98 protein-coding genes and 2 pseudogenes (1 of these 100 running past the window's edge) are annotated in these 115,343 nt (G+C 66.5%); 29 read left to right on the top strand and 71 right to left on the bottom strand.

The genetic code is table 11. The features are described 5' to 3' along the window. Positions 1–968: the 3' portion of a 2-methylaconitate cis-trans isomerase PrpF gene (gene prpF, locus AC1DP9_RS17695; protein ID WP_477108050.1), read on the top strand. Its footprint begins 229 nt before the window's first position; only the last 968 of its 1,197 coding nucleotides appear in the window; its start codon lies off the left edge, out of view; the stop codon is at positions 966–968. Positions 969–1,205: 237 nt separating this feature from the next. After that, positions 1,206–2,354: an asparaginase gene (locus AC1DP9_RS17690; protein WP_255370909.1), complete on the top strand. Its 1,149-nt coding sequence runs from the start codon at positions 1,206–1,208 to the stop codon at positions 2,352–2,354. A gap of 56 nt (positions 2,355–2,410) precedes the next feature. On the opposite strand, the gene AC1DP9_RS17685 is transcribed toward AC1DP9_RS17690, so the two are convergent. Then, complete coding sequence (locus tag AC1DP9_RS17685; RefSeq protein WP_092297739.1) at positions 2,411–2,845, bottom strand: PaaI family thioesterase; 435 nt, start codon at positions 2,843–2,845, stop codon at positions 2,411–2,413. A gap of 188 nt (positions 2,846–3,033) precedes the next feature. Here AC1DP9_RS17685 and AC1DP9_RS17680 point away from each other — a divergent pair, with 188 nt between their 5' ends. Next, complete coding sequence (locus tag AC1DP9_RS17680) at positions 3,034–3,258, top strand: DUF1289 domain-containing protein (protein WP_092297733.1); 225 nt, start codon at positions 3,034–3,036, stop codon at positions 3,256–3,258. Here AC1DP9_RS17680 and AC1DP9_RS17675 read toward each other — a convergent pair. The 4 genes from AC1DP9_RS17675 to AC1DP9_RS17660 all read right to left on the bottom strand — a co-directional run bounded on the left by AC1DP9_RS17675 (position 3,245) and on the right by AC1DP9_RS17660 (position 8,733). Continuing rightward, positions 3,245–3,979 (bottom strand): MOSC domain-containing protein, encoded by a 735-nt coding sequence (locus AC1DP9_RS17675; protein ID WP_477108049.1) that lies wholly within the window; start codon positions 3,977–3,979, stop codon positions 3,245–3,247. The genes AC1DP9_RS17680 and AC1DP9_RS17675 overlap by 14 nt on opposite strands. After that, positions 3,976–4,689: a glutamine amidotransferase gene (locus AC1DP9_RS17670; protein WP_144195131.1), complete on the bottom strand. Its 714-nt coding sequence runs from the start codon at positions 4,687–4,689 to the stop codon at positions 3,976–3,978. The genes AC1DP9_RS17675 and AC1DP9_RS17670 overlap by 4 nt, the downstream gene beginning before the upstream one ends. A 17-nt stretch (positions 4,690–4,706) precedes the next feature. After that, a complete protein-coding gene (locus AC1DP9_RS17665; protein WP_477108048.1) occupies positions 4,707–7,169 on the bottom strand; it encodes a penicillin acylase family protein in 2,463 nt (820 codons plus the stop codon). 133 nt (positions 7,170–7,302) lie between these two features. Next, complete coding sequence (locus AC1DP9_RS17660) at positions 7,303–8,733, bottom strand: aldehyde dehydrogenase family protein (protein ID WP_477108047.1); 1,431 nt, start codon at positions 8,731–8,733, stop codon at positions 7,303–7,305. 147 nt (positions 8,734–8,880) lie between these two features. On the opposite strand from AC1DP9_RS17660, the gene AC1DP9_RS17655 reads away from it, so the two are divergent. Beyond that, the gene (locus AC1DP9_RS17655) at positions 8,881–9,498 is read left to right on the top strand and encodes a hypothetical protein (RefSeq protein ID WP_441590830.1); all 618 of its coding nucleotides are present in this window, start codon (positions 8,881–8,883) and stop codon (positions 9,496–9,498) included. A 39-nt stretch (positions 9,499–9,537) separates the two neighbouring features. Here AC1DP9_RS17655 and AC1DP9_RS17650 read toward each other — a convergent pair whose 3' ends face one another. From AC1DP9_RS17650 to AC1DP9_RS17625, 6 genes are all read right to left on the bottom strand, one after another. Next, positions 9,538–11,160: an ABC-F family ATPase gene (locus AC1DP9_RS17650; RefSeq protein ID WP_092297716.1), complete on the bottom strand. Its 1,623-nt coding sequence runs from the start codon at positions 11,158–11,160 to the stop codon at positions 9,538–9,540. A 240-nt stretch (positions 11,161–11,400) separates the two neighbouring features. Beyond that, positions 11,401–12,324, bottom strand: coding sequence for a muramoyltetrapeptide carboxypeptidase (ldcA, locus tag AC1DP9_RS17645; protein WP_092297713.1), 924 nt, complete (start codon positions 12,322–12,324; stop codon positions 11,401–11,403). Beyond that, on the bottom strand, positions 12,321–12,872 hold the full coding sequence (gene tadA, locus AC1DP9_RS17640) for a tRNA adenosine(34) deaminase TadA (RefSeq protein WP_092297710.1): 552 nt from the start codon (positions 12,870–12,872) through the stop codon (positions 12,321–12,323). The genes ldcA and tadA overlap by 4 nt, the downstream gene beginning before the upstream one ends. Positions 12,873–12,881: 9 nt before the next feature. Continuing rightward, positions 12,882–13,358, bottom strand: coding sequence for a 6-pyruvoyl trahydropterin synthase family protein (locus AC1DP9_RS17635; protein ID WP_092297707.1), 477 nt, complete (start codon positions 13,356–13,358; stop codon positions 12,882–12,884). 3 nt (positions 13,359–13,361) lie between these two features. Next, complete coding sequence (gene queE / locus AC1DP9_RS17630) at positions 13,362–14,006, bottom strand: 7-carboxy-7-deazaguanine synthase (protein ID WP_441590825.1); 645 nt, start codon at positions 14,004–14,006, stop codon at positions 13,362–13,364. Between the two features lie 75 nt (positions 14,007–14,081). Beyond that, a complete protein-coding gene (locus AC1DP9_RS17625) occupies positions 14,082–14,969 on the bottom strand; it encodes a LysR substrate-binding domain-containing protein (protein ID WP_092297701.1) in 888 nt (295 codons plus the stop codon). A gap of 105 nt (positions 14,970–15,074) precedes the next feature. Between AC1DP9_RS17625 and AC1DP9_RS17620 the strand changes: the two genes are divergently transcribed. Further along, a complete protein-coding gene (locus AC1DP9_RS17620; protein ID WP_092297947.1) occupies positions 15,075–16,283 on the top strand; it encodes an MFS transporter in 1,209 nt (402 codons plus the stop codon). Positions 16,284–16,317: 34 nt separating this feature from the next. After that, entirely contained in the window at positions 16,318–17,118 is an 801-nt protein-coding gene (gene dkgB / locus AC1DP9_RS17615; protein ID WP_477108046.1) for a 2,5-didehydrogluconate reductase DkgB, read from the top strand. 7 nt (positions 17,119–17,125) lie between these two features. Here the strand turns inward: dkgB and AC1DP9_RS17610 are convergent, their stop codons facing one another. The 6 genes from AC1DP9_RS17610 to guaB form a co-directional block, all read right to left on the bottom strand. Further along, positions 17,126–17,632, bottom strand: coding sequence for a DUF1993 domain-containing protein (locus AC1DP9_RS17610; RefSeq protein ID WP_092297696.1), 507 nt, complete (start codon positions 17,630–17,632; stop codon positions 17,126–17,128). Between the two features lie 155 nt (positions 17,633–17,787). Then, complete coding sequence (locus AC1DP9_RS17605) at positions 17,788–18,831, bottom strand: endonuclease/exonuclease/phosphatase family protein (protein WP_092297693.1); 1,044 nt, start codon at positions 18,829–18,831, stop codon at positions 17,788–17,790. Positions 18,832–18,974: 143 nt separating this feature from the next. Next, positions 18,975–21,143, bottom strand: coding sequence for a TonB-dependent siderophore receptor (locus AC1DP9_RS17600; protein ID WP_477108045.1), 2,169 nt, complete (start codon positions 21,141–21,143; stop codon positions 18,975–18,977). A 235-nt stretch (positions 21,144–21,378) separates the two neighbouring features. Beyond that, positions 21,379–22,998 (bottom strand): glutamine-hydrolyzing GMP synthase, encoded by a 1,620-nt coding sequence (gene guaA, locus AC1DP9_RS17595; RefSeq protein WP_477108044.1) that lies wholly within the window; start codon positions 22,996–22,998, stop codon positions 21,379–21,381. Further along, positions 22,973–23,650, bottom strand: a complete 678-nt coding sequence (locus tag AC1DP9_RS17590; protein WP_092297684.1) for a hypothetical protein — start codon at positions 23,648–23,650, stop codon at positions 22,973–22,975. The genes guaA and AC1DP9_RS17590 overlap by 26 nt, the downstream gene beginning before the upstream one ends. A 107-nt stretch (positions 23,651–23,757) precedes the next feature. Continuing rightward, on the bottom strand, positions 23,758–25,221 hold the full coding sequence (gene guaB, locus AC1DP9_RS17585; protein WP_092297681.1) for an IMP dehydrogenase: 1,464 nt from the start codon (positions 25,219–25,221) through the stop codon (positions 23,758–23,760). A gap of 115 nt (positions 25,222–25,336) precedes the next feature. Here guaB and AC1DP9_RS17580 point away from each other — a divergent pair, with 115 nt between their 5' ends. Beyond that, positions 25,337–26,296: a DMT family transporter gene (locus AC1DP9_RS17580; RefSeq protein WP_477108043.1), complete on the top strand. Its 960-nt coding sequence runs from the start codon at positions 25,337–25,339 to the stop codon at positions 26,294–26,296. A gap of 105 nt (positions 26,297–26,401) precedes the next feature. Next, entirely contained in the window at positions 26,402–26,962 is a 561-nt protein-coding gene (locus tag AC1DP9_RS17575) for a DUF4124 domain-containing protein (protein WP_144195097.1), read from the top strand. A 36-nt stretch (positions 26,963–26,998) separates the two neighbouring features. Here the strand turns inward: AC1DP9_RS17575 and AC1DP9_RS17570 are convergent, their stop codons facing one another. Together AC1DP9_RS17570 and AC1DP9_RS17565 are read right to left on the bottom strand one after the other, a co-directional pair. Continuing rightward, entirely contained in the window at positions 26,999–27,331 is a 333-nt protein-coding gene (locus tag AC1DP9_RS17570; protein WP_441590814.1) for an RnfH family protein, read from the bottom strand. A 10-nt stretch (positions 27,332–27,341) separates the two neighbouring features. Beyond that, entirely contained in the window at positions 27,342–27,782 is a 441-nt protein-coding gene (locus AC1DP9_RS17565; protein ID WP_092297669.1) for a type II toxin-antitoxin system RatA family toxin, read from the bottom strand. A gap of 186 nt (positions 27,783–27,968) precedes the next feature. Between AC1DP9_RS17565 and smpB the strand changes: the two genes are divergently transcribed. Then, entirely contained in the window at positions 27,969–28,421 is a 453-nt protein-coding gene (gene smpB / locus AC1DP9_RS17560; protein WP_092297666.1) for an SsrA-binding protein SmpB, read from the top strand. Between the two features lie 60 nt (positions 28,422–28,481). Here the strand turns inward: smpB and AC1DP9_RS17555 are convergent, their stop codons facing one another. From AC1DP9_RS17555 to ppsA, 3 genes are all read right to left on the bottom strand, one after another. Further along, on the bottom strand, positions 28,482–29,411 hold the full coding sequence (locus AC1DP9_RS17555) for an SPFH domain-containing protein (protein ID WP_092297664.1): 930 nt from the start codon (positions 29,409–29,411) through the stop codon (positions 28,482–28,484). A 57-nt stretch (positions 29,412–29,468) separates the two neighbouring features. Continuing rightward, on the bottom strand, positions 29,469–29,894 hold the full coding sequence (locus AC1DP9_RS17550) for an NfeD family protein (protein ID WP_441590811.1): 426 nt from the start codon (positions 29,892–29,894) through the stop codon (positions 29,469–29,471). A gap of 151 nt (positions 29,895–30,045) precedes the next feature. Beyond that, complete coding sequence (ppsA, locus tag AC1DP9_RS17545) at positions 30,046–32,430, bottom strand: phosphoenolpyruvate synthase (RefSeq protein ID WP_092297658.1); 2,385 nt, start codon at positions 32,428–32,430, stop codon at positions 30,046–30,048. Positions 32,431–32,676: 246 nt separating this feature from the next. Between ppsA and ppsR the strand changes: the two genes are divergently transcribed. Both ppsR and AC1DP9_RS17535 read left to right on the top strand, forming a co-directional pair. Then, positions 32,677–33,612 carry a posphoenolpyruvate synthetase regulatory kinase/phosphorylase PpsR gene (ppsR, locus tag AC1DP9_RS17540; protein ID WP_255370907.1) on the top strand — a complete coding sequence of 312 codons (936 nt, stop codon included), beginning with the start codon at positions 32,677–32,679 and terminating at the stop codon, positions 33,610–33,612. A 78-nt stretch (positions 33,613–33,690) separates the two neighbouring features. Further along, the gene (locus AC1DP9_RS17535; RefSeq protein ID WP_477108042.1) at positions 33,691–34,173 is read left to right on the top strand and encodes a hypothetical protein; all 483 of its coding nucleotides are present in this window, start codon (positions 33,691–33,693) and stop codon (positions 34,171–34,173) included. A 2-nt stretch (positions 34,174–34,175) separates the two neighbouring features. Here AC1DP9_RS17535 and AC1DP9_RS17530 read toward each other — a convergent pair whose 3' ends face one another. The 16 genes from AC1DP9_RS17530 to rpsB all read right to left on the bottom strand — a co-directional run bounded on the left by AC1DP9_RS17530 (position 34,176) and on the right by rpsB (position 50,338). Then, positions 34,176–34,964, bottom strand: a complete 789-nt coding sequence (locus tag AC1DP9_RS17530) for a TrmH family RNA methyltransferase (RefSeq protein WP_477108041.1) — start codon at positions 34,962–34,964, stop codon at positions 34,176–34,178. A gap of 9 nt (positions 34,965–34,973) precedes the next feature. Beyond that, a complete protein-coding gene (gene rnhB / locus AC1DP9_RS17525) occupies positions 34,974–35,636 on the bottom strand; it encodes a ribonuclease HII (RefSeq protein WP_477108040.1) in 663 nt (220 codons plus the stop codon). Beyond that, on the bottom strand, positions 35,636–36,769 hold the full coding sequence (gene lpxB / locus AC1DP9_RS17520) for a lipid-A-disaccharide synthase (RefSeq protein WP_477108109.1): 1,134 nt from the start codon (positions 36,767–36,769) through the stop codon (positions 35,636–35,638). Before lpxB ends, rnhB begins: the two co-directional genes overlap by 1 nt. Positions 36,770–36,856: 87 nt before the next feature. Further along, positions 36,857–37,660, bottom strand: a complete 804-nt coding sequence (gene lpxA / locus AC1DP9_RS17515) for an acyl-ACP--UDP-N-acetylglucosamine O-acyltransferase (protein ID WP_441645145.1) — start codon at positions 37,658–37,660, stop codon at positions 36,857–36,859. 85 nt (positions 37,661–37,745) lie between these two features. Beyond that, positions 37,746–38,198, bottom strand: a complete 453-nt coding sequence (gene fabZ, locus AC1DP9_RS17510; protein ID WP_092297643.1) for a 3-hydroxyacyl-ACP dehydratase FabZ — start codon at positions 38,196–38,198, stop codon at positions 37,746–37,748. Then, complete coding sequence (gene lpxD / locus AC1DP9_RS17505; RefSeq protein WP_092297640.1) at positions 38,195–39,301, bottom strand: UDP-3-O-(3-hydroxymyristoyl)glucosamine N-acyltransferase; 1,107 nt, start codon at positions 39,299–39,301, stop codon at positions 38,195–38,197. The genes fabZ and lpxD overlap by 4 nt, the downstream gene beginning before the upstream one ends. Before the next feature lie 49 nt (positions 39,302–39,350). Next, positions 39,351–39,878 (bottom strand): OmpH/Skp family outer membrane protein, encoded by a 528-nt coding sequence (locus AC1DP9_RS17500; RefSeq protein ID WP_092297637.1) that lies wholly within the window; start codon positions 39,876–39,878, stop codon positions 39,351–39,353. A 21-nt stretch (positions 39,879–39,899) separates the two neighbouring features. Then, the gene (bamA, locus tag AC1DP9_RS17495) at positions 39,900–42,239 is read right to left on the bottom strand and encodes an outer membrane protein assembly factor BamA (protein WP_369823500.1); all 2,340 of its coding nucleotides are present in this window, start codon (positions 42,237–42,239) and stop codon (positions 39,900–39,902) included. Positions 42,240–42,383: 144 nt separating this feature from the next. After that, positions 42,384–43,787: an RIP metalloprotease RseP gene (gene rseP, locus AC1DP9_RS17490; protein WP_477108039.1), complete on the bottom strand. Its 1,404-nt coding sequence runs from the start codon at positions 43,785–43,787 to the stop codon at positions 42,384–42,386. A 54-nt stretch (positions 43,788–43,841) separates the two neighbouring features. Further along, positions 43,842–45,020: a 1-deoxy-D-xylulose-5-phosphate reductoisomerase gene (gene ispC / locus AC1DP9_RS17485; RefSeq protein ID WP_477108038.1), complete on the bottom strand. Its 1,179-nt coding sequence runs from the start codon at positions 45,018–45,020 to the stop codon at positions 43,842–43,844. 30 nt (positions 45,021–45,050) lie between these two features. After that, the gene (locus tag AC1DP9_RS17480) at positions 45,051–45,872 is read right to left on the bottom strand and encodes a phosphatidate cytidylyltransferase (RefSeq protein ID WP_477108037.1); all 822 of its coding nucleotides are present in this window, start codon (positions 45,870–45,872) and stop codon (positions 45,051–45,053) included. A gap of 55 nt (positions 45,873–45,927) precedes the next feature. Then, on the bottom strand, positions 45,928–46,698 hold the full coding sequence (locus tag AC1DP9_RS17475; protein ID WP_092297622.1) for an isoprenyl transferase: 771 nt from the start codon (positions 46,696–46,698) through the stop codon (positions 45,928–45,930). 48 nt (positions 46,699–46,746) lie between these two features. Next, positions 46,747–47,307: a ribosome recycling factor gene (gene frr, locus AC1DP9_RS17470; protein WP_092297619.1), complete on the bottom strand. Its 561-nt coding sequence runs from the start codon at positions 47,305–47,307 to the stop codon at positions 46,747–46,749. 108 nt (positions 47,308–47,415) lie between these two features. Further along, the gene (gene pyrH / locus AC1DP9_RS17465) at positions 47,416–48,126 is read right to left on the bottom strand and encodes a UMP kinase (RefSeq protein WP_092297616.1); all 711 of its coding nucleotides are present in this window, start codon (positions 48,124–48,126) and stop codon (positions 47,416–47,418) included. A gap of 336 nt (positions 48,127–48,462) precedes the next feature. Beyond that, positions 48,463–49,341 (bottom strand): translation elongation factor Ts, encoded by an 879-nt coding sequence (gene tsf / locus AC1DP9_RS17460; RefSeq protein WP_477108036.1) that lies wholly within the window; start codon positions 49,339–49,341, stop codon positions 48,463–48,465. Positions 49,342–49,594: 253 nt separating this feature from the next. Then, positions 49,595–50,338: a 30S ribosomal protein S2 gene (gene rpsB / locus AC1DP9_RS17455; RefSeq protein ID WP_092297610.1), complete on the bottom strand. Its 744-nt coding sequence runs from the start codon at positions 50,336–50,338 to the stop codon at positions 49,595–49,597. Positions 50,339–50,672: 334 nt separating this feature from the next. Between rpsB and map the strand changes: the two genes are divergently transcribed. The 3 genes from map (at position 50,673) to AC1DP9_RS17440 (ending at position 56,100) form a co-directional block, all read left to right on the top strand. After that, positions 50,673–51,491 (top strand): type I methionyl aminopeptidase, encoded by an 819-nt coding sequence (gene map, locus AC1DP9_RS17450; protein ID WP_092297607.1) that lies wholly within the window; start codon positions 50,673–50,675, stop codon positions 51,489–51,491. Between the two features lie 79 nt (positions 51,492–51,570). Further along, positions 51,571–54,144 carry a [protein-PII] uridylyltransferase gene (locus AC1DP9_RS17445; protein ID WP_477108108.1) on the top strand — a complete coding sequence of 858 codons (2,574 nt, stop codon included), beginning with the start codon at positions 51,571–51,573 and terminating at the stop codon, positions 54,142–54,144. Between the two features lie 30 nt (positions 54,145–54,174). Further along, a complete protein-coding gene (locus AC1DP9_RS17440) occupies positions 54,175–56,100 on the top strand; it encodes a pseudouridine synthase (RefSeq protein ID WP_477108035.1) in 1,926 nt (641 codons plus the stop codon). Positions 56,101–56,150: 50 nt separating this feature from the next. Here the strand turns inward: AC1DP9_RS17440 and def are convergent, their stop codons facing one another. Genes def through smc form a run of 4 tightly spaced genes read right to left on the bottom strand, consistent with a single transcriptional unit; the run spans position 56,151 to position 63,724 of the window. Next, positions 56,151–56,684 carry a peptide deformylase gene (gene def, locus AC1DP9_RS17435; protein ID WP_477108034.1) on the bottom strand — a complete coding sequence of 178 codons (534 nt, stop codon included), beginning with the start codon at positions 56,682–56,684 and terminating at the stop codon, positions 56,151–56,153. Next, entirely contained in the window at positions 56,681–58,834 is a 2,154-nt protein-coding gene (gene ligA, locus AC1DP9_RS17430; protein WP_477108033.1) for an NAD-dependent DNA ligase LigA, read from the bottom strand. The genes def and ligA overlap by 4 nt, the downstream gene beginning before the upstream one ends. Before the next feature lie 11 nt (positions 58,835–58,845). Then, entirely contained in the window at positions 58,846–60,207 is a 1,362-nt protein-coding gene (locus tag AC1DP9_RS17425) for a cell division protein ZipA C-terminal FtsZ-binding domain-containing protein (RefSeq protein WP_092297595.1), read from the bottom strand. A 1-nt stretch (position 60,208) separates the two neighbouring features. Beyond that, positions 60,209–63,724, bottom strand: coding sequence for a chromosome segregation protein SMC (gene smc, locus AC1DP9_RS17420; protein WP_477108032.1), 3,516 nt, complete (start codon positions 63,722–63,724; stop codon positions 60,209–60,211). Positions 63,725–64,174: 450 nt separating this feature from the next. On the opposite strand from smc, the gene AC1DP9_RS17415 reads away from it, so the two are divergent. The 8 genes from AC1DP9_RS17415 (at position 64,175) to AC1DP9_RS17380 (ending at position 71,855) form a co-directional block, all read left to right on the top strand. Further along, positions 64,175–65,014, top strand: a complete 840-nt coding sequence (locus AC1DP9_RS17415; protein WP_092297588.1) for a ferritin-like domain-containing protein — start codon at positions 64,175–64,177, stop codon at positions 65,012–65,014. 75 nt (positions 65,015–65,089) lie between these two features. Continuing rightward, positions 65,090–66,295: a succinyldiaminopimelate transaminase gene (gene dapC, locus AC1DP9_RS17410; RefSeq protein WP_477108031.1), complete on the top strand. Its 1,206-nt coding sequence runs from the start codon at positions 65,090–65,092 to the stop codon at positions 66,293–66,295. Positions 66,296–66,363: 68 nt separating this feature from the next. After that, positions 66,364–67,191, top strand: a complete 828-nt coding sequence (gene dapD, locus AC1DP9_RS17405) for a 2,3,4,5-tetrahydropyridine-2,6-dicarboxylate N-succinyltransferase (RefSeq protein WP_092297582.1) — start codon at positions 66,364–66,366, stop codon at positions 67,189–67,191. 93 nt (positions 67,192–67,284) lie between these two features. Further along, positions 67,285–67,644, top strand: coding sequence for a hypothetical protein (locus tag AC1DP9_RS17400; RefSeq protein ID WP_255370906.1), 360 nt, complete (start codon positions 67,285–67,287; stop codon positions 67,642–67,644). A gap of 5 nt (positions 67,645–67,649) precedes the next feature. Further along, the gene (locus AC1DP9_RS17395) at positions 67,650–67,997 is read left to right on the top strand and encodes an arsenate reductase (protein ID WP_477108030.1); all 348 of its coding nucleotides are present in this window, start codon (positions 67,650–67,652) and stop codon (positions 67,995–67,997) included. A gap of 22 nt (positions 67,998–68,019) precedes the next feature. Continuing rightward, positions 68,020–69,171, top strand: a complete 1,152-nt coding sequence (dapE, locus tag AC1DP9_RS17390; RefSeq protein WP_477108029.1) for a succinyl-diaminopimelate desuccinylase — start codon at positions 68,020–68,022, stop codon at positions 69,169–69,171. Positions 69,172–69,231: 60 nt separating this feature from the next. Further along, on the top strand, positions 69,232–70,122 hold the full coding sequence (gene prmB, locus AC1DP9_RS17385) for a 50S ribosomal protein L3 N(5)-glutamine methyltransferase (RefSeq protein ID WP_477108028.1): 891 nt from the start codon (positions 69,232–69,234) through the stop codon (positions 70,120–70,122). Between the two features lie 281 nt (positions 70,123–70,403). Next, complete coding sequence (locus AC1DP9_RS17380; protein WP_255370905.1) at positions 70,404–71,855, top strand: Fic family protein; 1,452 nt, start codon at positions 70,404–70,406, stop codon at positions 71,853–71,855. 70 nt (positions 71,856–71,925) lie between these two features. On the opposite strand, the gene AC1DP9_RS17375 is transcribed toward AC1DP9_RS17380, so the two are convergent. From AC1DP9_RS17375 to AC1DP9_RS17350, 6 genes are all read right to left on the bottom strand, one after another. Further along, positions 71,926–72,429 (bottom strand): RcnB family protein, encoded by a 504-nt coding sequence (locus AC1DP9_RS17375; RefSeq protein WP_477108027.1) that lies wholly within the window; start codon positions 72,427–72,429, stop codon positions 71,926–71,928. A 239-nt stretch (positions 72,430–72,668) separates the two neighbouring features. Next, complete coding sequence (locus tag AC1DP9_RS17370; protein ID WP_477108026.1) at positions 72,669–73,424, bottom strand: sulfite exporter TauE/SafE family protein; 756 nt, start codon at positions 73,422–73,424, stop codon at positions 72,669–72,671. 90 nt (positions 73,425–73,514) lie between these two features. After that, positions 73,515–84,185 carry an LWXIA domain-containing protein gene (locus AC1DP9_RS17365; RefSeq protein ID WP_477108025.1) on the bottom strand — a complete coding sequence of 3,557 codons (10,671 nt, stop codon included), beginning with the start codon at positions 84,183–84,185 and terminating at the stop codon, positions 73,515–73,517. A gap of 141 nt (positions 84,186–84,326) precedes the next feature. Next, a complete protein-coding gene (locus AC1DP9_RS17360) occupies positions 84,327–85,130 on the bottom strand; it encodes a putative hydro-lyase (RefSeq protein ID WP_092297559.1) in 804 nt (267 codons plus the stop codon). 105 nt (positions 85,131–85,235) lie between these two features. After that, positions 85,236–86,201, bottom strand: a complete 966-nt coding sequence (locus tag AC1DP9_RS17355) for a LysR family transcriptional regulator (RefSeq protein WP_092297556.1) — start codon at positions 86,199–86,201, stop codon at positions 85,236–85,238. Beyond that, complete coding sequence (locus tag AC1DP9_RS17350) at positions 86,198–86,764, bottom strand: SRPBCC family protein (RefSeq protein WP_092297553.1); 567 nt, start codon at positions 86,762–86,764, stop codon at positions 86,198–86,200. Before AC1DP9_RS17350 ends, AC1DP9_RS17355 begins: the two co-directional genes overlap by 4 nt. Before the next feature lie 382 nt (positions 86,765–87,146). Between AC1DP9_RS17350 and AC1DP9_RS17345 the strand changes: the two genes are divergently transcribed. Then, entirely contained in the window at positions 87,147–88,460 is a 1,314-nt protein-coding gene (locus tag AC1DP9_RS17345; RefSeq protein WP_255370903.1) for an MFS transporter, read from the top strand. A gap of 338 nt (positions 88,461–88,798) precedes the next feature. Beyond that, positions 88,799–89,806, top strand: coding sequence for a helix-turn-helix transcriptional regulator (locus AC1DP9_RS17340; protein WP_092297550.1), 1,008 nt, complete (start codon positions 88,799–88,801; stop codon positions 89,804–89,806). 33 nt (positions 89,807–89,839) lie between these two features. Here the strand turns inward: AC1DP9_RS17340 and AC1DP9_RS17335 are convergent, their stop codons facing one another. The 13 genes from AC1DP9_RS17335 to sctV all read right to left on the bottom strand — a co-directional run bounded on the left by AC1DP9_RS17335 (position 89,840) and on the right by sctV (position 101,908). Then, positions 89,840–90,880: an EscU/YscU/HrcU family type III secretion system export apparatus switch protein gene (locus AC1DP9_RS17335; protein ID WP_092297547.1), complete on the bottom strand. Its 1,041-nt coding sequence runs from the start codon at positions 90,878–90,880 to the stop codon at positions 89,840–89,842. After that, the gene (gene sctT / locus AC1DP9_RS17330; RefSeq protein WP_441645658.1) at positions 90,877–91,701 is read right to left on the bottom strand and encodes a type III secretion system export apparatus subunit SctT; all 825 of its coding nucleotides are present in this window, start codon (positions 91,699–91,701) and stop codon (positions 90,877–90,879) included. The genes AC1DP9_RS17335 and sctT overlap by 4 nt, the downstream gene beginning before the upstream one ends. Positions 91,702–91,704: 3 nt before the next feature. Next, positions 91,705–92,217, bottom strand: a complete 513-nt coding sequence (locus AC1DP9_RS17325) for a flagellar FliJ family protein (RefSeq protein ID WP_477108024.1) — start codon at positions 92,215–92,217, stop codon at positions 91,705–91,707. Further along, positions 92,214–93,575: a FliI/YscN family ATPase gene (locus AC1DP9_RS17320; protein WP_441590785.1), complete on the bottom strand. Its 1,362-nt coding sequence runs from the start codon at positions 93,573–93,575 to the stop codon at positions 92,214–92,216. Before AC1DP9_RS17320 ends, AC1DP9_RS17325 begins: the two co-directional genes overlap by 4 nt. 11 nt (positions 93,576–93,586) lie before the next feature. Continuing rightward, positions 93,587–94,195, bottom strand: a complete 609-nt coding sequence (locus AC1DP9_RS17315) for a type III secretion protein (protein ID WP_092297535.1) — start codon at positions 94,193–94,195, stop codon at positions 93,587–93,589. Next, positions 94,177–94,968: a type III secretion system protein SctK gene (locus tag AC1DP9_RS17310; RefSeq protein ID WP_477108023.1), complete on the bottom strand. Its 792-nt coding sequence runs from the start codon at positions 94,966–94,968 to the stop codon at positions 94,177–94,179. The genes AC1DP9_RS17315 and AC1DP9_RS17310 overlap by 19 nt, the downstream gene beginning before the upstream one ends. Further along, positions 94,965–95,756 carry a type III secretion system inner membrane ring lipoprotein SctJ gene (gene sctJ, locus AC1DP9_RS17305; protein ID WP_477108022.1) on the bottom strand — a complete coding sequence of 264 codons (792 nt, stop codon included), beginning with the start codon at positions 95,754–95,756 and terminating at the stop codon, positions 94,965–94,967. Before sctJ ends, AC1DP9_RS17310 begins: the two co-directional genes overlap by 4 nt. After that, a complete protein-coding gene (locus AC1DP9_RS17300; protein ID WP_477108021.1) occupies positions 95,753–96,244 on the bottom strand; it encodes a hypothetical protein in 492 nt (163 codons plus the stop codon). The genes sctJ and AC1DP9_RS17300 overlap by 4 nt, the downstream gene beginning before the upstream one ends. Before the next feature lie 82 nt (positions 96,245–96,326). Continuing rightward, positions 96,327–96,530 carry a hypothetical protein gene (locus AC1DP9_RS17295; RefSeq protein ID WP_092297932.1) on the bottom strand — a complete coding sequence of 68 codons (204 nt, stop codon included), beginning with the start codon at positions 96,528–96,530 and terminating at the stop codon, positions 96,327–96,329. Positions 96,531–96,606: 76 nt separating this feature from the next. After that, complete coding sequence (locus AC1DP9_RS17290; RefSeq protein WP_477108020.1) at positions 96,607–97,752, bottom strand: type III secretion system protein SctD; 1,146 nt, start codon at positions 97,750–97,752, stop codon at positions 96,607–96,609. Beyond that, entirely contained in the window at positions 97,753–99,468 is a 1,716-nt protein-coding gene (gene sctC, locus AC1DP9_RS17285) for a type III secretion system outer membrane ring subunit SctC (RefSeq protein ID WP_092297522.1), read from the bottom strand. It abuts the gene before it with no gap. Positions 99,469–99,513: 45 nt separating this feature from the next. Continuing rightward, positions 99,514–99,780 carry a flagellar biosynthetic protein FliQ gene (locus AC1DP9_RS17280; RefSeq protein WP_092297519.1) on the bottom strand — a complete coding sequence of 89 codons (267 nt, stop codon included), beginning with the start codon at positions 99,778–99,780 and terminating at the stop codon, positions 99,514–99,516. A gap of 7 nt (positions 99,781–99,787) precedes the next feature. Continuing rightward, the gene (gene sctV / locus AC1DP9_RS17275; protein WP_477108019.1) at positions 99,788–101,908 is read right to left on the bottom strand and encodes a type III secretion system export apparatus subunit SctV; all 2,121 of its coding nucleotides are present in this window, start codon (positions 101,906–101,908) and stop codon (positions 99,788–99,790) included. A 281-nt stretch (positions 101,909–102,189) separates the two neighbouring features. Between sctV and sctQ the strand changes: the two genes are divergently transcribed. The 5 genes from sctQ (at position 102,190) to AC1DP9_RS17250 (ending at position 107,615) form a co-directional block, all read left to right on the top strand. Beyond that, complete coding sequence (gene sctQ, locus AC1DP9_RS17270) at positions 102,190–103,275, top strand: type III secretion system cytoplasmic ring protein SctQ (protein ID WP_477108018.1); 1,086 nt, start codon at positions 102,190–102,192, stop codon at positions 103,273–103,275. Beyond that, complete coding sequence (gene sctR / locus AC1DP9_RS17265; RefSeq protein WP_092297510.1) at positions 103,272–103,931, top strand: type III secretion system export apparatus subunit SctR; 660 nt, start codon at positions 103,272–103,274, stop codon at positions 103,929–103,931. The genes sctQ and sctR overlap by 4 nt, the downstream gene beginning before the upstream one ends. Before the next feature lie 128 nt (positions 103,932–104,059). Next, a complete protein-coding gene (locus AC1DP9_RS17260; protein WP_477108017.1) occupies positions 104,060–105,364 on the top strand; it encodes an MFS transporter in 1,305 nt (434 codons plus the stop codon). 25 nt (positions 105,365–105,389) lie between these two features. Next, positions 105,390–106,622: a metal-dependent hydrolase family protein gene (locus AC1DP9_RS17255; protein WP_477108016.1), complete on the top strand. Its 1,233-nt coding sequence runs from the start codon at positions 105,390–105,392 to the stop codon at positions 106,620–106,622. 90 nt (positions 106,623–106,712) lie between these two features. Continuing rightward, entirely contained in the window at positions 106,713–107,615 is a 903-nt protein-coding gene (locus tag AC1DP9_RS17250; protein ID WP_477108015.1) for a LysR substrate-binding domain-containing protein, read from the top strand. A 15-nt stretch (positions 107,616–107,630) separates the two neighbouring features. Here AC1DP9_RS17250 and AC1DP9_RS17245 read toward each other — a convergent pair whose 3' ends face one another. From AC1DP9_RS17245 to AC1DP9_RS17200, 10 genes and pseudogenes are all read right to left on the bottom strand, one after another. Next, a complete protein-coding gene (locus AC1DP9_RS17245; RefSeq protein ID WP_477108014.1) occupies positions 107,631–108,725 on the bottom strand; it encodes a M14 family metallopeptidase in 1,095 nt (364 codons plus the stop codon). A gap of 109 nt (positions 108,726–108,834) precedes the next feature. Continuing rightward, positions 108,835–109,008, bottom strand: a pseudogene (locus AC1DP9_RS17240) (DUF2846 domain-containing protein); the annotation flags it as partial. 140 nt (positions 109,009–109,148) lie between these two features. Then, positions 109,149–109,553, bottom strand: coding sequence for a hypothetical protein (locus AC1DP9_RS17235; RefSeq protein ID WP_477108013.1), 405 nt, complete (start codon positions 109,551–109,553; stop codon positions 109,149–109,151). 144 nt (positions 109,554–109,697) lie between these two features. Then, positions 109,698–110,231 (bottom strand): hypothetical protein, encoded by a 534-nt coding sequence (locus tag AC1DP9_RS17230; RefSeq protein WP_454757134.1) that lies wholly within the window; start codon positions 110,229–110,231, stop codon positions 109,698–109,700. Beyond that, positions 110,222–110,536, bottom strand: a complete 315-nt coding sequence (locus tag AC1DP9_RS17225; protein ID WP_143093919.1) for a hypothetical protein — start codon at positions 110,534–110,536, stop codon at positions 110,222–110,224. Before AC1DP9_RS17225 ends, AC1DP9_RS17230 begins: the two co-directional genes overlap by 10 nt. 108 nt (positions 110,537–110,644) lie before the next feature. Then, the gene (locus tag AC1DP9_RS17220) at positions 110,645–112,186 is read right to left on the bottom strand and encodes a DUF637 domain-containing protein (RefSeq protein ID WP_477108107.1); all 1,542 of its coding nucleotides are present in this window, start codon (positions 112,184–112,186) and stop codon (positions 110,645–110,647) included. Positions 112,187–112,393: 207 nt separating this feature from the next. Beyond that, positions 112,394–112,558, bottom strand: a pseudogene (locus tag AC1DP9_RS17215) (DUF2846 domain-containing protein); the annotation flags it as partial. A gap of 21 nt (positions 112,559–112,579) precedes the next feature. After that, entirely contained in the window at positions 112,580–113,218 is a 639-nt protein-coding gene (locus AC1DP9_RS17210; RefSeq protein WP_477108012.1) for a hypothetical protein, read from the bottom strand. Between the two features lie 285 nt (positions 113,219–113,503). Then, positions 113,504–113,758, bottom strand: a complete 255-nt coding sequence (locus AC1DP9_RS17205) for a MafI family immunity protein (protein ID WP_441645286.1) — start codon at positions 113,756–113,758, stop codon at positions 113,504–113,506. Positions 113,759–113,765: 7 nt separating this feature from the next. Beyond that, the coding region (locus tag AC1DP9_RS17200; RefSeq protein WP_477108011.1) for a DUF637 domain-containing protein at positions 113,766–115,343 on the bottom strand (1,578 nt) is incomplete at its 5' end.

Raw genomic sequence — 115,343 nt, 5'->3', positions numbered from 1 at the left:
GCACGCGGCCGGACCACGACGTGGACTACCTGTTCGGCCAGGTGTCGATCGACCAGCCGTTTATCGACTGGAGCGGCAACTGCGGCAACCTCTCCGCCGCCGTGGGGCCGTTTGCCATCAGCAACGGCTTCATCGATGCCGCGCGCATTCCGCGCAGCGGCAGCGGCGTGGTCACCGTGCGGATCTGGCAGGCCAATATCGGCAAGACCATCGTCGCGCACGTACCGGTAACGGACGGCGCGGTGCAGGAAACCGGCGATTTCGAACTGGACGGGGTGACCTTCCCCGCCGCCGAGGTGCAGTTGGAGTTCATGGACCCCGCCGAGGAAGGCGAGGATGGGGGCGGCGCGATGTTCCCGACCGGCAACCTCGTCGATGACCTGGAGGTGCCCGGCGTGGGCACGCTCAAGGCGACGATGATCAACGCCGGCATTCCGACGATCTTCGTCAATGCCGACGCCATCGGCTACACCGGCACCGAGCTGCAGGACGCCATCAACGGCGACCCGAAGGCGCTGGCCATGTTCGAGACCATCCGGGCCTACGGCGCAAAGCGCATGGGGCTGATCCGCGACATCGACGAGGCCGCACGGCGCCAGCACACGCCGAAGGTGGCGTTCGTGGCGCGGCCGGCCACGTACACGGCGTCCAGCGGCAAGGCCGTCAACGCTGGCGACGTGGACCTGCTGGTGCGCGCGCTGTCGATGGGCAAGCTGCACCACGCCATGATGGGCACGGCGGCGGTGGCTATCGGCACGGCGGCGGCGGTGCCGGGCACGCTGGTCAACCTCGCAGCCGGCGGCGGCGAGCGCGAGGCGGTGCGCTTCGGGCACCCGTCCGGCACGCTGCGGGTGGGCGCGCAGGCCAGCCAGGCCGATGGCCAGTGGACCGTCACCAAGGCCATCATGAGCCGCAGCGCACGCGTGCTGATGGAAGGCTGGGTGCGCGTGCCGGGCGACGCGTTCTGACCGTTTCGCCCGACTCGTCTCCCAACTCGTAATACCTCTAAAAAGCGGCATCCTTCCCCCGGGGAGGATGCCGCTTTGTCTTATGGGGCATACGTTTGCGGGCGATGGAGGTTGTCGACGCAACCGCCGCCGGTGGGTATAGTGCTCGCTCCGTCCGACGCCGGACGGAGTCCATGAATCGAAGACACGGGGCGGCGCTTCCACAAGACGCCCGAACCTGCCGACATGAGGAGCATCATGCAACGTACCTGCCTGAAATCGCTTGCCAAGCCGATGGCGACACCCATCGCCGCGCTGCTGCTGTCCGCCGGGCTGATGTCCGGCCTGGCCCACGCGCAACTGGCTCCGGCCCCGGGCGCTGACCCGGCCACCACCACTACCGCCCCTGCCGAGGCGCGCAAGGCCAACGTGGTCATCATCGGCACGGGCGGCACCATCGCCGGCGCAGGCGCATCGGCCACCAACACAGCGGCCTACCAGTCGGCCGTGGTGCCGGTGGACAAGATCATCGCCTCGGTGCCCGAGATTTCGAAGGTCGCCAACGTCAAGGGCGAGCAGGTCTTCCAGATCGGCTCGGAGAGCTTCAACAACGAGCGCCTGCTGAAGTTGGGCAAGCGCGTGTCCGAACTGCTGAAGCAGCCGGACGTGGACGGCATCGTCATCACGCACGGCACGGACACGATCGAGGAAACGTCGTACTTCCTGAACCTCACGCTCAAGAGCGACAAGCCCGTGGTAGTGGTCGGCTCGATGCGCCCGGGCACGGCGCTGGGCGCAGACGGCGCGCTGAACCTGTATGACGCGGTGCTGGTGGCCTCCCGGCCCGAGTCGCGCGGCAAGGGCACGCTGGTGGTGCTGAACGACGAGATCCACACCGGCCGTGACGTGACCAAGACCAACACGTTCAAGACCGAGACCTTCCGCTCGCCGTTCGGCCCGCTCGGCTATGTGGTGGAAGGCCGCACGCTGTACTACCGCACGCTGGCGCGCCCGCACACCACGCAGACCGAGTTCGATATCGACAAGATCGACAAGCTGCCCGAAGTCGCTGTGGTCTACGCCTACGGCAACGTGAACCCGGCCAGCATCGACGCGGCAGTGAAGAATGGCGCCAAGGCCATCGTCTATGCCGCCACCGGCAACGGCAGCGTGGGCGACTACATGGTGGAACCGCTCAAGGCGGCCCGAGCCAAGGGCGTACAGATCGTGCGCGCCTCCCGCACGGGCAGCGGCGTGGTAGTGCGCAACGCCGAGCAGCCGGACGACAAGTACGACTGGATTGTCACCGACGACCAACTGCCGCAAAAGGCACGCATCCTGATGGCGCTGGCGCTGACCAAGACCAACGACCCCAAGGCGCTGCAGCAGATGTTCTGGAAGTATTGATGTCCCCCGCCCCTTCCCGCCCGCGGGAGGGGGCATCCGCACCGCCCCTCGCCCCTTCAGAACAGCGCCGTCGTCATCAGCGCCTTGGCCACCAGCGGCCCCTCGTTAGCACCGTCGGCGTAGACCGACACCTCGAGCGACACTTGCCGCTTGCCCCGACGGATCACCTCCGCTACCGCGCGTAACGCCACGCCATCGGCGGGCGCCAGGTACTGGATCGACAGCGCCCCGGTGGCGCCGCCGCGTACCACCTCCAGATCCACGTTCGAGAACGCAGCCGCCGCGCCGGCCACATCGATCAGCGTGGCGATCACCCCGCCATGCACCACCTTCCGCACCGTGACGTTGTTCGGGCTGAACGGCAGCACCAGCTCCACGCGGTCCACCGCCAGTGCATCCAGGCGGATGCCCAGCGTGCGCGCCACCGGCGATTCCATCAGGACGGACGCCACCATCGCGGCCAGGCGCGGGTCCACAGTCGATTCAGGCATAGGAAGGCTCCAGAACATACGGCATGGGACGAATTCGATTCCACCCAGCCTAGCCGGCCCCGCCCATTCGCTCAATGACCTGAGGGGTAGTTGAACCTCCTGAGCCTCCTGCGGCACACCAAGCCGCCGGGGCGCCGGCCGGTATAATGGCCCCCCAATCGTTCCAGCCGTCCCCGCCCCACCCCTGCATGCCTGCCGAACCGTCCGACATTACCGAAGCCCAAGGTCTCAGTGACCGGCCCGACAGCCCCTGCATCGGCATCTGCTCCACCTTGTTCGATGAGATCTGCCAGGGTTGCGGCCGCACCGCCGTCGAGGTCAGTAACTGGGTGTTCTACTCCGATGCCGAAAAGCAGGTGATCTGGGACCGCATCACGCGCGAGGGCACTGCGCGCCGCTTCAGCCAGGGCTGAGGCATCCGGGGATGACCCCGGTCAGCCGCTTCTCCATATCCTCGACTTCGCGCCGCGCTACGCGCTCGCGGGCGAGTTTTCGCCAGCTTTCCGCCAGCGGCGCCAGTTCCGCCATCTCGGCCAGCGCTGCATGGTTGAGCCGGTCGACATAGAGCACGTGCAGCAGCCGCTGCAGGCTCCATTGCGGATAAGGCCGTGCGGCCAGCACCAGCCGGTCCCCGGCGCGTACCTCGCCTTCCTCGATCACCCGGTAATACCAGCCCGTGCGCTGGCTCTGCTGCACCGCGCGCGACATGCCCGCGTAGCCAAAGCGGTGATTGAGCTTCCAGCATGGCTGGCGCGCCTGCGAGACCTCCACCAGCGCCGAACCGAGCCGGAACTGGTCGCCGATGCACACGTCCGCTTCCGTCAAACCCCGGGTGCTCAGGTTCTCGCCGAAGGCACCGGGGCGCGACAGGACATCGGTCACGCCATCTTCCCGCGCCAGTTCCGCCGCCCAGGCCGGGTAGTGATCGCGCGGATAGTGATGGACGGCCTTTTCCGGGCCGCCGTGATGGCGCGGATCGCCCTGCTCGTCCCCAGCCAGCCCGAGCGTGGTCACACGCAGCGGGCCGTCCTGCAACTGCTTGTCGATGCCGCTCGGCACCCCCTTCGGGCCGAACGCGCGCACCTTGCCCGCGAGCAAGGCGTCGATGGCGATATCGATGTCCGGCACGGTCACAGCCCGGCCTCGTCGAGCCAGCGCATGAACATGCGCTCCCCGGCGGCGGCCACGGTGGCGCCGATCTCGGCGGTGCGGCGGCGGATGGTGCGCGGGTCGATGCCGGCCTTGGCCAGTTCCACGGTATGGCCGATCAGCCAGGTCTCGATGTCGCCGGGCAGCACCTCGGGGTGGAATTGCAGCGCCAGCACGTGCTGGCCGATCGCGTACGCCTGATGCGGCGTGCCGGCCGTGGAGGCCAGCAGTTCGGCGCCAGCCGGCAGGTCGAAGGTGTCGCCGTGCCAGTGCAGCACCTGCCAGTCGGCGTCCGCCAGCGCCGCGAGTGGCGAGCGCAGGCCGGCCTCGGTCGGCGTAACCGGCCCCCAGCCAATCTCGCGCGTGCCCGGATAGACGCGCGCGCCAGATGCCGCCGCGATCAGCTGCGCGCCAAGGCAGGCGCCGATCATCGGCCGCCGCGTGCCGAGCCGCTCGCGGATCACCGCGATCTCGGCCTCCAGCCACGGATAGGCCTCGGTTTCATAGACCCCGATCGGCCCGCCCAGCACCACCAGCAGGTCCGCCGGATCGGCCGCGACCAGCGTCAGGTCGTCCACGCCGGCCTGGAACACGCGGATCTCGTGCCCGCGGTCGCGCACGGCATTCGCAATCACACCGGCATGCTCGAACGGCACATGCTGGATCACGTCGGTGCGGCGTCGGGTCTCGGTCATCGTCATTCTCCTGAGGCTTAGGGTGCGCCGGCGGGCCGGAGCACGAGTGTGTCGAACGCGTCGCCGCCGGGATTCCGGCGTGGCGCGCCAATCGTAATGAACTGTACTGCCGCCCAGCGCTCGGTCCAGTCGCGGTAGTGCGGAGACAAGGCATTGCCCGATTGTCCCGTCGAGGTCATGAAGCGGGAATGGGACAAATCTGAAAGGTCGTAAATCGCGCGCAGGCTGGCCGCGTGCACGCTCTCGAACGGCGCGGCCTCGTCGCGCAGGCTATGACGGCCAACATCCACCGTATACGTATCACCGCCGGTCGGCACGCGCACGTTGAAGAACCCTGACAAGTACGAAACCTTGCCGAATGGCTTGTGCTCGGCGCGCGCGGTATGGGCCCGGCCCCAGCGCCATTTTTCCGGATTGCTGCCATAGCGGGTGTCCAGGTCGGCGATGGCGCGCTGCCAGGCCAGGCCGATGGTCTCCGCGCAGGTCTCGCGCGTCGGCGTACGAGTGTTGTCGCACCAGAACGCGCCGGCGCCGTTCGGAGCGCGCAGCGCGTTGAGCATCGGTAACTGCACGTTGCGCTGGTCCCAGAGCCGGTTGAACTGGGTTTCGTCGAGCTTGTCCTCGAACAGCAGCCGCGACAGCTCGCGCAGCCACGCGGTGGCGACCAGCGGCTCGGCGCGGTCCGCCGCCATGGTGGCGTCCCACTTGCGCAGGGCCTCGAACAGGGCCCGCTCGCGGTCCGGGCGCTTGGCGTCGCTGGCCACCGGGGCGGCCAGCAGCAACGGCAAGGCGTCGCGCACGGCCAGCGAGAGCACGTCCTTCTGGATGGCCGCGAAGGTGTCCGGCGTATGGCGCGGGGTGGCCTCCAGCAGCGCCCGGATGCGGTCGTGGCGGTACGGCACCGTCCACTCGCTGGTGATGAAGTACGGGTAGTCGTCGGCCACGATCTTCTGGTTAGCCGTCACGATCATGCCGTCCGGCGGGTTGAAGCGGCGCGGCAGCGCGTCGAACGGCACGAAGCCGGTCCAGTCGTAGCGCGCATCCCAGCCCGGCGCCGGCGCGAGGCCCTTCAGGTCGTTGTCCGCGCGGCGCAGCGGCACCCGGCCCGGCGCGATATAGCCGATATTCCCGTCCACATCGGCATAGACGATGTTCTGCTGCGGCGCGTGGAGGTCCCGCAGCGCCGCCAGGAAGGTGTTCCAGTCGCGCGCGCCGGCCAGCTTCAGGCCGCCTTCGAAGGTCTTGTCGTCCGGGCGTAGCGCGGTCCACTGAAACGCCACCACGTACTGCGCGCCCAGCGGCTTGGCGGCGATGGTCAGCGGCTCGGCCACATCGGATAGCACCGGGCCGTGGCGCGTGGCCCGGACGGTCAGGTTCACGTCCGGGGCGCCCTTCACGCGGATGGTCTCGGTGCGGGTCTCGAACTCCGCCCAGCCGTCCGGCGTCTGGTAGCGGGTGGGGTGCGCGGGATCGATCCGTTCTATATAGAGGTCCTGCACGTCCGGCGCGGTATTGGTGAAGCCCCAGGCGATGCGCGCGTTGTGGCCGAGCACGACCAGCGGAATGCCGGGCAGCGTGGCGCCCGTTACGTCGAGCCCCGGCGCCTGCATCTGGGCGAAGTACCAGAGCGACGGCGCCTGCAAGCCCAGGTGCGGGTCATTGGCCAGCAAGGGCTTGCCGCTGACCGTGTGGGCGCCCGAGACCACCCAGTTGTTCGATCCCATGCCCTCCACATAACCCGCCGGCGCCCGCTCCACCACGCTCGCCATGGCTGTGGCCACGGGCGCGAGTTGGCGATAGAAGGCCGCGTAGTCCATCGTGCGCAGCGGCACATCGCCCGGATACGGCGCGAGGATCTCGGCGATGCGCGCCGTCGGCAGTTGCTGGGCCAGTCCCATGCGCAGGACCTCCTGCGTCCAGTTGCCGCCCAGGTCCCACGCCATCATGGTCTGCCAGCCGAGCGTGTCGACGGGCTCCCAGCGCTCGGGCTTGGTGCCGAGGATCAGGAACTCGGGGGGGAGCGCGGACTTGCGCGTATCGATGAACGCGTTCACGCCATCGGCATAGGCTTGCAGCGCCGCGCGGGTCTCGGGGGAAGTCTGGGCGAGGATGGCCTCGGCGTTTCGCCGCACCCCGAGCGTGCGCAGGAAGCGGTCGGTGTCCAGCGCGCCAGGGCCGAGGATCTCCGCCAGCCGGCCGGCCACCACGCGCTTGTTCATCTGCATCTGCCAGAGCCGGTCCTGCGCGTGGACGTAGCCGAGCGCGTAATAGGCGTCCAGCGCGTGGGCGGCCTGGATGTGCGGCACGGCGTTGCGGTCCCGCACCACGACCACGCGGTCGTGCAGGCCGGGCAGGATCAGCGTGCCGGCCGTGTCCGGCTGCGAGGCCTGGCGATACCAGGCATAGCCGCCCACCGCACCCGTCGCCAGCAGCAACAGGAGCGAAAGCAGCCAGCCGCCGAGCCGTTTCCACCAGCGCATCGTATTCCTCCGAAAATTTCAGATCGATTCAGGTCGATTGGGATCGATCAAAGACCGAAGCATCGCAGATTCCGGCGCCAGAAAAAAATGCCCGGACGTGCCGGGCATGCGATGCAACGCCAGGAAGCGCCCGTCAGGCGGGCTTCTTCAGCTGCAGCGACTTGTATTCGAGGAATTCCTCGAGTCCGTACTTGCCAGCCTCGCGCCCGTTGCCGGACTGCTTGAAGCCGCCGAACGGCGCGTTCATGTTGAACGGACCGCCGTTGATGTCCACCTGCCCGGTGCGGATGCGGCGCGCCACGCGGATCGCGCGGGCCTCGTCGCCGGACCAGACCCCGCCACCCAGCCCGTAGACGCTGTCATTGGCGATGCGCACGGCATCGTCCTCGGTGTCATAGCAGATCACGGTCAGCACCGGGCCGAAGATCTCTTCCTGCGCCACGGTCGCCTTCGGATCGACATTCCCGAGCACCGTCGGCTTGACGAAAAAGCCCTTGTCGAGCCCCTCGGGGGCCTCGGGGCCGCCAGCCAACAGCTCGGCGCCCTCCTCCAGTCCGCGGCGGATATAGCCCGTCACGCGCTCCTTCTGCACGGCCGAGATCAGCGGGCCGAGGCGCGTGGTCTCCACCAGCGGGTCGCCAAGCGTGAAGTTCTCCACCACCTTCGCGGCGATGGCCTTGACCTCGTCATAACGGGCGCGCGGCACCAGCATGCGGGTATGGGCCGAGCAGGTCTGGCCCGAGTTCAGGAAGCAGGCGCTGATGGTGCCCTTGACGGCCTGCGGCAGGTCCGCGTCGTCCAGGATCACCGAGGCGGACTTGCCGCCCAGCTCCAGCGCCACGCGCTTGACCGACTGCGCGGCCAGCTCGGACACGCGCTTGCCGGCCCGCGTGCTGCCGGTGAACGACACCATGTCCACTTCGGGGTGGCTCGCCAGCACTTCGCCCACGATCGGGCCATAGCCGGTGACGAGGTTGAACACGCCCGGCGGCAGGCCGGCGGCCTCGATCACCTCGGCCAGCACGAAGGCGTTCAGCGGCGCCACCTCGGACGGCTTGAGCACCACCGTGCAGCCGGCGGCCAGCGCCGGCGCCACCTTCAGCGTGATCTGGTTCAGCGGGTAATTCCATGGCGTGATGGCGGCCACTACGCCCACGGGCTCGCGCACCACCAGCGAATTGCCGACCTGCTCCTCGAACTGGAATTGCTCCAGCAGCGAGGCGGCCTGGCCCCAGTTATAGACCGGCCCACCCACCTGGATGGCCCGCGCCAGCTTGATCGGCATGCCCACTTCGCCGGCGATCAGCTGCGCCAGTTCCTCGGTACGGTCCTTGAGCCCCTCGGCGATCTTGCGGATGTAGCCGGCACGCACGGCCGGCGGGGTGTTGGACCAGCCGTCGAAGGCGGCCCGCGCGGCGGCGATGGCGTCCTCGGCGTCCCGGGCGTCGCCCTCGGGAATCTTGCCCATGACCGCCTCGGTGGCGGAATGAACCACATCGATCAGCCCGCTGCCATGGGGCTGAATCCACTTGCCGTTGATGAAAAGTTTGTCTCGTTGTTGCATGGCCACAGTTCTCAATAGGTGAATCGGCGGTTGCAATTTTTTGTTACTTTTAGGGTGCCTCACATTGTAGAGCGGAATGCCAACTCGGATTTTGTTTGATTCCGGGCGCATGACGCCGATCGAAAACAAAGAAAAGAGGAGCGAGACATGGTCGATCCGGTCTTTCAGAAGACGGAGGCAGGTCAGGAGGAGATCCGCACGCGTGCCCGCAAGCTCGATCACAAGCTGCGCGCGCTGCTGCTTATCGTGAATGGCGAACGCCCCAAATCGGCGCTGCTGGCGCAGGTGGGCGGGATGGGGGTCGGGGAGGAAGCGCTGGATACGCTGGTGGAACTGGGGCTGGTGGTCGCAGAAACCTCGGAGGCCGCCAAACCCCTCGCCGCGCCGGCGAGCACCACCCCACAGCGCCCGGCCCGCTCCGGCCCGCCGGACACCAACCTGTTTGCGGCGTATTCAGCACTTAGCAAGGGACTGGATGACGTGCTGGCCGATACCGCCATCGCACCTATGCCGGTGACAGTAGGCGGCGCGGACAGCTACAAGCAGCTCTATCACTTCTATACCGATGTGATCGGCAATCATCTGGGATTGCGCGGCTACGTCCTGCAGGTGAAGGTGGAAAAGGCGGGAACGGTGGCCGAACTGGCCGAGTTGCGCGACGCACTGGGCGCGGCCTTGCAGAAGGCCAAGGGCGAGATCACCGCGCGGGCGATTCTTGATCAGCTGGATGCGATGCTGGCGGCGCAGGGGGCGGCCGCCAGGTAAAACCATCGCCCCTCCCCAGAGGAGAGGGGCGTTCCCTGCTTAAGCCGCGATACCCTGCGACTCCAGGTACTCGTCGTACGTGCCGAGGTAGTCGGTGATCTTGCCGTCCGTGCGGACTTCGATCACACGCGTGGCCAGGCCGTTGATCAGTTCGCGGTCGTGCGACACAAAGATCAGGGTCCCGGTGAACTTGTCCAGGGCGATCTGCAGCGACTCGATCGACTCCATGTCCATGTGGTTGGTCGGCTCGTCCATGGCCAGCACGTTGTGGCGGCCCAGCATCAGCTTGCCCCAGATCATGCGGCCCTTCTCGCCACCGGACAGCACCTTGACGTTCTTCTTGATGTCGTCGGCCGAGAACAGCAGCCGGCCCAGCGTGCCGCGCAGCGACTGGTCGTCGTCGCCGGCCTGCGTCCACTGGCTCATCCAGTCCATCACGTCGCGGTCCACCGGGAATTCTTCGTAGGTGTCCTGCGGCATGTAGCCGACGTTGGCGTTCTCGGCCCACTTCACCTCGCCGCGATCCACTTCCACGCCGCGCTGCACGCCAGTCTGGACGATATTGTTCAGCAGGCTGCGCAGCAGCGTGGTCTTGCCGGCGCCGTTTTCACCGATGATCGCCACGCGCTCGCCGGCCTGGATCGCCAGCGTCAGGTTGTTGATGATCTTGCGGTCGTAGGTCTTGGTGATGCCCTCCACCTCGACCGCCAGGTTATGCAGCTTCTTTTCGAACTCGAAGCGGACGAACGGGTTCTGGCGCGACGACGGCTTGATGTCTTCCACCTTGATCTTGTCGATCTGCTTCGCGCGCGACGTGGCCTGGCGGGCCTTGGACTTGTTGGCCGAGAAGCGGCGCACGAAGTCCTGCAGTTCCGTGATGCGCTCCTTGGCGCGCGCGTTGGCGGCCACCTGGCGCTCGCGGGCCTGCATCGACGCTTCCATATAGTCGTCGTAGTTGCCCGGGTAGACCTTCAGCGTGCCGTAGTCCATGTCGGCCATGTGCGTGCACACCGAATTCAGGAAATGTCGATCGTGGGAGATGATGATCATCGTGGAATTGCGCTCGTTGAGCACATCTTCCAGCCAGCGGATCGTGTTGATGTCCAGGTTATTGGTCGGTTCGTCGAGCAGCAGCACGTCCGGGTTCGAGAACAGCGCCTGCGCCAGCAGCACACGCAGCTTCCAGCCGGGAGCGATGTCGCTCATCGCGCCCTGGTGCTGGTCGGTGGGAATGCCCACGCCCAGCAGCAGCTCGCCGGCGCGCGCCTCGGCGGTGTAGCCGTCGAACTCGGCATAGCGGGCTTCCAGCTCGGCCGCCTTCATGTAGTCCTCGTCAGTGGCTTCCGGATTGGCGTAGATAGCGTCGCGCTCGGTCGCGGCAGCCCACATCTCGGTATGGCCCATCATCACCACGTCCAGCACGCGGTTGTCTTCATAGCCGAACTGGTCCTGGCGCAGCTTGCCCAGGCGCACGCCCGGCTCCAGCATGACCTGGCCCGACGAGGGCTCCAGGTCGCTGCCGAGAATCTTCATGAAGGTGGACTTGCCGCAGCCGTTCGCGCCGATCAGGCCGTAGCGGTTGCCTTCGCCGAACTTGACCGTGATGTTCTCGAACAGCGGCTTGGGGCCGAACTGCATGGTAATGTTTGCGGTAGAAAGCACGTCTGGAACCTTTGAATGCGTATGGGTGCGTAGAGGGAGGCTGCGCGGGGCGCCTGCGCCGCCCGGGCCGGCCCGGGCTTGCCAAGGCTTGGGGATCGCGTGGAAGACCTGCCCATCAGCGCGTCCGACCTGGCAAAAATGCGGAAATAACCCGAGATTTTACCACTCGCGGGCCGCGAGCGGGGATTGCTCGGGCGATTGCCGGAGCCGCGGCGGGATGTGACGTCTGGTGTGACGCCGTTACAGCGTCGGGTAGCCGGACAGGGCCAGCGTGAAGCCGTCCGCCTGGGCGGTCAGCCGGGCCTGGGCACCCACCGGCAGCGTCAGCTTGCGTGGGCAGTGGCCGAACGGCAGGCCGGTCAGCACCGGAATGCCGACTTCGGCACGCACGTAGTCGAACACGGCGTCCATGTCGTAGCCGTTGTCGTAGTCCGTGGTGCGGTAATTGGAGAAATCGCCCAGCACCAGCGCCTGCTGGCGCGCCAGCACGCCGGCCTGCGCCAGTTGCAGCAGCATCCGTTCGATGCGGTACGGCGGCTCGTTGATGTCCTCGATGAACAGAATGCCGCCATCGATCTTCGGCATGTACGGGGTGCCGAGCAGGCTGCAGAGCATGGCGAGGTTGCCGCCCCAGAGCGTGCCGTCCACGGCCACGGGCCGGCCCAGCGCCTGTGGGGCCTCCACCGTCACCGTGTAGGCCGGGTCGCGCAGGATGGCCTCGAAGTGCTGCCACATGTACGCGTCCACCGGCTCGGCGCCGAAGTCGGCCAGCAGCATCGGGCCGGCAAACGTCACGCCCCCGGTGGCGGCGAGGTAGGCCAATTGAAACCCCGTGAAATCGCTATGTCCGACGATGGGCGTGCCGCTGGCGTGCGCCTGGTCGGCAATCCGCGCGAAATCGATCTTGCCGAGCAGCCGCCCGAGCCCGTAGCCGCCGCGCACGGCCAGCGTCAGTTCACGCTGGGCGCCGGTGCCGATGGCGTGCAGGTCGGCCAGCCGTTCGGCGTCCGTCCCCCCAAAGCGCTGGTAGCGGCGCGCCAGCACATCGGGATTGCCCACGTGATAGCCGTGGTGCTTGAGCCAGGCGCAGCCGCGTGCCGCAATCGCCACATCATGCGGATAACCGGAGGATGCAATCAGACGGACTTCGATCGATTCGCTCATGAACCTGAATTCTCTTCGCCGGAATCTGGAGCCGCGATTTTAACGCGTGCCGACTTCTGCGCACGGCGCCGCGCGCCAAAGAAATCACGCAGCATCTGGCCGCATTCCTCGGCCATCACGCCCCGGGCCACCGTGGTCTGGTGGTTGAGCGTGGCCTGCGCGAACAGGTCCACCACGCTGCCGGCCGCGCCGGTCTTGGGGTCGGTCGCGCCGAAGACCACATGGCGCAGGCGGGCATGGAGAATGGCGCCCGAGCACATCGCGCAGGGCTCCAACGTCACATATAGCTCGCACTCGGGCATGCGGTAGTTGCCGAGCACTTGGGCGGCGGCGCGCAGTGCCTGCATTTCGGCGTGGGCGGACGGGTCCATCGAGCGGATCGGCAGGTTGTGGCCGCGCGCGATGATCTTGTCGTTCCAGACCACCACGGCACCCACCGGCACCTCGCCCGCTGCCTCGGCCAGACGCGCCTCTTCCAGCGCGGCGCTCATGTAGAAGCGGTCGCGCGCGTCCGGATCGGGGAAGGTCTGGGGCAGCGGATCGGACATCGGCCCGGATCAGTCCTGGGCAGGCAGGCGCACCGGCGCGCTGACTTCGGCCCAGCAGTTCGGCGTTTCGAACAGCACGAGGCGGGTCAGTTGCAGATGGTGGCCGAAGCAGTCCTTGAACACAGGCGCGAGGATGTCGAACGCCACCTGGGCAAGGTTCTCCACCGTGGGAATGGACTCGAGTACCACGGTCTTGTGGTTGTCCATCGACTGGAGGAAGTTCAGCAGCGCCGTGTCGCCCCGATAGATCAGGAAGGCGTGATCCCACTTCGACACCAGATGCTCGTTGGCGAGCGTCTTGATGTCGCCGAAGTCGAGGATCATGCCGTCGTCGGAGGCGCCTTCCTTGTGCAGGACTTCGCCCGACAGGGTCAGGTCCAGGCGATAGCGATGGCCATGGATGTTGCGGCACTGGCCGCCATGGCTGGGAATACGGTGGCCGGAATCGAACTCCAGGCGACGGGTGATGGAGACTTGTTTGGTCATGGATCAGCGAATGCCCAGCAGCTTGTGGGTCTGCAGCGACAGGCGCCAGCGCGGGTGGCGCTGGCAGAATTCCACCGCCGCGGCCGTATTTTGCCGGGCCAGCGGGCCATCCATGGCCTGCACCATGAAATAGCGGAAATCCAGTTGTTCATATGCTGCGAAGTCCTGGCCGTCCTGCGGGATGACGACCTTGAGTTCGTCGCCGCGCGTGACCACGAGTTCCGCGCCCATCTTGGGGCTCACGCAGACCCAGTCGATGCCGTCCGGCACGGGCAGCGTGCCGTTGGTCTCGATGGCGATCTCGAAGCCCTGCGCGTGCAGCGCGTCGATCAGCGGCGCGTCCAGCTGGAGCAGCGGCTCGCCGCCGGTGCAGACCACGAGCGGCTTGCCGCCGGCGCTGCCCGGACCCTGGGGCCATTCGGAGGCCACCACGGCCGCCAGTTCCTCGGCGGTCTTGTACTTGCCGCCGCGCGTGCCGTCCGTGCCGACGAAATCGGTGTCACAGAACTGGCAGACTGCGCGCGCCCGGTCTTCTTCGCGGCCGGTCCACAGGTTGCAACCCGAGAAACGGCAGAACACCGCGGCGCGGCCGGCGTTGGCGCCTTCGCCCTGCAGCGTGTAGAAGATTTCCTTGACGGCGTAAGTCATTGTGTGGGGTAGCGACGAGCAACCCATTAGTATAGCAAGGGACTAGGGTTTTCGCTAGGACACACCCCGCCCCGCCTACGGCGCCAGCCGTTCCTGCAGGAAGTCCAGGAACACGGCGATACGCGCCGAAAGCTGCGTGTTGAGGTAATAAACGGCGTGGATCGGCTGCCGGACCTCGATCGTGCTGGCCTCCAGCACCTGCACCAGCCGGCCCGCGCGCCGGTCCGCATCGGTCATGAAATCGGCCAGACTGACGATGCCCTGCCCGGCTAATGCCAGTTGCCGCAGGGTCTCGCCGCTCGATGCCGAGATTTGTGGACGAATCTCCACTTCCGCACCATTTTCCCCGCGCAGCGGCCAGCGATTCAGCGACTCCGGCTGGGTAAAGCCAAGCAAGGTGTGATCGGCAAGCTCGTCCACGACGGCCGGGGTGCCACGCGCCTTCAGGTAGTCCGGACTGGCCAGCACGCGGATGCGGTTGCTGCCCAACGGCCGCGCGTGCAGCGTGGAATCGCGCAGCGTGCCGATACGGATCGCTACATCGGTGCGATGTTCGAGCAGATCGATGATCTGATCGTTCGTGTTCAGTTCGAGTTCGATTTCCGGGTAGGCTGCGCGGAAGGCGCCGACCAGCGGCACCACCACGTGGAGCATGAACGGGGACGCCGCGTTCACCCGCAGCCGCCCTGCCGGCCGCTGGCGCCGCACCGCCATCTGCTCCTCGGCCAGATCTGCCGCCGCCAGGATCTGGCGCGCGTGGGCGAGCATCGCCGCGCCCTCCTCGGTCAGTTCCAGCCGCCGCGTGGTCCGGCGCAGCAGCGTGGTTTCCAGCTTCTCCTCCAGCCGGGACAGCGCCCGGCTGACCCCGGAGACGGTCTGGTCGAGTTGCTCCGCGGCGGCGGTGATCGAGCCGCTGTCCACCACGGTCGCAAAGGCGAGCAATTCTTCGAGCGTTAGCTTCATCCTTGAATTTTAGTCAAATATCTTTGGCTGATCACGGGGTTTTTCTGCAAGAAAGCACGCGGCACACTGCGTCCATCGAAAAAACCCTGCTTGAGGATGTTCGACATGCCTATTGCCTTGCTCGCGCTGACGATCAGCGCCTTTGCCATCGGGACGACGGAATTCGTCATCGTCGGCCTGATTCCGACCATCGCGGCGGATTTGCATATCTCGGTACCCTCCGCCGGCCTGTTGGTGAGCCTGTACGCGCTGGGCGTGGCCGTGGGCGCGCCGGTGCTGACCGCCCTCACCGGCCGCCTGCCGCGCAAGCTGCTGCTGCTCTCGCTGATGGCGCTGTTCACGGCCGGCAACCTGCTCGCGTGGAAGGCGCCGAGCTATGAATCGCTGATCATGGCGCGCATCCTCACCGGCCTTGCGCATGGCGTGTTCTTCTCGATCGGCTCGACCATCGCCACCGGCCTGGTGCCGAAGGAGCGTGCCGCGAGCGCCATCGCCATCATGTTTACCGGGCTGACCGTGGCGCTGGTGACCGGCGTGCCGCTCGGTACCTTCATCGGCCAGCACTTTGGCTGGCGCGAGACCTTCCTGGCCGTGTCCGGCCTCGGCGTGGTCGCCTTTATCGGCAGCCTGCTGTTCGTGCCCTCGCAGATCCGCCATTCGCCGCCTGCCTCGCTGCTGCAGCAGGCGCGGGTGCTGGCCGAGCCGCGGCTGCTGCTGGTCTACGCGAAGACGGCCATCGGCTACGGCGGTTCGTTCATTCCGTTCACTTTCCTCGCCCCGATCCTGCAGGACGTCTCGGGCTTCAGCGCCGGCGCCGTGGGCCTGGTGATGCTGGTGTATGGCGTCTCCGTGGCGGTGGGCAATATCTGGGGCGGCCGTCTGGCCGACCGGCATGGCCCGATCCCGGCGCTGCGCATCGTATTTCTCCTACTCGCCGCCGTGCTGTTCGTGCTGACCTTCACCGCGCCGCACCGCTGGCTGGTGGTGGCCACCGTGCTGGCCTGGGGCGCGGTCGCCTTCGGCAATGTGCCGGGCCTGCAGGTGTACGTGGTGAAGCAGGCGGAGCGCCATACGCCGCAGGCCGTGGACGTGGCGTCCGGCCTCAATATCGCCGCGTTCAATCTCGGCATTGCCGGGGCGGCGTGGGCGGGCGGGCTGATCGTCCAGCATCTGGGGCTGATGCATACGCCGTGGATCGGCGCGCTGGTGGTGCTCGTGGCGCTGGGCCTGACCGAATGGAGTGGCCGGCTGGACCGCGCCGCCGGCATCGATCACCGTGCGGGCAATGTGCCGGCCGGGGCGATGTCTCACTGATTGTTCGCCAACCTTCCTTTCGTCGGAGAAATTCATGCAGATTCCGCAACTTGGCCTTGGCACCTTCCGACTCAAGGACCAGCAGGTCATCGATTCCGTGACGATGGGGCTGGAGGTGGGTTATCGCCACATCGACACGGCCCAGATCTACGGCAACGAGGCCGAAGTGGGCCGCGCGATTGCCGCCAGCGGCGTGCCGCGCGACGACCTGTTCGTGACGACCAAGATCTGGACCGAGCACCTGGGCCGCGACGCCCTGCGCGCCAGCCTTGAGACGAGTCTTGAGAAACTGAAGCTCGATCGGGTCGATCTGACGCTGATCCACTGGCCGTCACCGGGCGACGCGCTACCGGTGGCCGAGTATATGGAGGCGCTGGCGCAGGCCCAGGCCGCCGGGCTGACGCGCGCGATTGGCGTGTCGAATTTCACGATCGGGCATCTGAAGCAGGCCATCGACGCCGTTGGCGCGCCGGCCATCGCCACGAACCAGATCGAACTGCATCCCTTCCTGCAGAACCGCAAGGTGGCGGCGTTCATGCGCGAACAGGGGATCCATCTGACGGCCTACATGCCGCTGGCCTACGGCAAGGTGATGGAGGATGCGGTGCTACGGCGGATTGCCGCCGTGCGTGACGCCACGCCGGCGCAGGTGGCGCTGGCGTGGCTGATGCAACAGGGCTATGCGGTGATTCCGTCGTCCACCCGGCGCGCCAACCTTGAGAGCAATCTTGGCGCGGCGCGGATCACGCTGACGGCGGGCGAGATGGCCGAGATTGCCGCGCTGGACCGGGGCGAGCGRCTGGCCAACCCCGGCTTCGCGCCGCAATGGGATTAACGGCGGCTTACCGCGCGCCGAGGTAGTCCAGCTTGCCGATCTGCACGCCCTTGTGGCGCAGCAGGTCGTAGGCGGTGGTCACGTGGAAGTAGAAGTTCGGCAGCGCAAAGCCCAGCAGGTAGCTCTTGCCGTCGAAGGTGACCGGGCCGTTGCGGAGCTTGAGTTCCACGGTGCGCGTCTCGCTGCCTTCCAGCTGTTCGGGACGGATCGACTTCAGGAAGCCGATGGTCTTGGCGATGCGCTCCTGCAACTCGGGGAACGTCGCCTCCGTATCGGCATAGGACGGAATCTCGATCCCGGCCAGCCGGGCGGCGCAGCCCTTGGCGGCATCGCTGGCGCGCTGCACCTGGGCGGGCAGCGCGTCCATGTCGGCAATCAGACGCGTCTGAATCAGCTCGGATTCATCGATCCCCTGCGCCTTGGCGTGGGCGGCGCCTTTTTCAAGAATCGCCGACAGGTTGTTCAGCGCGCGGATGAACGCCGGGATCGAAACGTCATACATCGAGAGGGCCATTTGGGCTCCTTGGGTGCGGTGTCGTGGGGGTGCGCGGCGGTGCCGCCGTCTGTGCTGCAGACCGGAGGATAGATCGAATCGGCCCGGCTTGCTGAAGGCACCCCGGGCACCCCGGGCACCCCGGGCACCCCGGGCGGCCCGGGCGGCCCGTGCGGCTACGCCAGCAGCCCGTCGAGATAGGCGTCGCCATCGTCGATGCCGAATTCGACCCACATCGGCAGATGGTCGCTCATCCGGTAGGTGCGCCACTCCTTGAAGCCGCGCCCCGGCTTGGCGGCCCGCTGCCGCGCATAGGCGGGCTCGTCCTCGAGCCGGTAGACGTGCTCGTAGAAATCGAACACGCCGGCCTGGCCGGTGGGCGCCAGGTGCGCCAGCTTGCTGAGGTAGGCAATCTGGTCGTAATGCTTGTTCTTGTCGACGTTGGAGCCCGGCACGGCCTGCAGGGCGTCCGGCACCGCGAATCCGGCCCGGGTCATGGCCTCCATGGTCACGTCGTTGCGGTTGAAGATGTTGAAGTCGCCCAGCACGATCAGGTTATCCGCCTCCGGCGGCGTGCCGGGCGCGTATTGCGGGGCGCTGGAGAGCTTTCCCGCGTTTTTGGCCAGCGTGCGGGCGAACGCCGTGATCTCGGCCAGCCGGCGCGGGTCCACGGCCACGCTCTTGCCATAGTAGATGTGGACCGTCGCCAGCGTCAGGTAGGCCCAGCCGGCGCGGAAGCCCGCGATATAAGGCGAGCGCGCCATCTGCACCGGCTCCTCGGGCGCGCCCTTTTCCTTCGCCAGCACCAGCTCGGCGGCCAGCCCGGTGAACGAGACCTTGCGCCGGTCGTACAGGTAGGCCATGCGCTCGGCGTTGCCCGAGGTGCCCAGCGTCACGTCCGTCACGAGGAAATCCCACCAGCTACCCAATATCCGTTGCAGCCGCTGGAGCGGATAGAGCCCGCTGCGCACCTCCTGGATCGCGATCAGGTCGAAGCGGCTCAGGATTTCGGCTATGTAGTAATACGGCTCGTCGTCCCGGTAGCCGTACTTGCCCGAGTCGAACTCGCGGATATTCCAGGTGGCCAGCAGCAGCGTGCGGGTGGCGGTGCGCGCGGGAATGGCGCCGGCCAGCGCGGGCCGCAGGCGTTTCAGCCCGTCGATGGTCCGCTTGCGGATCTCCGCGTCCTCGATCTGTTTCAACCCTGCGTAATACGGCATGTGTCACTCCGGGGTGGATGGTGAGACGCATTGTCACAGCAGACTAAGACAGTTCTGGTCGATCCTGGGAATTGTCTGACGAGGGTCAAAAAAAACGCCGGCTACCCTTGGGCAAGCCGGCGTTCGCATTCCTGATTGGGCGATCAGAAGCGGTAGGTCACATTGCCGATGATCGTGCGCTGCGTGCCGAAGAAGCAATCACCGCGTGCGATACAGGTGTTGACGTACTGCTTGTTGAACAGGTTGTTCATGTTCAGCGACACGCGGATCGGGCCGTGATCGTAGGCGAGCACGGCATCGAACAGCGTGAAGCCGCCCACGCGGTTGTTGCCAGTGCCGTCATAGGACGGACCGCTGTAGCGCACACCCGCCCCGGCCACAAAGCCCGGCATGTCGAACAGGCTGAAGCGGTAGTTGGCCCACAGCGACGCCATGTTCGCCGGGATGCTCGCCAGCCGCTGGCCCTGCTCGGCGGCCGTGCCTTCGATGACCTTGGCGTCCAGGTAGGTGTACGTGGCGATCAGGTCCAGCCGGCCCAGCGACACCAGCGCCTCCAGTTCCGCCCCGCGCGTGCGCGCCTCGCCCACCTGCACCGTGCCGGGCAGGCCGTTGACCACGCCGGCCACCTTGCGGTTTTCTTCGCGCATATCGAACAGCGAGGCGGTCAGCGTCATGTTCTTGCCGGGCGGCTGGTACTTGACGCCCACTTCCCACTGCTTGCCGCGCAGCGGCTTGAACGCGCCCCCGTCCACATTGAAGCCGGCCTGGCCCTGAAACGATTCCGCATAGCTGACGTAGGGGTTGAGGCCGAAGTCCGAGCGGTACATCAGGCCGAAGCGCTTGGTCAGCTCGTTGTCGTCACGCGAGCCCGCCGGCGTGTTGTCCTGCGCCGCGCGCGACCAGTCGTAGCGCAGGCCCAGCATCAGCAGCCACTTGTTCCATTCGATCTGGTCCTGCAGGTAGGCGCCGGTCTGGATCTGCTTGGCCGGGGCCAGGTCGCGCGTGGAAGTGGGCGCCTGGTAGTTGCCATAGACCGGGTTGAACACGTTGATCGGCGCGGCAAAGCCGCCCACGCCGGTGCGGCCCGTGATCTCGTTGTTCTGGTAGTCAAAGCCGGACAGCAGCGTGTGGCGCACGGGGCCGGTGCCGAACTTCGACTGCACCTGTGTGTCGACGGCCAGCTGGTTCAGCGTCGGCTGGTTCAGGTAGATGGTGCGGCGCAGCATCGTGTCGCTGCCGGGCACCCATCCATGCGTGGCGCCGGTGTAGCCGGCCGTGTAGATGCTGCGGTAGTCGACCGTGCTGTGCGAATAGCGCAGGTTCTGGCGCACCGTGAAGGTATCGTTGAACTTGTGCTCGAACTGGTAGCCCACGGCGTGCTGCTGGGCCGTGTACTTGTCGAAGCCGGGCTCGCTGATGAAGAAGCTCTGCGGGATCTGGCCGGCCGGGTTCTCGATCTGGGTGCCGCGCCACGGGAAGAAGCCGATCATCGAGCCCGTATCGTCCTTCTGGAAGTTGGCCAGCAAGGTAAAGCTGGTGTCGGACGTCGGCCGATAGGTCAGCGAGGGGGCGATGTAGTAGCGGTTGTCCTTGACGTAGTCCACCGAGGCATCGCTGTCGCGCGCCAGGGCCACGAAGCGGTAGAGCCACTTGCCGTCGGCATCGATCGGCCCCGTGAAGTCGGCCTGGATCTGCTTGCGGTTGAAATTACCGAAACTCACGCCGATTTCACGCGCGGCCTCGGCCTGCGGACGCTTCGACACGAGATTGACCACGCCGCCCACCGAGCCCTGGCCGTACAGCATGCCGGACGGCCCTTTCAGGATCTCGATGCGCTCCAGGGCGTATGGATCCGGGCGCGTGTTGTTATAGAACCCGACGGCATTGAGCAGCCCGTCGAGGTACTGCGTGGAATCGGTGCCACGGATCTTGATCGAATCCGTGCGGTTGTCCGTGCCGAACCCCGCCGCCGAGACGCCGGCCGTGTAGCCCGCCGCCTGCGCCACCGACTGGGCGCCCGTGAGTTCGATCCGGTCACGCGTGATGACGGTGATCGACTGCGGCGTTTCCATGATCGGCGTGTCGGTCTTGGTGGCGGTCACGGCTTGTTTCGCCACGAAGCCGTGTACCGGGCCGGTCGGCGATTCGGGGAGACTGCTGCCTCGGACGGTGATCGTCGGCAACTCCTGGTGGGCGGGAGCAGGTGCCTGCTCCTGGGCCAGCGTGACGCTGGCGGCTTGCATGCTCAAGGCAAAGGTGGTCAGGCGGAAGGCGTGCGAGCCGCGAACGCGGCGCCGGGCGCATACAGACATTGCAAGATATCTCTACTGATGGGAAATGATAATGCGAATGACTCGCATTTCTTTTGCCATTGTAATGTCATGTAATGGTCTCGATACATTTATCGCCGGTTTGATTGTCAGGCGTCGCGCACGCACCACACTGCTATTGGCTGTCTCGTTTGGGGATCCCGAAAAGAAAACGGCCGGGGCGATGGGCCCCGGCCGTTGATACGTCACTGCTCCGCAGGCCCCGAAGGGCCTGGGATTATTCCCACTCGATCGTCGCCGGCGGCTTGCCCGAGACGTCGTACACCACTCGATTCAGGCCACGCACCTCGTTGATGATGCGGTTCGAGCAGCGGCCGAGCAGCGTGTACGGCAGGTGCGCCCAGTGAGCGGTCATGAAGTCGGTGGTTTGCACCGCGCGCAGTGCCACGACGTAGTCGTACGTGCGGCCATCGCCCATCACGCCCACGGACTTCACCGGCAGGAACACCGCGAAGGCCTGGCTGGTCAGGTCGTACCAGCTCTTGCCCACCTGCTGCGGCTCGCACAGGCCCGCCGCGGCGTCTTGCTCCGTGGCGATGGTCTTGCGCAGTTCCTCGATGAAGATGGCGTCCGCGCGGCGCAGCAGCTCGGCGTAGTCGCGCTTGACCTCGCCCAGAATCCGCACGCCAAGGCCCGGGCCCGGGAACGGATGGCGGTACACCATCTCGGGCGGCAGGCCCAGCGCCACGCCCAGCTCGCGCACTTCGTCCTTGAACAGGTCGCGCAGCGGCTCCAGCAGCTTCAGGCCCAGCGTCTCGGGCAGGCCGCCGACGTTGTGGTGGCTCTTGATCGTGGTCGCCTTCTTGGTCTTGGTGCCGCCCGATTCCACCACGTCCGGGTAGATCGTGCCCTGCGCCAGCCACTTGGCGTTGGACAGCTTCTTGGCCTCGGCCTGGAAGACTTCGACGAACTCGCGGCCGATGATCTTGCGCTTCTGCTCGGGGTCCGTCACGCCGGCCAGATGGCCCAGGAACTGCTCCGAGGCGTCGATATGGACCACCTTGGCGTGCAGGCGGCCCGCGAACATCTCCATGACCATCTTGCCTTCGTCCAGGCGCAGCAGGCCGTGGTCGACGAACACGCAGGTCAGCTGGTCACCGATGGCGCGATGGATCAGCGCCGCCGCCACCGACGAATCCACGCCGCCGGACAGGCCCAGAATGACTTCCTCGTCACCCACCTGTTCGCGGATCTTGGCCACGGCTTCGGCGATGTGGTCGCGCATCACCCAGTCGGCCTTGGCCCCGGCGATCTTGAGCACGAAGCGCTCGAGCATCTCGCGGCCCTTCGCGGTATGGGTGACTTCCGGGTGGAACTGCACTGCGTAGTAGCCGCGCGCCTCGTCGGCCATGCCGGCGATCGGGCAGCTCGGCGTGGACGCCATCAGCTTGAAGCCCGCCGGCAGTTCGGCCACCTTGTCGCCATGGCTCATCCAGACCTTGAGCATGCCGTGGCCTTCGGGCGTCGAGAAATCCTCGACGCCATCGAGCAGCTTGGTATGCCCATGGGCGCGCACCTCGGCGTAGCCGAATTCGCGATGGTCGCTCCACTCCACCTTGCCGCCCAGCTGCACGGCCATGGTCTGCATACCGTAGCAGATGCCCAGCACCGGCACGCCGAGGTCCCACACGGCCTGCGGCGCGCGCAGCTGGTGGTCTTCGTAGGTGCTGGCGTGGCTGCCGGACAGGATGACCGCCTTCGGCGCGTACTCGCGGACGAATTCGTCGGTCACATCGTTAGGATGGATCTCGCAGTAGACGTGCGCCTCGCGAACGCGGCGGGCAATCAGCTGCGTGACCTGCGAGCCGAAATCAAGGATGAGGATTTTGTCGTGCATGATGGGCGTTTGGCAGAGCTTCCGGCTCGGGTTCGGGCATGACCTCGGTGCCCGGGCCGTAGCCGGGTGGTGGGGTGATGACCGGTTCGCGCCGGTATTCGGGGGATCCATGCGGGCGTGCCGGGTTGGCGGCGCCGGGTTGTTGGTGCGGGTCGGCGGGGTCGACGGCATCGACCGGCGTGCCGGGGTAGTACACGGGGCCATCGCCATGCCGGGCGGCGCGCAGTTCGGCTTCGCGCTGGGCCAGTTGCTCCCGCTCGCGCAGGCGCACGCGCTTCGCGGCGGGCATCTGCACCACGGCGAAGAACAGCATGACAGCGGCCAGCGTCAGCAGCCAGACCTTGCCGGCGCCCTGTACGGGCATGTCCAGGAACAGCGTCCACGCCACGATCAGCACAGCGCTCACCAGGTTCACCTGGCCCACCGTGCGTGCCACGGGCACGGTCAGCTGGCCGTTAATGGCAGCCTGGAACAGCAGCCACGCCATGCCGATCATCGCCACGCCGAGCAGCTGGCCGAACATGGCCGGCTGCGGCTGCGGCAACTGGAGTGCGGCATACAGCGTCGTGAACGGCGACATCAGCAGCAGGATGCCGAGCAGCAGGTCTAGCAAGGCGTCGAAGAACAGCACGGCTCGCAATAGTACTTTCATGGGCGCTCCTTTTTCCTGATGCTTCTTGCGTCGCGGCCGCGCGGCCTCGTCAACCTCGACGTTGCCAGCGCGGCCGTGATGCCCAGGTCGGGCGGGCCATATCGTGATCAGTCGATATGGTAGTTCGGCGCTTCCTTGGTGATCTGCACATCGTGGACGTGCGATTCGCGCATGCCGGCGGCCGTGATCTGCATGAACTCGGCCGTCTCGTGCCAGGTGGCGATGGAGCTACTGCCGCAGTAGCCCATCGACGCACGCACGCCACCGGTCAGCTGGTGGATGATCGCCATGACCGAGCCCTTGTAGGGGACCCGGCCCTCGATACCTTCGGGCACGAGCTTGTCGACGTTGGCGGTGTTGTCTTCCTGGAAGTAGCGGTCGGCGGCGCCGTCCTTCATCGCGCCCACGGAACCCATGCCGCGATAGCTCTTGAACGAGCGGCCCTGATACAGGAACACCTCGCCCGGCGCTTCCTCGGTACCCGAGAACATGCCGCCCATCATCACGGTGTGCGCGCCGGCCGCCAGGGCCTTGGCCACATCGCCCGAATAACGGACGCCGCCATCGGCGATCAGCGGCACGCCGGTGCCCTTGAGCGCCTCGGCCACGTTGGAAACAGCGGTGATCTGGGGCACGCCCACGCCGGCCACGATCCGCGTGGTGCAGATCGAACCGGGGCCGATGCCCACCTTCACGCCGTCCGCGCCATGCTCGACCAGCGCCAGCGCGGCCGCGCCGGTGGCGATGTTGCCGCCCACGACCTGCACCTGCGGGAAGTTCTGCTTGACCCAGCGCACACGGTCCAGCACGCCCTGGCTGTGGCCATGCGCGGTATCGACCACAATCACGTCCACGCCGGCCTTGACCAGCAGTTCCACGCGTTCGTCGTTGTCCGGACCCACGCCCACGGCGGCGCCGACGCGCAGCTGGCCGTGATCGTCCTTGCTGGCCAGCGGGTTGTCCACGGCCTTCTGGATGTCCTTCACGGTGATCAGGCCGCGCAGCTCGAATGCGCTATTGACCACCAGCACGCGCTCCAGGCGGTGACGGTTCATCAGGCGCTTGGCCTCGTCCAGCGGGGCGCCTTCGGCCACGGTGACGAGTTTCTCGCGCGGGGTCATCTTGGCGCGCACCGGGGCGTCGAGTTCTTCCTCGAAGCGCAGGTCGCGATTGGTGATGATGCCGACGACGGTCTTGCCTTCGAGCACGGGGAAGCCGGAAATGCCATGGTGCTGCGACAGCGCGATCACATCGCGGATCTTCATGTCCGGCGAAATGGTGATCGGATCACGCAGCACACCCGATTCGTACCGCTTCACGCGCGCCACTTCACGCGCCTGGTCGGCCGGTTTCAGGTTCTTGTGGACAATGCCGATGCCGCCGGCCTGAGCCATCGCAATGGCAAGCCGGGCTTCCGTCACGGTATCCATGGCGGCGGACACGAGCGGAATGTTCAGTTCGATTGAACGGGTAAGGCGGGTGCGGAGGGAAACATCCCGGGGCAGGACGGCCGAATAGGCCGGTACAAGCAGCACGTCATCGAATGTGAGTGCTTTCTGGACAAGACGCATAGCAAATCCTCTAGGCGCAAAAGCAGATTATACAGGAATGCAGGATTTGCTGATGCGTTCTTGCATCCCCCTTGCTATTCTCGGCCTCCCTTCCACAGATCACAACAGGAGTCCGATGGGCATCGGCGTTTTGTGCGGGCTGCTGGCCGGCGCGTTCTGGGGCATGGTGTTCATCGCGCCGAAGCTGCTGCCGGCGTTTTCGCCCTGGGAACTCGCCATTGGCCGCTACCTGGCCTATGGGCTGGTCGCCTTCGTGGCGGCGCTGCCGCTGATGCGGCGCCTCGCAAAAAAGCTAACTCGGGGCGATTGCGTCGCCTTGCTGCGCCAGGCGTTCACCGGGAACCTGCTCTATTACGTACTGCTGGCGTTTGGCGTGCAGCTGGCCGGGGTCGGGCCGACCTCGCTAATCATCGGCATCCTGCCGGTTTCCATCACGATCATGGGCCGCCGCGACCACGGCGCTGTGCCGCTCTCGCGGCTGGTCTGGCCGCTGCTGGTGGTGGCGGCCGGCATCGCCAGCATCAATATCGACCTGTTTGCCGGGGGCGGCGGTGCGCATGGCGCGGCGGCAGACGCCCTGGCCCGCCCGGCGTGGCAGAAAGTGGCTGGCGTGGCCTGCGCGGCGGGCGCGCTGGTCTGCTGGACGCTCTACGCCGTGGACAACGCGCGCTACCTCCAGCGCCATCCGCATTACAGCGGGAACGAGTGGTCGGCCCTATACGGGCTATCTACCGGGCTGGTTTCCGTGGTGCTGGCCGGCATCGGCTGGCTCGTGGCCGGCGACGCGCTGACCGCCCCGGGCAGCGGGCGCGAATGGCAGTGGTTCTGGACGGTCAACGCCGCCGTGGCGCTCGGGGCGTCGCTAATTGGCAACAACCTCTGGAACATCGCCAGTCGCCGCCTACCCCTGACGCTTTCGGGGCAAATGATCGTTTTTGAGACGCTGTTCGCGCTGGCATACGGGTTTGTGTTCGATCACCGCTGGCCACGGCCGCTGGAGTTGGCCGCTGTCGCCCTGCTGATCGTCGGGGTGGCCTGGTCCGTGCGCTTGCACGCCACGGACAAGTCTGCGTAGACTACCGGCATGACGCGGGGGTCACATGGTTGTCAACCCTCCTACCGTCCGGTTTTCATCGCCAACCTGGCATTTTTCCGCCCAGACGCCACAGACACTCTTGCCATGAACCGTTCGACCGCGCTGTACCTGCTTGTTGCCGCCAGTCTCGCCGTGCCCGCCACGGCCTTTTCCCAATGGCAGTGGAAGGACGGCACCGGCCGCATGGTTTATAGCGATGTACCGCCGCCGCCCTCCGTGCCGGACCGCGCCATCGTCATGGCACCCGGCCGCGCGGCAGGCGCCTATCGCCCGGTGGAAGCCGAAACCGCCGCGAAGGCCGATGGTCAAGCTGACGCCAAGGCCCCCGCAGGCGACGCGCCCCGGGCCCGCCAGGTCAGCGCGCGGGCCAAGGACAAGCCCGCCGCCGGCACCGATCCCGATCAGGCCTTCCGCGAGCGCCGCGAGGAGCGCCTCAAGGCCGACCTGGAAGCCGCCACCAAGGAACGCGAACAACTGGCCCGCCAGACGCGCTGCGAAGAGATGTCGAATTACGCCACGGGGCTGCGCGAAGGCATGCGCATCTCGAAGGCCGGCCCGGATGGCGCCGCGCACCGCCTGAACGGCGATGAACGCGCCGCCGAACTCGACAAGGTCAGCCAGTCGATGGCCCAGCACTGCAGCTGAGGCATGGGGTGGGCGCCGGATAGGCCGCCCGCCCAGTCAACTCCCCTGCCCGCCCCCGCCGCGCAGCCATTTCAGGCCCTCGCGCGTGCCGGTAGCCCGGGTCTTCTGCACGCGCTTGCGGCGTGCCTGCTTGGGATCGGCGGTCAGCGGCCGGTAGACCTCTACCCGATCTCCCTCCCGAACCAGTGTTTCCGCGGTCTTGAGCTTGCCGTAGATGCCGACGCGTGCCGTCGTCGGGTCCACTTCGGGATACGCCTCGGTCAGGCCGCTGGCGCGAATCGCCCCCTCGACGCTCGTGCCAGCCGGCACCGAGACTTCCTTCAGGAACACCGCGTCAGGCTTGGCGTAGCAGACCAAGAGCCGCACCATGGCACCAGGATCAGCCGTTGTTGGCATACACCACCTCGGCGCGCTTGACGAAGGCATCGACGAACGTATTGGCAATCATGCTGAACACGGGACCGATGATTTTCTCGAGGATGAAGCTCGAAAACTCGTAATGGAGGTGAAATTCGATCTTGCAGGCGTCGGCGCGCAGCGGCGTAAAGCGCCAGGAGCCATTGAAGGTCTTGAAAGGACCGTCCGCGAACGTCATATCAATGCGTGTAGGACGCTCCTGCACGTTCCGGGTATGGAAATACTGCTTGATGCCGTTGAAATGGATATGGATCTTCGCGTCGAGCAGCGTCTCGGTGTTCTCGAAGATCTCGACGCCACCACACCATGGCAGGAACTTGGGATAGTCCTCCACGCGGGTGACCAGGTCATACATCTGCTCGGCCGAAAAGCCAAGCAGGACGGATTTATGGACGTCTGCCATGTAATCGGATGCGGGCGCCGCCAGGGGCTGGGCCCGAACGGGGCGGGTTTGCTAGAATCCCGATTTTAGCCGACACGCGGGTCGACGGCATCCCCGGCGCACATGGCGCCCCTCGATGACGCCACAACGGTCGCTCCCCTCTTTGCCGCAGCGCGGCAGCCTTGCTCAGGAATCCACCACGTACGCATGACCATCGCTGATAACAAGAAAGCCTTTTTCGACTACTTCATCGAAGAACGCTACGAAGCCGGGATTGTGCTGGAGGGCTGGGAAGTCAAGGCCATCCGGGCCAACCGTGTGCAGATCAAGGAAGGCTACGTCGTGGTGCGCAACGCCGAGATGTACCTGATCGGCGCCCATATCAGCCCGCTGCAGAGCGCCTCCACGCACGTGACGCCGGACCCCGTGCGCACGCGCAAGCTGCTGCTCAAGGCGGACGAGATCAAGAAGCTGATCGGCAAGGTCGAGCAGCGCGGCTATACGCTCGTGCCGTTGAACCTGCACTACACGCGCGGCCGCGTGAAGTGCGAAATCGGCCTCGGCAAGGGCAAGAAGCAGTTCGACAAGCGCGAAACCGAGAAAAATCGGGACTGGCAGCGCGAAAAGGCGCGCCTGATGAAGAGCGATAACAAGGAATAAGAAAAAACGGAGGCCATGGCCTCCGTTCTTGTCTGGCGATGCCGCGTCAGTGCGCGTCGCTCAGGTCTTCTGCTGGGTTTTCACGATTTGCAGTGCCGAGGCGATCATCGAACTCATTTCGCCAAGGTTGCCCGGCACGATCAGGGTGTTGCCCTGCTTGGCGAGGTTGCCAAACGCGGCAACGTATTCCTCGGCCACCTTGAGGTTGACGGCTTCCGCGCCGCCCTCGCCCCGAATCGCGTGGCCGATCTTTTCGATGGCCTGCGCGTTGGCTTCGGCCACGGCCAGGATCGCCGACGCGTCGCCCTGGGCCCTGTTGATCGCCGCCTGCCGCTCGCCCTCGGACTTCTGGATCGCCGCCTCACGGGCGCCGGAGGCCAGATTGATCTGCTCCTGCCGCTTGCCTTCGGAAGCCGCGATCAGCGCCCGCTTCTCGCGCTCGGCCGTGATCTGGGCCTGCATCGCATGCAGGATCTCCTTCGGCGGCGTCAGGTCCTTGATTTCGTAGCGCAGCACCTTCACGCCCCAGTTGGCGGCGGCTTCGTCGAGCGCATTGACCACGCTGTGGTTGATGTACTCGCGCTCCTCGAAGGTCTTGTCCAGTTCCAGCTTGCCGATCACCGACCGCAGCGTGGTCTGCGACAGCTGCGTGATCGCGACCACGAAGTTGCTCGAGCCATAAGACGCCTTCATCGGATCCGTCACCTGGAAGTACAGCACGCCATCCACCTGCAACTGTGTGTTGTCCTTCGTGATGCAGACCTGGCTCGGCACATCGAGCGGAATCTCCTTGAGGATGTGCTTGTAGGCCACGCGATCCACGAACGGCACCACGATCGTCAGGCCGGGCGTCAGCGTGGCGTGGTAGCGCCCCAGACGCTCAAGCACCCATGCGTGCTGCTGCGGCACGATCTTGATGCCCTTGGCAATCAGCACGATGGCCGCGATGAGCAGAATCAGTGGAAACAGCCCGAGCTGGTAGGCAAGCATGTACAACTCCCGTCAAATAGGAAAACTGCTAGTCATTGGATGGGTGCCGCGCAGGAATCAGCGCGGCGAGACGATCAGCGTGGTACCCCGCACCTCGACAATGCGGAAGCGACCCGGAAGCGGCTCGGTGTTCGGCGCCAGCTCCACGCTCCAGTCAGCGCCGCGATACGGCACGCGGGCACGCCCATTCGGGTCCCAGGCAGAGACATCGAGTTCCTGGCCGATATCGAGGTTTACATCGGGATCCGTCGATGCCGTACCCCGACGCAGCGTGCCATAGCGTGTGCGGCGCAAGGCCGCGATACACGCGATGGCTACCAGGGCCGCCGTGACCGTTTGCGCCGGTACACCGAGGCCGGCAAGCGCGGCCACACCACCGGCCGCCACGCCCACGGCGATCATCAGCAGATAGAAGGTGCCCGTCGCCATCTCGGCAATCACCAGCACCACTGCCGCGGCGAACCATATGTAGTAAGACGACATCCCGCTCCTTTTCCCAATAAAAAACCCCCGCCGCGCCATAGGCGCCTGCGGGGGCTGTGCAACACCTGCCGCAGGGCCGGTGCCACGCGGCGTCCCGGGTTCAGCCGGGCACCGCTTTGGATGAGTTATCGCTATTGTGACGCCAAATGCCTTACGAAGCCAGTTGCTTCCAGGTTTCGACCACCGAATCAGGATTCAGCGAGATCGACTTGATGCCTTCCTTGGCGAGCCACAGCGCGAAGTCCGGATGGTCCGAAGGGCCCTGACCGCAGATGCCGACGTACTTGTCCAGACGCAGCGCCGTGGAAATGGCGCGCTGCAGCATGAAGATCACAGCGGGATCGCGCTCGTCGAAGTCCTTGGCCAGCAGTTCCATGCCGGAATCGCGGTCCAGACCCAGCGTCAGCTGCGTCAGGTCGTTCGAGCCGATCGAGAACCCATCGAAGAACTCCAGGAACTCCTCGGCCAGGATCGCGTTCGACGGCACTTCGCACATCATGATGATGCGCAGGCCGTTTTCGCCGCGCTTCAGGCCGTGCTTGGCCAGCAGCTCGATGACCTTCTTGGCCTGGCCCAGCGTGCGCACGAACGGCACCATGATCTCGACGTTCGTCAGGCCCATTTCGTCGCGCACGCGCTTCATGGCCTTGCATTCCATCTCGAACGCTTCGGCGAAGTCCTCGGCGATGTAGCGCGACGCGCCACGGAAGCCCAGCATCGGGTTTTCCTCGTCCGGCTCGTAGCGCGAACCACCGATCAGCTTCTTGTATTCGTTCGACTTGAAGTCGGACAGGCGCACGATCACGGGCTTCGGATAGAACGCCGCGCCGATCGTGGCGATGCCTTCCGCCAGCTTGTCGACGTAGAACGCGCGCGGGCTGGCGTGGCCACGGGCCACCGATTCCACGGCCTTCTTCAGGTCGGCATCGACCTGCGGATAGTCGAGGATGGCCTTCGGGTGAACGCCGATGTTGTTGTTGATGATGAACTCGAGGCGGGCCAGGCCCACACCGTGGTTCGGGATCTGCGCGAAGTCGAACGCGAGCTGCGGATTGCCCACGTTCATCATGATCTTGGTTTCGATCTCAGGCATTTCGCCGCGCTGGACCTCGGTGATCTCGGTCTCGAGCAGGCCGTCGTAGATGCGGCCTTCGTCGCCTTCGGCGCACGACACCGTCACCAGCGTGCCGTCCTTCAGCAGATCGGTCGCATCGCCGCAGCCGACCACGGCCGGCACGCCCAGTTCACGGGCAATGATGGCCGCGTGGCAGGTACGGCCGCCACGGTTGGTCACGATGGCCGAGGCACGCTTCATCACCGGCTCCCAGTTCGGGTCGGTCATGTCTGCCACCAGCACGTCGCCCGGCTGCACGCGTTCCATCTCGGACGGATCGTTGATCACGCGGACCGGGCCGGTACCAATCTTCTGGCCGATGGCGCGACCGCTGGTCAGCACGGGCGCCGTGCCTTTCAGCTTGAAGCGCAGCTCGGCCTTGCCGGCGGACTGGCTCTTCACCGTCTCCGGGCGCGCCTGGAGGATGTAGATCTTGCCGTCCTTGCCGTCCTTGCCCCACTCGATGTCCATCGGGCGGGCATAGTGCTTCTCGATGATCATCGCGTACTTGGCCAGCTCCGACACATCGGCGTCGGTGATCGAGTAGCGGTTACGCAGTTCGGGCGCCACATCGACGGTCTTCACGCGGCCGGCTTCACCCGGGCCCGTGAATTCCATCTTGATCAGCTTCGAGCCAATCGAGCGGCGGATGATCGGGTACTTGTTCAGCTCCAGGGTCGGCTTGAAGACGTAGAACTCGTCCGGGTTCACGGCGCCTTGCACCACGGTCTCGCCGAGGCCATAGCTCGACGTGATGAAGACCACGTCGGGGAAGCCCGATTCGGTGTCGATGGTGAACATCACGCCCGACGCCGCGAGGTCCGAACGGACCATGCGCTGCACGCCGGCGGACAGTGCCACGACATCGTGGGCAAAGCCCTTGTGCACGCGGTACGAGATGGCGCGGTCGTTGTAGAGCGAGGCGAACACGTGCTTGATCTTGTCGAGCACGTCGTCGATGCCGCTGACGTTGAGGTACGACTCCTGCTGGCCGGCGAACGAGGCGTCCGGCAGGTCTTCGGCCGTGGCCGAGGAACGGACGGCGAACGATGCCTCGGCGCCTTCACGGGCCGACACGCGGGCATAGAACTCGCGGATCTCCTGTTCCAGGCGCGGCTGGAACGGAGCGGCGGCAACCCAGCCGCGGATCTCGGCGCCGGCTTCCGCCAGGGCCTTCACGTCATCGACGTCGAGCGTCTTCAGGCGATCCGAAATGCGGGCGGTCAGGTCGTTGTGTTGCAGGAAGTCGCGGAACGCGAGCGAGGTGGTAGCAAAACCGCCGGGAACACGGACGCCAGCCTCTGCCAGCTGGGAGATCATCTCCCCCAGCGAAGAGTTCTTGCCGCCGACGGTTTCCACGTCATGCATGCGCAACTGCTCGAACGGCAGCACATAGGCGCCGTTATCTGCCTGGTTAGTCATAAAAGCCTCAAAAACAAAGTAAGAAATCGGTGTCACCGACCGGTATGTTGTTGGGGTTCTGTTCCCGGCGGATCGCTTGGCTAAACCATTCCGGAGCGCAGGCGGATGCTGCGGCGCACATTGTCGACAATCGTGCCGCAGATCGTTGCTGCACCGGCGCGTACGGAATTGCTTAGCCAAAAGATCGCCGCTATTCTACCGTGCCGCACCGCACTTTCGCGTGGCAGCCTCAAAAATTGACCAGACATGTCCCTTCCCGAAGCGCCTGATGCGCCCCAACAGGCGCCTGCGCCCGGCACGGCGGCAAGCCCTGCCACCTCTCCCGCCGCGTCGCCCCCGGCCACTGCCAGCACTGGCGATCGCCCTGCCATCCGTACGGTTTTTATTGTGTCGGATGGCACCGGGATCACGGCCGAGACCTTCAGCCACTCCATTCTGGCCCAGTTCGAAATGCGCTTCCGCAAGGTGCGGATGCCGTTCGTGGACACGCCGGAAAAGGCACACGTGGCCGTCGGCAAGATCAACGAGGCGTTCTATAACGAGGGCGTGCCGCCCATCGTGTTCACCACGCTGGTCAATGCCGAGGCTAACAAGGCCCTGCGGCGCGCCAAGGCGATGATCCTGGACATGTTCCAGACCTTCATCGAGCCGCTGGAAAAGGAGCTGGGCCTCAAGTCCACACATGCAATCGGCCGCTTCCACCAGAATGCGGACACCGAGGCCTACAAGAACCGGATCGAGGCGATCAACTTCTCGCTGGCCCACGACGACGGCCAGTCGCACAAGAACCTGGAAGAAGCGGACGTGATCCTGGTCGGCGTGTCGCGCAGCGGCAAGACGCCGACGAGCCTGTACCTGGCCATGCAATACGGGCTGAAGGCCGCCAACTATCCGCTGATCCCAGACGATTTCGAGCGCGGCCGCCTGCCGTCGGCGCTCTACGCGTTCAAGCCCAAGATCTTCGGGCTCTCGATCGACCCGCAGCGTCTCACCGAGATCCGCAACGAACGGCGCCCGGGCAGCAAATACGCGGCGCTGGAGAACTGCCGCTACGAGGTCAACGAGGCCGAGGCCATGATGCGCCGCGAAGGCATCAAGTGGCTCAGTTCGACGCACAAGTCGATCGAGGAGATTGCCACGACGATCCTCCAGGAAATCAAGATCGACCGCGACAACTATTGAGATTTTGAGAATCGTCCCGTAGCGCAGGAGACGCTACGGGGTCACCATCGGATGGTCAATCACTCACCGCGAGGAAATATGACCACCATGGTTGCTGGCCACGCCTTCCTACCCCCTCCCGGCAATGACGGGCGCCGCCTGCGCGATCGCCCGCCCCCGCCGCCCGTGCGGCACACGCTTGGCATGCGCATCGCCAGCGTCATCTTCGCAGCCGTTGTCGCATCGCTCGGGGGAATTTTCGGCATCATCGAGCTGAGCGCCCGGCACACGCGTGCCGCCATTGATGGCGAGCTGAAGACCATTCACGCCCAGCAAGAAGCCCACAGCCAACGGTTGGATCGGTTCGAATCGGCGGTCCTGTATCAGTTCGGCCAGGTCAACGAGCGGTTCGACAAGCTGGACGCACGGATGGACAAATCGGAAGCCCGGATGGATCGCATGGAAGACCGGCACGAGCGGGGATTGGCGCGACTGGAAGGCAAGATCGACAGGATCGCCGAGCACATCGGGATGTACAGCGGCGCGCGGCGGTTGCCGGCCACTCGCCAGCCGAACTCCTGATGTCAGCGCGATGCCGCGCGCCGCTGCCTGACCGTTTCAAACAGGCAGACAGCGGTCGCCGCCGCCACATTCAGCGACTCAAGGCCGCCCGGCTGCGGAATGCCGACGGTCCGCGAGACGCGTGCCATCCATTCCGGACTGACACCTGCGCCTTCGTTGCCGACGACCCAGCCCACCGGCTGGCGCAAATCGGTGTCGAACACGGCCGCGTCGGCATGCGACGACGTCGCCAGCAAGGGCACGGCAAGCCGGCTTTCGAGCATATCGAGAGTGCAATGCTCGACGATGTTGAGGTGGAAGTTCGCGCCCATGCCCGCGCGCAGGGTCTTGACCGACCACGCAAACGCGCAGCCCGTGGTCAGGAAGGCGTGCGGAATCCCCGCAGCGGCAGCGCTGCGCAAGATCGATCCGACATTGCCGGCGTCTTGCACGCCGTTCAGGATCACGCAATCCGTGTCGATCGTGGACGGCAGGTGCCCGCCGGGCGTGTCGATCACGAGCATCAGGTCGATGCCGTTCACCACACTCGTAATCTGCGCGAACAGCGCATCCGCCAGCAGGACAACGCGGTCCGGATCAATGCCTTCCAGCAGTGGGCGCACTTCGGCGTGATCGTAGTGCCGCTCTGACACGACGCAACTGGTCGGCTGCCCTCGCGCGGCCACATACGCCTGCGCGAGGTGCACGCCATCGAGCACGGACTGCCCCGCCTTGCGGCGTGCGTGCGTGGACCCAGTAAGGGCCTTCAGGTGCTTGAACAGCGCATTGTCGCGCGAGGTGACGTGCTTCAAGGATGTGTCTCAGAAAGGCAGCGCGTCGCGCTCCAGCACCACCCGCACCGGCGCAAACGAGCGGCGGTGATGCGGTGTCGCGCCAAACTGCTGGAGCGCGGCCAGATGCTGGGGCGTGGGATAGCCCACATGGGCATCGAAGCCGTACTGGGGATATTCCAGGTGCAGCGCGTGAAGCTCGCGATCGCGGGCCACCTTGGCAAGGATCGACGCAGCGGAAATGGCTCGCACCTTCGCGTCGCCCTTCACGATGGCCTCGACCGGATACGGGACCTGCGGACAGCGATTGCCATCGACCTGCACCAGATCGGGCAAGATGCCGCTCGCCGTCAGGCCCGCCACGGCGCGCTGCATCGCCAGCATGGAAGCGTGCAGGATATTGAGCGAGTCGATTTCCTCGACCGAAGCCGACGCGATGTGCCAGCCGATCGCCCGCTCGCAGATGCGTTCGAACAGCACTTCGCGCTTATCGGCGCTCAGGATCTTCGAGTCGGCGAGGCCCCGGATTTGCCGCTCCGGGTTCAGGATCACGGCGGCGGCATAGACCGGCCCCGCCAGCGGACCGCGCCCGGCCTCATCCACGCCACAAAGATGGCGTACGACGGCAACGGTTTGGGTCAACTCCAGCCCCATCTGCGGCGACGGACCCTTGCCGGCTTTCTGGCTGGCCATCAGCGCACACCCCGTTCGTGCATGAGATCCACCACCACGCCGGCGGCGAGGTTGGCCGTGTCGCGCTTCAGCGTCTCGTGCATGGTCGTGAAATGTTCCCGCAAGAAGGCGATATTGCCCTCGTCGTTCAGTTGCAGCAGCGTCTCGCGCGCCAGCGCCTCCGGCGTGGCGTCGTCCTGGAGCAGTTCTGGCACCACGAACCGCCCTGACAGAATATTAGGCAAGCCCACGTAAGGCAGGTAGCCCTGCCGCTTCATGATCTGCGCGGTGAGCCAAGGCACCTTGTACGAGATGACCATCGGCTTCTTGTAGAGCGCCGCCTCGAGCGTAGCCGTGCCGCTGGCCAGCAGCACGACGTCAGCGGCCTCCATGGCCAGATGCGACTGGCCATCCACCACGGTCAGGTCGATCTCCGGATAGCGCTCGTGCAGCCCGCGGATAATCTCGTGCAGCGGCGCGCTGGCTGCCGGCAGAACGAATGCCAAGTTGCCGTCCATGCGATGCATGCGTGCCATGGCCGCAAAGAACGTCGCGCCAAGGTTGCGCACCTCGGACTGCCGGCTACCCGGCAGCACCGCGACGATGCGCTTACCTTCGGGCAGGCCAAGCTTTTCCCGCGCGCCCTGGACGTCAGGCACCATCGGAATCACATCGGCCAACGGATGACCGACGTAGGTCGCCGGAATGCCGGCCTTCGCATAGATCTCGGGCTCGAACGGGAACAGGCAGAGGATGTGGTCCACCGCGCGCGCGATGGTACGAATGCGCCCGCCGCGCCACGCCCAGATTGACGGGCTGACGAAATGCACGACAGGGATACCCGAGCGGCGCAGGGGCACTTCCAATCCGAAATTGAAGTCGGGCGCGTCGACGCCGATGAAACACAGCGGCGGATTGGCCAGCAGCTTCTCGCGAATTGCCCGGCGCGTTGCCAGGATTTCCCGCAGCGAACCGAGCACCTCCACATAGCCGTTGACGGAGAGCGTCTCCATCGGCCAGTGCGAGACGAAGCCCTGCGCCATCATGCGGCGGCCGCCGATGCCCGCGAAGTCCACGGACTCGCCCAGCCGCGCATGAAGCCCTTCAAGCAGGAGCGATGCCAGCAGATCGCCGGAAGCCTCCCCGGCAACCATGGCAATCGTGCCACGCTTGTTGACATTCGCCCGAGCTACGGCGGGCGGATCGGCCTGCACTGCGGCGTGAATCATGTGCGGCGCGGCTTAGCGGACGATGCCGCGCTGCGTCGCGGCCAGGAATTCGACGAAGGCACGCAGTGGCGCGCCGGTAGCCGCATCGGTCTGGCCCAGCAGGGCCGAGATCTCGCTGCGCGCCTCGTCGAAGCCCAAGTCTGACTTGTACAGCAGCTTGTAGGCCTGGCGCAGGGCGGCGATCTGGCCGGCATCAAAGCCCCGGCGACGCAGACCTTCCACGTTGACACCGTGCGGCGTGGCCTTGTTGCCGTTCTTGTCGCTCGCGGCGATCACGAATGGCGGCACATCCTGGACGAGCGCCGACGCGCCGCCCAGCATCGCATGGGCGCCGATGCGCACGAACTGGTGCACGCCGCTCATGCCGCCGAGAATGGCCCAGTCGCCCACTTCCACGTGGCCTGCGATCTGCGCGTTGCTCGAAAACACCGTGTTGTTTCCCACGCGGCAGTCGTGCGCGATGTGCACGTAGGCCATGATCCAGTTGTCGTTGCCGAGGCTGGTCACGCCCTGGTCCTGCACCGTGCCGGTGTGGATCGTCGTAAACTCGCGAATCGTGTTGCGGTCGCCAATCTCGAGCCGGGTGGGCTCGTTGGCGTACTTCATGTCCTGCGGCGTGCCGCCCACCGAGGCGTACGGCCCGATGCGGTTGCCTTCGCCGATGGTGGTATGGCCTTCGACGGTGGTATGCGAGCCGATCCGGGTGCCGCTGCCAATCCGCACGTTCGGACCGATGATGGAAAACGGACCGACGGTCACGTCGGCGCCAAGTTCTGCCTTCGGGTCGACCAGTGCGCTGGGATGGATTTGCGTCATACGTCCTGTCCTGTGGTCTGAATTCGGTTGAGTCCCGCGTGTTGCCACGCGGGACGGGGCCCATGGGTGGGCGCGGCGGCGCCGATCAGCCTTCGGCCTGCTTGACCGTGCACATCAGTTCCGCTTCGCAGGCGATTTCGCCGTCCACGGTGGCGCTGGCCTTGAACTTCCAGATGCCGCGAATGTAGCGCTCGACGGTCACATTCAGGTGCAGCTGGTCGCCGGGGTAGACCACACGCTTGAAGCGCGCGCCATCGATACCCACGAAGTAGTACAGCGCGCCTTCCTTGCGCTCCATATCGGCGCCGAAGGTCAGCAGGCCGGCCGACTGCGCCAGGGCCTCGAGGATCATCACGCCCGGCATCACGGGTTGATCGGGAAAGTGCCCCATGAAGTACGGCTCGTTGATCGTGACGTTCTTAAGCGTCTTGATCCGCTTCTGCGGCTCGAACTCCAGCACGCGATCGACGAGCAGGATCGGGTACCGATGCGGCAGCAGCTTCAGGATCTTGCGGATGTCGATGTCGGATGCGGTCATGATGATTTCTCTTCGTCTTGTTTGGTATTGGACCCGGCGGACTGGCCGCGCAGGCGGCGTTCCAGCGTGACCACGCGCTCGCGCAGCTTGGACAATCCGCGCACGATGGCCGCATTGCGCTCCCACTCGCCATGCGTCGTGAACGGAAACACGCTGGTGTAATGCCCCCCGGGTTTCGTAATCGATTTGGTAATCGAGGTGCCGCCGGACACCGTCGTCCGGTCGGCGATATTCAAATGGCCCGCGAAATTGGCCGATCCGCCAATCACGCAGAAACGGCCGATGCGGGTGCTGCCGGCCACCGCCGCGCAGCCCGCAATGACCGTATGGGCGCCCACCCGCACGTTGTGCGCGATCTGGACCTGGTTGTCGAGCTTGCAGCCCTCCTCGATGACCGTATCGGCCATCGCGCCGCGGTCGATGGCCGTATTGGCGCCCACTTCCACGTCATTGCCCAGCACGGCACGGCCAACCTGCGGAATTTTCACGTATTCCACCCCGGCCGGACCGATGTCCGGCGCGAAGCCAAAGCCATCCGCGCCCACCACCACGCCGCTGTGCAGGATGTTGCGCGCACCCACCACGCAACGATGATAGACGGAAACGTTCGCGTAAATGAGCGTATCGTCGCCGATCTCCGCGCCTGCGCCGATAAAGGCATTCGCCAGGACCCTTACCCGCTCGCCCAGCCGCGCGCCAGCCTCGATCACCACGTTGGGGCCGATAAAGCAGGACGCCGGCACCACGGCATCGGCGGCCACGCTCGCGCGCGGGTCGATGCCAGTGCGCGGATCGGCATTCGCCTCACGGTCGAAGCGCTGCGCCACGCGGGCAAAGCAGACATACGGGTTGCGGGCGACCAGCCAGTTGCGGCCGTCGGCCTGGCCATCGGCGCGAATACGCTCGAGGTCGGCCGGCGAGACGATGACGGCGCTGGCATTGGAGGCCAGCGCCTGCGGCAGGTACAGCGGATTGGACAGGAAAGACAGGTCGCCGGGGCCGGCCTGGTCGAGCGGCGCCAGGCCGCGCACGGCGAGGTCGGGATCACCCACAACCTGCGCGCCGTTTTCGGTGGCGAGCTGACCCAGTGTGGGTGTCTGCATGGCGGTACTTCCTTGAAGAACGAGACAGCGACGAACGAGCGCGCGCCGCTTACTTGCTGCCGGCGTTGAGCGCCTTCATCACGTCATCGGTAATGTCGATGCGTGGATTGACGTACACCGCTTCCTGCACGATCAGATCGTACTTGCGCTGCTCGGCAATCTGGCGGATCACCCGGTTCGCGCGCTCCAGTACCTGGGCCAGTTCCTCGTTACGGCGCTGGTTCAGGTCCTCGCGGAACTCGCGTTGCTTGCGCTGGAACTCGCGATCGAGATCGGCCACTTCGCGCTGGCGGCGCTGGCGGTCGGAATCGGCCAGCACAGCCGTGTCCTTGTCGAGCTTGTCGGCCATGCCCTTGATCTTCTGGGCCATGTCCTGCAGTTCGCGATCGCGCTTCGAGAATTCCTGCTCGAGCTTGACCTGGGCAGCCTTGGCCGGCTGCGAGTCACGCAGGATACGTTCCGAGTTGACCGCGGCAATGCGTGCCTCCTGAGCCATCGCCGGGGCGGCTACGCACAGGGCCGCTGCGGCCAGCGCTGCGGCGCTCAGGGATTTCATCAGTGGTGTATGGAGTTTCATGAAACAAATCCTTTTTGGGGATCAGAACGCGGTACCGATCTGGAACTGGAATCGCTGTACGCGATCCGTATCGTCCTTCTTCAGCGGGAAGCCCATGCTGACCTTCAGCGGGCCGATCGGCGACAGCCACGACATGCCGAAGCCGGTCGAGTACTTGAGGTCGCTGAACGTAATCGGTGCACCTTCCTGGTACACGTTACCAAAGTCGAAGAACGTGAACAGGCGCAGCGTGCGGTCAACACCCGAGCCCGGCAGCGGGAACACGAATTCCACGTTACCGATCAGCTTGGACGCACCACCCACCGGGTTGCCGTTCTGGTCCTTCGGACCAAGCGTGCTGGTCTGGTAGCCGCGCACCGAGCCGATACCACCGGCGTAGAAGTACTTGAACACCGGGAACGGCGTGTCGCCGTAGCCGTGGCCGTACGCCACTTCGCCGTTGAAGGCCAGTGTAAAGGCCTTGGAGATCGGATAGAAGTACTGCTGCTGGAAGCTGGCGCGATAGTACTGCGTATCGCCGCCCGGCACGCCCACTTCGAGGTTGGCCTGCGTGTACGGACCCTTGGTCGGGATCAGCGCACTGTCGCGACGGTCACGGGCCCAGCCAATCGTGAACGGGAAGTTGTTGATCGGGTCGCCGCTGCTCTTGCCGATCTTGTTCAGCCACGCGGTGTACTGGGTCGGCGTGTTGACGGAGGTATGCACCTCGGTGCGCTCGTAACCGATACCGAAGAACACCGTGTCGTTCTCGGAGAACGGCACGCCGAACTTGAAGCCGCCGCCGGCCGAGACGATCTTGTAGTCCTGGTCGCCGGTGTAGTACAGCGGACGGGAGGTACGGTAGTAGATGTCCGTGGAACGGCTGATGCCATCCACCGTGAAGTACGGGTCGTACTGCGTCAGCGAGATGGTCCGGAACGACTTGGCCGTGTTCACGTCCAGGCCCAGGCTGGTACCGGAGCCGAACACGTTGTCCTGGCGCAAGCCGGCCTGCAGCACGAGCTTGTCAGTCGACGAGAAACCCAGGCCCAGGCTGATCTGGCCAGTCGGCTTCTCGGTCACGTTCACGTTGACGTCCACCTGGTCGGGCGCGCCGGCCACGTCCTCGGTGGTGATATTCGTGTCCGTGAAGTAGCCAGTACGGTTGATACGGGCCTGCGACTGCGTGAGCTTCTCGCTGTCGAACCACGAGCTTTCCATCTGGCGCATTTCGCGGCGCACCACTTCGTCGCGGGTCTTGCTGTTGCCCACCACGTTCACGCGGCGTACATACACGCGGCGGCCGGGGTCGACCATCAGCGTCAGCGCCACTTCGCGCGTTTCCTGGTTGACCTGGGGCTGCGGATTGATAGTCGTGAACGCGTAGCCGTAGGTACCCAGCAGATCCGTGATGGACTTGGTGCTGGCCGTCAGCTTTTCGGACGAGAAGATATCGCCCTTCTTCAACTGCAGCAGCTTTTCCATCTCGGCCTGCTTGCCGAGCAGTTCGCCGGCCAGGCGGATGTCGGACACCTTGTACTGATCGCCTTCCTTGATGTTCAGCGTCAGGAAGATGTCCTTCTTGTCCGGCGTGATCGAGACCTGCGTGGACTCGATCTGGAACTCCAGGTAGCCGCGGTTCAGGTAGTACGAGCGCAGCGCTTCCAGGTCGGCCGTGAGCTTCTGCTTCGAGTACAGGTCGTTCTTGGTGTACCAGGACAGCCAGTTCGGCGTGGAGAGCTGCATCTCGTCGCGCAGCGTGCTTTCCTTGAAAGCCTTGTTGCCGACGATATTGATCTGGCGGATCTTGGCGACCGGGCCTTCTTCCACGTTGAACACCACGGACACGCGATTGCGGTCCACCGGCGTCACCGTGGTCTGCACGTCGGCAGCGTAGTAGCCGCGCGCCACGTACTGGCGCTTCAGCTCCTGCTCGGCCTTGTCGATCAGGGCCTTGTCGTAGTAGCGCGCTTCAGCCACGCCCACCGCGCGCAGCGAACGGCGCAGCGTGTCCTTGTCGAATTCCTTGATGCCGACGAACTCGAGCTGCGAGATGGCCGGGCGCTCTTCCACCTGGACCACGAGCACGCCCTCTTCGGCGCGGATCTGCACGTCCTTGAAGAAACCGGTATTGTAGAGTGCGCGAATCGCATCGGCGCCCTTGTCGTCGGTGAAGGTCTCCCCGACGCGCACAGGCAGATAGCCGAACACAGTGCCCGGCTCCACGCGCTGCAGGCCTTCCACGCGGATGTCCCTGACCACAAACGGGTCGGCGGCCCAGCCCGCCGGGCTCCAGGCCGCGATAATGGCACTCGTCAGCACGCCCAGCGAGATGCGCTTATGTCTGATCAACGTGAATCCCCTATTCCTCTTCGATTTCATGCAGGGTATTGGCTCCGATGCCGTCCCGACGCCGTCCATGATGACGCCTGGCTTTGCTGACAAGGCCGTCCCCTCCCGACGGGTTCGACGACACCGCCGGGACGCGACCTTCTTCGGCCGACGGCCGGTTTCGGCTACGCGGATCTAGCCGCGCGCAAGAAACAGTCGGCTGACGTCATTGAACAAAGCGAGTGAGGTCAGGAGCAAGATGCACGCGATGCCGACCTTCTGCAGCATCGCCTGCCAGTGATCTGGTACGGGCCTGCCAGTCAAAAATTCCACGCAATAATACAGCAAATGCCCCCCATCCAGAACCGGAATGGGTAACAAATTGAGCACACCGAGGCTGACGCTGACCAGCGCCAGGAAGCTGATAAACGGCTGCCAACCCATGTTGGCGGCACGGCCGGCGTAGTCCGCCACCGTGAGCGGGCCGCTCAGATTCTGCAATGACGCCTGCCCCACCAGCATCTTGCCGAGCAGTTTCAGGGACAGCGTGCTGGTGCTCCAGACCTGGTCGGCTGCCCGCACCACGGCCTGCCACGGCGCGTAGCGGACGATCTCGGTCTGCACCGCCTGGTTCAGCGCGGCGCCCAGCTTGCCCGTGGGGCCTGCCGCCGCCCCGCTGGCGTCCTTGGCACCGTCCGGGGCCGGGGCTGCGTCCAGCTTGACCGGCACATCCAGCCGCTGCCCATTACGTTCTATGCCCAGCGTGACCTGCTCGCCCGGCCGCGCCCGTACCGCGCGGATCAGCTCGCTCGCCTGCGTCAGGGGCTGGCCCTGCCATGCCACCACACGGTCGCCGGCCTTCAGCCCAGCCCGCTGCGCCGCCGAATCCGGCACGATTTCAGTAATCGTAACCGGCCCGCCCTTCAGGTACAGGCCGAGCGTGGCCAGCGGGTCCTGTTCGGGATTGCCGCCGGTATTGGGCAGGCGAGGCAGCCGGATGTCGCGCTCGGCCCCGTCGGTGCCGCGCACGCGCAGCACGGCGCTGGCGTCGCCAAAACCTTCGGCGAACACGGCCATGCGGAGGTCATTCCAGGACTGGACCGGCTCGGTCCGGTCGTTGGCGGTCAGCGACAAAACGCGGTCGCCGTCCCGCACACCGGCCTGGGCAGCCACGGTGCCGGCCGCGGGGGTTGCCACTACGGGTACCGGCTCGCGCATGCCGCCGGCGAACAGCACTATATATAGAAGGATGGCCAGCGCGAAGTTGGCCACCGGCCCGGCTGCGACGATCACGAAGCGCTTGCCCACCGGCTGCCGGTTGAACGCGCGCGGCAGGTCTTCCGGGGGGATGGGGGGATCGGTCTCGGGGTCCCGCTCGCGCTCGTCGAGCATCTTGACGTAGCCGCCCAGGGGGATCGCGGCGAGCGTCCACTCGGTGCGGTCAGGCCCCTTGCTGGTCCAGCGCGCCAACGACCGGCCGAAGCCGATCGAGAACCGCAACACCTTGACGCCGCACGCGCGAGCGGCCAGGTAGTGCCCCATCTCGTGCACGAAAATCAGAATGCACAGGGCGACGACGAACGCAATTACGGTCTGCATGACAAATCACCCTCTCCAGAGCTAGCCGCGCCGAGGCGCGACGGCGCTACCTACTTAGCGGCTGGCCAGCCGCGTCAGCAATGCCTGCGCGGCACGCCGTGCTTCGGCATCGGCCGCCAGCACGCCTTCGAGTGTCTCGGCCGAGCCAGACTGCGGCTGCTCGAGCACGCCGGCTACCACGCGGGCAATATCGGTAAATCGGATCGCCCCGCCGAGGAAGGCCTCCACGGCCACCTCGTTCGCGGCGTTCAGCACGGCGGGGGCTAGCCCGCCCGCGCGCAATGCATCAAAGGCTAGCCCGAGGCAGGGGAAGCGATCAAGGTCAGGAATCTCAAAATGCAGGCCGCCGGCGACAGTCAGGTCGAGCGGGCTCACCCCGGAGTCGATCCGCTCCGGGTACGCCATGCCATAGGCGATGGGCGTGCGCATGTCGGGGTTGCCAAGCTGGGCGAGCACCGAACCATCGGCGTACGCCACCATCGAATGGACGATGCTTTGCGGGTGGATCAGCACCTCGATCTTGTCCGCCGGAGCGCCGAACAGCCAATGGGCCTCGATGACCTCGAGCCCCTTGTTCATCATCGTGGCGGAATCCACCGAGATCTTGCGGCCCATCACCCATTTGGGGTGGGCGCAGGCCTGATCGGGCGTGATGTCGTGCAAGGTGGACGGATCACGCGTCCGGAACGGGCCACCCGACGCGGTTAGCAGCACCTTGGACACGCCCGCGCCGTAGCGCGGGTCGCTGGTCGGCAGGCACTGGAAGATCGCGTTGTGTTCACTGTCGATGGGCAGCAGCGTGGCGCCGTGCTCGCGCACCGCGTCCATGAAGATGGCGCCCGACATGACCAGCGATTCCTTGTTGGCCAGCAGCACGCGCTTGCCCGCCCGTGCGGCGGCGAGCGAGGAACGGAGCCCGGCCGCGCCGACGATGGCGGCCATCACGGCATCGGTGCCGTCATCGGCGGCGATCGACTCCAGCGCGGCTTCGCCGTAGCTGACCTCGGTCTTTACGCCGGCATCGCGCAGCAGCGTCTCGAGCTGGCGTGCCGCATCGGCGGAGCCCACCACGGCACGCGCCGGGCGGAATTCCACGCAGGCCGCTGCCAGCTTCTCCACCTGACGGTGGGCGCTCAACGCATGCACGGTGTAGCGGTCCGGATGCCGACGCACTACGTCGAGTGTGCTTTCGCCGATGGAGCCCGTGGCGCCCAGGATGGTAATGCGTTGCATAGGAACCAGATAACCAAATTCAGATTGTGATCACATCCAGGCCAGCAGCAGCGCCGCCAGCGGGAACACCGGAATGAGCGCGTCGATGCGATCGAGTACGCCGCCGTGCCCGGGCAGCAGCCGGCTGCTGTCCTTCTTGCCGATCTGACGCTTGAGCAGCGACTCGAACAGGTCGCCGATAACGCTGGCCGCCACGAGCAGCGTGGAGAGGCCGATCATCAGCCCCAGCCCACCCTGATCGGCGATGCGCGAAAACCAGGTCGGTGCGAAGGCATGGGTGGTGCCAAGCGCCACGGCCACGATCATCACCAGCAGCCAGCCGCCAATCGCACCCTCCCAGGACTTGCCCGGGCTGATGGTTGGCGCCAGTTTGCGCTTGCCGATGGCCTTGCCGACGAAATAGGCGCCGATATCGGCCGCCCAGACCAGCACGGCCGCCGACAGCAGTACCGCGATGCCTTCGGCCCGCAGCACCATCACGGCGTGACCGAACGCTGGCAGCATGATCAGCCCAAGGATGGCGCCAAGCACCGTGAACCCCGGCGTCGCCTTGCGCACGCCCCGTGCCAGCAGCACCAGCGCCACGCCCCAGGCCACCAACGCGGCGGCCAGCAGGAAATGGATGGCACGGCGTTCGGGCGCGTCATGGAAGTAAATCAGCACCAGCAGGCAGGCCACCGCGTAGACGTAGGGCCAGAAACGGCGCAGCCCGATCAGTCGCCCGAACTCCCATCCGGCCAGCAGCACGATCACGGCGATCAGCCCCGCCAGCCACATCACGGGCGCCAGGAACAGGATCGGCAGGATCAACAGCAACAGGCACAGGGCGGTAATGACGCGGGTGATGAGCATGCGCTGCGGTTTCCTTTGAAGGTGGGATCAGGACAGGCCGGTCGCGGCGAGCCGCTCAGGCCGTACCAGACAGACCGGGCGCCACCAGTTGGGCGCTGGTCCGGCCAAAGCGCCGCTCGCGCTGCCGGTACGAGGCGAAAGCCTTGTCCAGCTCGGCGGCGTCGAAATCGGGCCAGTAGGTATCGGTGAAGTACAGCTCGGAATACGCGAGCTGCCATAGCAGGAAATTGCTGATGCGCTGCTCGCCGCCGGTGCGAATGAACAGGTCCGGCTCGGGCGCATAGGACATCGCCAGGTGCGGCGCCAGCACAGCCTCGTCGATGGCATCCGGGTCGAGCATCGGCGAGCGGGCCAGCATCTTGCGCATGGCCTGAAGCAGGTCCCAGCGGCCGCCGTAGTTCGCGGCGATGGTCACCGTCAGGCCGGTATTGCCGGCGGTGCGGGCCTCCGCATCGCGGATCAGCTGCTGGATGCGCGGGCTGAAGCGCCCGAGGTCGCCCACCACGCGCACGCGGATGTCATTGGCATGCATCTTGACCACCTCGCGGCGCAAGGCGGTCATGAACAGGCGCATCAGGAACGACACCTCGTCCGCCGGACGGCGCCAGTTCTCCGAACTGAACGCGAACAGCGTGAGGAACTGCACGCCGCGGGTGGCACAGGCCTCCACCACCGCGCGTACCGCGTCCAGGCCACGGCTGTGGCCTGCCACGCGGGGCAGATGACGCTGGGTCGCCCAACGGCCGTTGCCATCCATGATGATGGCAACGTGGCGGGGCACGTAAGTGGTATCGGGAACGCCGAGCGTCGAACTGATGTGCTGCATGGATTCGCGGACGGGGACGGAGCCGGCGGGGTTCCCGCCGGGCGGCCGTCAGACCGTCATGATCTCCTTTTCTTTTTCGGCCACGAGCTTGTCGATCTCGGCCACGAACTTGTCCGTCAGCTTCTGGACTTCATCCTGGCCGCGGCGCTCGTCGTCCTCGGAAATGGTCTTGTCCTTGACGAGCTTCTTGAACTGCTCCATGGCGTCGCGGCGCAGGTTGCGCACGGCCACCTTGGCACCTTCGGCCTCGCCCTTGACCACCTTCGTCAGCTCCTTGCGGCGCTCTTCGGTCAGTGCGGGCATCGGCACACGGATGGTTTCACCCATGGTGGCCGGGTTCAGGCCCAGGTCGGCGTCGCGGATGGCTTTTTCCACCGCGCCCACCATCTTCTTTTCCCAGGGCTGCACGCTGATCGTGCGCGCATCGGCCAGGCCGACATTGGCCACCTGGCTGATCGGCACCATCGAGCCGTAGTAGTCCACCTGGACGTGATCGAGCAGACCGGTGTGGGCACGACCGGTACGAATTTTCGCCAGATCGGCCCTGAAGGCTTCGATCGACTTCTGCATCTTCTGCTCGGCGCTCTTCTTTGTGTCGGCGACGCTCATGTTTACCTCCGGAAATCAGCCAGACAGGATCCCGCCGGACGGGATCGAAAATGAATCATTCTACTCTCAGGCCGGGCCGAATCCGCATTGTGACGCGGCCCGCCATCGTCATACGTGCACCAGCGTACCTTCGTCTTCGCCGAGGATCACGCGCTTCAGCGCACCCGGCTTGACGATGGAGAACACCTTGATCGGCAGCTTCTGGTCGCGGCACAGCGCGAAGGCCGTGGCGTCCATGACCTGCAGGTTGCGCGAGATGGCCTCGTCGAACGTGATGGTGGTGTAGCGCGTGGCGCTGGGGTCCTTCTTGGGGTCGGCCGTGTACACGCCGTCCACCTTGGTGGCCTTGAGCACGACTTCGGCGCCGATTTCCGCCCCACGCAGCGCGGCGGCGGTGTCGGTGGTGAAGAACGGGTTGCCGGTGCCGGCCGCGAAAATCACGACCTTGCCCTCTTCCAGCTGGCGGATGGCGCGCGGGCGGATATAGGGCTCGACCACCTGATCCATGCGCAGGGCCGATTGCACGCGGCCTTCGATATTCGCGTGGCGCATGGCGTCTTGCAGGGCCAGCGCGTTCATCATGGTGGCCAGCATGCCCATGTAGTCGGCCGTGGCACGGTCCATGCCGGCGGCGCCGCCGGCCACGCCACGGAAGATGTTGCCGCCGCCGATGACCACGGCGACCTGGACGCCCAGCTTCACGATCTCGGCAATGTCGTTGACCATGCCCTCGATGGTGGCGCGGTTGATGCCGAAGGCATCGTCGCCCATCAGGGCCTCACCGGAAAGTTTAAGTAGGACGCGCTTGTAGGCTGGCATGTTCACCCTCGGGCTGGTTCTTGATCGCTCGTTCGAACGGATGGATTGGCGCGCGCGAGCCGGGCTGCCGGGGCTTGTGACCCCGGCTCGGCTCAGGGCCGCGCGGAAATACGGAATTGCGGGACAGCTCGAAGCCGGTTTTCGCTGTCATCTGCCGGCATCGTTACGCGAACCTCGCCCAACATGCAGGTGACTGCGGAAATCGACTGATACAGCCGCGGCGCCCGGCATTCTGCCTGACGCGCTTGTGCAGAGGGGCACCTTGCGGCGCCCCTCGGCATTATACGGTGGCGGAATCGGCCCTTAACGAAAAAGGCCGCTCCCCCACCCTGACGATCAGCCCTTCTGGGCGGCAGCCACCTGGGCGGCCACTTCAGCAGCGAAGTCGTCCTGCTTCTTCTCGATGCCCTCGCCCACCACGTACAGGGTGAAATCCTTCACCGTGGTGTTGACGGCCTTCAGCATCTGCTCGACGGTCTGCTTGTCGTTCTTCACGAACGGCTGGTTGAACAGCGAGACTTCCTTCAGGTACTTCTGGACCGAGCCTTCGACCATCTTGGCGACGATCTCGGCCGGCTTGCCCGACTCGGCAGCCTTCTGCTCGGCGATGCTGCGCTCCTTGGCGATCAGCTCGGCGGGCACCTGGTCCGACGACAGCGACACCGGCTTCATGGCGGCCACGTGCATGGCCACGTCCTTGGCGGCGGTTTCGTCGCCGTCGAACTCGACCATCACGCCGATGCGCGTGCCGTGCAGGTACGACACCAGCTTGCCGCCATTGGCGTAGCGGGTGAAGCGGCGGATCGTCAGGTTCTCGCCGATCTTGCCGATCAGCGCGGCACGGGTGGTTTCCACCGACACGCCGTCGATTTCCAGCGCCGACAGGGCAGCCACGTCAGCCGGGTTCTGCTTGGCGATCAGTTCGGCGACCTTGGCCGAGAAAGCCAGGAAGTCGTCGTTCTTCGACACGAAGTCGGTTTCGCAGTTCAGCTCGACCAGGACGCCGGTCGTGCCGTCGATGTACGAGGCCACCACGCCTTCGGCGGTCACGCGCGACGCAGCCTTGCTGGCCTTGTTGCCCAGCTTGACGCGCAGCAGCTCTTCAGCCTTGTCCAGGTCGCCATTGGCTTCCGTCAGGGCCTTCTTGCATTCCATCATCGGCGCGTCGGTCTTCGCGCGCAGTTCTGCAACCATGCTTGCGGTAATTGCCGCCATTTGTCACTCCTTGATTGGTTCGGGCCGATGTCCCGCCTGCTTCCGGGACACCCGCCGGTGTCTGATCAACTTGGGTCCGGCTCACCCGCGGCGAATCGTATTCGCGGCGGATGACAACAAAGTCAGTTTCAGCTTGCGGCGCACTGCGTTTCGCAGTTTGCAAAAAGGGGGCGCCAGAAGTGCCCCCTTTTCCATGTGCCGCAAGGCGGGCGCCGGCGGCCGGTGTACCCCGGCCTCAGGCGCCAGCGGGCAATCAGCCTTCCTGGACTTCGACGAATTCGTCGCCGCCACGTGCAGCTTCCACCACTTCCTGAACCGCATTGGCGCGGCCTTCCAGGATGGCGTCGGCCACGCCGCGCACGTACAGGGCCACGGCCTTGCTCGAGTCGTCGTTACCCGGGATCACGTAATCGATGCCTTCCGGCGAGTGGTTCGTGTCAACCACGCCGATCACGGGGATGCCCAGCTTGGCGGCTTCCGTCACGGCGATCTTGTGGTAGCCCACGTCCACCACGAAGATGGCGTCAGGCACGCCGCCCATGTCCTTGATGCCGCCGATGGACTTTTCCAGCTTGGCCATCTCGCGCTCGAACATCAGCGCTTCCTTCTTGCTCATGGTGTCCAGCGCGCCGGCTTCCTTGGCGGCTTCCATGTCCTTCAGGCGCTTGATCGAGATCTTGACGGTCTTGAAGTTCGTCAGCATGCCGCCGAGCCAGCGGGCGTCGACGTAGGGCATGCCAGCGCGGCCAGCTTCTTCAGCCAGGATTTCGCGCGATTGACGCTTGGTACCCACGAAAAGCACGCTACCGCGGTTTGCTGCCAGTTGACGCACGTACTTCATCGCGTCCTGGAACATCGGCAGGGTCTTTTCGAGGTTGATAATGTGGATCTTGTTGCGATGACCGAAGATGAAGGGGGCCATCTTCGGGTTCCAGAAGCGGGTTTGGTGGCCAAAGTGGCAACCGGCTTCCAGCATTTCGCGCATAGTCACGGACATGAGAGGTACTCCAATAGGGTTAGGTCTGAAGTCCGCCCCGACATTCCTGAAAAGGAACACCCCGGATGGGCGGACCAGCGATTTACTAATAAAATTTGCTTCCCGACCCGCTACCGGCATCAGCCAGCAGCAAGTCAGCCCGCGATTGTAGCAACAAAATGGCGTCGGGCTCAAGCCCTGTCTGGCGCCTCGCGCACCCGCCAGCCCGCCAATTCTTGGCCCGGGCGCCGCCAAATCCCTGCTTTCGGGGCGCGATGGTGCGATAATCCCACTTTGCGAATCGATTACCGGCGCGGCCCGCGGCCCCGCCGTCACTTATTTCTGGCGAAGCAGCATGAGCATCCACCTGAATACCGCCGAAGACATCGCCCAAATGCGCGTGGCTTGCCGCCTTGCCTCCGAGGTCCTCGACTACATCACGCCCCATATCGTCCCCGGAGTGACCACGGGCGAACTCGACAAGCTCTGCCACGCCTATATGCGTGACGTGCAAGGCACCGTGCCGGCGCCGCTGAACTACGCGCCGCCGGGCTACCCGCCCTTCCCCGGCGCGATCTGCACCTCGGTCAACGACGTGATCTGCCACGGCATTCCGGGCGACCGCGTGCTCAAGAGCGGCGACGCGGTGAATCTCGATATCACCGTAATCACGAAGGAAGGCTATTACGGCGACACCAGCCGCATGTTCATCGTGGGCGAGGGTTCGATCCTGGCCAAGCGCCTGGCGCAGGTTACCTACGAGTGCATGTGGAAGGGTATCCAGCAAGTGCGCAATGGCGCACGCCTGGGCGATATCGGCCATGCCATCCAGGTGCACGCCGAAGCTTCCGGCTACAGCGTGGTGCGCGAGTACTGCGGCCACGGCATCGGCAAGGTGTTCCACTCGGACCCGCAGGTGCTGCACTATGGCCGCCCCAACACGGGCACCGAGATCAAGTCCGGCATGATATTCACCGTCGAGCCGATGATCAACGCCGGCAAGCGCGACATCCGCACCATGCCCGACCAGTGGACCGTGAAGACGCGTGACCGCAGCCTGTCCGCGCAATGGGAGCACACCGTGCTGGTGACGGACACCGGCTTCGAGGTGCTGACGCTGTCGGCCGGCTCGCCGGTGCCGCCGGCCTTCATTACCGAACCCGTCGCGGCCTGACGCCGCGTTGACCGCCAGGGCGCCGACCGCGGCGCCCTTTCTACTTCCAGCCGTGCCCGCGACCCACACCGCCCCCACCATGGACACCACGCCGGAACTCCTGCTTTGCCAGCGCATCCGCGACAAGCTGCGCGCCGACAAGCAAGCGCTCTTCGCCGAATTCGACGCGCACAATCAGGTCAATCCGCTGGTCACGCGGCTACGCCGTGCCGTGGATGCCGCGCTGATCGATGCCTGGACCGGCCTGGAGTTGCCCGCCAGCGCCGCGCTGGTGGCGGTGGGTGGCTATGGCCGTGGCGAGCTGTTCCCGCATTCCGACGTGGACGTGCTGCTCCTGCTGCCGGCCGAGCCGGACGCGGAGATGGCGGGCAAGCTGGAGCGCTTCATCGGCCTGTGCTGGGACCTGGGACTCGAGATCGGCTCGTCGGTGCGTACCGTCGACGACTGCCTGCGCGAGGCGGCGGGCGACATCACCATCCGCACCTCGCTGCTCGAAGCGCGCCTGCTGATCGGCAACAAAGCACTGTTCGCCGACATGCACCGGCGCTATCTGGCGGGCCTCGACGCCGCCGACTTCTTCCAGGCCAAGCTGCTGGAAATGCGCCAGCGCCACGCCAAGTACCAGGACACGCCCTACGCGCTGGAGCCCAACTGCAAGGAAAGCCCGGGCGGCCTGCGCGACCTGCAGGTCATCCTGTGGATGACGCAGGCGGCGGGCCTCGGCGACAGCTGGAAGGAATTGTTCGAGCGCGGCCTGCTGACCGAGCGCGAGGCGCAGGAACTCACCCGCAACGAGCGCCTGTTGCGCACGATTCGCGCACGGCTGCACCTGCTGGCCGGCCGCCGCCAGGACGTGCTGGTGTTCGACCTGCAAACCGCGCTGGCCGAGTCCTTCGGCTATCGGCAGACCACGCACAAGCGCGCCAGCGAACAGTTGATGCGCCGCTTCTACTGGGCCGCCAAGGCGGTGACGCAGCTCAACAGCGTACTGCTGCTCAATATCGAGGCGATGCTGTTTCCGAGTGAATCGAAGGTCACACGCGTGATCAACGACCGCTTCGTGGAACGCCAGGGCATGCTGGAAATCACCAGCGACGACCTGTACGAGCGCGATCCGCACGCAATCCTGGAGACCTTCCTGCTCTACGAGCGCACGCCGGGCGTGAAAGGCATCTCCCCCCGTACGCTGCGCGGGCTCTACAACGCGCGCACGGTCATGGATGCGAGCTGGCGCAACGATCCCGAGAACCGCCGCCTGTTCCTGGCCATCATGCAGGAGCCGCAAGGTATCACCCACGCGCTGCGGCTGATGAACCAGACCAGCGTGCTGGGCCGCTACCTGATCAATTTCCGGCGCATCGTCGGCCAGATGCAGCACGACCTGTTCCACGTCTACACCGTGGACCAGCACATCCTGATGGTGGTGCGCAATATCCGCCGCTTCGCCATCGTCGAGCACACGCACGAGTTCCCGTTCTGCAGCCAGTTGATGGCCAGCTTCGACCGCCCGTGGGTGCTCTGGGTGGCCGCGCTGTTCCACGACATCGCCAAGGGCCGGGGCGGGGACCACTCCAAGCTCGGCACCGTCGATGCGCGCCGCTTCTGCAAGCAGCACGGCATTTCGCGCGAGGACACCGACCTGATCGCCTGGCTCGTCGAGCATCACCTGACCATGAGCCACGTGGCGCAGAAGCAGGACCTGACCGATCCGGACGTGGTCAAGGCCTTCGCCGGCGTGGTGGGCAATGAACGCTACCTGACCGCGCTCTACCTGCTGACCGTGGCCGATATCCGCGGCACCAGCCCCAAGGTGTGGAATGCCTGGAAGGGCAAGCTGCTCGAAGACCTGTACCGCATCACGCTGCGCGTGCTCGGCGGCGCGCAGCTCGACCCGCACTCGCTCTGGGCCCAGCGCCGGGACGACACCATCGCCCAGTTGCGGCTCAAGGCGTTCGACCCCGAACTGGGCAGGCCGCTCTGGGACAAGCTCGACGTCTCGTTCTTCCTGCGCCACGATGCCCGCGACATCGCCTGGCTCACGCGCCATCTGTTCAACAAGGTGGATAGCGACGCGGCGGTGGTCAAGGCACGCATCTCGCCGGCTGGCGAGGGCCTGCAGATTGCCGTCTACGTCAAGGACCAGCCTGACCTCTTCGCGCGCATCTGCGGCTATTTCGAACGGAAGGCGTTCTCGATTCAGGACGCCAAGATCCACACCACACGCCACGGCTACGCGCTGGACACCTTCCAGGTGACCGACCCTGGCCTGGCGGGCGACTATCGCGACATCCTCGCTTTGGTCGAACACGAACTGGCGGAACGGCTGCGGCTGGAGTGCCCGCTGCCCGATCCGGCGCAGGGCCGGCTGTCGCGCCAGTCGCGCAGCTTCCCGATCAAGCCCCGCGTGGACCTGCGGGCCGACGAGCGCGGGCAGTTCTACCTGCTGTCCCTGTCCGCCAACGACCGAACCGGCCTGCTCTACGCGATCGCCCGCGTACTGGCCCAACATCGCGTGTCCGTGCATTCGGCGCGCATCAACACCCTGGGGGAGCGCGTCGAAGACGTGTTCCTGGTCGATGGCAGCCGTCTTGCCGCCGACAACCGATTGCAGATTCAGCTTGAACAGGATTTGCTCGACGCGCTAGCCATCTGATGGCAACGCGGGCCGGGCAAACGCAACGATATGACAGACAGCAAAACGCCCGGCCGCAAGACGCTGGGCATCAAGACCGCCACGTCCACCTCGGACGCGCCGCGCAAGCCCACGCGCCCGGTGCGCGTCTCCGACCTGAACCGCAAGCGCGTGCAGGACGTGGTGACGGGCATCAAGGAGGCGCGGGAACGCGCGGGCGAGCGCAACAAGCGCAAGGCCGCTCCCGCCGAGGGCGCCGCCCGGCCTGATCGGGCGGATCGTGGAGAGCGCCCGGCGCGCCCTGCCCGTCCGCGCCCCGAGGGGGATCGGCCGCCGCGCCGCTATGGCGACGACGAGCGCCGCCCGCCGCAGCGTGGTTTCAGCGGCGATGACCGCCGTCCGCCCCAGCGTGGCGCCGGTGGCGACGACCGTCCGCCCCGCCCCCGTCGTTTTGGTGACGACGAAGCCCGTCCGCCGCGCCGCTATGGCGATGACGAACGCCGCCCGCCGCAACGTGGCTTCGGCGGCGATGATCGCCGTCCGCCCCAGCGCAGCTTCGGGAACGATGATCGCGGTGCGCCGCGTCCCCGCCGTTTCGGCGATGACGAGGCCCGCCCGCCGCGCCGTTATGGTGATGACGAGCGCCGCCCTCCGCAACGTGGCTTCGGCGGCGAAGATCGCCGTCCCCCGCAACGTGGCTTCGGCGGCGACGACCGCCGCCCGCCCCAGCGCAGCTTCGGCAACGATGATCGCGGCGCGCCGCGTCCGCGCCGTTTCGGTGACGATGAAGCCCGCCCGCCGCGCCGGTATGGCGATGACGAGCGCCGCCCGCCGCAGGGTGGTTCCAGCGGCGATGACCGCCGCCCCCCGCAACGCGGCTTCAGCGGCGACGACCGCCGTCCCCCGCAGCGTGGTTTCAGCGGCGACGACCGCCGTCCGCCCCAGCGCAGCTTCGGCAATGACGACCGCGGCGCGCCGCGTCCGCGCCGTTTCGGTGAGGACGAAGCCCGCCCGCCGCGCCGTTATGGCGATGACGAGCGCCGTCCGCCGCAGCGTCGTGCCGATGGCGATGACGCGCGCCGTCCTGCCGCGCCGACCCGTCGCTTCAGCGACACCGCCGATCGTGCGCGTCCGGTGCGACCCGAGCGTCCGGCGCCCCGCGCCGAGGCGCGCGAGCCGGTCCGGCAGCAGGCGGAGGCCAACGACGACGGTCTCATCCGCCTGTCCAAGCGGATGTCGGAGCTGGGCCTCTGCTCGCGCCGCGAGGCCGACGAGTGGATTCCGCGTGGCTGGGTGCACGTGGACGGCAAGGCCGTGACCGAACTGGGTTCGCGCGTCCGCCCCGACGCCGAGATCGAGATCCTGCAGGCCGCCCGCTCCGAACAGGGCGAGCGCGTGACCGTGCTGATCAACAAGCCTGTCGGCTATGTCTCAGGTCAGGCCGAAGACGGCTACGAGCCGGCCGCCGTGCTGTTCGCGCCCGAGAACCAGTGGGCCGAAGACCCCACCCGCAAGCGTTTCCAGCCGTGGCAGCGCAAGAACCTGGCCCCGGCTGGCCGTCTCGATATCGACTCCACCGGCCTGCTCGTGCTGACGCAGGACGGCCGCGTGGCACGCGCGCTGATCGGCGACGACTCGAATGTGGAGAAGGAATATCTGGTCCGCGTGGTCTGGGAATCGCCGGAAGGTCCGGTCGAGCGAGACATCAGCACCGTGTTCCCGGCCGAGGAGATCGAGCGGCTGCGCCACGGCCTGTCGCTCGACGGCGTGCCGCTGAAGCCCGCCAAGGTGAGCTGGCAGAACGAGGAGCAGCTGCGCTTCGTGTTGCGCGAAGGCCGCAAGCGCCAGATTCGCCGCATGTGCGAGCAGGTTGGCCTGCGCGTGGTGGGCCTGAAGCGCGTGCGCATGGGCCGCATCGTGCTGGGCGACCTGCCGCCGGGCCAGTGGCGCTTCCTGGGGGCGTTCGAGAAGTTCTGACGTCAGGTTGCGCCTCCCTCGCCGGCAAGCGGTGGGGGAGGCCAGCCGCCTCAATCGTCGTAGTTCGCCGGMAGCTCCGGGAACAGCACCTCGGTGAAGCCGAAGCGCGTGAAGTCCTTCACCCGCATCGGGTACAGCACGCCGATCAGGTGGTCGCACTCATGCTGCACCACGCGCGCATGGAAGCCATCGGCCACGCGCTCGATCGGGTTCCCCATCGGGTCGAATCCCGAATACTTCAGTCGGGCATGGCGCGGCACCACGCCACGCAGCCCTGGCACCGACAGGCACCCTTCCCAGCCCTCTTCCATCTCGTCGGAGAGCGGTTCCAGCACCGGATTGATCAGCACCGTCTTCGGCACCATCGGGGCGTCCGGATAGCGCGGGTTGCTGTCGAAGCCGAAGATCACCACCTGCAGGTCCACGCCAATCTGCGGCGCGGCCAGGCCGGCGCCGTTGGCGTGCGCCATCGTGTCGAACATATCGTCGATCAGCACGCGCAGCTCGGGCGTGTTGAACGCAGTCACGGGCCGCGCCACCTGCGTCAGGCGCGGATCTCCCATCTTCAAAATGTCACGGATCATTGCGCTTCCTCCGGTTGTGCGCCCGTGGCGTCGGCCAGTAGCGCCAACATGCCATCCTCGTCGATCACCGCCACGCCGAGCGCCTGCGCCTTTTCGAGCTTGCTGCCCGCCTCGGCGCCAGCCACCACGTAGTCGGTCTTCTTCGACACCGAGCCGGCCACCTTGGCGCCGGCCGCTTCCAGCCGCGCCTTGGCGTCCTCGCGCGAAAGCGTCGGCAGCGTGCCGGTCAGCACGAAGGTCTTGCCGGCCAGCGGCAGCGGCGCGCGGGCCGCAGGCTCGCTCTCCGGCCAGTGTACGCCGGCGGCGCGCAGCTGCTCGACCACCTCCACGTTGTGCGGCTCGCCCAGGAAGTTGGCGATCGACTGCGCCACCACCGGCCCGACGTCGTTGACGTCGAGCAGCGCAGCCTCGTCGGCCGCCAGCAGGTTGTCCAGCTTGCCAAAGTGCTTGGCGAGATCCTTGGCCGTGGCCTCGCCCACGTGGCGGATGCCCAGCGCGAAGATAAAGCGGTTCAGCGTGGTGCTGCGCGACTTGTCGATGGCGGCCACGAGGTTCGTCGCCGACTTGTCGGCCATCCGGTCCAGCGCGGCCAGCTTGGCTACGCCGAGCTTGAAGAGGTCCGCCGGGGTGCGGACGATGCCCAGGTCGACCAGTTGCTCCACCACCTTGTCGCCCAGGCCCTCGATGTCCATCGCACGGCGCTGGGCGAAGTGCAGCAGCGCCTGCTTGCGCTGCGCGGCGCAGATCAGGCCGCCGGTGCAACGGGCGATGGCCTCGTCCTCCAGCCGCTCCACGTGCGAGCCGCACACCGGGCAGGTGGTCGGCATGACGAACGCGCGCGCGTCAGCCGGGCGCCGTTCCAGCACCACGGCCACCACCTCGGGAATCACGTCGCCGGCTCGGCGCACGATCACCGTATCGCCGATATGCACATCCTTGCGACGGATCTCGTCCTCGTTGTGGAGCGTGGCGTTGGTCACGGTCACGCCGCCCACGAACACCGGCGCGAGCCGCGCCACGGGCGTGATGGCGCCCGTGCGGCCCACCTGCACCTCGATGTCCTCGACGGTCGTCGTCATCTCCTGCGCCGGGAACTTGTGCGCCAGCGCAAAGCGCGGCGCGCGCGAGACGAAGCCAAGCTGCTCCTGCTCGGCAATCGCGTTGACCTTGTAGACCACGCCGTCGATGTCGTACGGCAGCTGGTCGCGGCGCGCGCCAATATCGCGATAGAAGGCCAGCAGGCCCTGCGCGCCCTTCACCACCTGGCGCTCGGTGCAGACCGGCAGGCCCAGCCCGGCAAAGCCGTCGAGCATTACGCTGTGAGTGGCGGGCCGGTCCGCGCCCTGCAACTCGCCGATACCGTAGGCGAAGAAAGACAGCGGGCGCTTGGCCGTGATGCGCGGATCGAGCTGCCGCAGGCTGCCGGCGGCCGCGTTGCGCGGATTGACGAAGGTCTTCTCCCCGGCCTCGGCCTGGCGTGCGTTGAGTTTGTCGAACTCGGCGCGGTACATGAAGACCTCGCCGCGCACTTCCAGCACGGCCGGCGCCTTGCCGCGCAGCTTAAGCGGAATCGCCTTGATGGTTCGCACGTTGACGGTCACATCCTCGCCGGTCTCGCCGTCGCCGCGCGTGGCGGCCTGCACGAGCTTGCCGTCCTCATAGCGCAGCGACATGGCCAGACCGTCGAACTTCAGTTCGCAGGCGTATTCCACGGCCTGATCGGTCGCCTCGGCGGCGCTGAACAGGTCGTCAGCCGGCGCGGGCGCGGCGGCGGTCCGGCCCAGCCCCTGGGCGCAGCGGCGGTCGAAATTGAAGACGTCCTCGTCGGCGAAGCCGTTGTTCAGCGACAGCATCGGCACGCGATGCCGCACGGAGTCGAACGCGGACAGCGGCGCGCCGCCCACGCGCTGCGTGGGCGAATCGTCGGTCAGCAAGTCGGGATGCTCGGTCTCCAGCGCCTGGAGTTCGCTGAACAGCGCATCGTACTCGGCGTCCGGAATCGACGGATCATCGAGCACGTAATACTGGTAGGCGTGGCGATCGAGTTCATCGCGCAGCCATTGCACGCGCGCGGTGGCGGCAGCATCGGCCGGCAACGCGTCGGGGGGCGCGGAGGCCGGAGCCTGCGCGCCCTGAGTCTTGGCGGTCATGGCAGGCTTCCTTACAGGCTGAACAGGCGCTGGGCCGCCGATGAGCCGGCGGGCATGCCGCGCGCCTCAAGCTTCTCGTAGAGCTTTTCGAGCTGGGCGAAGATCGCCACGAACGAAGCCTCGGTCAGCGGCCGCATGTTGTCGTCCACGAGCTGGGCGCCCATGCGCTGGGCGAGGCTGTAGCCGTACTCGCACACGGTCTTGAACGGCTTGACGGCCTGCGCGGCCTGCGGCACGTCCAGCAGCAGCGTGATCTGGCGGCCGGCGTTGACGGTCAGGTCATCGCGCAGGAAGTTCGTGTCGCCGAACTGGAGCGTGAACAGCGGCTTCTGCACGCCATCGGCGCCCGGTTCATAGCGGATGAAGCGCGTGCCGTCGCGGGACAGCACCAGCCCGTCCTGCGTGGCCACGGTCTGCACATAGGCGGCCGACCACGGCGCACCATCGGAAATCACGTTCACGCCAAGCTGCACGTCGGCGCCGGCGGCAAAACCGTCCAACTCGCGGGCGTTGGCGACGGTCTCGGTCATGTCGGGGAGGTCTGCCGATGCATCGAGCGCCTCGGCCAGCGCCTCCACGGCATTGACGAATTCGGAGAACTCCAGCGCGTTCAGCGGGCCGCTGCGGTTGGCCAGCTGCACGGCGACCTGGATGTCCTCGTACTGGTGGCCGGCAGTCACCGGCTCCCAGGCGTTGGCTTCGGCACGCAGGCCCTCGATATGGACCTGCTTGGTCCCGGCGCGGCGCAGCCGGCCCGTCAGCGGCAGGATGCGGTCGCCAGACGCCTTGCGCTCAAGGTGCATCGGCACGATGCAGTCGATCAGCGGGTCGATCACGGCCTGGGCCGGCTGGCCGTCCATCGCAGCGGGGGCGGCCTCCGGGGCGGCGGGCTTCGGCGCGGGCGCCGCCACGGTGGCGGTTTGGGCCTGATCGCTGTCCTCGTCGGCTTGCTCATTCCGGCTGGCAGGCTGCGCCATGGCCGGCGATGCCGCCACGGCCACTTCGTCGGCGACGATCTCGTCCGCATCGGCCGAACCTGCGGCTGCATGCGCGGCGGCGGTGGCAGTGGCTACCTCGGCGTCGTGCTTCGACTCCTGCCGGGTGGCTGGCTTCACCTCAGGCCTGGCCATCTTGCCAGCCTCGCCCAGCGTGGGCTCGCGCCGGGCGATGTGCTCGGGCGGCAGCTCCTGCAGCTTGGCGGCCGTCTCGGGATGCACGGTCTTGCCCACCACCGGCTCGCGCATGGGCGGCAGGTCGTCTTCAGGCATCAGCGGCCGCACGCGGCGCGCCTTGTGGATCTGCCAGCGGTTGTACGCCACCAGCAACAGCAACAGGATGACACCGGCGATGATCAGAGCGTTTTGCAGTTCCATCTCAAGCGGCCTCCGCCATAGACACTGCTGCATCCATATCCACCGCCACGATCCGCGACACGCCTTGCTCCTGCATGGTCACGCCGATCAGCTGGTGGGCCATCTCCATCGCAATCTTGTTGTGAGAAATAAACACGAACTGGGTCTTGTCGGACATGTGCGCCACCATGTTGGCGTAGCGCTCGGTATTGGCATCGTCGAGCGGCGCGTCCACCTCGTCCAGCAGGCAGAACGGCGCCGGGTTGAGCTGGAACATCGCGAACACGAGCGCAATCGCGGTCAGCGCCTTCTCGCCGCCGGACAGCAGGTGAATCGTCGAGTTCTTCTTGCCCGGGGGCTGGGCCATCACCTGCACGCCGGCATCGAGGATTTCCTCGCCGGTCATGATCAGGCGCGCCTGGCCGCCACCGAACAGCTGCGGGAACAGCTCGCCGAAGTGATGGTTGACCTGGTCGAACGTGCCTTGCAGCAGCGCGCGCGTCTCCTGGTCGATCTTCGCAATGGCGTCCTCGAGCGTGTTGATGGCGTCGTTCAGGTCGGCCGACTGGGCATCGAGGAAGGTCTTGCGCTCGCGCGCGGCGGACAGTTCATCGAGCGCGGCCATGTTGACCGGGCCCAGCGCGTTGATCGCGTTGTTGATACGCGTGACCTCGCCTTGCAGGTAGGACGGCTTCAGGTCGCCGGTCAGCTTCTCGGCCAGCGCCACCTCGTCGACCTGCGCGGTCGTCAGTTGCTCGGTGAACTGCTCCTGGTTCAGGCGCGCAGCCTGCTCCTTGAGCTGCAACTCGGTGATGCGGTCGCGCAGCGGCTGCAGGCTGCGCTCGGCGGCCAGGCGCTGTTCGTCGAACTGGCGGAGCTGTGCGGACAGCGCATCCAGCTCGATGCGCGCCGCCGACAGCTTCTCTTCCTTCTCGGCGCGCACTTCCAGCGCCTCTTGCAGGCCGGTGTGGGCGGTCTGCTCGTTGATCGTCTCAAGCTCGACGCGTGCGTTTTCCAGCGATTCGGCGATCCGCTCGGACTGGTCCGCCGCCATCTGGATATTGCGGCGCAGTTCGTCGATGCGGCCGGACAGATTGCGCTCGGCGAACACCGCCTCCTGCGCGGCCCGTTCGAAATCGCGCAACTGCTGGCGCGCGCCGGTCAGTTTGCTGTCCATCGCCTCGAAGGCCATCTGGTGGTCTTCGTGGGCCGCCTGCATCTCGGCCAGCTGGGTGTCGTGCTGCTCGAAGGTCGCCTCGGACTCGGCGCGCACGGCGCGCTGTTCCTCGATCTGGGCCTCGATCTCCGACAGTTCCTCGCGGATCTGGCCGCTCCGGGCGGAGAATCGCTCCATCGCCTGCGACAGCTTGAGCACGTCCATCTGCAACGTGTGCACGCGCCGCGTGGCCTGCTCGGCACGGGTGCGGGCCTCGGCCAGCGCCTGACTGGCCTGGGTGTAGGCCGACTCCGCGCGCACGGCCTGGGTCTTGGCCTCGTCGGACAGCAGCATCTGCGCGCGCGCCTGCTTCTGCAGGTTTTCGATTTCCTGCTCGCGGGCCAGCATGCCGGCCTGCTCCGAATCGGCAGCGTAGATCTGGATCGCGTTGCGGCCCACCAGGTGACCTTCGGCGACGACAAACTGCGCGCCTTCGGGCAGCGTGCCGCGCCCGGCCAGCGCCTGTGCCATGTCGGTGGCGGTGTAGATGTCGGCCAGCCAGTCCTGCATGACCGCGCGGATGCCCGGCTCGGTGATCTGCACCAGCGACATCAGCGGACGCAGGCCGGCCGGCGCGTCCACGGGCCGCGCGGCGGACGGCGGCGAGTAGAACGCGAGCTTGGCGGGCGGGGCATCGGACAGGAAGGCCTTGACCCAGTCCAGGTTGGACACTTCCAGTGCGGCCAACTTCTCGCGCAGCACGGATTCGAGCGCGTTTTCCCAGCCCGGCTCGATATGAACCTTCTTCCACAGGCGCGGCAGCTCGGCCAGACCATGGCGCTCCAGCCACGGCTGGACCTTGCCTTCGGTCTGCACGTTTTCCTGCAGCTGGCGCAGCGCGGACAGGCGGGCTTCCAGCGCGGCGATGGCGGCGGCCTCGCTCTGCACGCGCTCCTGCGCGCTGCGGCGCTCGCCGTCCAGGCGCGGCACGCGGTCCTCGCTGTCCATCAGCAAGGCCTGGGCTTCCTCGAGCATCGCTTCCTGCTCGGCCAGTTCGCCGCGTTGTTCTTCCAGACGGGTCTCGTCGGGGCGGTCGAGCCCCTTGTCTTCCAGTGACAGGCGTTCCTTGCGCTGCTCCAGCTGCTGGAGCATCTGGTCGGCACTGCGCTGCTGGGCGGCCTCGAGCTTCAGCGTCTGCTCGGCCTGCATGATGCCGGCGCGCTGCTCGTTCAGCAGTTGCTGGGCATCGCGCCACTGGCCTTCCAGCGTCGGCAGTTCGTCGGACTTCTGCGCCACGGCGTCCTGCGCCTCGATGGTGCGGGCCTCGGACAGGGCGAGGTTTTCCTCGGCCTGGGCCAGTTCCTCGGTGGCCTGCTCCGCCTTGCCCTGCCATTGCTCGCGCTGGGTGGTCAGCGCGGCGATCTGCGCCTGCACGCGGTTGCGCGACTCCACCACATAGCGGATCTCGGCTTCGAGCTTGCTGACCTCGGAATTGGCTTCGTACAGCGCGCCCTGTGCGGCGTGCATGCCGTCCGACGCGGCGTAGTGCGCCGCGCGCATCGTCTCCAGCTCGGCTTCCACATGGCGTAGCTGGGCGGTCTGGGCTTCCAGGTCGATCTGGGCCTGCTCGATGGCGCGCGCATGGCGCTCCTGCTCGGCCTGGGCCTCGCGCTTGCGCAGCAGCCACAGCAGTTGCTGCTTTTCCTCGCCGTCGGCATGCAGCGTCTTGAAGCGCTGGGCCACCTCGGCCTGGCCTTCCAGCTTGTCGAGGTTGGCGCCGAGTTCGCGCAGGATGTCTTCCACGCGGGTCAGGTTCTCGCGCGTGTCGCCCAGGCGGTTTTCGGTCTCGCGGCGGCGTTCCTTGTACTTGGAGACGCCCGCGGCCTCTTCCAGGAAAATCCGCATGTCATCGGGCTTGGCCTCGATGATCCGCGAGATCATGCCCTGCCCGATGATGGCGTAGGCGCGCGGCCCGAGGCCGGTGCCCAGGAAGATGTCCTGGATGTCGCGCCGGCGCACCGGCTGGTTGTTGATGTAGTACGAGGAGGTGCCGTCGCGGGTCAGCACGCGCTTGACGGCCACTTCGGCGTACTGGCTCCACTGGCCGGCGGCGCGGCCTTCGGCGTTGTCGAACACCAGTTCCACGCTGGCGCGCCCGGCCTGCTTGCGCGCGGTGGAACCGTTGAAGATGACGTCCTGCATGGATTCGCCACGCAGTTCGGACGCGCGTGACTCACCCAGCACCCAACGCACGGCGTCGATGATGTTGGATTTGCCGCAGCCGTTGGGACCGACGATGCCGACCAGTTGGCCGGGCACTTGAAAATTGGTGGGATCGACGAAGGACTTGAAGCCCGCCAGCTTGATCGAGGACAGTCGCACGGTTGTCGTGTGGTTTGGGCGTTACGAATGTTGGAAAAGCCGGGCTGCCCCGGAGGCGCTCGACGCGACGTGACGTCTACGTCTCATGCGACCCGTTGGGGCCCGATAGATTGGCGGTAATCATACCATCGCGCACCGTTCGTCCGGCCGCTTTATCGCCCGATGGGCGGCGTTTCGGACCTCCCATCCCCGGCCCGGAAAATCCTTGCTTTTCCATGAGTTGCGTCTATTCATGCAAGCGGTTTCGAGGTGGCTGCTGCGTGACCGCAACACCGCGATGCGACGCCCACGCGGCAAATCCAAAAGAAACTTCCTAGGGTTAGTGCTAGTCTCTTGGAATGCTGGCGTGACCCCGGAGCCCCTCCGGCGCGAAGCGCCCTCCCCGCCGCTCGACCGTCATCCGGCCGTCACACGCCGCCTGCAGGTCGCGATTTGCCTGGAGATCTGTGCATGACCGTAAGCCAAGCGACCCCGGAACGGGACGACCTGCCCTGGTCCGTGTCCGACATCGACTACGCGTCCATCGACGTGGAAAAGGTGCGCGACAACCGTACGCTGTTCTACCTGCTCGTCGCCGCATCGTTTATCGAAAGCGGCTCCGACACCTACGCAGGCAACCTCGCCACCTACTACGCCCATGTGCCCGAGGCCGCCACGTGGCTCGCCCGGCACTGGGAATCCGAGGAGCTGCAGCACGGCTTCGCGCTGCGCCGCTACGTGGAGCATGTCTGGCCGGAATTCGACTGGCCGCGCGGCTACCAGCGGTTCTTCGACGAATACAGCAAGACCTGCTCGATCGACAATTTCGAGCGGTCGCACGCGCTGGAGATGGCCGCGCGCTGCGTGGTGGAAACCGGCACGGCCACCTACTACCGCGCGCTGGAGCAGGCCAGCGACGAGCCGGTGCTGCGCGACCTGACGCGCCGCATCGCCAACGACGAGGTACGCCACTACAAGCATTTCTTCCGCTATTTCAATGCCTTGAACGGGCAGGAGCGGATTGGGCGCGCCCGGGTGCTGGGCGCGCTGGCGCGGCGTTTGCTCGAAATCAAGAACGAGGATGCCGAGATCGCGCTGCGCAACGTACTGCGGGTGGAGCGCAATCAGGAAGACGTACCGGAGCGCGACGTGCGCGCGCTGAACTCCCAGTGCAGCGCCGTGGTGCGCCGGAACCTGCCGCTCGAGATGACGGTGAAGATGCTGTTGCGTCCGCTGCACCTGAACGCGGCGCTGGAGCGGTTCATCCGCCGGCCGCTGGTGGCCACGGTGTCGCGAGTGATGCTTTATTAAGCGAAGCCGGCACGCGGGGCGGCGGCGGCATTCCTTTATAATGCCAGGTTTCAACCGCCCCGCCTGCCTGCCACCGTGAATCCGCGCCTCGACCTGCTCCAGACCTATCCCTTCGAGAAACTGCGCGTGCTGGTGGCGGACGTCAAACCCGCCGACAAGCCAGCCATCAGCTTCGGCATTGGCGAGCCCAAGCATCCGACCCCCGAATTCATCAAGCAGGCGATGACCGCGTCGCTGGCCGGACTGGCCAGCTACCCGAGCACCGCCGGCACCGACGCGCTGCGCCAGGGCATCGCCGGCTGGCTGGAACGCCGCTACGGCCTGCCGAAAGTGGACGCCGCCACGGAAGTCCTGCCCGTGACCGGCTCGCGCGAGGCGCTGTTCGCCTTCGCCCAGACCGTGGTGGACGCCAGCCGCCCCAACCCGCTGGTGCTATGCCCGAACCCGTTCTACCAGATCTACGAAGGCGCCACGCTGCTGGCTGGCGCCAAGCCGGTATTCGCCAACAGCGACCCGGCACGCAACTTTGCGCCCGCGTTCGACCAGATCGGCGCCGAGACCTGGCAAGACGTCCAGTTGCTGTACGTCTGCTCGCCGGGCAATCCCACCGGGGCCGTGATGTCGCTGGCGGACTGGAAGCAACTGTTCGAATTGTCCGATCGCCACGGCTTCGTGATCGCCTCGGATGAATGCTATTCCGAGATCTATTTCGACGAAGCCAACCCGCCGCTGGGCGCGCTGGAAGCCGCCCACAAGCTGGGCCGCGGCTTCGAGCGACTGGTGATGTTCTCGAGCCTCTCCAAGCGCTCGAACGTGCCGGGCCTGCGCTCGGGCTTCGTGGCCGGCGACCCGGCAATTCTCAAGAAATTCCTGCTATACCGTACCTACCACGGCGCGGCCATGAACCCTGCCGTGCAGGCCGCCAGCGTGGCCGCGTGGAACGACGAGGCCCATGTGCGCGAGAACCGCGCGGCCTACGTGAAGAAGTTCAGCGCCGTGACGCCGATGCTGGCCGAAGTGCTCGATGTGACACTTCCCGATGCCGCCTTCTATCTCTGGGCCGATGTCTCGCGCACCGGGCTGTCCGATACCGACTTCGCCGTGCGCCTGCTGGCCGAGCAGAACGTGGCCGTGCTGCCCGGCAGCTACCTCGCGCGCGACGCCCATCGCGTGAACCCGGGCAAGAACCGCGTGCGAATGGCCCTGGTGGCCACGCCGGACGAATGCGTGGAAGGCGCGCGCCGGATCGTCGAATTTTGCAAGTCGCTGGGCGGGCACTGATCCCGCTCCGGCGGACCAACGCTTTTGCCTGAACAATTACCTGAACAATCACCACTAAAGAAACGACCATGACGCAAGCACTGCAAGCCCTGATCGACCAGGCCTGGGAAGACCGCGCCAGCCTGTCGCCCAAGTCCGCCCCGAACGACATCCGCGAGGCGGTGGCCAACGTGATCTCCCAGCTCGACGCCGGCGCCCTGCGCGTGGCCGAAAAGCAAGGCAAGGAATGGGTCGTCAACCAGTGGATCAAGAAGGCCGTGCTGCTCTCGTTCCGCCTGGAAGACAACGCGCCGATGGCCGCTGGCGGCTTCGCGCAGTTCTACGACAAGGTGCCGACCAAGTTCGCCAACTGGACCGGCGACGATTTCGCCCGCGCCGGTTTCCGCGTGGTGCCGCCCGCCGTGGCCCGCCGTGGTTCGTTCATCGCCAAGAACGCCGTGCTGATGCCGTCGTACGTGAACATCGGCGCCTATGTGGATGAAGGCACGATGGTAGATACCTGGGCCACCGTGGGTTCGTGCGCGCAGATCGGCAAGAACGTCCACCTGTCGGGCGGCGTGGGCATCGGCGGCGTGCTGGAGCCGCTGCAGGCCAACCCGGTGATCATCGAGGACAACTGCTTCATCGGCGCGCGCTCGGAAGTGGTGGAAGGCGTGATCGTGGAAGAGAACTCGGTGATCTCGATGGGCGTGTACCTGGGCCAGTCGACCAAGATCTATGACCGCGAAACCGGCGAGATCCACTATGGCCGCGTCCCGGCCGGTTCGGTCGTGGTGGCCGGCAACCTGCCGTCCAAGGATGGCAAGTACAGCCTGTACTGCGCCGTGATCGTGAAGAAGGTGGACGCGCAAACCCGCGCCAAGACCAGCCTGAACGACCTGCTGCGCGGCGACTGATCCGCACAAGCCGCCGCAGCGCCGCCGGCCATCCTCGTCGAGGATGGCCGGCGGCGAACCGATTCGCCCATGCCCTCCCTCCGCAAGCGACTCATGGCCCTAGACCCCGCCACTGTCAGCACCGTGCTCTCCCTGCTCCCTACCATCCTCGACCAGGCCAACAAGACCATCGAGAAGATCAAGAAGGGCCGCCGCAAGGACGAGCCGGACATCGGCGGCACGCTGGAGCCGCGCGACCCCGCCGCCCGCATCGCCGAACTGGAAATGGCGGCCATGCAGCAGGCCGAGGCCGTGAAGCTGCTGGCCGAGCAGCACGCCATCACCATCGAGGCGCTGCGCAAGGAAGCCGCCCGGCTGGACCGCCGCCTGCGGCTGATGACCGCCGTGGCCATGACCGGTGTGGCGCTGGGCCTGGGCGGGCTGGTCATCGCTCTCAACCTGCTGTTCCGATAATCACCATGACTGTCCTGCTCTACGGCATTCCGAACTGCGACACCGTCAAGAAGGCACGCACCTGGCTCGACACGAACGGCGTGACGTATACGTTCCACGACTTCAAGAAGCAAGGCGTGGACGAAACGCTGCTGCGCGCCTGGCTCAAGCACGTGCCGCTGGCCACGCTGCTGAACAAGAAGGGCACCACCTACCGCGCGCTGTCCGACGCGGACAAGGCGAGTGCCGAGTCCGAAACCGGCGCCATCGCGCTGATGCAAACCAGCCCGTCCCTGATCAAGCGGCCCGTGCTGGACCGCAACGGCCAGGTCAGCGTGGGTTTTTCCGCCGACGGCTACGCCGCACTTTTCTGAATTTTCCTGCCGCCACCGCAACATGAACCCCACCCTCGCCCTGACCGAAGACCTGATCCGCCGCCGCTCCGTCACGCCCGCTGACGAAGGCTGCCAGGCCGTGCTGGAATCCCGCCTGAAGGCCCTCGGCTTCGTGTGCGAAAACCTCGTCAGCGGCCCCGACGACTTCCGCGTGACGAACCTGTGGGCGGTGAAGCGCGGCACGGCGGGCACGGCGGGCAAGCTGCTGGCCTTCGCCGGCCATACCGACGTGGTGCCCACCGGCCCGGTGGACCAGTGGCAATCGGACCCGTTCCAGCCCACCCACCGCGACGGCAAGCTCTACGGCCGGGGCGCGGCGGACATGAAGACCTCCATCGCCGGCTTCGTGGTCGCCGTGGAGGAATTCGTGGCCAAGCACCCGGCCCACGCCGGCTCCATCGCCTTCCTGATCACCAGCGACGAGGAAGGCCCGGCGCACGACGGCACCGTGAAGGTGGTGGAGGCCCTCAAGGCGCGCGGCGAGCGGCTGGACTACTGCGTGATCGGCGAGCCGACTTCGGTGGACACCCTCGGCGACATGGTCAAGAACGGCCGGCGCGGCTCGCTGTCCGGCAAGCTGACGGTCAAGGGCGTGCAGGGGCATATCGCCTATCCGCACCTGGCCCGCAACCCGATCCACCTGGCCGCGCCGGCGCTGACCACGCTGGTGGGTGAGACCTGGGACCAGGGCAACGAGTACTTCCCGCCCACCACGTGGCAGATGTCGAACATCCATGGCGGTACGGGCGCGACCAACGTGATTCCGGGCCACGTGACCATCGACTTCAATTTCCGCTTCTCGACGGCCAGCACGCCGGACGGCCTGAAGGCCCGCGTGCATGCCATCCTCGACCAGCACGGCCTTGAGTACACGCTCGACTGGACGCTGGGCGGCGAACCGTTCCTGACCCCGCGCGGCGACCTGTCCGACGCGTTGAGCGCCGCCATCGCGGCCGAGATGGGCGTCAAGACCGAGCTGTCGACGACTGGCGGCACCTCCGATGGGCGTTTCATCGCCAAGATCTGCCCGCAGGTGATCGAGTTCGGCCCGCCTAACGCGAGCATCCACAAGATCGACGAGCATGTGGAAGTGCGCTTCATCGAGCCGCTAAAGAATGTCTACCGCGGCGTGCTGGAACGGCTGATCGCCTGACCGGCAGCGACGACGGGGGCCCTGGCGGCCCCTTTTCTTATCCTTATTGTGGTGTCTCCCATGGCCTCTTCCCCCCTGCAAACCGTCCGCGACCTGCTGCGCCTGGCGGTCTCGCGCTTCACCGCCGCCAAGCTGTCCTTCGGCCACGGCAGCGCCAATGCCTACGATGAAGCGGCCTACCTGGTGCTGCATACGCTGAACCTGCCGCTCGACACGCTCGACCCGTTCCTGGACGCGCGCCTGCTGCCCGAAGAGGTGCAAGCCGTGCTCGACGTGATCGAGCGCCGCGTGACCGAGCGCGTGCCGGCCGCCTACATCACGCACGAGGCGTTCATGCACGGCCTGCGCTTCTACGTGGACTCCCGCGTGATCGTGCCGCGCAGCTTCATCGGCGAATTGCTCCAGGAAGGCCTGGAGCCGTGGCTGGGCGAGACCGACGGCATTACCACCGCGCTGGAACTCTGCACCGGGTCGGGCTGCCTGCCGATCATCGCCGCGCACGTCTGGCCGAACGCCCGGATCGACGCCGTGGACATCTCCCCCGATGCCCTGGCCGTGGCGCGCCGCAACGTGGCCGACTACAAGATGGGCGAGCGCATCGCGCTGTATGAAGGGGATCTGTACGCGCCGCTGCCGTCTGGCGCCACCTACGATGTCATCCTGACCAATCCGCCGTACGTCAACGAGCAGTCGATGCGCGACCTGCCGCCGGAGTACCTGGCCGAACCGCGCATCGCGCTGGCCGGGGGCGACGATGGCATGGAGATCGTGCGTCGGATCATCGCCGGCGCGAAGAAGCGGCTCAATCCGGGTGGCGTGCTGGTGGTGGAGATCGGCAACGAGCAGACCAACGTCGAGACGGCCTTCCCCAACCTGGACATCATCTGGCTGCCGGTCAGCGCTGGCGACGAACAGGTGTTCTTGGTGACTTACGACGCACTTCCTGACTGAAATCCCACCTCGCCCTAAAATTTTGTGCGGAAAATCGGCCGAAATATAAATTCGGTTCGTTCAGCGCGAATTTGGTGGGCGGCGGGGCCGCGAAACGACGGTTTTTCTACGTTTTCCCCGGTCTCCCTAAAAAAAAGTAGACAACCTGGCCTCCAAATATAAAATTTGTGCGTTTAGCGCGAATTTTGTTGGGTCTTATTGATCACATTGGAGGGAATGGCGTGCATCACATGCGGCAGGTTGGCTATGCGTGGGTCCGGAACCACCTCACGTCACCCTTGGTGCCCGTGACCCGCGAGGCACGCTCGGGCGCCACGACGCGCATCCTGGAGATGCCCGACGCCATCCTGTTCCCGCGCAAGGTGGCGCCGTCCGATGACGCCCCACTCCTCGCCCATACGCTCTTCGCCATCAAGCACGAGGGCGTGAACCTCGCCATCCTGTCCCAGGCGCTGCCCCAGGTGCCGCAGGCGGAAATGCAGGCCGAACTGGACCTGCACCCCACCAGCCGCTTCGGGCGCATCGCGGCCATGCTGTGGGAGCACTTCACCGGCCAGACGCTCACGCCCACCCTCTCCGACAAGGTTCCCTACGTCAATCTGTTCGACCCGGCGCGCTACTACACCGCCGCGCCGGGCAAGCTCCATCCGCGCTGGCGCGTGCGCTTCAACGGGCTGGGCGAGTTGGACTACTGCGTCACCGTGCGCCGCACCGAGACCATCCAGTCGATTCTCGACATGGACGTCTTCGGGCGCATGGACGCCTTTATCGCCTCGGTCGGCCCGGACATCCTGGACCGCGCGCTGCACTGGGCCTACCTGAGCGAGACCGACAGTTCGTTCGAGATCGAACGGGAGAGCGCCACGCAGGACAAGTCCGAGCGCTTCGTTCAGCTGCTGCGCCACGCGCATGAAAAGCGGCCGTTGAGCGAGGAGTACCTGACCGAACTCCAGAACGATGTCATCTCCAACCCGTTCGACCAGGCGATGCAGTACCGCACCGAGCAGAACTGGCTGCGCCGGGGCGGCAACGGGCCGGCGTCCGTCACCTACGTGCCGCCGGTGCCGGATGACGTGCCCGGCCTGATGCAGGCGCTGGAAGACTTCGCCAACGATCCGCCGGCCAACGTGGACCCGCTGATCGTGGCGAGCGTGGTGTCGTTCTGGTTCGTCTTCATCCACCCGTTCATGGACGGCAACGGGCGGCTCTCGCGCTTCCTGATCCACCACGCGCTGTGCCGCTCGGGCAAGATGGCCAAAGGCTTCCTGCTGCCGGTCTCGGTGGCCATCAAGCGGCATGAAGCCGACTACCTCGCCGCGCTGGAGAGCTTCTCCAAGCCGGTGCGCGCGCTCTGGCGGGTGCGGGTGCTGGGCGATCAACAATTCGATTGCGAGACCAGCGCCGGGGCCACGCCCTATCGCTACTGGGATGCCACGTCGTGCGTGGAATTCGGCGTGCGCATGGTCCGGGAGGCCCTGGAGCACGACCTGGAGGCCGAAACGCGCTTCCTGATCGGCTATGACGAAGTGGCCAAGCGTGTGGATGCACAGTTCGACATCCGCAACGCGGACCTCGCCACGCTGGTTTCGAGCTGCTTCCGCGAGAAAGGCCGCGTTTCCAACCGCTGGCGCAAGCAACTGGCCCTGCGCGTGCAGCCGGCCGCGTTCGACGCCATCGAGGCCGCCGTCAAGGACGTGTTCTTTTCGGACGAGTCCGATCCAGTCGCACCATGAAAAACGGGCACGCCGACGTGCCCGTTGCCCTGCTGTTTACTAATTAGCTGTTTACTAATTAGCAGACCACTCAGCCTCCCGGCCCCACCGAGTAGATCGTCCCGTTGGACGACACCTGGTAGTAATCGGCACCCACGCCGACCCAGTGATAGCCCTTGCGCGGTGCGGGCAGGTTGTAATCCTTGTACTTGTCGATGACGTACTGGCGGTCGCGGAATTCCGCCGGCAGCTTGTCACCCTTGTTCCACTTCTGCGGCGCGTAGGGCGACTGGGCGCCCATCGGCTGCGAACCGGTGCGGCCCGAACTGCTCATGGAATCCGAGGACGTCCCGCCTTGGGACATGCCCTGGCTCTTCGGTGCGGGCGCAGTGCTGCGTGGCTTGCCCTGCGAGGCAGGTGGCATTGGTGTGGCCGATGGCGGCGTCGCGCCAGCCTGGCCCGGTGCGGGCATGGGTGTCGGGCCGGATGGCTGGGTCTGGCCGGGCATCTGGCCCTGGCCCTGTTGCGCCATCGCGAATGGTGCGGTCAGCATGCCTGCCGCCACCAGGGAGGTTATTAACAACTTCGTTTTCATCGTGATCTCCTCACAGATGGAACGTCAGGCCGCCCGGGCGCGGGCAGCCTCCAAGTCAGCTTAGTAGCAATTGCGGGGCCCGCATCGGCATATACCCGCCCAGCCATCGGCGTGAGGCGGTTTTCCCGAATGATTTCAATCACTTACCGGATGGAAGATGTGGCGTGCCGCGATATGCGTTTTCTGCACGGCAACCGGTAAAAACGGCGCGGGCGTGTAGCAACTGCCACCCCGGCCGGTCAGCGGGTGAGCAGTTGCGGCACCGAGGCCGCCAGCATGGCCAACCCCGAGCCCGTGAGCAGCGTCAGCACAATGCGACGGAACATGACGTCGCTGATCCCCAGATAGACTCGCGTGCCGAGCAGCGTGGGAATCAGCATGGCCGGGGCGACGATGGCGAACATCGGCAGCATGTCCCGGGTGACGATGCCGGTACCGATGTAGACGGCCATCGTCACCATCAAGGCGCCGAGGTTGAAGTTCTGGATCACCACGCGCTGGGTGTCCTTGTCGAAGCCGCGCAGCGTGCACCAGAGCGTGGGCGCGATACCCGTGAACCCGCCGATGCCACCCAGAATGCCGCCGATTCCACCGACCACGGCGTCCGCCAGCCGCCCGCCGCGACGGATGGGCGGCAGCTTGGCCGAGAACAGCATGATCGGGCACCAGATCACGAGGATGATGCCGAGGCAGAGCTTGAACAGGTGGATATCCAGCTTCGGCAGGATCGACACCCCGATCGGGATGCCGACCGCCCCGCCGATCAGGAACGGCAGCACGGTGGCCAGATGGAACTTGCGGCGGACCGTGAACGCGGCCAGCAGTTGCCCGGTGAGCGCGCCGAACACCGACATGGCCGACGCCATGCGCGGATCCACGCCCCATGCCCAGAACGACATGGCGACCATGCCGAACGCGAACCCGGACAGGCCCTGAACGAAGCCGGCAACGGCGGCGCCGAGGGCAATGAGGATGACGACCGGATCGACGGACATGAGGGGGCGGAAGGGGCGTAACGGGGCGAAGGGAAGCGGCATTGTAACGTCGTCGCCACCCGCCACATCCCTCACGCGCCCCTCCTCACCCTAACGGGTCACGTCGAACTCCCAGCCCGGCTCGATATGCCCGGGATTCTCCGCCAGCTTGTACTTCGGATTGAGGTTGATCAACTCGCGGAGCGCGAAGTCGGCCACCTGGGTGTCCGGCGGCAGGGCCTGCTCGCGCGCCTCGGCCTTCTGTTCGTCGGAGAGCAGCGTGTCCAGATGCGCGCGCGAGATGCCCCAGAGCGTCGAGACGGCCTCGTTGCCACGCCGGTACGGCTGCACGCGCACGGTGTCCGGCGATGTGGGCCGCGTCCTCGGCGGCGTCTCCGGCCGGGTGTCCGGCGGCGTCTCGGCGGGCGGCTTCGTGCCCGAGGGGGATGGCGACGGGGACGGCGAAGCGTCCGGGGTGGGGGTTGGCGTCGAAGTCGGCGCCACAGTCGGCGCCACAGTCGGCGCCACAGTCGGCGTCCCGCCCGGCTTCGGCGCCCCGTCCTTGTCATCGTCCTTGGTCAGCTCCACCGCAATCTTGGCGACGAAATTGACGATGACGCCCGCCCCCAGCAGCACCAGCCCGCGCGGCATGGCCCGGCCGAAGACATTCCACTTGCCCTCCGCCCAGCCCTGCGCCGGCAGCAGCCCGGTCTTGGGGTCCTGCTGCAGCGCCAGCCGGTTCTTCTCGCCCACCACCGCGTTCCGGTCCACGCGCGACTGCAGGTGCGCGCCCACGCCGAACACGGTAATGCCGGCCGCCTCGATCATGCCCACCACGCCCGGCGTGTTCATGGCATCCGCCACGGCCAGCGGAATCGTGCCGAGCGCGTACCCGTTCATCACGAACTTGCGCATCTGGGCAGACAGCAGCACCGTGGGTTTGCCGCCCAGGTGATGCCCCAGCCGCGTGCCGATGTTCAGCGTGCTCAGCACCGTGTTCGATGCCAGGAACGCCGCGTTGCTGTAGGTCAGCGGGTTGTCGGCCGGCAGATGGTGCTGCATGAACCAGATCGCCGTGTTGCTGTTGTTGACCGCCAGCGTGCCGATCTGCGCCGTGTCGTTGAGCCGGCCCGGCACGGTATCGGGGTTCAGCAGCTTGGTGCCGACGGTCTTGATGGTCGCCTGCGCGTCCTGAATCTGCGTGGCGCGGTCCGCGGCGTCTTTCTTCGCCCCGTGGGTGTGGGCCTCCAGAGTGTCCACGGCGGTCTTGAAGACGTCCTGGTCCTTGGCGTGGATGCCCCACGCATCGGCGGAGCGGCCGTGCAGCCGGCTGCGCAGATAGGCGATGTTGGCCGGCGTGGGGTCCGCCGCCCGCGCGTTGATCCGCAGGGTGTGCAGGGTCCGGCCCGCCGCCACGCTGCCGCGGTAGATAAAGCAGGTCGCGCTGCTGAGCACCGGGTTCACGTGCGCCGCGGACGTCGCCACGCCAGCCAGCGTGCCAAGCGCGAAGGTGCCCACCGTGGACACCGTCATCGTCTTGGCCATCTTCCACGGGCGCGGGCCATTCTCGCCGGCCGGCGGGGTGGCGGGACCATGGGTGATGGTGCGCCGCTGGGCCGCGCCGCCCTGCCCGGCAGCCTCGTTGGCGCGCGCCACCTCGCGCATGCGGGCCACGATGTCGGCATGGGCGCTGCCCTGCGTGTCATCCACCTTCAGCTCCACGCTGGTCAGGTCTGCCACCTTGACGGTGCCGTCCGGGTGGATGCTGAACTCCACGTCACCCAGATAGACGTGGCGGTCCGCCATGGTGTCCAGGATATGGTCGAGGTCGCGCAGGGACTTGCCGTTAAGCAGTTCAGTGCGCGGATCGGGCACCCCGTGCATGGCCTTGTTGCCGAACAGGTCCCGGGAGCTGGCCGCGTAGCGCTCGTAGACCACGGTGGGCCGGCCCGAGACCGTCATGTCGTCGGGGCCAAAGGTCTTCAGCGTGTTGAAGCCGAGCCCCGCCGCCGTGCGCAGCGCCTCGCGCTCGCCCTGCACCATGAAGCCGGTCATCTCGTCATTGGCGATGCCCACGGCCTTGTCGCGGCCCAGCGCGAACACGGTCTTGGCGCCGCCGCCCCCGAGCCGTGGCCCGAGATAGGTGGCCAGGTCCACCCGCTCGCGCCCGCCGCCCGGATGGCGCAGGTAGACCACCCCGCGCGCGTTCACATCGAAACGATGGTTGGCGTACGGGTCTGGCTGGGGCTGCACGCGCCGCCAGTTGCCGCCGGCCTGTGTCAGGTCGATGGCGGGCTTGCCGTCCGCGTCCGCATGGCGTTGCAGCGCGAACTCGGGGGCCAGCACCTCGGTCTGCATCACGTTCGCCACCTGCTCCGCGAAGACGCGGCCCTGCGGCAGGTGGGCGCCGTCGAGCGCGAGCACGATCGGCTGACCGGCCTGCCACTCGTCGGCCATGCGGAGCGCGAACTCGTGCGCGCCGATGGGCTGGCCATCCTCGCCACGCAGGCCGCCCTCGGGGTGGATCGCCCCGACCACCACCGTATGGTCCCCGGGCGCGTTCACGCGGTGCGGCTTGTCGCCAACCGCCACCTCGCTCCAGCGCGCCGGCGTCTGCCGCCAGCCTGCCGGCGTGGCCGCGTCGGGCACCGGCGCCGCCGCAGCCGCCGCCGTCCTCCCGCCGTGGGTGACGCCCACGATGGGCAGCCCCGGCCGGGCGCCGAAGAAGCGGCCACCGTTCACCACGTGGAGGTCCGCGCCGGACATCGCCATCGTCGCGCGGTCCGCCGCCACGCCCAGCCCGGCGCCGTGCGCGAGGTCGCTGCCCGGCGAGAAGAACGCGTCGATATTGAGCGCGCCGTCCGGGCCATAGACGTTGGCGCCCAGCCCATTGGCCACTTCCTGCGCCAGCGAGACCACGCCGTCCTGCGCGTGGCAGCCGTAGAGCAGCACGGGCATGCCTTCCTCGTAGTCGGGATGCGCGCGGATGCGGTCGATGATCGTGGCGGCGTCGGCCATCCGCGACGGCCCCGTGCCGCTCGCGTTCATCTCCACGCCGCCGAACACGCCTTCGGCCCGCACCGTGAAGTAGCCCGGCACACGCGGCACGGAAATGCCGACCGCCGCACCATCGAACGTGACCTGCCCCGCCTCCTGCGCCAGATCCAGATGGGCAGGCCCGCGCGGGAACTGCGCCAGCTGGCCCAGATGGTCCACGCGCCGCCCGCCCTCGCGGCGCACCAGCGGCGCCCCGGCGCGGAAATCCTCGGGCAAGGCGATACGGATCTCGCCCCCGTAGCCCCGATTCAGCGCGAGGCTGCCGGCGCGCGTGGTGCGGCCGGTCAGCGTCACCGGAATCGTGCCGATCAGGTTGCCGTCGTGGATCCGACCCTGGAAGCCGCGTTGCGCGACCACGGCCACCTGCACCGGCTGGCCGGCCTGCACGGCCTCGTCGGCGCTGGCCAGCGCCTGCTGGAGCGAGTCATGCGAGGACTCCGGCAGGCCGCTGCGCACGGTCACCTCGCCGCCAGCCGCCGGCAGCACCACGTAGTGCACGCCGGCCAGCCGCCCACCCGAAGCGTGCACGCCGTCGATCGTCGCCGCCATGGCGCCGGCGTCGACGGTCTCGTCGCGCAAGGACCAGCTGCCGTCGCGCACCGGCGCGGCGTCCGTGCGGCGCGTGGACACGGCGCGCGGACGCGGGCCGGCTTGTCCTTGAGGATGGCCCCCCGCCGGCGTGCGCCCGCCATGGTGGATCACCGCGTTGGCCGCCTCCGCCACCGGCGTGCGCGCCACGCCCGGGCCGCCGAACCAGGCATTCGGCGCGGCACCGGGGCCGGCAGGCAGTTCGCCCGTGGCCGCGTGGCGGTAAAGCTGGACGATGGCGGCATGCACGTCGGTCGAGAAGCCATCCACCGTCGGCACCTGCTCGCGCGAGACGCCATCGACGGCGCCCGCATCGGCAGCCGCCTGCAGCACGCGCCGCAGTTCATCCGGCGTCTGGAACCGCTCGATCATGTTGCCGCGCTTGAGCAGCAACGCCGACAGCGCATACGCGCCCCAGTTGGACACGCTGGCCGTCACCACATGGTCCGCCGTGATCTCGGCCGCGATCTGCTTGCCGTTCCAGCCCTTCGGGATCAGGCCCTTGAGCCCGCCCATGCCCACCTCGTTGCCGCCGTCGCCAATGCCCAGCGTCTCCACGCCCTCGCGCGCGTTGGCCTGGATCAGGATCTCGTCGATGGCCGGGTTGAAATCGTCGATTTCGAGCCCGCGCATGTTGTTCTTGGTGCCGTCCGCCGCGCGCGACGGCAGTTCGATCGCCATCACGCGGTCCGGGCCCACGGCTTCCAGCAGCGCCCGGGCCGGGGCCTTGGCGTCGCCCACGGGTACGTCGAAAACCTTGATGTTGTCGGTCGGCTCGCCCATCTCGCGCAGGATGGCTTCGAGGATCGGCTTGTTGGCCGAATCCACCACGTACGTCACCTGCTTGCCGCGCAGGCGCAGCGCCCGGCCCAGTTCGGCCGTGCCCGGCGGCCCGTCGGTCTCGGGCATGCCCTTGGCGACCGAGAACCCGGTCAGCAGCATGATGTTTTCGCCACTTTCCAGCGCCGCCGCCGCGCGCTGGGCCCCGTCCGGCATATAGAACTCGCGCAGGCCCCGCCCGATATAGCTGAAGCTGACCCGGTCCACCGGGTTCAGGTGGCGGCCGGCATCCACCAGCGCGCGCACGCCGGACACATCGGCGGCTTCCCCGAACGGCGACTTGAACACGCGGATGTCGTTGCGGCCACCCATGGCGTGTGCCAGCCGGGATACCGCCGAGGGCTGGCCGGAGGTGACCACCATCGTCGGCAGCGTCTTGCTGTCGGGCACCTGCATCGGGTCCAGCGGCGTGTCCAGCAGGTCCGTGGCGTGCAGCAGGCCCTTGTCGATCAGCACGTCCACGGCCTTGCGCGCCTGGAACTGCATCGGGTCGATCAGCTTCACGTGGGACATGCCGATGGCGTCGAGCTGCTGGCGCACCAGCGACTCCAGCGCCGGGTAGTGCGTGCAGCAGAACCAGACCGAGGTGGTATCGGCCGGAATGCGGTCCAGGTTGATGTAGTCGGCAATCCACTGCTTGAGCTGGGCGAGCTGCGCGCCATCGTCCAGGTGCATCAGGTTGTTGACCGCGCCGGCCCATTCCGTGGCAGGGATTTCCTCCACGGTGCGCCGGCCGCCGCTGGCCTCGCGCACGCCGTTCAGGTAGGCGTGGCCGCCCACCGTGCCGGGCGTGGCCACCACCACGGGCCGCTCGCCGCCCATCTCCACGATCTGCGGCACGGTCTGCTGGATCAGGTTCACCATCTCGAAGCCGTGCATGCGCGCCAGCACCGTGGCCAGCGCCAGGCAGGCGGTGTTGCAGGCGGCCAGGTTGACGTCGCCCATCAGCTTCTGCACGGCCTGCAGGCCGGCGTGGACCTTCTCGGCCAGATCCTCGGGCGTGCGGCCGCCGTAGGTGCCGGCCGCGTGGTCGGTCACCGCCTCCACCTGCACCGCCTTGCCGGTCAGCGCGTAGATGTGGCGGGCGAGGTTCTGCGCGGCCAGCAGGCCGCCGTTGCTCGAATCGAACGCGGTGACGACGATGACGTCGTCCTCCACGCGGATGCCGGCGGCCTCGGCATCGACATCCTTCGGCAGGAAGCGGCGCTGGATGCCATCGAACAGCTTCACGAAGTCGAGCCCCTCCGGCAGGCTCTCCGCCGCCTTGCCGAGCAGCTCGTAGACGCCAAGCTGCACGGACTTGTCCATACCGCGCACGCTGGTGGCGCCCACCTCGTAGGTCACGCCGTCGCGCGCGTTGAAGCTCGCCATGGTCTCCAGCATGTCGCCGATCTGCTGGATGTCCGGCATCTTGCCTTCGCCGTTGTGGTACCGCTGGAGCGCGAAACCGATGGCCTGCGCGGCCAGGTTCGAGTTCATGCCGGTGACCACGTGGTCCGCGCTCACGTCGGACCAGAGTTCGGCGTGGACGTCCTCGGGCGCCATGGCCCGGGTGATGCGCTCGCGCAGGGGGCGCATGCCAGCCTCGTTGCCGTGGTCGCCCACGGCCACCGTCAGCACGCCCTTCATGTMCCGGGCATCCACCAGAAGCTGGTCCACGCGGGGCCCGCCGGCCACGGCCTCCCCGGTCTGGAGGCGGTATTCGTTGTTCAGGTTGCGGCCGGCTACCTCCACGGCGATGACGGCCTCGGGCTGGTGCATCGCCAGCAGCGCCTTGGATTGCAGCGTGGCGGCCAGATGGTCCTTGGCGCGGAAGGTTTCCACGCGCGCGTTGGGTTGGTCGAGGTCATTGCGCAGCATCTTGCGCAGCGCGCGGCTATGTGCTCGATCCGCTACATAAACCACTTCCTTGCCGAGCGAGGTCAGGTACGCGCCCAGCGAGGCCGCACCGATCACGCCATTGGTCTCGGCATGGCCATGCGCGGTCAGCGGCGCGGTGACGATCATCACGCGGTCGAGGTCCGCCAGTGCCCGCGCGGCCAGCTCGGCGCCGTACGGCACGCCGATCTGCTCCATGCGGCCGTCGATCCAGAGCACGTTGTCGAGCGGGGAGATGGCGTTCTGGCGCAGCGCGTGCGCCGGGGCATCGGCCTCATCCGCAGTACGCGCCGCGCGCGCCGCCTCCTCGGCCGGGCCATGCCGGATGGTGCGTCGCTGGGCGGGGGCGGCCCCTTCCGCATCGCCCCGGCCCCGCCGCAGGGCCGGGCCGTGGAAGATGCGCCGGCGCTCGGACGCGGCGCTTTCGGATCGACGGTCTGCGGCATCGGCGCTTTCGCGCCGGCGGCTGGTCGCCTCGGACAGATAGCGCTCCTGGGCCCGCGCCAGCGCGCGATCCATCATATTGGTGATGACGCGGTCCTGCACCAGCGTGCCGCGCGCGCGGAATGCCTGCCAGCGCGAGGCGACCTGCTGGGCGTCCGGCGACGTCGTCGCCCGGGTGGTGGCGCCTTCCGGCGTGTTGGTCGACCGTCCAGTGGATGGTGCAGCGGGGCTGGTCGGCTCTCCCGGCGTGCGCGCGCGGTTCGACGTCGAGGGACGTCCGGCCTCACCATCGCGCGCGCCGGGGCGCTGGCCCGGCGCCGGCACATCGTCGTGCAGGCGCGGACGGCCGCCGCCCGGGTTGGCCGCATCGCGCGACGTACGCGGCGCGGTAGTCACGTCAGGATCGCCGTCCCGCAGCACGTTCGCGGCCTCGCCATTGGCGGCGCGGTTCGCGGGGCTGTTGGCGGCATCGTCCAGCGGCGTACGGCCGCGCGTGCGCTGGTAGGTATCGCGCACGGACTCGCCCACCCGCTTCTGGATGGCCGCCGGCATCATCTGCGTGGCGCCCATCAGCAGCATGGCGCTGTTCTGCACCACCTCGCTGACGCTCATGTCCTTGCCGTGCTGGGCGAACGCCGTGGCCTGCTGGGCGGTCTGCACACCGCCGATGCCGAACGCGGTGCCGTTGAGCACGCGGCTGGTCGTGCCGAAGCGCGAGGCCGACTGCATCAGCGTTTGGCCCGCCATCTCCCGCACCGTGCCGCCGCCAGCCGCCACCCGCACGCCGGCATTGGCCGCCAGCGAGCCGAACTTGGCAAAGCCCATGCCGCCGATGCCGGCCACCGAGCCGCCCACGTTCAGCCATTGGGACATCGCCTCCTGGCTCTTGAACGGATTGATCGAGCGGCCATGATCGGCGATGTTGTCCAGCTCGTGCCACGAGGTGCCGATGCCGTAGCCCATGCTGCCGATCATGCCGCCCCAGGCCACCGCCACCAGCGGCGTCAGCGTGCCGCCCGACGCCACCATGACCACCCCGCCCGCCACGGCGCCGACCGCCGCCACGCCGAGGTTGACCCAGCCCATGACCTTTTCCGTGCCGGTCACGATATGGGCGTCCATCGCCTCGTAGCTGACGTGGCCATCGCGGCCGAGATCGAGGTTACGGTCGGCGATGTAGACGGTGCCCTTGTCGGCCAGGAGGTTGTTCTCCTGGAAATCGCGCTTCGGGTCGGCGCCCTCCTTGCCGTAGACGGAGCCGCTGTCGTCCACCCACATGGTGTTGCCGTCGCGACCCTTGAACTCGAACACCGCGGTCTGGTACGCCGCACTGCCCGGCTGGGTCACGAAGATCGGGATGGCCGAGGCCGTCGCGTCATTGCCGGCATTGGCGCGGATCTCCGCCTTGACGTCCTTGATGGTCTGGGGCGTGGCGCTGGGCATGGCCAGCTGGATCGCCTTGTCGAGCGCGGCGTCGTCGCCGACCTTGGCCTTCAGGTCCTGCTTCTGCAGGCCCATGCTGTCGAACGACTGGCGCAGGATCTCGTCCTTGTCGAGATCGAACATCTTGTTCTGCTCTTTGGCCTCGGCGCTCTCGCCGTACTTCTCGTTGCCGCGCGCGGTGGCCTTCTGGACGTAGTAGTCCGACATCGGCGGCGCGTCCTTGCTGGACTTCAGTGCCTGCTCGAAGGCGATGGAGAGCCCGGTGTAGCCCTGCGCGGCGGCGTCCTGGGCGCCGCCGTAGATGCGGCCCTGGCGGGAGCTGCCGGACTGGTTGCTCATCATCAGCAGGCTGACGTCGTTGTCGCGGTCGGTCAGCCAGGCGGCCGTGCGCTGGGCGGCGGGGCCGGAGCCCGGTTTGGCGCCTTCGGTGGTGGCGTAGTAGTTGGCGTCGGCCTTGTCCACCACGGCGGCCAGCCCGTGGTAGAAGTCGTCCCAGTCGTTGTAGCCGGCGCCGGTGCTGTCGTTGCGGGCGGTCCAGTCGTTCTTGTACTCCGAGCGGACGGTCTCCAGCAACGTGTCGGCATCCTCGGGAATCAGGTTCGGCGCGGTGTCCTGCAGGTACTGGCCCACCTTGTCGGCGTACATGTCCTGCTGGCCCTGGATCGGGCGACCCTCGTCGTCGTGCGTCTTGTTCTTGAGGTTCTTGTCCATCGCCGCGTTGATCTGCGTCTTGAACAGGTCGCTGTCGAAGCGGTCGTTGTGCACGGCCACGTACTGGGCGCGCTCGTCGGGCGACTGGGCGGCGTCCACGCCGGCCTTGCGGGTGGCCAGCGCGCCGTTGACGTCGCCGGCATCGAGCTGCCTGGCGATGCTGGTGGTCATGGTGTCCACGCGCTGCTCGGTCGATGCCTGGAGCAGCACGCGCATATGGTCCAGCGCCGGCGTGGTCGCGGTCGCCTTCTCTTCCGGCGTCTTCGCGCGGGCCTTGGCCGCGTCGGTCAGCTGCTGCGCCGTGTAGAACAGGAGCTGGCCGCCGTACTGCTGCACGCCCTGGTTGTACTGCGCGGTTTTCGGGTCGCCGGCCGGGGCGTTGGGGTCGGGGCGGAGGCTGTCCGCATCGAGCGACTTGTAGAGGACGTAGCCGGCCGGGTTGTCCTTCATCATCGCCCGTTCGTCGGCGGGCAGGTCGCGCGTGAGGACCGAGTTGGGATCGTTCTTCGCATAGGGATCGAGCGTCAGGCCCTCCATGTGGGCCAGCGCCAGCGTGGTCGGGTCGGTCTTGGCCAGCCCGCGCTCGAAGTCGTTGGTGGGCACGAGGTTGGCCATCTCGCCCTTGAGCTGCCCCTTGGTATTGGCGAGGTCGATGACCTTGCCGAGGTCCGGGCTGGCGCCGTAGCGCTCCTTGACCTCGGCCACGGCCTGCTCGCGGAAGCGCTCGGGCACCTTGACGCCCTGCCCCTTGTCCAGTGCCGCGCGCTGCGCCTTGGCGTCGTTGACGGCAGTCGTATAGATCGACATGCCTTCCTGCCGCTCGTAGCGGTTCGGCGTCTTGTCGTTCTGGACCGTCTTCAGGCCCTCATCGGAATCACGCTGGTAGCGATTGACCGCCGAGGTGTCGATTTCCTTCTGCAGGGCGGCGGTGAAGTCGTCGCTGGCCTTCTGGAGGTCCTGCTGCGCGGCGGTGTCGTTGGCGCGAGCGGTTTGCAGGTCATCGTCCAGGCCCGCCTCGGCCCGGCGAACGCCGCCGGGGATCTTGTTGTAGGCGGCCGTCTCCTGCTGCAGCGTCTTGCCGGTGGCTTCGGCCTTGTCCTGCGCCAGCACCAGCTTGAAGCGGGCCGCGCCGGTGTCGCGCGCGGCCTGGTTGGGCTCGGTCTTCAGGTAGTCCTTCCTGGCGTCCTCAAGGTTGGCCTTGAGCGCCGGGTCGTCGTAGCGCTTGGTGATTTCCTTGAGCTTGGCGTCGACGGCGGCCGTCTCGTCCCGTCCGGTCTGGGCCGCGTGATTGGCCGCCACGCGCAGTTCGTTCTGCACGCCGCCGAGCACGGTGCCGTACTTCTCGCCCAGCGGCTTCCACTTGGCGTCGGTCATCGGCCCGCCATTGAGCTTGTCGACGGTATCGTCGTAGGCGCTCTTGGCGTCTTTCTCCCAGCGGTCGGTGTGTGCCTTGGCGTCGTCCTCTTCCTGCTTGCGCTTGGTCTCGGCGGGGTCGGGCGGCGGCGCGGCAGGCTTATCCGTCTTCGGGGCACTGGCCAGCGTCAACGTGAGCGGCTCGTTGCCGGTGTAGACCGCATTGGTGACCTGCGGCGTCTGCTGGGGCTTCTCGGTCTGCTCGGTCTTGGCCGGCTGCTTGGGCGTCTCCGGTTGCTGCGGCTGCTGGGCGCGGGCGGCGGCTTCCTGCTGGGCGCGGCGCTGGGCCTGCTCCTGGGCCTCCCGCGCGGCGCGCTCTGCGGCTTCGCGCGCGCGCTCGGCGGCCTCGGCGGCGGCACGGGCGGCGGCCGCTGCCGCGGCCCGGATCGCATCCATGAAATCCAGCATGTCGCTTGTCTCCACGTGGATGCCGGCAAGCCACGCGGGGCGCGGCGGCCGGCAGGTCAGACGGTGCCGCAGATTTTGCGCGCGCGGGCACGCGCGCGACACTATGAGAACTCGTAGGGCTGACTGGTGCTACAGCCGGCGCTACAGCCGGTTGTTGTCGAGGTCGGTCACCAACATGCAGCCCGGCGCGTGCGTGATGCAGATTTCCGGGCGCGCCTCGCGGATCACGGCCTGCGGGGTGACGCCGCAGGCCCAGAACACCGGGATCTCGTGGGCGTCCAGGGGCACGGCATCGCCATAGTCGGGGGATTCGATGTCCTCGATGCCGATCAGCGACGGGTCGCCGATATGCACCGGCGCCCCGTGCACGTCCGGGTAGCGCGCGGTGATCTCGGTGGCCAGGATCGCGTCGGCGGCGGAGAGCGGGCGCATGGACACCACCAGCTTGCCGGAGAGCCGCCCGGCCGGCCGGGTCTCGATATCGGTGCGGAACATCGCCACGTTGCGGCCCAGGTTGATGTGCTTGAGCGGCACGTTGGCGGCCAGCAGCGCGTGCTCGAACGAGAACGAGCAGCCGATGGCGAAGGCCACGAAGTCGTCACGCCACAGCTCCGCCACGCTGGCGGTCTCGTGGTACTCGGTGCCGTGGCGATAGACGCGGTACATCGGCACATCGGTGCGGATATCGACATCCACGCCCAGGTTGCGGAAGACCGGATCGCCCGGATCGGTCACGTCGATCACCGGGCAGGACTTGCGGTTCAGCGCGCAGAACTGGAGGAAGTCATAGGCCCAGTCGCGCGTCAGGATCACGATATTGGCCTGCACGTAGCCCCGCGCCAGGCCGCTGGTGTGGCCACGGTAGCGGCCCTCGCGAATGATGCGGCGCAATGCGGCGGGGTCGTCGGGCAGGATCGAGGCGGCGTGCTGGAGAGGCTGGTTCATGGCTGCGGCGTGGGAATCGGGTGAAGTCGAAACCGATTCTGGTGGCCGGTGCCGCATCGCGTCCAACAAATCTTTCGGGTGGCGCGCGATAAAGAAATCCGATGACTACGAGCCTGCGTGGGAGGTTTCGGGCATGGCGGTGGCCAGCACCGGGGAGGCCGCCGTGGCCATGTCATCGCCCACTTCGAGGCAGAAATCGGCCACCACCTGCGTGGCGATCTCGACGATGGACTCGTTGACTTCCAGCCCGGCGCCGATGCGCCACGAGGCCACGATGTCCAGCGCCGGCGGGTGGTTGTCCACCTGCACCACGGCCAGCGTGCCGTCGGCCAGTTCCTGCCGGACCAGTGCCGGCGGCACCGCGCCGATGCCGAAGCCATCGCCAATCAGCCGCGTCATGGCCGCCACCGAGTTGACGCAGTTGATGCGAGGCGAGGTCACGCCGTTCAGGTGGAACAGGCTCAGGATGTCCTGGTGCGGCCGGGAATTCTTGACGAAGGTGATCACGCGCTCGGCGCCCAGCGCCTCCAGCGACGGGTACGGGCGGTCATAGGCGCTGCCCTTCGCCACGATCCAGCGGATGGGGTAGCGTGCCAGCTCGATGTTGCGGACGGTCTCCAGCCGCAGCAGGTCGGTCTGGAAGATCACGTCGAGGTAGCCCTTCTGCAGCTGGTCGCAGAGGTTGAGCGCGGCATCGGCAGTCAGCTCGATCTCAAGCTGCGGATAGGCCTGCATCGCGCGCTTGACCACGGTGGAGAGCCAGGTATGGATGACCGAGTCCATCGCGCCGATGCGCACCCGCCCCGCGATGGTGCGCGAGCGGTCCAGCGATTGCCGCAGATGGTGCATCGTGTTCACCATCTTCTCCGCGTACTCGAGCACGCGCTGGCCCTCGGGCGTCAGCGTCACGCCGCGCGAATCGCGCAGGAACAGCTTCACGCCGAGGTCTTCCTCCAGCACGGCAATGCGGCTGGAGATGGACGCCTGCGTGCTGAACAGCTTTTCGGCGGTCAGCCGGAAGCTGCGCAGACGCGCGACCCAGACGAAGGTTTCGAGGAAACGCAGGTTCATGGGGTGGGGGCTTGCGGGAGAGGGGCGACAACCGTCGCGGATTTTGCGTCGGCGGCAGCTTCCAGCGCCACCTCCTCCGCCCTCGCCTTCAAATTCCCCAGCGCGGCCTGCATCGCATCCCCCAGCGCGTGCGGATACTCGGAGCCCGCGCCATCGGGCAGCGCGAAGGGGTCGAGCCACACCTGCCACGTCAGGATCGTGGTGCCGGCATCGAGCCCCGGCTTGGCCTGCAGGCGCCCGCGCGTATGGCCGGAGAGCTTGCGGTAGCTATAGGCGTAGGGCCCCTTGTCGGTCAGGATGTCCACGGCCGGCAGCCCGCCCGCCTTGTAGACCATGCGCCGGACCGTGCCGGGCGCGCCACTGCCGAGCACTACGTCGCAACGTTTGAATTCGCCGTCCCATTTCGCCAGTGCGCAGTAGCCGCCGGCCTGCTGCCACACCAGGTCGGCGTCGGCGTTGATCGCCACCGAGCGCTCCACGGGCACCAGTTGGGCGTGCGCGGCACCGGCAGCGCCAAGCAGCAGGACCACGAGCAGGGGTCGAAGCGAGAGGTTGGGGAGCATGGGAATGGGCGTGCAATGAGATTGCCGCAAGCCTACCGGCGACGTGCGCGCGCGACCACTACCGAGCACTCGTAGGAAACCCTCGCCTACGGATCTCCGTAGGAAGTGACGGGGCTGGCGCGCCGTATGCTTACGCCTTCCCCTGCGAAAGGGGGGCATCGGCACGATCAGGGAAAACCCCGAACCGCTGCGCGGGCGCTCTCCCGCAATCCCCCGAATTAGCTGCCTTTCAGCACAGGATTCAATTTTTCTTATCGGCCCTCGCCCGAAAAACTAGTTGGACGCGAGGGAGGCGCGGTTTCAAGAATGCAGGACAAGAACAAGAAGAACCATCGGCAAAGCCCTGGCAAGAGACCACGACAAGACCACGAAGAGGAAAGGCATGGAATCGCAGATCGGCCGTATCGACACCCCCGCGCAAGCTGACACCACCCCGCACGCCGAGCCATCGCGCGGCTTCTTTTCCTGGTATCGCGACATCACCCCCAACGAGCGCCGCACGTTCTGGAGCTGCAAGGTCGGCTACGCGCTGGACGCCATGGACACGCAGTTCCTGAGCTTTGTGATTCCCACGCTGATCGCCACCTGGGGCATCTCCCGTGCGGACGCCGGCTTCATCGGCACCGCCACGCTGCTGACCTCCGCCGCCGGCGGCTGGGTGGCCGGCATCCTGTCGGACCGCATCGGCCGGGTGCGCACGCTGCAGCTGACCATCCTCTGGTTCGCCTTCTTCACCTTCCTGTGCGGACTGGCGCAGAACTATGAACAACTGCTGATTGCCCGCGCGCTGATGGGCTTCGGCTTCGGCGGCGAATGGACCGCCGGCGCCGTGCTGATCGGCGAGGCGATCCGCGCGCAGGACCGCGGCAAGGCCGTGGGCATGGTGCAGGCGGGCTGGGCCATCGGCTGGGGGCTTGCCGCCCTGCTCTACGCGCTGGTGTTCTCGCTACTGCCGGCCGAGACGGCATGGCGCGCGCTGTTCCTGATCGGCCTGTTGCCGGCCGTATTCGTGATCGTGCTGCGCCGCATGGTCAAGGAGCCGGAGGTCTATACCGAACACAAGGCCCGGGAGGCCCGGCAGGACCAGGACCGCGCCTCTTTTACCGCGATCTTCTCGCCGAAGCTGCTGTCCATCACGCTGCGCGCCGCGCTGCTGACCACCGGCGCCCAGGGCGGCTACTACGCCATCACCACCTGGCTGCCGACCTTCCTGAAGACCGAGCGCGGCCTGACCGTGCTCGGCACGGGCGGCTACCTGGCGATGGTGATTGTCGGCTCCTATATCGGCTACGTGACCAGTGCCTACCTGACCGACCGCATCGGCCGCAAGCGCAACTTCATCCTGTTCGCGATCGGTTCGATGACCATCGCGCTGGCCTACACGCACATCCCGGTCAACGACACCGTCATGCTGCTGCTGGGCTTCCCGCTCGGCTTCTTCGCCTCGGGCATCTTCGCCGGCATGGGCGCGTTCCTGACCGAGCTGTTCCCCACGCGGGTGCGCGGCTCCGGCCAGGGCTTCTGCTACAACGTGGGCCGGGCCATCGGCGCGTTCTTCCCGTTCCTGATCGGGCAGGTGAGCCAGCAGATGACGCTGGGCCACGCCATCGGCATCTTTGCCGCGGCGGCCTACGGCGTGCTGATCCTGGCCGCGCTGACGCTGCCCGAGACGCGCGGCAAGCAGCTGGAGGACTGACATGCAAGACGCGGTGCACAAAACCATGGACCGGACAGGGAAAGTGGCGACGACACCACGGCGCTTGCGGCATCGGTGCCGACTGGCGTACGCTTGCACCCACGCCGCGCCCGCCGCCCAGAATCATAAGATCGACCGGCCGCGTGGCGTTCACCATCAGGTCCATACGGGCCGCGCCTTCATGGCCCGCACCCAGCCAGCACAACACTAGAACACCAGAACATCGACAGCCCGGGCCCATGAGCCCGCGCAGCAAGGTGCAGCAACGGTTTCCGACGGGATCCGGGTCAGCAGTATGTGGAGCCAGACGGCTCGGCAGGCATACGCACGGAGGCCTTATGACCAGAGCAGTAGAAGTTGTATCCGGCATGGACGCGGGGGCGTCCGCACTGGATACCGCAAGCACGCTGCGCGCCCGCCGCGCGGCGCCCGCCATGGCGAGCCCGACCAGCCCCACCATGGCGCACCACGGCATCCGCTTCTATGGCGAACGCCAGATCGTGCCGGTACGCGCGCGGCCCCGCCAGGGCGGCTCGCCGGGGCTGGTCTCGGCGCTGGCCGGCGAAGGCACGCACGAGGGCCGCAGCACGGTCATGCAGGCCGCGATCCACGCGATCGGCTTCGACTACCTCGGCTACGGCACCGCCGCCAACGTGGGCGGGCACATCCAGCCGCGCACGTTCTTCGACACCTATACGGCCCCCGGCTGGCGCGACCGGTACTTCCGCGAGCGCTATTTCGAGATCGACCCGCGCAATCCGCAGCCCGGCATGTTCGGCCTGCCGATGGTGTGGGACGCCGACGACCTCGAACACACCCCGCCCGGCGGCATTCCGCCGCTGCGCCTGCGCCGTTTCCTCGACGACCTGCGCGACGCCGGCATCCGCAGCGGGGTCTTCCTGAACCTGCCGATGCCGGGCACCAGCGACATCGTCATCATCAGCTTCATGTCGGGCATCGAGAGCCGCCGCTGGATTGGCGACACGGTGCTGGGGCAGGCGCTGACGGTGGGGCTGGGCCTGCACGAGTTCCTGACCTGCCATGCCGAGATCCCCACGGCGGGCCGACCCAAGGAGGGCTTGTCGGACGTGCAGCGCGACATCCTCGCCTGCCTGGCGCAAGGCCTCTCCGACAAGGAGATCGCGCGCCGCATGGACATGTCGATCTTCAACGTGGACTACCACATGCGCCGCCTGCGCAGCCACTTCGGCGTGCGCAACCGCGTGCAGCTCGCGGCTGCCGCCACGCTGCTGCGCCCCGCTGCGCCGCTGCCGGGCCACCCGGTTGCTGGTGACACGGCGCCGGCCATCATCACCGATCATCGCGCCGCCGCGCTGGCAGGCTGAGGGCGCCGGGGGACCTGCGCCTCCCGAGCCCCCCTACTCCTCGCCCGTGGCCCAGCGCATGAGGTCTGCCACGCGCGTATAAAGCGCGCGATCGATCGGGCGGTCCAGCGGCACGCTCATGTAGAGCCGCTGGGCGAGATCGGAATCGAACGCCGAGGGAATCAGGTAATCGGCCGCCGCCTGCCGGATGCGCGCGGCCACGTGGCCACCGCCCTTGGCCAGCACGCGCGGCAGCGTGCCCGGGCCGTCGTAGCGCAGCGCCACCGCGTATTGCGTGGAATACACCACCGCAGTGGACACGCGCACGCGCTCGCCCACGCCGAAGAACGCCGCCTCGAAGAAGGCCGCGCGGCGCCGCCCGGCCATGATCGGGTCGCCCTGCGTGTCCTTGTGCTCGCGCCGGTACTCCTCCACGCTCATGCGCTGCTGCTTCATGAACTGGTAGCGCTCGTGCACGTAGTCCACCACGGCCATGATCAGGTAGATCAGCGCGGCCCAGCAGCACATGCGCAGCAGGATGTAGGCCACCAGCACCAGGATTTCGGCCGGTCGGGCGTGGCCCGAGCGCACGCCGTCCTCGATGGCGCCGAGCGCGAGGATATAGACCAGCCCGCCCAGCAAGGCGATCTTCAGCACGATCTTGGCGAGGTTGACCAGGTTCTTCACGGCGAACATCCGTTTCAAACCTTCGGCGGGATTCAGCCGCGCCATGTTCGGCTTGATCTGCTCGAATGCCACCAGCGGCCCCACCTGGACGAAGGCGCCGAGGATGCCGCACACCAGCGCCACGGCCGCCACCGGCAGCACGCCCATCAGCAGGAAGCGCGCGCTGGCCTCACCGAGCACCAGCATTTGCTGATCCTGCAGATGCTGCGGCACGGCGCCCATCGCGCTATGCCAGAGCGCCTGAAACAGCCGTACGAAGTAACGGCCGAGCACCCACAGCAGGGCCAGCACGCCGAGGAACACCACGGAGGACGTCACGTCCGTGCTGCGCGGCACCTCGCCGCGCTTGCGCGCCTCGTCCAGCTTGCGGCGGGTCGCTTCGAGGTTCTTCTCGCCGTCCTGGCTCATGGGCCGCCTCCCCCTCCTGCGCTCATACCCTTGCGCAGCAGGTCGATCAGGGTATTGTCGGGCCGCAGGAAGCCCTGCAGCGTGTCCACCATCACCGCCAGCATCAACACCAGCATCAGGAACGCCACGGTGATCTTCACCGGCTGGGCGAACTGAAACACGTCGAACTGCGGCACGAAGCGCGCGATCAGCGCGAAGCCCAGCTCCACGATCACGAGCAACAGCAGGATCGGCGCGGCCAGCTTCACCACCCACGAGAACAGCGTGCCGGCATAGGCGCCGGCGAACCCGATTGACGACAGCGACAGCTCAGGGCCGAACGACATCACCGGCCAGAACGCGAACGACTCGATGATCACGCCCGTCATCGCGAAAAACCCGCCGAACGAGGCAAACAGCGCGATGCCGAGGTGGGACAGCAGGTTCTCCATCGGCCCGTCTTCCTGCTGGGTCACCGGGTCGAAGAAGGTGGCGTTGCCGGAGCCAGTCTGGAAGTCGATCAGCTCGCCCACCATCTGCAGCGCCACGAAGAACAGGCCGAAAGCCATGCCCAGCAGCAGGCCGATGAACGCCTCCTTGAAGATCAGCACCAGCCACAGGCCGTTGGCGATATGGTCCAGGTCCACCCGCGCGCCGGGCGAGACGAACAGCGCGATGGCCAGCACGATGCCGTTGCGCGCCACGCCGGGCACGGCCTGATGCGACAGGAACGGCAGCACGGTAAACGCCGTGAGCAGGCGCGGCATGACCAGCACGATGGGCATGACCACCTCGCGCCCCCAATGGAACAGCCATGCCGGATCGATGGTGGAGCCCTGCATGCGCTATGCCGCTCCGTCCACATGATCGGCACGATCGGCACGATGCCAGCCCCGTACGGCGGCCTCGTCCACGGCCTCGTCGTCGCGGCGTTCCAGCCCCGCGCGGGCGTCGGCCCGGGCCCGCGCCACCAGTTCACGCGCCCCGACCAGCCGCCCACGGGCGCGCAGCAGCGCCTGACGGCTCTCCTCGAACACGGTGCGGCGGCGTTGGACCTCGTCCAGCGCCTCGGCCAGCCGCGTGTTGGCGCGCCCGATGCGGGCGTCGAAGGCGGCCTGCCAGCCCTGCGCGTCCAGCAGGCCGGACACCGACACCCCGCCCTGCGTGGCGCCATCGCGCAGGCGGGTGATAAAGGCGGCGCGCTCGGCCAGTGCGCCCTGCACGGCCTGCTGGGCGGTTTCGGCATCCCGCAGGCCTTCCATCACCCAGGCGCGGTGCTGCTGCATCACGCGCGTGGCGTCCTCGTGGCGACGCTGGCGCACCGATTCAAGCTGGGCGAGTCGCGGATCGTGGCTCATGGTTTCGCTTCCTGCCGGATGGCCTGCGCCAGCTTGGCGAGCGCCCCGGCAAAGGTGTCGAGCCGGATCGCCGGCTGGGTCAGGTAGGCGCGGATCGCGCCGATGGCGCCCACCGCCGCGTCGGCCACGGCATCGGCGCCGGGCCGGTACTCGCCAATCTGCAGCAGCAGCTCCATGTCCTGGAACTTGGCCAGCAGCTGGCGCAGGCGCAGGGCGTCCTGCTGATGCGGGCCAGCCGCCACCTGCGGCATCACGCGGCTGACGGACTGCAGGATGTCGATGGGCGGATACTGGCCCGCGCTGGCGAGCTTGCGGGACAGCACGATATGGCCGTCGAGGATCGAACGGACTTCCTCGGCAATCGGGTCGCTGTCGTCCTCGCCTTCGGTCAGCACCGTATACGCGGCGGTAATCGACCCCTGTACGCCGGTGCCGGCGCGCTCCAGCAGTTGCGGCAGCATCGAGAACACCGAGGGCGGATAGCTGCGCCGCGTGGGCGGTTCGCCGCCGGCCAGCCCGATTTCGCGCTGTGCGCGGGCCAGCCGCGTCAGGGAGTCCACCAGCAGCAGCACGCGCTTGCCCTGGTCGCGGAAGTGCTCGGCGATGGCCGTGGCCGTGTAGGCGCAGCGCACGCGCTCCATCGGCGAGCGGTCGGACGTGGACACCACCAGCACCGTGCGCGCCATGCCTTCCGGGCCGAGGCTATATTCGATGAACTCGCGCACTTCCCGGCCCCGCTCGCCCACCAGCGCCACCACGTTCACATCGGCCGCCGAACCCCGCGCCAGCATGCCGAGCAGCGTGCTCTTGCCTACGCCCGGCGGCGCGAAGATGCCCACGCGCTGGCCTTCGCCCAGCGTCAGCAAGCCGTCGATGGCGCGCACGCCAGTGGCCAGCGGCTCGCGGATCAGGCGGCGCGTGAGCGGATCGGGCGGCTCGTTGTCGATGGGCACGCGCGTCACGCCGACCAGCGAGCCCTTGGCATCGATCGGCTCGCCCAGCGCATCGAGCACGCGCCCGAGCAGCGCGGCGCCGGCCGGGCATTGCGGCCCGTGCATCGCCGGCACCACCTCGGTCAGCGCGGAAATGCCGGTGATGCGACCCAGCGGCGTCAGCACGGCAGTCTGCTGCATGAAGCCGACCACCTCCGCCAGCAACGGCGCCTCGCCCGGCGTGACCAACTGGCAGATCTCGCCGACATGCGCCTGGATGCCGGTGGCATGGATCAGCATGCCGACGGCCTTGCTGACGCGGCCACGCATCGCCACCGGCGTGAAATGGTCGAAGGCGCGGCCCAGGTCGGCGGCGGCATGCTGGAGCGCAGCCTGGATGTCGGCGGCGGGCAGTTCGGTCGCCATGGTCGTCTCCGTCAGCTAGCCTGAAGGCGCCGCGCGAACGCCTCCAACTGGGCCTGCAGGCCCACTTCCATCGTCCCGGACGGGGTCAGGATGCGGCAGGCATCGGCTTCCAGGCTCCCTTCCACCACCACGTTGGCGCGGCGCGGCCAGTCGAGCGTCTCGGCCAGTTGGTCGAGCAGGCCGCGCACGGTCTGTTCGCGACCGAGCGGAATCTGGATGGTGATGAACGGCTCGGCGCGCACCAGCGCCTCCACGCGTTGCAGCGCCACTTCGAGGATGATGTCCGGGTCCAGCTCGCCCGCGATCTGCTGCACGGCCTTCATGACGATCTCGGCCATGGTGCGGCGCATGCCGGTGAGCTGCCGCTCGGCCTCGGCCGCCGCGCTGACCTGGGCCGCCGCGTGATCGGCCTGCGCGCGGGCCCAGCCGTCGCGGTAGCCGTGCTGGCGCCGCTGCTCGGCCTCGCGCTGGGCCTCGGTGCTGATGTGCAGCGCCTCGCGCCGGGCGGACTCGATGACCTCCGCCGCATCCATCAGCGCCGCGTACTCTGCCTCCTTGAGCACCTTGCGCTCGGACAGCAGCTGCAGGTTCTCGCTCGTGATCAGAAAAGCCAGTGCCATGCCGGGAACCGTTCGGGAATCAGGTTAAGCAGCAGGAGCTCGCGCAACTGCGCGGCCTGCGCGCGGGTCAGCGCCACGGGCGGCAGGGCCGCCAGCCGGCGCGGGAACTTGCGCATCAGCGCCTGCCGCAACGGGGCGCCGTAGCCGGCCATCAGGCCGCACAGCAGCCGGTAGCCACGCTCGGCCATCACACGGCCCACGCCGGGCGGGCGGGCGCGCAGCGGGGCGAGGTTCATCGGCAGTTCGCTGAGGTCCGGCACGCGTTTGAGCAGGAAGGCCACCGCCTGCGCGTCGATCCGCCGCGCCACACGGCGCATGGCGCGCGGCAGCTGGCCGATCAGCGAGCCGGCGATCGATTCGATATTGGCGAGCGGCGCCGGCACGATGCGGCGCTCGCTGGCGAAGCCGGGCTTGTGCACGGCCAGCCCCACCCAGAGTGCCAGCAGGCGCAGCGCGGGACGGTCCATCAGGACGATGCGCGGGAGGACATCGGCGCGGGCATCGCCATCGCCGGTCAGCACGCGCACGAGGGTGTCCCGGGCCACCGCATCGGCCGCTAGGCCCAGCGGTGCGGCCAGCAGGTCTGCCGCCGCCGCGCCGAAACGCGCAGGCCGGCGCCACGCGAGCGGCCAGTCGGCGGGCAGCCAGCTCGGATGCAACTGCGCCAGCGGCCGTTGCAGCAGCCCCGCCACGGCCCGGGCCAGCGCGGCATCCGGCAGGGCCGGCAATGCCGGCGCCAGCGCCGTGGGCAGCGCGGCGGCGGGCAGGCTCATGACAGGCCCCGCGACGGCGCACGCGGCGGCCAGCGCAGCCCGCCACGCTTCCAGGCCAGTGCCCCGGTGGCAATCAGCGCGGCGGCGAGCACCACCATCAGCACGATCAACGCAAAGCGGCCCACCGGGAACGCCCCGGGCACCGCTGCTGCATGGGCGACGGGCGTGAACGGCCGCGCCTCCACCAGCGACAGGGACACGCTGTCATGCGTCACCCCCTCGATGCTGTGCGCCACCATGTCCTTGACGGTCGGCACCAGCAGCCGCAGGTCCACATCCGGCCGATGCTTGATAAAGACGGCCGCCGACGAGGGGCGGATCTTGTCGGAGAGCGGATCGGTGGCCGGAATCACCACGTGTACGCGCGCCGTGACCACACCATCGATATTGCGCAGCGTCTCGGACAGCTCCTGGGAGAGCGCATAGATATAGCGCATGCGCTCCTCGGTAGGCGTGGCCACCAGCCCCTGCTTCTGGAACACCTGCCCCAGCGAGGCGAAGCGCTCGCCGGGCAGCCCCTCGCTACGCAAGATCTCCAGCGCGGCGGGCAACTGCGACTCCTCCACGCGCACGCTCCAGTTGCCGTCCTGATTGCCGCCGCCCGATTCGCCGGCGCGCGCTTTCTCGGCGTTGAGCCCATCGGCGGTCAGCGCGGCCAGAATCTGGTTGGCCTCGTTCTCGTTGAGAGAGGCGTACAGGTCCACCTTGCAGCCGGCCAGCGCCAGCGCGGCGACCAGCGGCAGGGCCAGCCGTGCGCGGCACATCCAACGGGGAAGGGATGCGGTCATTGCTGGTTCTTCAGCAGGCTGTTGAACAAGTTGGTGCCGGCACTGCCGATGCTCGACGTGACGTGGATCGACGAAAACAGCTCGAGCGACTGGGTCTGGAGCATCATGGCCTGATAGACCACGTCGGAGGTGCTGCCGGTGTGGATGGCGGCGAACATTCCTTCGCGCATTTCCTGCAGCCGTGTGGCCTGCCGCGCGGCTTCCTCGCCGGCCGACACGTAGCTGGAGCGGATGGCATTGCCGAGTGTGGTGGACGACGGGTCGCTGGCGGCCTGCGCCGCATGGGCGCCGCGCGAGCCATCGGCGGCCTGGCCGCCGCGCACCATGTCGGAAAAGGTCTGGGCGTCGGCGGGGTTGGTCTGGCTGGCGTGTGTCGGCGCGGCAGGCGGCGCCTGGTGCGCGGCCAGCGTGGCGGCGTCCGAGGTCGGGCCCGCGTTGCCCCCGGCGCCCGCTACGGCCCCGGTGGCGGCAATCGTGGTGGGATCCATGGTGGTTCTCCCGTGTATGTGGCGGTTGATGTCTTCCTCCCCCGCCCCCGGGAGAGGAAGACAACAGACAGCATTGCGAACGTCAGTTCGTGCGCGAGGTCTGCTTCACATCCTGCATGGCGCCCTGGATCAGGTTCGCCTTCTGCGTGTTGTGTGCCATCTCGCTGCTGACGACCGCGTTCTGGCGCGTCAGCGTGTCCTGCAGATTCAGGATGTTCACGGAGAACTCCTGCGCCTTCTGCTGGATCTCATTCATCTTGGCGTTCAGGTCCACTTCATTTGCCATGGTTTGCTCCTTGGTGGGTTGACGACCTTCCGCCAGGCCCCCAAAGGCCGGCGGCATCTGCATCGCGTGATGCAAATTACTTGCGTTGCGGCGGCGCAGGCACCGGGCTGTCGCGCAGCACCACGCCATCCGCGTCGATTCGTTCGATTTCGGCACCGTTCTTGAGCACCGCCCCTTCGAAATACCGGCTGCCGTTGGCCAGCTGCACCGAGCGCTTGCCCTCGCCGTCCTCGGTGATGCTGACCACGCGGACTGGAAACACGCCCTGCCAGTTCTCCATCTGGCCATCCCGCACCTGCCGGCGGCGGTTGTCCACCGTTTCGCGGTAGTCGATGCGGTCCGTGACCAGCACGCCCGGGTGCAGGTCTTCGGTCAGCCGCTTGACCTTGTCGCGCCCGGCCGACGGATCCGCTGTGCCGCTGAGCAGCACGCGGCCCTGCCCCTGATAGGCGATGCCCACGCCGGGCTCGTCCAGATAGCGCTGGATGTGCTCGATCAGATCGTCGGCGGAACGGAGCTGCTGCTGCACCGCGCGGCCATAGGGCGCCAGCGCCTGCGTCACGCGCTGGCGGTCCACACGTGAATTCACGAAGCCGCGCACGGCGACCGTGCCGTTGGGCTGCGACACCACCTCCAGTTCGGGAAACGCTGCCACGGTCTTGCGTACCGCCGCCGGGTCCACCTGCGCGCCGGGCACCGGAGTGCCGCGCTGCGAGAGCGTGGCTGCGGCCCAGCCGGCGCCGACCAGCAGCACCGTGGCCGCCACACCCATCGCCGCCATCAGGGCGCGCCCATGACGGCGGGCCGCTTCGCCCTCGCCCTGCCCGTCCGCCTGCCGCTCGGCGCGGCGGCCCGACTCGGCCCAGGCGAACAGGGTGTCGGTGGCTTCCGTCGCCGCCGGCTGCGCGCGCAGCAGCTCCACGTCGAGCGAGCCGATAGTCAGGATGTCTCCGCCGGCCAGCGCGAACACGCGCTGCGTGGTGGGACGGCCGTTGATCTCCACGGCGGCATCGCCCACGCGCTCGGCCGAGACCGCCACGTCGCCCACGTTGAGCACCAGATGGCGCGGCTGCACGTCGGCGCCGGGCACGCTGATGTCCACCTCGCCGGCGGCACCCAGCACGTTCTCGCCGCGCCGCAGCGTGACGAGACGGCCGTAGACATCGCCCCCGAGGAACCGGAGCGACCAGCCCGAGTTTCCCTCATGCAGGATGTCGGCCATTTAGCTCATCCCCGGCAGTACGAGGCGCGGCGTGAGCAGGTAGAAGCGCTCCATATTGTTCTGGCGCTTCTCCTGATACTTGAACAGATTGCCGATGATCGGCACGTCCTGCAGCAGCGGCACACCGGACGAGGCGTTGATGCGCTCCTCGGTGGTATACCCGGCGATCAGCAGGCTCTTGCCCTCCTCCACCATCGCCTGCGTGGTAATCGAGCGGCGCCGCACCACCGGGATCCGGTCCACGGTTTCGCCCGACAGGTTGCCGTCGGCAATGTCGATGGTCAGCATCACCGCGCGGCTCTGGCTTTCATCGACCACCAGCGGCGTCACCCGCACCGCCGTGCCGGCGGTCACGTTGAAGAGGCCGGCGTCCTGGAAGCCATCCACCCGCACATAGAACTCCTGCAGGTTTTCCAGCGCGGCTTCGGTGTTGTCCAGCGTCAGCACCTTGGGCCGCGCGACGAAGTTCGCCTGCCCCCGGTCCGCCAGCGCCTTGACCCGCGTGAGCAGGAAGCGCGTGACATCGTTGCCGATGGCGCCTGTGAACTGCAGGCCGGAAGCCGCCGATGCCGCCGTGGTGCCGGCCTCCGAGGTCAGGTTGCCGAAGGTCAGCGGCGCGTTGTTATTGCCCCCGCCGATCTGGAGGTCCACGTGCCGCGTGTGCAGGCGCCAGTCCACGCCGAGGCTGTCCAGGTCCTCCTGGCTGATGTCCATGATCGTCACCTCGATCTCGACCAGACGCGGCTTCACGTCCAGCGATTCGATCAGGCGACGGTACTGGGCCATGTGGTCGGGCGTGTCGCGCACGAGCACGGCGTTGAGCCGGGTGTCGGCCTGGAACTGCGGCAGTTGTCCGCTGCCCCAGGCGTTGCCCTGCACGTCGGCGGCGATCATGCCGTTGCCGCCCATGCTGTCGAGCACCTGGCCCGGATCGGCGGATGGAATGCTCATGCCGCCGCTGTCGCCGGTGCGCAGCTTGGCCATGCGCGTGGCGCCACGGCTGGTGCCCAGGCTCGGGTTCGAATTCGCCAGCGATCCGCGATTGCGGCCATAGAGATTGCGCAGCACGCTGACCACGCCGGGCACGGTCATCTCCTTGCCCGAGCGGTTGATGCGAAAGTCGGACGCCCACGAGTACTTGAGCGGGAAGAGCTGCACCTCCGCGCGGTCATCGGCGATGGAGCGATCGTCCACGGCGCGCACGGCGGCCCGCACCGTCTCCACATAGCGCTTGGGCCCGGAGACCATCAGCGTGCCTTCGGCGTCGTTGATGGTGATCGGATAGCGCGCATCGGGCACCTGCATCCGTACCAGCGACTCGCGCAGCCGCGTGCCGGCGCCGCGCGCAATCGGAATCACCTCGTTGCGCGCCTCGTTGGCCACGTCGATATAGAGCAGCGAGCCGTCGTAGTAGTACGTCAGCCCGAACATCGCGCAGACGCTGCGCAGCACGTGCTGGGCGGATTCGGTGAACTTGCCGCTGATGGTGCCCTCCACCTTCGGGTCGATCACGGCGGTGGTGCCCTGCGAGGCGGCCAGCTCGCGCAGGAAGTCCGGCAGCCGCTTGTCGCTGGCGGTGGCGGCGAACGGCTTGCCGGACCAGCGCAGGTCGGCCGCCTCCGCTGCCCCGGCCGTAGCCAGCAGGCACAGGCCCAGCAGCAGCGCCATGCAGGTGCGCTGGATCTTGTTTCGGTGCTCCCCAGGGTGCGGCGTCATGTCGGCTCGGTCTCTTTCGGTTCTTGTGGAAGGTTGCAGAGCACTTCAGAGAAACGTCAGCATCGTTTGCAGCGCGCGCTGCGCAAAGCGCATCACTTCGCCGCCCAGCCAGCCGCCCAGCAGCACCAGCGACACCAGCACGGCAATCAGCCGCGTGGAGGTGCCGATGCTCTGGTCCTGAATCTGCGTGACGGCCTGCAGCACGGCCACCACCAGCGCCACGACGGTGCCAATCAGCACCACGGGCAGCGTGACCCACAGCACCACCAGCAGCGCCTGGCGGGTGATGTCGAGGATGGTGTCGGCGGTCATGGCGGTCTTACTCGCTCGCCGGGTTCTGGATCCAGCCCACCGGCACCAGCGTCACGTCCTCGTCGACTTCCTGGTACGACAGCACGGCGATACGCGGCGCCACGGGCTCGATCAGCCGTTTGATATAGCGCCGCACATCGGTGCTGACCACCACCACCACGCGCGCGGCGCCGGCTTTCTCCAGCAGCACGCGCAGTTGCTCGCGGATGTCGCGCGTCACGTCGTGGCTCAGCAGCAGAATGTTGCCGCGCGCCGCGCGCTCGATGGCGCCTTGCACGCGCGCTTCAAGCGCCGGTTCGAACAGCACGGCATCGATCGACCGCGCCGGGCCCACGTGGCGGCTGGTGATCAGTCGGCCCAGGTCCACGCGCACCAGTTCGGTCAGCGCGATGGCGTCGGTCTCCTTCGGCGCCCAGGTCACCAGGCTTTCGAAAATCGTGCGCAGGTTGCGGATGGGCACGCCCTCCTGCAACAGGCGGCGCAGCACGTCGGTGATGCGCTGCAGCGGCACGACCCGGGCCAGTTCCATGACCAGGTCCGGTGCATCGGCCTGCACCACGTGGATCATCGCCTGCACGTCCTGAATGCCGAGCAGCGGCGCCGCGTGCTGCTTGATCATGGCGCCGACGTGCACGGCCAGCACCTCCTCGCAGGACAGCGTGCGTACGCCCTCAGGCGGCGGTGCGTCGCCGGCGGGCGCGGGAATCCACACCACCTCCGGAAACGGGCCGAAGGGCACGCCGACTTCTGCCTCGCCCTGGTCGATGCGGGCGCGCGCGCCGGGCTCCAGCAGCCGCTTGCCGGGACGCAGCACGCCGGCCGACGCCACCACGTCCTGCACGCGGATGGTGTAGGCGTCGCGCTCGGCCAGCGGGCGATGCGCGATCCGTAGCCGGGGGAACACCATGCCGAGGTCCGCCTCCACCTCGCCCTTGGTGGTGGTCATGCGCTGTTCGAACTGGCGCAGGTCGATGCGGCCCCGCAGGGCGTCGTCCAGCTCCAGCGCCAGCGCCGGCGCCACAGCGGCGGCATTGGCGTCCGCCTCCGCATCGCCCATCTCGATCCACGTAACCGTGCCGGTGCTGCGCGCGGCGCGGCGCATCAGCAGGTAGCCGCCGCCGGCCACCACGATGGCCATGATCCCGAACGTCCACTTGGGGAAGCCCGGCACCACCAGGAACACGGCGATAGCCAGCCCCGACACCACCAGCGCCTTCGGCTGGCCCAGCAGTTGCCGGCCAATCACGTTGCCCAGGTTCAGCGAGCGGGTGCGGTCTTCATCGGACGAGACCCGCGTGATAACCACGCCGGCCGCGATGGACACCAGCAGCGACGGGATCTGCGACACCATGCCGTCGCCGATGGTCAGGATGGCGTAGCGTTGCAGCGCCTCGCCGATGCTCATGTCCCGCATCAGCGTACCGATGCAGATGCCGGCCAGGATGTTGACCAGCGCGATCACCACGCCGGCGATGGCGTCGCCCTTGACGAACTTCATCGCGCCATCCATCGCGCCATGGAGCTGGCACTCCTGTTCCAGCGCGCGGCGGCGGTCCTGCGCCTGGGCGGCCGAGATGGTGCCGGCGCGCACGTCGGCGTCGATGCTCATCTGCTTGCCCGGCATGGCATCCAGCGCGAACCGCGCGCCCACTTCCGCCACGCGCTCCGAGCCCTTCGCGATGACGATGAACTGCACGATGGCGATGATCAGGAACACCACGCCGCCCACCACCACGTTGTTGCCGACGATCAGCTTGCCGAAGGTGTCGATGATGTGGCCGGCGTTGGCGTGCAGCAGGATCAGCTTGGTCGAGGCGATATTGAGCGACAGCCGGAACAGCGTGGTGAACAGCAGCAGCGACGGGAACGTGGACAGCGACAGCGCGGACGGGATATAGGTCGCCACGATCAGCAGCGTCAGGCTCATGCCGAGGTTGATCGTGAGCAGGAAGTCGAGCAGGAACGTGGGCAGCGGCAGCACGAACAGCGCAATCACGGCGAACAGCAGCAGCGTCAGCGCGAGGTCTGACTGGCGCGACGCGACGGCGGCCATCTGCTGGAGCCCCGGTGAAGCGGGCCCCAGACCACCACGTGGGAATGCCGGAAGTTTTGCCGGGAATTTCGCCATGAATCAGCCCAGGTTGAGCGGAGTTTCGACAGTTGCCGCAGTGTATGGGCCACCTCCGGGCGCGACCAGTACCGAGGATTCGTAGCGCATGGCGCACACGCCGCGCCATGCGACGCCCAACCGCGCCACGGCGGGGGCTAGCGGATGCGGGCAGGTGGGGGCCTACAAGGGCTCGTAGTGGACGCGGCTGCACCCGGCTGCGTATCGTTGGCTCGAATCGAGTTGGCGCGAATCGAGAGACACCCCTTCCATCCATCAACCGGGACCGACCGCACCGCGACATGCCATCGAACGTGGCCACGCTGGACACCGCGCCAGACCTGCCTCATGTGGAGGCCGACACCGCGCGCCTGATGAACTGGCTGACCTGCCGCGCCGCACCCGTGCCGCTGCGGCTGGCCGGCCATGACTGGCGCGCCCGCTTCGTGCCGCCGGACGGCGCCATCGCCGCACGTACGGCGCAGGGCTATGCCTTCACGCTCGGCACGCGCCACGGCCGTATCTGCCTGGACGTGGCGAGCGAACGGACCCTGCTGGGCGTGCCGGGTGCCGCCGAGGCGCTACCTGTGCTGCTGCGCCACGCAATCATGGCCGATGCCTGCGCCGACGTGGCCGCTGCCGTTGGCGCCGTGCAGCCGGACGCGCTGACGTGGCATCCGGCGCCTGCCGCGTGGCCGTCGAATCTCGCCGCGCTCGGTGTGGAACTCACGCGCCCCGGCGCCGCGCCGCTGCGCGCGGTGCTGCAGTTCGAATCGCCGGAACGGCTGGCGGCATTGCCCGCCGCGCCGCCCGCGCGGACCACGCCGTGGCTGGCTGCCCTGCCGGCCCCGCTGGCCGTACGCATCGGCACCACCACGATCACGGTCGGCGAGATGCGAGAGATCGAGCCGGGCGACATCGTCAGCATCGAGCGTTGGCAGTCGCAGGCGGGCGCGCTGGTGGTGCGCTGCGCCACGGGCCAGCGCGGCATGACGTGGACCGCCGTGGCCGAAGGCCGCCGCGTGACGGCGCTGGACGACATCACCTTCCTCCATGGAGCCCATATGGCAGACACGCATCCCGAAGGACACCGCGCCGCCGAGCCCGGCGCGCCGGCCGACATTCCCCATCCCGATGCGGCGCAGGCGACGCTTTCGCACCTGGACGGCCTGGAGGTAGAACTGCGGTTTGAAGTTGGCGATGTGGCGGTGCCGCTGGCCGAACTGCGCGCCGTGAAGCCCGGCTACGTGTTCGAGCTGCCCCAGCCGCTCAAGCAAAGCGAGGTGCGCATCGTGGTGAACGGCAACCGCATCGGCACCGGCACGCTGATCGCCGTGGGCAACCGGCTGGGCGTGCGCGTGGCGACCTTCGCGGCAGGCGACGCATGAACAACGGCCTCTACAATCCGGTACTGATCCTCACCGTCATCCTCGCCTTCGGCGTGGCGCCGTTCGTGGCGTTGATGGTGACCAGCTACACCAAGCTCGTGATCGTGTTCGGGTTGCTGCGCGCCGCACTGGGGCTCCAACAGGTGCCGCCCAACATGGTGCTGAACGGCATCGCCATCATCCTGACCGCCTACATCATGGCGCCGATCGGCTCCGATGCCTTCGACGCCATGAAGCGCCGCGCCGAGTCCAACGCCGCCTTCAACGTGGGGGACGTGGTGGTGGTCTACGACGCCGTGAGCGGGCCGCTCAAGGCGTTCCTGGTGAAGCACACCGAGGAACGCAACCGCACCTTCTTCGTCCAGTCGGCCAAGCGGATCTGGCCCGAGGGCCGCGCCGATGACCTCAAGGCGGACGACATGATGGTGCTGATCCCGAGCTTCACGCTCTCCGAACTGACGCGCGCGTTCCAGATCGGCTTCGTGGTCTATCTTGTGTTCGTCGTAGTGGACCTGATCGTCGCCGCCATCCTGCTGGCGCTGGGCATGTCGATGATCGCCCCGACCACCATCTCGGTGCCGTTCAAGCTGCTGCTGTTCGTGATGCTGGAAGGCTGGACGCAGCTGATACAGGGGCTGGTGCTGTCGTATCGGTAGCGGCTGGCAGCGGCCTGGCACAGCCCATGCATGCGCTGACGTCATGGCCGCATGCGCAGATTTCGTTTCTCGCGTCATCGCGGCGCCCCTAACATCGGCCTGAACTGCCATAAAAGGGAGAGAGAGACATGCAAGCCAGCGCCCCCGCCTACGCGGCCGACCAACCCCGTGTCGGCGCCAGCCAGCKACGCCGCGCCATCATCGCCACGGTGATCGGCAACGGGCTCGAATGGTTCGATTTCACGGTGTACAGCTTCTTCGCCGTGATCATCGCCAAGCTGTTCTTCCCCACCGGCGACGAACTGACTTCGCTGCTGCTGGCCGTGGCCACCTTCGGCGTGGGCTTCTTCATGCGCCCCGTGGGCGGCATCATCCTCGGCATCTACGCCGACCGCGTGGGCCGCAAGGCCGCGCTCTCGCTGACCATCCTGCTGATGGCGCTGGGCACCACGCTGATCGGCATCGCCCCCACCTATGACCAGATCGGCCTGTTCGCGCCGCTGCTGATCGTGGTGGCCCGGCTCATGCAGGGCTTCTCCGCCGGCGGCGAGATGGGCGGCGCCACCGCCTTCCTGACCGAATACGCGCCGGAAAACCAGCGTGCCTATTACTCGAGCTGGATCCAGGCCAGTATCGGCGTGGCCGTGCTGCTCGGCGCCGCCGTAGGCACTTTCGTCACGGCCTCCCTGAGCACCGAGGCGCTCAATAGCTGGGGCTGGCGCCTGCCGTTCCTGCTGGGCATGGTGATCGGCCCCGTGGGCTACTACATCCGCCATCACCTGGAGGAAACGCCCACCTTCCGCGAGACCACCGACAAGACCGACTCGCCGCTGACCGAGGTGCTGCGCGACTACCCGCGCCAGACCGCCGCCAGCTTCTCGATGGTGATCCTGTGGACGGTCTGCACCTACGTGCTGTTGTTCTACATGCCGACGTACGCCGTGAAGGTGCTGAAGGTGCCGCAATCCACCGGCTTCGTGGCCGGCATGGCCGGGGGCATGGCGATCATGGTGTTCGCGCCCATCGTCGGCCTGCTGGCGGACCGCATCGGCCGCCGTGGGCTGCTCTCCGGCGCCGCCGCGCTGATCTTCGTGCTAGCCTGGCCGATGTTCGCCTACATCAACCACGCCCCGGGGCTGGCCTCGCTGCTGGTGTTCCAGGTGGTGTTCGGTGTGCTGATCGCCACCTATACCGGCCCGATCCTGGCCGCCTTCTCGGAGCTGTTCCCGGCCAAGGTGCTGTCCACGGGACTTTCCGTGGCCTACAACATGGCCGTGACGATCTTCGGCGGCTTCGCCTCGTTCTTCATCACGTGGCTGATCGCCACCACGGGCAGCACCATGGCACCGGCCTTCTACGTGATGATTGCCGCCGCCATCAGCTTCGCCGGCACGCGTCTGGTGCGCGAGCCCGCCTATCTTCGCAAGCATTGAACGGAAGTCTTTCCGCTACAGCCTCATGACTCAAATCCTGCTCCAGGGCGGCAACGTCCTCGACCCCGCACGCGGCACGGTGCTGCCGCGCCATGATGTCCTGATCGACGGCGAACGGATCGTCGAAGTCTCGGCCACGCCCATCCACGCGCCGCAGGCCACCGTGATCGACGTGACCGGCAAGACCGTGATGCCGGGCCTGATCGACTGCCACGTGCACGTGCTGGCCTCGCTGGCCAACCTCGGCGTGAACGCCGTGCAGCCCAACGTGCTGGTGGCCTTCCGCGCCATGCCGATCATGCGGGGCATGCTCGAGCGCGGCTTCACCACGGTGCGCGATGCGGGCGGTGCGGACTGGGGCCTTTCGCAGGCCGTGGCGACCGGGCTGATTCCGGGCCCGCGCATCTTCCCGTCCGGCAAGGCGCTCTCGCAGACTGGCGGCCATGGCGACTTCCGGCCGCGCTCGGACACGCTCGAGCCCTGCTCGTGCGCCTTCCGTGCCGGGGCCATCGCCCGCGTGGCGGATGGGGTCGATGCCGTGCGCCTCGCTGTGCGCGAGGAAATCCAGAAAGGCGCCACGCAGATCAAGATCATGGCCTCGGGCGGTGTGGCATCGCCGACCGACCCCATCGGCAACACGCAGTACAGCGAGGACGAGATCCGCGCCATCGTGGCCGAGGCCGAGGCCGCCCAGACCTACGTGATGGCCCATGCCTACACGGGCCGCGCCATCACCCGCGCCGTGCGCTGCGGCGTGCGGACCATCGAGCACGGCAATCTCGTCGATGCTGCCGCGGCCCGCGTGATGCGCGAGCACGGCGCCTTCGTCGTGCCCACCCTGATCACCTACGACGCGCTGGCGCGCGACGGCGCACGCCTCGGTCTGCCTGCCGACTCGGTCGCCAAGATCGAAACCGTGCGCCAGGCCGGACGCGATTCGCTGGCCATCTACGCCGAAGCCGGCGTGCAGATGGGCTTCGGCTCGGACCTGCTCGGGGAAATGCACCAGTACCAGTCCGAGGAATTCCGCATCCGCGCGGAACTGCTCGGCAACCTCGAGGCGATTCGCTCGGCTACCTCCATCGCCGCCGCCATCCTCCAGCGCGACGGGGAACTCGGCACGGTACGCGCCGGCGCGCTGGCCGACCTGATCGCCGTCGATGGCGACCCGCTCACCGATATCGGCGTGCTGGCCGGCCCCGATGCCCACATCGGGCTCGTCATGCAGGCCGGCCGGGTGCATCAGGCACCTCGCTAGTGCAAGACTCGGGGGACGAACGGTAAAACGTGTCGCCGCCCGGCGTGGGACTTATCATGGCGGCTCCTGCCGCCATGTTTTCGTTCCCCCATGCGCATCTCACCCCTGCCGCCCCTGCCCTGCCTGGTCGCCTTCGAATCGACCATGCGCCACGGCAGCTTCACGCGCGCGGCCACAGAACTCCATCTCACCCAAAGCGCCATCAGCCGGCAGGTAGCGCAACTCGAGCGCTTTCTCGGCAAGAAGCTGTTCGTGCGCGAACCACGCGCGCTGCGGCTGACCGTGGCCGGCCAGCAGTACGCCGAGCAGGTGCAGCGCCTGCTGGTGGCCTGCGCCGAGGCCACGGAAGACGTGATGAAGCGCAAGGGGCAGGTGGAGCTGTCGGTGGCCTGCTCGTCCGGCGTGGCGGTGCTGTGGCTGGCGCCCCGGCTCGCCGCGTTCCGCGCGCAGCATCCCGACTACCGCGTGCGACTCATCGTCAACGACAGCCTGGCCTCGCTGGCCGGCACGGACTTCGATATCGCCCTCTACTACCTGCGCGAAGGTGCCCCGAGCGGCCTGGCCGCGCGGCGGCTCTACGACGAGGAGGTCTTCCCCGTGTGCGCGCCCAGCTACCTGCACGGCCGCAAGCTGGCCGTGGCTGACCTGCCGAAGGAGACGCTTCTGGTGCTGGAGGACGCCCAGCGGCAGTGGATGTCATGGCCGACGTGGCTTACCCGCAATGGCCTGCGCGATCCGCGCATCGAACATGAACTGGTGGTCAACGCCTATCCGGTGCTCGTGCAGATGGCCATCGAGGGCCAGGGCATCGTGCTCGGCTGGCGACACATGATCGACAACTGCCTGGATGCTGGCGTGCTGGTGCGGGCCTGCGATGCAAGCGCCTCGCTGGGCGGCGGCTACTACGCGGTCTGGCCGCGCGACCGCGTGGAGCCGGCGGCGGCGCGCTCGTTCCGGAATTGGCTGGTGGAACAGAGTGGTGCGCAGGCGTAGCTTGCCAATACGCCGCTAGGCCACGCCCACGCCCTTCCGCACCGCCTCCAGCACCTGCGCGACCACGCCGTCGCGCCAGTCATCGGCGTCCCCATAAAACGCCCGCCAGACCGCAAGCTTGATCAGCGCGCGCTGGTTCTCGTCAGCCTCGGGGTGGCGATGGAGCCAGTGGTCGCCGCGCAGCGCATCGAGAACCTCCGCCAGCGGCAGCGTGCCGAATTCGAGCGCGATACCCGCATAGTCGATGCTGCCCAGCGTCTGCGGCACCGCCTGCCACGCCAGCCCCGTGAGGTTTGCCGACGTCGACGAGCCGTCATAGATCGACGTCACACCCGCTCCCCAGATCTCGCGGGCCTTGGTGATTTGCGCGGGCTCGTCCGGCCCCATATAGATCGGCTCGCCATAGCCCCACGGGCCGAGGCCGGTGTGGATATCGATCCAGCGCAGCACCTGCCGGTCCGCGCCAAAACGCGCCAGGATGCGCCGCAGCGTGTAGTTGCTCCAGGCCGGCTCCTGCCCACCGAAAAAGAGCCCGCCCGGATCGTGATACTGCCCGGCGCTGACCGCCGCCTGATACCACCCCATCCCACGCTCGGCCGCAATCTTCATCAGCGCGGCCTGATCCGCATCCGACGCCGGCCAGTGTGCCGGCAGCAACAAGGGCGCCACCTCCGCATACGGCGCGTTCGTCGGCAACGGTTGATCGAAATCGATGAAATTCCGATTCAGATCGACGTTGTCCTCATTGACCCGCCGCAGGTGCGAAAACCCGTACGGATTCACCGCATGCACGAACAACAACGCATAGCCGGCCTGGCGGCACTCGGCATGGAGCGCGGTATCGCCCAGCAAGGCCACTTGGGCACCGGATCCGCAAAACCCTTCGGCGCCGTGGGTGCCGGAAGTGATCATTAATACGCGCAGCGCATCAGCGGGGCCAATCCACGCCACGTCGATGGCAAGCACCTCGCCTTCGCTGCCGGTTTCGGTGGGATGGGGAAATTCAGTCAGCGTGGCGCCGGCCTGGCGCGCTGTGGTGAGGAATTTCTGTCTTGCTTCCGCGTAGCGCTGGGCAAAGCAGCGGGCGATGGGGCTGGCGCTGGCAGGCATGGCGGGGCCTGGAGGGAGTGGAGATTTGTTTATTTAACGCCATTTTTTGGGGGTGTGCCAAGGCTTACCGTGGAGGATGCCGAAGCCAGCATCCTCCCAACGACTTCTGTTACTTCGCGGCCGTCTTGACCTGATCGCCCGTATAGCTCAGCGACGAGAGATCCTCTTTTGCCTTTTCCGGCGTTTCCAGTTCCAGCACGACGCGACCAACCATCAGGCCCATCGACGGCGAACTGCGTACGTACTTCGTTTCCCCAGAAACGCGCACAAAGCTGAGGGTCTGCATCATCACTTTGGGTTCCCTGAAACGTTAGGCCGAAAGACCCTTTTCGACCCCTCCGCCCCCTGCGGGAAAGATTCATCACTCTGGCATAAAAAACACCGCAATACTGCCATCAGTACGGCGACAAATATAATCGCTGATCAGAGGGAAAATAGTACCCGTTGAGCCCTTACCAAAGATTCCACAAGGAAAGTATGAAGCCCTTTTAATTCAAAAATTAGTTGGTCCCGCTCAACAGCTTCGATCAGAGGCTCATTTGAGGAGGTCCAACCACGTACGAATTCTATTTTATAAATTGGATTCACAATCAACATATCAATCCTTTTCCATAGATAATTCGCAACCTTCTCTGTAACCGATGAATCGACCTCATCTTCCTCAAATTGATCGAATATTGTCCCTATTTCCACATTGAGATCGCGCCAAAAATCAGAGGAAAATAACCACTCTGACAACAACCCAGAGAGCCGAAATGAATTAGCATTTGGCTCCGATTCACTTCCCGCACCTGCAGCGACCGAAAACGTCGATTCTTGCATTTTCATCGAAATCGTCTCCAGTTATTTACGCGCATCATCATTTTTGAAATGCGTCAATCCATTTCTCACCCCCGAAGGGACACCCGTTTGCGTCGTCTTTCCATTTCCAACCAATGGAACGTTGTTGGGGATTTGGCTCCCACTCTTATCTTAATATTGTCCCGTTGAACTTTGAACGCGGAAATAATTACCGGCGTTATCATAAACCACGGACGCACCGGCAGACGGATTCGTATAGACGGTTTTTCCAGATGTGGTGTATGTGACTTGCGCATTCGATCCCGCAATATTCTGTATTGTTTGGCTTAACGAGCCATCCGACCAGTTTCCACTATTCGCCGCCGCTCTTGCCGCGCCTTGGGCATTGTAGACCGGCACCGGGCTGCGAGCCCCGCCGAGTACCAGTGGACTCGGCGACACCACCGGTGCATCGGCCAGACCGTTACCAGTAGTGGAGCGCGTCTGCCCAAATGCTGCCCGCTCCTTGTCGAGGAACTTGCGAATCTCGTCCGGCGTGCCGGGCTTTCGGCTGCCGCTCGTCGCATTGTTCAGCGCCTCATTTTGCGCAGCCAACCCGGCGGAAGTTACGTCACGCCCCAACAGCGCGCCAGTCTGTCTTTTTTTGGAACTTGCGCATGGCACGAAGAAGGAAACTGAGCTTAAGGCAGTGAGCGTCAACTCCAAATAACAATTGATTTTCCTGGAACGCGAAGTTGCATTGCCTCAGGGCCGAAATAAGCATCGCTCGTTAACGCCACCTTCACGCAAACACCATTATCTAGGACAATGATCGCTTCTTCCGTAGTTTCCTCAACCCTCACAACGATCGAGCCAGTTAACGGCGAGCGCTCTGGATCCTTGAAAGTTACCTCATAACTATTATATATATTTAAAGTTATACCCTCCTCAAACATGACTCCACCGTCCTGTGGAGTCATGTCAATTTCAACAATTTTTTTACCGACGAGAATCGAAAGCGCGCTCGGCATAATACTTTCCTCACTTGGTTATTGGAAAATGCGACTGTGAATTCGGCAAAGTTTTTCCAGTATATGGATCAACTCCTTGCGGCTTTGGCTGAGCCGAGTTTTCATATTTTACATATCCATCCGGATAGCCCGGACTCGCCCCCTCGGTTGAGTCGGATCCATAATCCGTATCGTTGAAACTTTCCCATTTTCACCGCCCGCCCCTCCCGTGAACGCTACGCCGGTTTGATTGCCCCCTGGGTTCAAGACTGGGGTGGGACCGGTTGCGCCGTTGGGAACTGGGTAGACAGTCCCTCCTGACGAAACGATGAAGTTCGGTGCACCGCCCTTCGCACCGCCAAGGACCAACGGGCTCGGCCCAACCATCGGGGGCGCGACTCGGTTGCCCGAATTGGGGACCGTGCCTGCCTGACCAAACGCACGCCGCTGCTGCTCAAGCAGTTTGCGCACTTCGTCAGGAACCGTTGGCTTCTTTGAACCGCTCGTCGCATTGTTCAGCGCCTCATTCTGCGCCGCCATCCCGGCGGAGGTAACATCGGCGCCCAGCAGCGCGCCAGTTGCTCCTCCAATCAGCGTCGCAAGCCCGACCGTCAGTGCCTGGCGAATCTTGTCATCGCTGTAGTTGACGACATTGCTGCCCGCGTAGACCTCGTCCCGAATCAACGGCGCCGCAATAGCGCCCGCCGCGCCGCCGATCGCGCCTCCTGCGCAATCACCACCCGTCAGGCCCTGCGCAGCACACCCCACCAGCGCATGTCCCAATACATTGGTCAGGATCGTCGAGGAGTCCGAGCCCGGCATGCCAATACCCGGCGCGCTTACTCCCACGGCGTTGGCCCCAACTGCTGCCGCATCCCTTACCAGCCCACCCACAAACGCCTGCCCAAAGCTTCCGCCATAGGCCACGGTGTTCACGCCCGCGCTGATCGCCGAGCGGACTACGCTTGCTTCGACGTAATTCCCCAGGTTCGCCTGCACCGCAGCCCAGTCGCCCTTGGCGATGTTGTCGCCAAAGCTTGTCACCCCGGGAGAGCTGAGGTCCAAAGCTCCCATCGCGCCTTGGGTCAGCCCGGCCGTTAGGCCGGATACCGCGCCCGCTTTCAGCGCGGCGCCGAGGTTGAGCGAGCCCGTGGTAATGACCTGCGTCACCATGCTGGACAACGTACCGGCAACCAAGCCGGAGATCGCCGCCGATAGCGCAACGCCCATCACGGAACCGGCAAACGTCGCACCAAAYGCCGCTGTGACAACAACCGCCCCSGCCCCAGCCGTAACAATCGAGATCGCCACCGCMGCSACCATCGCCACRATCTGGCCGATGATGCCGAAGCCCTTCTTTTCCTTGATAAACCGGGTGTGGATGTCGTCCTGGAGCGTGTCCTCGGTGTAGTTCAGCCCGAGGCTCTCCTTCAATTGCKCCACCAGCGCCGCGCTGGCTTCCTCGTCCACGGTGCCGTCGGCACGGGTGATGCGGAAGGCGTCGTTCACCGCGTGGATCGTGCCGGCGTCGATGTCCATGCGCATCGCCGACAGGAACCCGCCCGGCTGCACCACCGCGCCCGTCACCACATTCCAGCCGCCCTGCGCCTTGTACGCATTCGTGCCGATGTCCACCACGTTCGGGCTCAGGCCCAGGCTGCCCGCCTTCACCTGCAACAAGTCACCGGCCGTGATCTGACCGCTGTTACGCAGTTGCCCGTCGATGTCCAGGCTGACGTTCTGCCCGCTGATCGTGCCGCCGTTGGGCGTCGCCAGCGCCTGGACGTAGCCGTCCGGCAGATAGACCGGATGAATCAGTCAGCTGAAGGGCAATGCCTCAACTTGAAGGGGTGCCGGAGCGCCCCTCCCAACTTCTGATTACTTCGCAGCCGTCTTGACCTGATCGCCCGTATAGCTCAGCGACGCGAGATCTTCCTTTGCTTTTTCCGGCGTCTTCAGTTCCAGTACCACGCGACCCACCATCAAGCCCATCGACGGCGAGCTGCGCACGTACTTGGTTTCCCCGGAATCGAGCACAATTGACACATCAACCTTCGTTCTTGGTTACTCAAATTCTGCGCAAAATCTGAGGAAGGCGTTGATCAGATCCGGTTGCGTCTGGTTCGCGATATTCGAAGAGACGAACCGTTCAGCGCAGTAGGCATACGAAACGCCAAGCAAATCTTCGATCTCAACTCCATCTCCCGCGATGAACGAGACATTGTCACCGTCCGTATAGACCATGAAGCGCTCGTTGTCCGGCCAAAGGAAAGTTGAACCCCAATATGGCAAATTGTTGGGCGTTGTCTCAAATAGTTGATTTGGATTATCAACGGCTAAATCGAGCTTCCGGGTAGCTACTGTGACGGCTGAGAAGTCGGGCGCATACTCCCACTCAGCCTTTTCGAGCGCCGCGACGTTCAGAACGTTACTTTGGTTTTGCATACAGAACACGCGAAGTCTTGCCAACAGTTCAATCTGCTCTCCCCTTTCCGTTTGCAACGACCGGAGATCTCCCTCCCACAGCGGTATTACGGCCCATCGGCGCTCGCGCAAAAAAGCTCGTGAGAAGAATGCGAGGAATCGTCCGTCGCCATCACTCTCACTCAATCTTCCACGCGACATACCGTGGATACGGACGCTGTGGGCGATAAACCGCAGCGTAGCCATGTAATCGGCAAATGTATTTCTATGCTGATTCATAGGTCAAAACCTGATCTTCATCTGACTATTGCGTCCACTCGGCCGACTAAACTGGATGCTAGGCGCACTTGTGGATTTGCTCACCGGATAGAGTGTAGCGGTGATCCGTCCGTTCCGAGGCAAACCTTGATATCTTGGCATACACGAATGCAAGCTCATGGAATTCCCAAAGCCGGGACACAGAACTTAATGTCTCTCGGTTATCCAGGCAACCCTTTCAGAGGATGAAAGCTGGATAATGATCCGGCGTGTAGAAGACCTCCCGAGATTCCCCCAACACCTAGGCTATTCACTTGCTCCGTCCAGATTAGCTATGGACATTCCCATAAGGTCAGCAGCCGTCCGCATGCGAGATTTTAAATCAGGTGAAACCTCAATCTGATATTCGATCAACTGCGCATATAAAACCTCTAGCGCAACTCCAGGCTCGCCATGATCGAGTAGCTCCCGAACATTCTTCGGCGTGTCGTCAGGAAAAGCTGATGCCACCTCGTTCAGTACTGTTGCAATAATCGACTCTGCGTTTGAATGCTTACTCATTTCGGCCTCATTGCTTTGGGTATGCTGTAATGATTCCCTCACCGCGAGGTTCCACGATGACACGAACCTGCACCCCGTCCCGCACGCCTTCCACAGCCCACCGGACAGGGGCGCCTTTTGAGGTGTAGTCAGCCCCCGCCTTACCTGTGAGTTGGGTCCATTTCGCTGTCGGATCCGTCGCGAGATCCGATACATTGTGCATGATTTGGCTTTCTGTCCATACGGACGGAAAGGCAGTCTTCCCGGGAGCCCCCGGCCATAAATGTCCACCACCAGTGGCATCTCCCAAAAGAATATGTTGGGTACGTTGCTGGCTGGCCAGATTTACAAGATCCGCTTCGGACGGCACTCGGCCTGCGGCTGTTGGTCTTGGCCCACGGGAACTACCACCTCCATCCGAGTCCACCCCGGTGACACCTTTAATCGCTCCAAAAAGGGCAACATTGCCAAGAATAGATTTGGCAACGAAAGCATCAATAGGATTCGTCGGGTCGCTTGTACCAAGCTGGAATCGCAGCAGTGCGTTGTCGATCTGTGTGGCGGTATAGCCTTTACTCTGCGTATTGTTCGCACGGATCAAGAAATCCCGAGCCGCAACGTTGGTGTCTTGGTGCGCCAGTGCCTCCCCATACGCCTGCTGATACAGACCTCGCTCCTCCTGCCGTGCAGATACACAATCTGCATTGCCACCGCACATGGCTGCGATCTTTGCATCGCTCAGCACTCCGACTTGCGCCTCCAGGAAGGCGGCGTTGGAGCGGCAGGACACCGGATCGACACACGCGCCCAACGCCTTTACATTGGCCTGAAAACGAGGATCCTTAACGTTCTGATATCGACTCGTAGCGTTATTGATCGCTTCATTCTGTGCCGCCAACCCTGCCGAATTGACGTCAGCACCCAGAAGCGCGCCCGCAGCCCCGCCTACAAGCGTTGCCAGACCGACGGTAACCGCCAGCCGAATTTTGTCGTCACTGTAGTTGAGTACTGGGCTATCGGCATAGACAACATCCCGAATCAACGGCGCCGCAATAGCGCCCGCCGCGCCGCCGATCGCGCCTCCTGCACAATCACCACCTGTAAGGCTCTGCGCGGCGCAGCCCACCAGCGCATGTCCCAACACATTGGTCAGGATCGTCGAGGGGTCCGAGCCCGGCATGCCAATACCCGGCGCGCTTACTCCCACGGCGTTGGCCCCAACTGCTGCCGCATCCCTTACCAGCCCACCCACGAACGCCTGCCCAAAGCTTCCGCCATAGGCCACGGTGTTCACGCCCGCGCTGATGGCAGAGCGGACTACCGTTGCTTCGACGTAATTCCCCAGGTTCGCCTGCACCGCAGCCCAGTCGCCCTTGGCGATGTTGTCGCCAAAGCTTGTCACCCCGGGAGAGCTGAGGTCCAAAGCTCCCATCGCGCCTTGGGTCAGGCCGGCCGTTAGGCCGGATACCGCGCCCGCTTTCAGCGCGGCGCCGAGGTTGAGCGAGCCCGTGGTAATGACCTGCGTCACCATGCTGGACAACGTACCGGCAACCAAGCCGGAGATCGCCGCCGATAGCGCAACGGAGATCGCCGCCGATAGCGCAAC

Source organism: Cupriavidus sp. 01L43, from assembly GCF_056399925.1.
Note: the sequence above shows the minus strand (reverse complement) of the source record. Positions and strands in the feature narration are given on the sequence as shown.

Excerpts from the sequence above, each read along its gene's own strand:
- AC1DP9_RS17690 (WP_255370909.1), top strand. The coding sequence starts at position 1,206 with ATGCAACGTACCTGCCTGAAATCGCTTGCCAAGCCGATGGCGACACCC.
- AC1DP9_RS17685 (WP_092297739.1), bottom strand. The coding sequence starts at position 2,845 with ATGCCTGAATCGACTGTGGACCCGCGCCTGGCCGCGATGGTGGCGTCC.
- AC1DP9_RS17680 (WP_092297733.1), top strand. The coding sequence starts at position 3,034 with ATGCCTGCCGAACCGTCCGACATTACCGAAGCCCAAGGTCTCAGTGAC.
- AC1DP9_RS17670 (WP_144195131.1), bottom strand. The coding sequence starts at position 4,689 with ATGACCGAGACCCGACGCCGCACCGACGTGATCCAGCATGTGCCGTTC.
- AC1DP9_RS17665 (WP_477108048.1), bottom strand. The coding sequence starts at position 7,169 with ATGCGCTGGTGGAAACGGCTCGGCGGCTGGCTGCTTTCGCTCCTGTTG.
- AC1DP9_RS17660 (WP_477108047.1), bottom strand. The coding sequence starts at position 8,733 with ATGCAACAACGAGACAAACTTTTCATCAACGGCAAGTGGATTCAGCCC.
- AC1DP9_RS17655 (WP_441590830.1), top strand. The coding sequence starts at position 8,881 with ATGGTCGATCCGGTCTTTCAGAAGACGGAGGCAGGTCAGGAGGAGATC.
- ldcA (WP_092297713.1), bottom strand. The coding sequence starts at position 12,324 with ATGAGCGAATCGATCGAAGTCCGTCTGATTGCATCCTCCGGTTATCCG.
- tadA (WP_092297710.1), bottom strand. The coding sequence starts at position 12,872 with ATGTCCGATCCGCTGCCCCAGACCTTCCCCGATCCGGACGCGCGCGAC.
- AC1DP9_RS17635 (WP_092297707.1), bottom strand. The coding sequence starts at position 13,358 with ATGACCAAACAAGTCTCCATCACCCGTCGCCTGGAGTTCGATTCCGGC.
- queE (WP_441590825.1), bottom strand. The coding sequence starts at position 14,006 with ATGACTTACGCCGTCAAGGAAATCTTCTACACGCTGCAGGGCGAAGGC.
- AC1DP9_RS17625 (WP_092297701.1), bottom strand. The coding sequence starts at position 14,969 with ATGAAGCTAACGCTCGAAGAATTGCTCGCCTTTGCGACCGTGGTGGAC.
- AC1DP9_RS17620 (WP_092297947.1), top strand. The coding sequence starts at position 15,075 with ATGCCTATTGCCTTGCTCGCGCTGACGATCAGCGCCTTTGCCATCGGG.
- AC1DP9_RS17610 (WP_092297696.1), bottom strand. The coding sequence starts at position 17,632 with ATGGCCCTCTCGATGTATGACGTTTCGATCCCGGCGTTCATCCGCGCG.
- AC1DP9_RS17605 (WP_092297693.1), bottom strand. The coding sequence starts at position 18,831 with ATGCCGTATTACGCAGGGTTGAAACAGATCGAGGACGCGGAGATCCGC.
- AC1DP9_RS17600 (WP_477108045.1), bottom strand. The coding sequence starts at position 21,143 with ATGTCTGTATGCGCCCGGCGCCGCGTTCGCGGCTCGCACGCCTTCCGC.
- guaA (WP_477108044.1), bottom strand. The coding sequence starts at position 22,998 with ATGCACGACAAAATCCTCATCCTTGATTTCGGCTCGCAGGTCACGCAG.
- AC1DP9_RS17590 (WP_092297684.1), bottom strand. The coding sequence starts at position 23,650 with ATGAAAGTACTATTGCGAGCCGTGCTGTTCTTCGACGCCTTGCTAGAC.
- guaB (WP_092297681.1), bottom strand. The coding sequence starts at position 25,221 with ATGCGTCTTGTCCAGAAAGCACTCACATTCGATGACGTGCTGCTTGTA.
- AC1DP9_RS17580 (WP_477108043.1), top strand. The coding sequence starts at position 25,337 with ATGGGCATCGGCGTTTTGTGCGGGCTGCTGGCCGGCGCGTTCTGGGGC.
- AC1DP9_RS17575 (WP_144195097.1), top strand. The coding sequence starts at position 26,402 with ATGAACCGTTCGACCGCGCTGTACCTGCTTGTTGCCGCCAGTCTCGCC.
- AC1DP9_RS17570 (WP_441590814.1), bottom strand. The coding sequence starts at position 27,331 with ATGGTGCGGCTCTTGGTCTGCTACGCCAAGCCTGACGCGGTGTTCCTG.
- AC1DP9_RS17565 (WP_092297669.1), bottom strand. The coding sequence starts at position 27,782 with ATGGCAGACGTCCATAAATCCGTCCTGCTTGGCTTTTCGGCCGAGCAG.
- smpB (WP_092297666.1), top strand. The coding sequence starts at position 27,969 with ATGACCATCGCTGATAACAAGAAAGCCTTTTTCGACTACTTCATCGAA.
- AC1DP9_RS17555 (WP_092297664.1), bottom strand. The coding sequence starts at position 29,411 with ATGCTTGCCTACCAGCTCGGGCTGTTTCCACTGATTCTGCTCATCGCG.
- AC1DP9_RS17550 (WP_441590811.1), bottom strand. The coding sequence starts at position 29,894 with ATGTCGTCTTACTACATATGGTTCGCCGCGGCAGTGGTGCTGGTGATT.
- ppsA (WP_092297658.1), bottom strand. The coding sequence starts at position 32,430 with ATGACTAACCAGGCAGATAACGGCGCCTATGTGCTGCCGTTCGAGCAG.
- ppsR (WP_255370907.1), top strand. The coding sequence starts at position 32,677 with ATGTCCCTTCCCGAAGCGCCTGATGCGCCCCAACAGGCGCCTGCGCCC.
- AC1DP9_RS17535 (WP_477108042.1), top strand. The coding sequence starts at position 33,691 with ATGACCACCATGGTTGCTGGCCACGCCTTCCTACCCCCTCCCGGCAAT.
- rnhB (WP_477108040.1), bottom strand. The coding sequence starts at position 35,636 with ATGGCCAGCCAGAAAGCCGGCAAGGGTCCGTCGCCGCAGATGGGGCTG.
- lpxB (WP_477108109.1), bottom strand. The coding sequence starts at position 36,769 with ATGGTTGCCGGGGAGGCTTCCGGCGATCTGCTGGCATCGCTCCTGCTT.
- lpxA (WP_441645145.1), bottom strand. The coding sequence starts at position 37,660 with ATGACGCAAATCCATCCCAGCGCACTGGTCGACCCGAAGGCAGAACTT.
- fabZ (WP_092297643.1), bottom strand. The coding sequence starts at position 38,198 with ATGACCGCATCCGACATCGACATCCGCAAGATCCTGAAGCTGCTGCCG.
- lpxD (WP_092297640.1), bottom strand. The coding sequence starts at position 39,301 with ATGCAGACACCCACACTGGGTCAGCTCGCCACCGAAAACGGCGCGCAG.
- AC1DP9_RS17500 (WP_092297637.1), bottom strand. The coding sequence starts at position 39,878 with ATGAAACTCCATACACCACTGATGAAATCCCTGAGCGCCGCAGCGCTG.
- bamA (WP_369823500.1), bottom strand. The coding sequence starts at position 42,239 with ATGAAATCGAAGAGGAATAGGGGATTCACGTTGATCAGACATAAGCGC.
- rseP (WP_477108039.1), bottom strand. The coding sequence starts at position 43,787 with ATGCAGACCGTAATTGCGTTCGTCGTCGCCCTGTGCATTCTGATTTTC.
- ispC (WP_477108038.1), bottom strand. The coding sequence starts at position 45,020 with ATGCAACGCATTACCATCCTGGGCGCCACGGGCTCCATCGGCGAAAGC.
- AC1DP9_RS17480 (WP_477108037.1), bottom strand. The coding sequence starts at position 45,872 with ATGCTCATCACCCGCGTCATTACCGCCCTGTGCCTGTTGCTGTTGATC.
- AC1DP9_RS17475 (WP_092297622.1), bottom strand. The coding sequence starts at position 46,698 with ATGCAGCACATCAGTTCGACGCTCGGCGTTCCCGATACCACTTACGTG.
- frr (WP_092297619.1), bottom strand. The coding sequence starts at position 47,307 with ATGAGCGTCGCCGACACAAAGAAGAGCGCCGAGCAGAAGATGCAGAAG.
- pyrH (WP_092297616.1), bottom strand. The coding sequence starts at position 48,126 with ATGCCAGCCTACAAGCGCGTCCTACTTAAACTTTCCGGTGAGGCCCTG.
- tsf (WP_477108036.1), bottom strand. The coding sequence starts at position 49,341 with ATGGCGGCAATTACCGCAAGCATGGTTGCAGAACTGCGCGCGAAGACC.
- rpsB (WP_092297610.1), bottom strand. The coding sequence starts at position 50,338 with ATGTCCGTGACTATGCGCGAAATGCTGGAAGCCGGTTGCCACTTTGGC.
- map (WP_092297607.1), top strand. The coding sequence starts at position 50,673 with ATGAGCATCCACCTGAATACCGCCGAAGACATCGCCCAAATGCGCGTG.
- AC1DP9_RS17445 (WP_477108108.1), top strand. The coding sequence starts at position 51,571 with ATGGACACCACGCCGGAACTCCTGCTTTGCCAGCGCATCCGCGACAAG.
- AC1DP9_RS17440 (WP_477108035.1), top strand. The coding sequence starts at position 54,175 with ATGACAGACAGCAAAACGCCCGGCCGCAAGACGCTGGGCATCAAGACC.
- ligA (WP_477108033.1), bottom strand. The coding sequence starts at position 58,834 with ATGACCGCCAAGACTCAGGGCGCGCAGGCTCCGGCCTCCGCGCCCCCC.
- AC1DP9_RS17425 (WP_092297595.1), bottom strand. The coding sequence starts at position 60,207 with ATGGAACTGCAAAACGCTCTGATCATCGCCGGTGTCATCCTGTTGCTG.
- AC1DP9_RS17415 (WP_092297588.1), top strand. The coding sequence starts at position 64,175 with ATGACCGTAAGCCAAGCGACCCCGGAACGGGACGACCTGCCCTGGTCC.
- dapD (WP_092297582.1), top strand. The coding sequence starts at position 66,364 with ATGACGCAAGCACTGCAAGCCCTGATCGACCAGGCCTGGGAAGACCGC.
- AC1DP9_RS17400 (WP_255370906.1), top strand. The coding sequence starts at position 67,285 with ATGGCCCTAGACCCCGCCACTGTCAGCACCGTGCTCTCCCTGCTCCCT.
- AC1DP9_RS17395 (WP_477108030.1), top strand. The coding sequence starts at position 67,650 with ATGACTGTCCTGCTCTACGGCATTCCGAACTGCGACACCGTCAAGAAG.
- dapE (WP_477108029.1), top strand. The coding sequence starts at position 68,020 with ATGAACCCCACCCTCGCCCTGACCGAAGACCTGATCCGCCGCCGCTCC.
- prmB (WP_477108028.1), top strand. The coding sequence starts at position 69,232 with ATGGCCTCTTCCCCCCTGCAAACCGTCCGCGACCTGCTGCGCCTGGCG.
- AC1DP9_RS17375 (WP_477108027.1), bottom strand. The coding sequence starts at position 72,429 with ATGAAAACGAAGTTGTTAATAACCTCCCTGGTGGCGGCAGGCATGCTG.
- AC1DP9_RS17370 (WP_477108026.1), bottom strand. The coding sequence starts at position 73,424 with ATGTCCGTCGATCCGGTCGTCATCCTCATTGCCCTCGGCGCCGCCGTT.
- AC1DP9_RS17360 (WP_092297559.1), bottom strand. The coding sequence starts at position 85,130 with ATGAACCAGCCTCTCCAGCACGCCGCCTCGATCCTGCCCGACGACCCC.
- AC1DP9_RS17355 (WP_092297556.1), bottom strand. The coding sequence starts at position 86,201 with ATGAACCTGCGTTTCCTCGAAACCTTCGTCTGGGTCGCGCGTCTGCGC.
- AC1DP9_RS17350 (WP_092297553.1), bottom strand. The coding sequence starts at position 86,764 with ATGCTCCCCAACCTCTCGCTTCGACCCCTGCTCGTGGTCCTGCTGCTT.
- AC1DP9_RS17345 (WP_255370903.1), top strand. The coding sequence starts at position 87,147 with ATGGAATCGCAGATCGGCCGTATCGACACCCCCGCGCAAGCTGACACC.
- AC1DP9_RS17340 (WP_092297550.1), top strand. The coding sequence starts at position 88,799 with ATGACCAGAGCAGTAGAAGTTGTATCCGGCATGGACGCGGGGGCGTCC.
- AC1DP9_RS17335 (WP_092297547.1), bottom strand. The coding sequence starts at position 90,880 with ATGAGCCAGGACGGCGAGAAGAACCTCGAAGCGACCCGCCGCAAGCTG.
- sctT (WP_441645658.1), bottom strand. The coding sequence starts at position 91,701 with ATGCAGGGCTCCACCATCGATCCGGCATGGCTGTTCCATTGGGGGCGC.
- AC1DP9_RS17325 (WP_477108024.1), bottom strand. The coding sequence starts at position 92,217 with ATGAGCCACGATCCGCGACTCGCCCAGCTTGAATCGGTGCGCCAGCGT.
- AC1DP9_RS17320 (WP_441590785.1), bottom strand. The coding sequence starts at position 93,575 with ATGGCGACCGAACTGCCCGCCGCCGACATCCAGGCTGCGCTCCAGCAT.
- AC1DP9_RS17315 (WP_092297535.1), bottom strand. The coding sequence starts at position 94,195 with ATGGCACTGGCTTTTCTGATCACGAGCGAGAACCTGCAGCTGCTGTCC.
- AC1DP9_RS17310 (WP_477108023.1), bottom strand. The coding sequence starts at position 94,968 with ATGAGCCTGCCCGCCGCCGCGCTGCCCACGGCGCTGGCGCCGGCATTG.
- sctJ (WP_477108022.1), bottom strand. The coding sequence starts at position 95,756 with ATGACCGCATCCCTTCCCCGTTGGATGTGCCGCGCACGGCTGGCCCTG.
- AC1DP9_RS17300 (WP_477108021.1), bottom strand. The coding sequence starts at position 96,244 with ATGGATCCCACCACGATTGCCGCCACCGGGGCCGTAGCGGGCGCCGGG.
- AC1DP9_RS17295 (WP_092297932.1), bottom strand. The coding sequence starts at position 96,530 with ATGGCAAATGAAGTGGACCTGAACGCCAAGATGAATGAGATCCAGCAG.
- AC1DP9_RS17290 (WP_477108020.1), bottom strand. The coding sequence starts at position 97,752 with ATGGCCGACATCCTGCATGAGGGAAACTCGGGCTGGTCGCTCCGGTTC.
- sctC (WP_092297522.1), bottom strand. The coding sequence starts at position 99,468 with ATGACGCCGCACCCTGGGGAGCACCGAAACAAGATCCAGCGCACCTGC.
- AC1DP9_RS17280 (WP_092297519.1), bottom strand. The coding sequence starts at position 99,780 with ATGACCGCCGACACCATCCTCGACATCACCCGCCAGGCGCTGCTGGTG.
- sctV (WP_477108019.1), bottom strand. The coding sequence starts at position 101,908 with ATGGCGAAATTCCCGGCAAAACTTCCGGCATTCCCACGTGGTGGTCTG.
- sctQ (WP_477108018.1), top strand. The coding sequence starts at position 102,190 with ATGCCATCGAACGTGGCCACGCTGGACACCGCGCCAGACCTGCCTCAT.
- sctR (WP_092297510.1), top strand. The coding sequence starts at position 103,272 with ATGAACAACGGCCTCTACAATCCGGTACTGATCCTCACCGTCATCCTC.
- AC1DP9_RS17255 (WP_477108016.1), top strand. The coding sequence starts at position 105,390 with ATGACTCAAATCCTGCTCCAGGGCGGCAACGTCCTCGACCCCGCACGC.
- AC1DP9_RS17250 (WP_477108015.1), top strand. The coding sequence starts at position 106,713 with ATGCGCATCTCACCCCTGCCGCCCCTGCCCTGCCTGGTCGCCTTCGAA.
- AC1DP9_RS17245 (WP_477108014.1), bottom strand. The coding sequence starts at position 108,725 with ATGCCTGCCAGCGCCAGCCCCATCGCCCGCTGCTTTGCCCAGCGCTAC.
- AC1DP9_RS17235 (WP_477108013.1), bottom strand. The coding sequence starts at position 109,553 with ATGAAAATGCAAGAATCGACGTTTTCGGTCGCTGCAGGTGCGGGAAGT.
- AC1DP9_RS17225 (WP_143093919.1), bottom strand. The coding sequence starts at position 110,536 with ATGCCGAGCGCGCTTTCGATTCTCGTCGGTAAAAAAATTGTTGAAATT.
- AC1DP9_RS17210 (WP_477108012.1), bottom strand. The coding sequence starts at position 113,218 with ATGAATCAGCATAGAAATACATTTGCCGATTACATGGCTACGCTGCGG.
- AC1DP9_RS17205 (WP_441645286.1), bottom strand. The coding sequence starts at position 113,758 with ATGAGTAAGCATTCAAACGCAGAGTCGATTATTGCAACAGTACTGAAC.